Source organism: Paracoccus sanguinis (genome assembly GCF_012689545.1).
Classification (GTDB): domain Bacteria; phylum Pseudomonadota; class Alphaproteobacteria; order Rhodobacterales; family Rhodobacteraceae; genus Paracoccus; species Paracoccus panacisoli.
Genome location: NZ_CP051542.1, coordinates 788,865 through 900,077, shown reverse-complemented (window position 1 = coordinate 900,077; position 111,213 = coordinate 788,865). Strand labels below are relative to the sequence as shown.

The window sequence follows — 111,213 nt, the reverse complement described above, 5'->3', positions numbered from 1 at the left end:
CCGCCCGCGGCCGGCCAGGCGCCGATCAGCGCGCGCGCCAGCGTGGACTTGCCCGCCCCGGACGGGCCGATCACCCCGAGCGCCTGCCCGGGGCCGAGCGAGAAGCTGACCCCACGCAGCGTGGGCACCGACTGGCCGGGCGGCACTACGGTGAGGTTCGACACCTCGAGCCGGGCGGCCGGGCGGGGCAGGGGCGTGCGCGGCGGCTGCGGCGGGCGGCGGCTCAGCAGGTTGCCCATCCGCGCCCATCCGTCCTGGGCGCGCTGGATCACCTGCCAGCCGCCGACGATCTGCTCGATCGGCGCCAGCGCCCGGCCCATCAGGATCGAGCTGGCGATCATCGCGCCGGGCGTCACCTCCTGCCGCAGCACCAGCCACGCCCCGGCGGCGAGCAGCGCCGATTGCAGGAACAGCCGGAAGGTGCGCGAGAACACCGCGAAGAACGAGCCGCGGTCGGCGCCGGTCATCGTCGCCTGCGCCATCCGCTCGCGCGCCCCGCGCCAGCGCAGGAACGTCGCCTGCCGCATCCCGAGCGCGCCGATCAGCTCACCCTCGTCGCGGTAGAGGTCGGCGGCGCGGTCGGCGGTCTGGCCTGACAGCACCGCCTGCTGCAGCGGCCGGCGCGTCAGCGACTGGTTGAGCCAGGTGGTGATGACGAGAATCAGCCCGCCGATGGTGGCCACCACCCCTAGCACCGGATGAAAGAGATAGAGCCCGGCCAGGAATACCGGCGCCCACGGCAGGTCGAACAGCGCCATCAGGACCGGCGAGCCGATGAGCTGGCGCACCGCCTCGAGGTCGCGCAGGCCGCCTTGCGCGGCATGGGTCTGCCCGGTCGCCGCGCCTTCGGCGAGGGCGGCCTGGAACACCCGCTGCTCCATCCGGTCCTGGAAGCGCATCGCCACGCGGGCCATCACGCGGGTGCGGGCAAAGTCGATCAGCCCCATCATGGCAAAGAGAAACGCCACCAGTGCGAACAGCGCCGCGAGCGTCGGGACCGAGCGACTGCCCAGCACCCGGTCATAGACCTGCATCATGAAGAGCGGCCCGGTCAGGTTCAGCAGGTTCACCGCGACCGAGAACACCGCGACGGCCGCGACCAGCCCCAGGCTGCCCCCACGGGCGGCCCTGAGTTCGGCGAATCCGTCATGCCGTCCGGGTGGCGCTGCCATCGTCCCCTTTCCCGTCGCAGGCTCGTGTCATCGTCCAGTTGCCTGGCCGGTTGCCGCGGTCCGCTTCCGTCACTATCCCATCCGCAATGGCGTAAACAGGCCCGACGTCGGCTTCATCGCACGGACGGGTTAAGGAGAGGTTCATGGCCGCGATTTCCATTCGCCCGCGCAGGGCGCTTGCCGCTGCGGCACTCGCGCTTCTCGCAGGCTGCGCCACGGCGCCCGAGGGGCAGATCGCCGACCCCTACGAGCCGATGAACCGGCAGGTCCACGCCTTCAACAAGTCGCTGGATGCCACCGTGCTGCGCCCGATCAGCCGCGCGGTGCGGCGCGGCGACGGCGAGGCGGTCACGGCGTCCGCCGCCCCGAACCCCCACCCGTGGGAGCCGGGCCCGGGCCCGGTCGAGATGGTCGGCAACTTCGGGTCGAACCTCTCGCTGCCGGGCAAGGTGGTCAACAGCCTGCTGCAGGGCCGACCCCAGCCGGCGGCGCAAAACGCGGCGCGGTTCCTCGTCAACTCGACGCTCGGGCTGGCCGGGGTCTTCGATCCCGCGGGGCGCGAGTTCGCGCTGCAAGAGATCGACACCGACTTCGGCGAGACGCTGCACGTCTGGGGGGTGCCGGCGGGCGCCTATCTCGAGCTGCCGGTGCTCGGCCCCTCGACCGAGCGCGACTTCGCCGGGAAGATCGTCGATTTCGTGCTGATCGACCCGCTCGACAGCGTGCTGACCTCCGAGCAGAAGGCGGCGGGCACGGTGGCGCGCATCGTCTCAAAAGCCGGTGAGCGGGCGCGTTTCGGCTCGACCGTGGACTCGGTTCTGCACGACAGTGCCGACAGCTACGCGCAGGCCCGGCTGCTCTACAGCCAGCACCGCCGTTTCGAGCTCAAGCAGGAAGAGGACGTCATTGACCCATATGCCGATTGAGACCCGCCGCGGGTTCCTGGGCCTGATGGCCACCGGGGCGCTGGCCGTGGGCCTGCCCGCCATGCCGGCCTGGGCCGCGTTGTCTGCCGCCAGCGCCACCGCCGCCATTCAGCGCGCTGTGGACGAGGTCTTCGCCATCATCAACGCCGGCACCCCGCCGGCCGAGATGTACCGCCGCTTCGAGGGGGTGTTCACGCGCCACGCCGACGTGGACGCCATCGCCCGCTCGGCGCTGGGACCGGCGGCGCGCGGGCTCGACCCGGCCACCTTCGGGCGTTTCAAGCAGGCGATGACCGGCTATATCGCGCGCAAGTACGGCAAGCGGTTCCGCGAGTTCATCGGCTCGAAGATCGAGGTCGGCGGCGCCAAGCCGGTCAAGTCGTTCTGGTCGGTCAGCTCGACCGCCTACCTGAACGGGCGCAGCCCTATGCAGGTCGACTGGCACATCTCGGACAAGACCGGGCAGCCGCGGTTCTTCAACCTCATCATCGAGGGGGTGAACATGCTCGCGTCCGAGCGCGAGGAGATCGGCGCGATGCTGGCCCGCCGCAAGGGCGACCTGAACGGGCTGATCGCGGATCTGCAGCAGGCGGGCTGACCTTAGTCCCGTCGCCACGAGAAAGGGCCCGCCGGATCGGCGGGCCCTTTTCATTTGGCGCGGCGGTCAGTTGAGGCCGGGGTCAGGCGAGGCCGGGGTCAGTTGAGGCCGGGGATGGCGTTCAGCGCCTCGGCCAGCGCATCGCCGCCGGTGGCGGGCGCGGTCGCGCCGCGGTCGGCCGGGGCAGGGGCCGGGGCCGCGCCGCCCTGGGCTGCGGCCAGCGCGGCCTCGATCGCGGCGCTCTGGGCGGGGGTGCGGGTCTCGGCGGTGCCGACCGTCGCCCCGGCGGTGCGCGGGGCGCGAGCGGGGGCGGGGTCCGGCGCGGCCGCGCTGCGCGCGGGCGGGGCGCCGGCGTCGGCGCGCGGGCGGATCGGGCCGCTCGTGACCGGGGCCGGGGCGGGCACCTCGCGGGCGGGCGGTGGGCCCGAGGGCGCGGGCGCCTCGGGCGCAGGCGCGGGTGCCCCGCCGGCGGCGCCGAGCGCCTCGGCCAGCGCGTCGCCCAGCGGATCGCCCGAGCCGGTCGCGGGCGCAGCGGCGCCCTCTGCCGCGACAGGCGCCTCAGGCGCGGGCGCCGCGCCTGCGGTGCCGAGCGCCTCGGCCAGCGCATCGCCCAAGGGATCGCCCGAGCCGACCGTCGCGCCCGGGGTGCCCGGCGTGCCGCCCATGTCGCCCTGCACCGGCTGGGCCGCGGCCAGCGCCTCGGCCAGCGCGGCGGCCAGCGGGTCGTCGCTGTCGGCCGACACCACGTCGCTGGCCGCGATGGCGTTCCCGGCCGCGTCGGGGGCGATCACGCCCAGCGGCAGCGCCGGCAGGCCCTGGTGGATCTCGGTCATCACCGCCTGCCAGATCTGCGCCGGCAGGCCGCCGCCGGTCACGTCCTTGAGCGGGGTGTTGTCGTCATACCCCATCCAGACGCCGGTCACATACTGCTCGGTGAAGCCGATGAACCACGCGTCGCGGTAGGAGGAGGTCGTGCCGGTCTTGCCCGCCGCCTCGCGCCCCTCGAGCCGGGCGCGGGTGCCGGTCCCGGCCTCGATCACCTGCTTCATCATCCAGATCAGCTCGGACGCGGCCTTGGGCGAGATCACCCGCGTGCCCATCCCGCCGACCTGCCCGATCAGCGGCTTGTCGTCGCCCTTGATCCGCAGCTCGACCAGCCCGTAGGGCCGGACCGCCGTGCCGCCGTTGCGGATGCCCGCATAGGCGCCGGTCATCTCGAGCAGCGTCGTCTCGGACACGCCGAGGCCCAGCGAGGGGCCCGAGGCGAGGTCATGGGCGAAGCCGAAATCCTGGGCGATGCGGCGCACGTTGTCGCGGCCCACCGCCTCCTGCAGGCGGATGGTGGCGGTGTTGATCGACTTCGACAGCGCCGTGGTCAGCGTGATCTCGCCCAGGTAGTTGCGGGTATAGTTCTTCGGCGACCACGGTTTCGCGCCCTTGATGCGGAAGGTGATCGGCGCGTCCATGATCCGGTCGTTGGGGGTGAACCCCTGGTCCAGCGCCGCCGCGAAGACGAAGGGCTTGAAGGACGAGCCGGTCTGCCGCTTGGCCTGGGTGGCGCGGTTGAAGCTGCCGGCCAGCCCCGCGGGGTCGCGCCCGCCGATCATCGCGCGCACCGCGCCATCGGCCGACATGACCACCACCGCGGCCTGCGCCTTCGAGCCCTTGGCGACCTTTTCGTTGAAGATCCGGGCGAGCGCCCGTTCGGCCTGCCGCTGCATGGTCTGGTCGAAGGTCGTCTTGATGGTGACGTCCTCGGTCGTCTCGGTGGTCAGGAAGCCGGGGCCGGATTCCATCACCCAGTCGGCGAAATACCCGCCCGCCCGCGCCGCCGCGGCCTTCGACAGCACCGCCGGATGGGCCCGCGCGTCGGCGAACTGCGCGTCGTCCAGATACCCCTGCTCGTGCATCAGCCCGAGGATCAGGTTGGCGCGGTCCTGCGCCCGCTGCAGGTTCGAGGTGGGCGAGAAATAGCTCGGCGCCTTGAGCAGCCCGGCCAGCATCGCCGCCTCAGGCGCGGTCACCTCGGACGCGGACTTGCCGAAATAGCGCTGCGCCGCCGCCTCGAACCCGCGCGCCCCGGCCCCGAGGTAGCTGCGGTTCATGTAGATGTTGAGGATGTCGTCCTTGGAATACTTCGTCTCGAGCGCCAGCGAGTAGGGGATCTCCTTCACCTTGCGCCAGAGCGAGGACTTGCGGCAGTCGGCCTCATAGTCGGCCTCGGACTTCCACTTGATCGGGTCGAACTCCTCGCCCAGGCACAGCAGCTTGCTGACCTGCTGGGTGATGGTCGAACCGCCGTTGCCCTCAAGCGGGCCGCGCCCCTCGGCCATGTTGATCTTGATGGCGCTGGCGATGCCGCGCGGGCTGATGCCGAGGTGGCCGTAGAAGCGCTTGTCCTCGGTCGCCACCACCGCGTCGCGCAGGATCGGGGCGATCTTGTCGGCGCCGACGGTGTTGTAGGTCTCGCCCCGCCAGGCGAACACCCGGCCGTCGCGGTCGAGCATGGTGACCGAGCCGCGCGCGCGCCCGTCGAAGAGCGCCTGCGCCTCGGGCAGGGTCGAGTAGAAATAGGCGGTGGCGAGGCCGAGGATCAGCACCAGCGTCGCGGCGGTGCGCCAGAACGAGCCCCAGACGATCCGCCAGAACAGCGAAAACGCGCCGGTCACGCCGCGGGTGACGACGTTGCCGCGCCGCCGCGGCGGCTTCGGCTGGCTGGCCGCGCGGCGCCGCGCCTCTTGCGGGGGCAGGCTGCCGCCACCGCCACCGCCACCACCGCCGGCCGCGGGGCCGGGGTCGGCATAGCGCTTGTCGGCGGCCACGCGGCGGCCGGTAGGGGCGCGGCCCGAGGGGGGGCGCCGGGGCCCGTCGTTCTGTGGCATGGCCTGTATCCCGTGGCCGTTGAGCGGCCTTTTCTCTGCTGCGTCATACAGCACGGGGCCCGGGTTGAGAACACATCGCTCGGCCTTTGAACCACTCGTGACCTGCCGCCGGATCGGGCAGGACGGCGATTTCCTGCCTGCGCGTTAGGCAGATCGTGGCGCGACGCGGGGGCAGGCGGGGCTGCGGCTGGACGCCATCGCCCGCGCGCGGCGTCAGTCGGTGCAAGGCGATGCCGCAACGCGGCGAGCCGCTGCGACAGCGACGACAGAGATGAGGACGAGACCGATGACCCAGCCCTTGCCCGACGAGATCCTGCCCGACGCGAGGCCGGGGGGCCGCGCCCGCCCGGGTGCCGGCTGGCCCCGGCGCACCGCCTCGACCCTGATGCCCGCCGCCGCCCTGCTGGCGCTCGCCGCGGCAAGCCCGGCGCTGGCGCAGGTCGCGGCCGATGCCGTCCCCGCGGCGGCCCCGGTGGTCGAAGCCGCGGCCCCGGTCGCCGACAAGGGCGACACCGCCTGGGTGATGATCTCGGCGATCCTCGTGATGATGATGACGCTGCCGGGCCTCGCGCTCTTCTACGGCGGGCTGGTGCGGTCGCGGAACGTGCTCTCGGTGCTGATGCAGGTGCTGACGGTGTTCGCGGTCATCGCCATTCTGTGGGTGGTGTTCGGCTATTCCCTGGCCTTCACCGGGGCGGGCACAGCCGCCGACGCGACCGCGACCACGCCGTTCATCGGCGGGCTGTCCAAGGCGTTCCTCGGCGGGATCACCACCAGCTCGCTGGCCGAGACCTTCTCGGCCGGGGTGTTCATCCCCGAGTTCGCCTTTGCGGTGTTCCAGATGGCCTTCGCCTGCATCGCCGGCGCGCTGATCGTCGGCGCCACCGCCGAGCGGATGAAGTTCGTGGCAATCCTCGCCTTCGTGGTGATCTGGTTCGTGTTCTCGTACCTGCCGATGGCCCACATGGTCTGGTGGTGGGGCGGCCCCTCGGCCTTCGACGCGCCCTCGGGCTTCCTCTTCGGGCACGGCGCGCTCGACTTTGCCGGCGGCACCGTCATCCACATCAACGCGGGTGTCGCGGGCCTCGTCGCGGCGATGGTCGCCGGTCCCCGCATCGGCTACCGCAAGGAGCTGATGGCGCCCCACAACCTCACGCTCACCATGGTCGGCGGCTGCCTGCTGTGGATCGGCTGGTTCGGCTTCAACGCCGGCTCGAACCTCGAGGCGAACGGGCTGACGGCGCTGGCGATCATCAACACCGCCGTGGCCACCGCCGCCGCGGCGCTGGCCTGGGCGGCGGGCGAGTGGGCCATGCGCGGCCACCCGTCGCTGCTGGGCGGCGTCTCGGGCGCGGTCGCGGGCCTCGTGGGCGTCACCCCGGCGGCCGGGTTCGTCGGGCCGATGGGCGCCATCGCCATCGGGCTGGCCGCCGGTCTGATCTGCATGTGGGTCGTCGTCTCGCTCAAGTCGCGGATCGGGATCGACGACAGCCTCGACGTGTTCGGCATCCACGGGGTCGGCGGAATCGTCGGCGCGATCCTCACCGGCGTCTTCGCTGCCCCCTCGCTGGGGGGCACCGGGGTCTATGACTACGCCGCGGGCGCCGTGGCCGAGTTTTCGATGGGGTCGCAGGTCTATGCCCAGGCGCTCGGCGTGGTGATCTGCGTGCTGTGGTCGGGGATCGTCTCGTTCGTGGCCATCCACCTGGTGCGCGTCACCGTCGGCCTGCGCGTCAGCGCCACCGACGAGCGGCAGGGGCTCGACCTCACCACGCATGGCGAGAACGCCTACAACTGACCGCCGGCGGGGGCCTCGCGCCCCCGCACTCCTGCGGGGGCCTTTCGGCCCGGAAGAAACGGAATGGGGGGCGTCCTGCGCCCCCCTTTTTTCTTCCCTGCCGGAAATATCCCGGGGGTGAGGCCCGCACGGGCCGAGGGGGCAGCGCCCCCTGGGCGGCGTCAGGCGACCCGCGCCACCACGAAATCCGCAAGCTCGGAGAGGAGGCCGCGCAACTCGCCCTCGGGCAGCGCCTCGAGCGCCGTGCGGGCCCGCGCCGCCCAGCCGAGCGCGTCGGCGCGCGACGCCTCGATGGCGCCATGGCGGGCGAGAAGCGCCAGCGCCTGCTCCAGATCGCCGTCCTGCTGGTCGCCGCGGGCGATGGTGCGGTCCCAGAAGGCGCGCTCGTCCGCATCGGCGCGGGCGACGGCCTTGATCACCGGCAGGGTCAGCTTGCGCTCGCGGAAATCGTCGCCGGTGTTCTTGCCGATCGTCTCGGTCGCGCCGGAATAGTCGAGGATGTCGTCGACGATCTGGAACGCGATCCCCAGCGCATCGCCGTAATCATAGAGCGCGGCGACCTGAGCCGGCGTTCCGCCCGCGATCACCCCGCCCACCTCGGTCGCGGCCGAGAAGAGCGCCGCGGTCTTGCCGCGCACAACCTGCAGATAGATGTCCTCGGTCGTCGCCAGATCCTGCGCCGCGGTGAGTTGCAGCACCTCGCCCTCGGCGATGGTGGCGGCGGCGTTGGAAAGGATTTCCATCACCCGCATCGAGCCGGTCTCGGTCATCAGCTGGAAGCTGCGGGCGAAAAGGTAATCGCCCACCAGCACCGAGGATTTGTTGTCCCACAGCAGGTTCGCCGTCGGCCGCCCGCGGCGCTGGCGGCTCTCGTCCACCACGTCGTCGTGCAGCAGCGTCGCGGTGTGGATGAACTCGACCGTGGCAGCCAGCAGGTGGTGGTGGCTGCCCTCGAAGCCCAGCATCCGCGCCGCGGCGAGCGTCAGCAGCGGGCGTACCCGCTTGCCGCCGGCCTCGACCAGATGGGCGGTGACCTCGGGGATGCGGGGGGCGTGGCGGCTCTCCATCCGGGTGCGGATCAGCGCGTTGACCGCCGCCATGTCCGGCGCCAGCACCGCGGCCAGCCGGTCCAGCGGCTTGGAGACGTTCTCGTTCACACCCATGGCGGCATCCTTTCCGTGCGCTGCCCTTGCCACGGCATGGACAGTTTCGCAACCGCGGCCTAGCGTCCGGGGCGATGAAGGAACTGCTGCGCTCGACCGATCCCCTGACCATCGCCCGGGCGCTGGACCTGCTCGAGGGCGAGGGAATCCCCGCCTTCGAGCTTGATCGCCACATGAGCGTGCTCGAGGGGTCGATCGGCATCCTGCCGCGCCGGGTGATGGTGGCCGACCGCGACCATTTCATGGCGAGCGCCATTCTGCGCGACCACGGGATCGGATGAGCGACCCTGCCGGAACCCGCGACGACGCCTTTCTGGGCGGGCGGCTGGTGCTGCGCCAGCCGGCGCGAGGCTACCGGGCCGGCATGGACGCCGTTCTGCTGGCCGCGGCCTGCCCCGCGCGGCCGGGGGCGCGGGTGCTGGAACTCGGCTGTGGGGCGGGGGTGGCGCTCTTCTGCCTCGGCGCGCGGGTGGGCGGCCTCGCCCTCACCGGGCTCGAGCGGCAGGCTGAGATGGCGGCGCTGGCCCGCCACAATGCCGCGGCGACCGGGACGGGCGCGCGGATCCTCTGCGGCGACGTGGCGGCGATGCCCGAGGCGCTCAGGCAGGAGCGATTCGACCACGTCATCATGAACCCGCCGTTCTTCGCCGCAGGCCCCGCGGCGCCCGACCCGGCCCGCGCCGCGTCCCGCCACGAGGACACGCCGCTCGACGTCTGGATCGACGCGGGGCTGCGGCGGCTGGGGCAGGGCGGCACGCTGACGGTGATCCACCGGGCCGAGGCCCTGGACCGCATCCTCGGCGCGCTGGGCGGCCGGGCGGGGGGCGTCGCCATCCTGCCCATCGCGGCCCGGGCGGGGGGCCCGGCGGGCCGGGTGATCGTGCAGGCCGCCAAGGGCCGCCGCTCACCCCTGCGGCTGCTCGCGCCGCTGGTGCTGCACGCCGGGGCCGCGCACGCCGGCGACCGCGAGGACCTGACGCCTGCCGCGCAGGCAGTCCTGCGCCACGCCGCCGCATTGGACATAAAACTGTCGTGATTCGGGTGACAGCCCGTCCGCGATGTGCTGGACTGAACCCAGTCGCCACCAGAACAGGAGATCTTTCATGTCGGTTCAGTCGCACGTCGTCGAATTGCGAAAGAAGCATCAGCACCTGTCGGACGAGGTCGAGCGCGCCCAGCGTCTGCCCGGATCGGACGATCTGGCGATCGCCGCGATGAAGAAGGAAAAGCTGCGACTGAAGGAAGAGATCGAGCGGCTGACCCACTGACCGGGACAGCCGGGGGACGACCCCCATGATGATGTCGCACGGCGGCCCGCAGAGCACTCTGCGGGCCGTCCGCATTCAGGGCGCCGCCCGCCGCCGCCCGCCCGCGGCCGCGAGGGCCGCGCCTGCGGTGATGAGCGCGGCGGCGATCCCCAGCGTCGCCGACGCCTGCGCCCGCCCGGCCAGCACCAGCCACAGGGTCGAGGCGAGCGGCGCGGCATAGGAGAGCGTGCCGAGCAGCTGGATGTTGCCGCGCTTGACGCCCGCGTCCCAGGCGAAGAAGGCGAGGCCCACCGGCCCCAGCCCCAGCCCCAGCACCGCGAGCCAGCCGGCGGGGGTGGCGGGGGCCGCGGGCGTCTCGAGCGCCAGATGCGCGAGCCCGGCCAGCGCTGCGGTGGCGAGGCAGTTGACCGCCACCGCCGCGGTCGGCACCGCCGCCAGCCGCCGCGAGGCGAGCGAATAGGCCGCCCAGGTCAGCGCGCAGAGGAACGCGAGCCCGTAGCCGGTCAGCACCCCGGCGCCCGCGGTCCCGTGCCCGCTCGGCGCCAGCAGCAGCGCCGCCCCGGCAAAGGCCAGCGCGGCCCCGGCGACATGGGCGGGGCGCAGCCGCTCACCCGGCAGCAACCCCGAGCCGAGGACGATGAACAAAGGCCAGAGATAGGAAATCAGCCCGGCCTCGGCCGGCGGGGCGAGGCGCAGGGCCGAGAAATAGAGCGCGTGAAAGCCGAAGAGCCCGGCGGTGCCGACGACATAGGCCCGCAGCGGAACGCCCGCGAGCACCCCGAACCCCGGCCCGGCCGCGATCCAGCCCAGCCCCGCCAGCCCGGCGATGGCAAAGCTCGCCGCGCAGAGCAGGAACGGCGGCATCGGCGCCGTGGCGACGGTGAGCAGCGCCAGCCCCGACCAGAGCGCGACGGCGAGGGCGCCGATGAGCGTGGCGCGGGTCGAGGGAAGCATGGGCGGGGCTTTCGGCAGCGGTGACGTGCGGGGCTGCCTGTCTCGCCGCGCGGGGTGCCGTCAAGGGGCCGCGCACAGTCGGCTACGGGAGGGCGGTCCGGCACCGGATCAGGAACGGCGCTGCCGTGCCCGCCGTAGCCCCGATGGACAGGCCCGCACCGGCGGACCTGTCCGGGTTCAGCGATCAGCCGAAGAACTGCGCCCCGTTGGCACTGATCGTCGAGCCCGAGATGAAGCCCGCGTCGTCCGAGGCGAGGAACACGACGCAGCGCGCGATCTCTTCCGGCTCGCCCAGGCGGCCGACGGGGATCTGCGGGATGATGCGCTCGTTCAGCACCTTCTCGTCGATGGCGCGCACCATCTCGGTGCCGATGTAGCCCGGGGCGACGACGTTCACCGTGATCCCGGCCCGCGCCCCTTCCTGCGCCAGCGCGCGGGTGAAGCCGATGTCGCCGGCCTTGGCGGCGGAATAGTTGGCCTGGCCCGCCTGGCCCTTCTGGCCGTTCACCGACGAGATGTTGATGACCCGCCCGAACTTGCGGTCGCGCATCCCGTTCCAGACCCCGTGGGTCATGTTGAAGACGCCGGTGAGGTTGGTGTCGATGACCTCTTTCCACTGCTGCGGGGTCATCTTGTGGAACATCCCGTCGCGGGTGATGCCGGCGTTGTTCACCAGCACGTCGACCGGGCCCAGCTCGGCCTCGACCTGCTTGATGCCCTCGGCGCAGGCGTCGTAGTCGGCGACCGACCACTTGTAGGTCTTGATCCCGGTTTCCTCGGTGAAGGCCTTGGCCGCCTCGTCGTTGCCGGCATAGTTCGCCGCGACCTCATAGCCCGCCTCTTTCAGCGCCTTGGAAATGGCCGCGCCGATCCCGCGCGACCCGCCGGTCACAAGTGCCACTTTCGCCATCGTTATCTCCTCACCCAGATTGTGAAATGCTATTACGTTCAAGACCTACGTTGAGAAAGATTGTTACGCAAGGCCTCCTCGGCGGGGTGGGGCGGCGACGTCACGTGCGGCCGCGCGCGGGGGCTTTTCCGGGCCCGACGCGGCGCGCCGGGTTGCCTGGGGGCTGCGCAAAAAATAGGACGGACGCCGCGCGATCTGCCAGACAGGACCGACCGATGACCGTTGCCCGCTGCCTGCCGCTGCCGATGGCCGCGCTGCTGATGGCCCTGCCCGCCCGGGCGCAGGAGGGCGCGCTGGCCAGCCTGCCGCATGACCTGTCGCCCTTGGGGATGTTCCGGCAGGCCGACCCGGTGGTGCAGGGGGTCATGCTGGGCCTCGCGCTCGCCTCGGTCGTCACCTGGACGGTGCTGGTGGTGAAGCTGGCCGAGCTGGCCCGCGCCAGCGCCGCGCTGCGCCGCGGGGCCGCGCGGATCGAGGCGGCCGAGAGCCTGCGCGCGGCCCTCGCCGGGGCCGAGGCACCCGCGCCCGACGCCCGGATGCTGCGGGCCGCGGCGCGCGAGCTGAACCGCTCGGCCGAGGGGACCGGCTTCGGGGCGGGCGAGGGGGTGCGGGCCCGCATCGCCTCGCATCTGGCGCAGGTGCAGGCGCGGGCGGCGCGCGAGATGGCGCGCGGCACCGGGGTTCTGGCGACGATCGGAGCGACGGCGCCCTTCGTCGGGCTGTTCGGGACCGTCTGGGGGATCATGAACAGCTTCATCGGCATCTCGCGGGCGCAGACCACCAACCTCGCCGTGGTGGCGCCGGGGATCGCCGAGGCGCTGCTGGCCACCGCGCTGGGCCTCGTTGCCGCGATCCCGGCGGTGGTGATCTACAACGGCTTTGCCCGCGCCATCGGCGGCTACCGCCTGCGGCTGGCCGAGACGGCGGCGGCGGTCGAGCGGCTGGTGAGCCGCGACCTCGACCGCGCCGCCGCGGGCCTTTGGGTCTGAGCCGATGGCGGGCGGGTTCTTCCGGGACGACGACGACCTGCCCGAGGCGCACGAGATCAACGTGACGCCCTTCATCGACGTGATGCTGGTGCTGCTCATCATCTTCATGGTGGCGGCGCCCTTGGCGACGGTGGACGTGGCGGTCGACCTGCCCGCGTCGAACGCGCCGCCCGCGGCCCGGCCCGAGGCGCCGCTGTGGCTGACGGTCGGCCCCGACCTGTCGCTGCGGCTGGGCGAGGCCGCCGTGGCGCCCGAGGCGCTGGGCGCGGCGCTGGACACGGCCACCGGCGGCGACCGCGACGCGCGCGTCTTCCTGCGCGCCGACCGGGTGGTGGCGTACGGCGCGCTGATGGAGGTGATGAACCGCCTGCGCGACGCGGGCTATCTGCGCATCGCGCTCGTGGGGCTGGACAGCGGGGCGGCGGCGCCGTGAGCGGCGCGGTGGCGCGCGACGGCGCGGGCCTGCGCGCGGGGGGCTGGGCGGCGGCGGCGGCGCTGGTCGCGGCGGGGCACCTCGCCGCCGGCGCCTGGGCGCTGCGCCACGCGCCGCCGCCGCTGCCGGCACTGCCCGAGGCGATCGAGATCGAGCTGGCGCCGCCCGAGGCCGACCCGCCGGGCCTCGCCGCGCCGGGTGGGGCGATGGACGGGGGTGCGGTGTCAGGGCAGGCGGCTGCTGCGGTGCCCGAGGCCCCTTCGACTGCCGAAGCGGCGCCGGCTCCGGAGAGTTTGCCCGCCCCCGAGCCCGAGGAGGCTTCCCCGGTTGAGCCTGCGCTCACTCCCGAAGCGCCCCTCGCACTGCCCGACGCGCCCGCGCCACCCGACGCGCCCGCGCCGCCCGACGCCGCGCCTGCGCCCGAATCCCCACCGCCCGCGCCGGTCCCGCCCGAGTCGTCCGCACCCATTCCAACGCCAAGCCTCGCCCCGCCACTTCCGCCCCCCGATCCGGCGTGGCTGCCGCGTCCCGTCCCCGCGCCGCCCCCGCGACCAGCCCATATCGCGGCCAGGGCGGCAGAGGCGGCCGCCGAACGGCCCCGCATCGAGCGCGCCGCGCCATCCCCGCCCGCCGAGACCCCCGCGGCGCGCCAACCGCGCGAGCCCCGCCGCCCCGCCACCCCGTCCCGCGCCGCCCCCGCCGTCACCGCGCCGCGGACGCCGCAGGCAGCCCCAAGCGCAACGGGGCAACGGACCGGGTACGCGGGGCAGGGGCAGCAGGGGCAGGGGACGGGCCGCGCGTCGGCAGGCGCCATGCAGTCCTGGCAGCGCACGGCGGGCGACAAGGTGCGGCGTCACATGGCCCGGACGCCCGCCACGGGTGCGCGGGGCACGGTCAGCGCCGAGGTGGTGGTGACGGTGGACCCCTCCGGCGCGACGCGCGCGCGGCTGAGCCGCGGCTCGGGCGATCCGCGCGTCGATGCGGCGCTGGGGCGGCAGGCGGCGCGGATGCCCCGCCTCGGCGCGCCCCCGGACGGCCGCCCGTTTCAGGCGACCCTACCGGTCACCATCCGCATGCGCTGAGGGCCGCAGCTCAACGCTGCGGCCATCCGATTCCTTCTAGACCACATACCCGGCCGAGGGTTCTGCCAGCGCCTCAGCGCCGCCCGCTCACATCCCTTCGTAAAGCGGGAAGCGGCGGCAGAGCGCCTCGACCTCGGCGCGGACCTTGGACTCGGTCTCGGCGTTGCCGTCCTCGCCGTGGGCGGCCAGCCCGTCGACGACCTCGACGATCCAGCGGGCGATCTGGCGGAACTCGTCCTCCTTGAACCCGCGGGTCGTCCCCGCCGGGGCGCCGAGGCGGATGCCCGAGGTGACGAAGGGCTTTTCCGGGTCGAACGGCACGCCGTTCTTGTTGCAGGTGATGTGGGCGCGGCCCAGCGCCGCCTCGGTCGCCTTGCCGGTCACGCCCTTGGGCCGCAGGTCGGCGAGGCACAGGTGGTTGTCGGTGCCGCCCGACACGATGTCGATGCCGCCCTTCATCAGCTCGTCGGCCATCGCCTGCGCGTTCTTCACGACCTGCGCGGCGTAGTCCTTGAAGGACGGGTCCAGCGCCTCCTTGAAGGCCACGGCCTTGGCGGCGATGACGTGCATCAGCGGGCCGCCCTGCAGGCCGGGGAACACGGCCGAGTTGATCTTCTTGGCGATCTCGGCGTCGTTCGTCAGGATCATGCCCCCGCGCGGACCGCGCAGCGACTTGTGGGTGGTGGTCGTCACCACATGGGCGTGGGGCAGGGGCGAGGGATGCGCGCCGCCCGCGACCAGACCGGCGATATGGGCCATGTCCACCATCAGATAGGCCCCGACCTCGTCGGCGATCTTGCGGAACTCGGCCCAGTCCCAGACGCGGCTGTAGGCGGTGCCGCCGGCCACGATCAGCTTCGGCTTCGACTCGACGGCCTTGCGGCGGATCTCCTCCATGTCGAGCCGCTGGTCCTGCTGGCGCACGCCATAGCTGACCACGTTGAACCACTTGCCGCTCATGTTCACCGGCGAGCCATGCGTCAGGTGCCCGCCCGAGTTGAGGTCGAGGCCCATGAACGTGTCGCCCGGCTGCAGCAGCGCCAGGAACACCGCCTGGTTCATCTGGCTGCCCGAGTTCGGCTGGACGTTGGCGAATTCGCAGCCGAACAGCTGCTTGGCGCGCTCGATCGCCAGCGTCTCTGCGATGTCGACGTACTGGCAGCCGCCGTAGTAGCGCTTGCCCGGGTAGCCCTCGGCATATTTGTTCGTCAGCACCGACCCCTGCGCCTCGAGCACGGCCCTCGAGACGATGTTCTCAGAGGCGATCAGCTCGATCTCGTCGCGCTGGCGGCCGAGTTCCTGGCGGATCGCCTCGGCGATCTCGGGGTCACGGTCGGCGAGGACTTCGGTGAAAAAGGCGCTGTCGGTCATCGGGGCTCTCCGCGGGCGAGGTGTGCGGATGGGTGTTAGCCGCTTTGCGCGGGGCTTGCCAGAACGCAGGCGACATCGCGGTGGCAGATTCGCGTCGCGGCCCGGGCGGCCGCCGGCCCGGCGGGCCCGGACGCGGCGACACCGGCGGCGGCCGGGCCTTGCCATCGGGGGGCGGGGGTGCAAGCTCTGGGCCCATGACCGCGATCCATTTCACCGCCAGCGATACCGACATCGCGCTGTCCGCCCTGGGCCGGCTGATGGACCGCTACGGGCAGGCCCCGGTGGCGCGGGCCGATGTCGTGGTGGCGCTGGGCGGCGACGGGCAGATGCTGTCGGTGCTGCGCCAGAACCTCGGGCGGCCGGTCTACGGGATGAACCGCGGCACCGTCGGCTTCCTGATGAACGACTATGCCGAGGACAACCTGCCTGCCCGCATCGCCGGGGCGGAGGTGACCGTCATCAACCCGCTGTCGATGGTCGCGGGCGCGCCCGACGGGGCCGAGCACCGGGCGCTCGCCATCAACGAGGTGAGCCTGCTGCGCGCCGGCCCGCAGGCGGCCAAGCTGCAGATCAGCGTCGACGGAAGGGTGCGGATGGAGGAGCTGGTTGCCGACGGCGCCCTGCTCTCGACCCCCGCGGGGTCGACCGCCTACAACTATTCGGCCGGCGGGCCGATCCTGCCGCTCGGCTCGGACGTGCTGGCGCTGACCGCCATCGCCCCCTTCCGCCCGCGCCGGTGGCGGGGTGCGATCCTGCCCAAGTCGGGGGTGGTCCGCTTCGACGTGCTCGACCCGCGCAAGCGCCCGGTGATGGCCGACGCCGACTCGCGCCAGGTCGAGCGGGTGCTGTGGGTCGAGATCCGGTCCGAGCCGCGCATCGCCCACCGCATCCTGTTCGACAAGGGCCACGGGATGGAGGAACGGCTGATGCGCGAGCAGTTCGTCTGACCCGTGGAGGGCGTGTGGGGACTCGTCCTCGGCGTCCTGTCGATGCTGTCCGATCTGGTCCGGGGGCGGCTGCCGCGCGACCCCTATGGCGTGGCGGTGCTGGTGATCCTCGGGCTGGCGGGGGGCTTGGCGCTGGTGATGACCGTTGGTCCGCTGGTGGACGGCTGGCTGACCCGGTGGATCGCCCGAGCAGTCTCGTGAATGTCCCAAGGGGCTCTGGTTGGCGCGCCGGTCCGAGCCGCGCATCGCCCACTGCACCCTCTTCGACACGGGTCACGGGATGGAGGAACGGCTGATGCGCGCGCCGTGCGTCTGAGCGGACCGGCGCGCCGGCATTGCGCCGCCCGGCGATTGTGATGGAACTGTCACACGGGCTCGCCATGATCGCGGCGCGTTTCATGTCCCAAGGATGCCGGCCGTGACCCGACTTGCCCGCCTGTCCCTGATCCTGCCAATCTGCGCGGCCCTTGCGCTGCCGCTGTCCCCCGCCGTTGCGCAAGAGCGCACCCTGACCGTCGAGGGCGGTCAGGCCAGCGCCCCGGTCGGGGTGCTGGTCCAGGTCCGCTCGGTCCGGGTCAGCCCGGATGCCACCGTGCTGCACCTGCTGGCGAGCTTCGACAGCCAGGCGACGAGCTTCATCAACCTCAACGACAGCCAGAACGCCTATCTCGAATATGGCGACGGCCAGCGCCTGCACCTGTGGCAGGTGCCCGACAACCCGTGGCTGCGGGTGGTGAACGGCGAGACGCTCGAGGGCGATCTGGTGTTTCCGGGCACCCTCCCGGCGGACGTGAACAAGGTGGTGCTGGTGCTCAACCCCGGCAATGCGGCCGATGACACCGACGCGCCCGGGATGCGCCTGACGCTGGTGCTGGCGTCCTGATGCGCGGCGGGGGCCTGGCCGCCGCGTTGCTTCTGGGTCTTGCGGCGGGCGCTGCGGCGGCCCAGAGCTATGCCGTGACCCACAACCCCGCCCCGGTGGGCGAGGCGCCCTCGGCCCTCGCGCCCCGGACGCTGCCGGTGTCGCGGCTGGACCCGCGTCCGGCGGCCGGCACGGCCGGGCCGCTCGACCTCGCCTCGACGCTGGGGGTCCAGGACACCGAGGCCGGCGCGCTGGCCGAAAGCGAGGCGGTGCTGAGCGAGCTTGGCGCCACGGTCGAGGACGGGCAGGTGCGCGTGACGCTGCCCGGCGACGTGCTCTTCGACTTCGACCGGGCCGAGATCCGGGCCGACGCGGTGCCGGTGCTCGAGCGGCTGGCCGGGGCGCTGGCCGGGCTGCCGGGGCAGCTGGTCGAGATTATCGGCCACACCGATGCCATGGGCGACGACGCCTATAACCAGGGCCTGTCCGAGCGGCGCGCCGGGGCGGTACGCTCGTGGCTCGCTGCGCGCGAGATCGCCGAAAGCCGGCTCAGCGCCGCGGGGCGCGGCGAGGCCGAGCCGGTCGCCCCCAACGCCCGCGCCGATGGCAGCGACGATCCCGACGGCCGGCAGAAGAACCGCCGGGTCGAGTTCGTGATCGGCGGGGCCTGACCGGCGCCTCTGCCGCCGGACCGCCCGGCCCCACCCGCCCCGCCCGGCCCCACCCGCCCCGCCCGGCCCCACCCGCCCCGCCCGGCCCCGCCCGGCCCGCGCGGGGCGTTGCCGGCCGGGCGCCGCCGCGCTAAAGCCGCCCCATGCTGGACAACCGCCCCCAACTGCCGCCCGAAATCGCCCGCCGCCGGACCTTTGCGATCATCTCGCATCCCGACGCCGGCAAGACGACGCTGACCGAAAAGTTCCTGCTGTTTGGCGGCGCCATCCAGATGGCGGGACAGGTCCGCGCCAAGGGCGAGGCGCGGCGCACCCGCTCGGACTACATGAAGATGGAGCAGGAGCGCGGGATCTCGGTCTCGGCCTCGGCGATGAGCTTCGACTTCGGGGCGTACCGCTTCAACCTCGTGGACACGCCCGGCCACTCGGACTTCTCCGAGGACACCTATCGCACCCTGACCGCGGTCGATGCCGCGATCATGGTGATCGACGGCGCCAAGGGGGTCGAGAGCCAGACCCGCAAGCTCTTCGAGGTCTGCCGGCTGCGCGACCTGCCGATCCTGACCTTCTGCAACAAGATGGACCGCGAGAGCCGCGACACCTTCGAGATCATCGACGAGATCCAGGAAAACCTCGCCATCGACGTGGCGCCGGCCAGCTGGCCTATCGGCATGGGGCGCGATTTCCTCGGGTGCTACGACCTGCTGCACGACCGGCTCGAGCTGATGGACCGCGCCGACCGCAACCGGGTGGCCGAGACGGTGCAGATCGCGGGGCTCGACGACCCGAAGCTCGCCGAGCACATCCCGGCGGGCCAGCTCGCGCAGTTGCGCGAGGAAATCGAGATGGCGCGCGAGCTTCTGCCCGCCTTCGACCGCAAGGCGTTCCTTGAAGGGCACATGACCCCGATCTGGTTCGGCAGCGCGATCAACAGCTTCGGCGTGCGCGAGCTGATGACCGGGATCGGTGAGTTCGGCCCCGAACCGCAGCCCCAGACCGCCGCCGAGCGCCAGATCGCCCCGGAGGAGACGCCGGTCACCGGCTTCGTCTTCAAGGTGCAGGCCAACATGGACCCCAAGCACCGCGACCGGGTGGCCTTCGTCCGCCTCGCCTCGGGGCATTTCGAGCGCGGGATGAAGCTGCTGCACGTCCGCTCGAAGAAGCCGATGGCGGTGTCGAACCCGGTGCTGTTCCTCGCCGCCGACCGCGAGCTGGCCGAGGAGGCCTGGGCCGGCGACATCATCGGCATCCCGAACCACGGCCAGCTGCGCATCGGCGATGCGCTGACCGAGGGCGAGGGGCTGCGCTTCACCGGCATCCCGTCCTTTGCCCCCGAGCTGTTGCAGACCGTGCGCGCGGGCGACCCGATGAAGGCCAAGCACCTGGAAAAGGCGCTGATGCAGTTCGCCGAAGAGGGCGCGGCCAAGGTCTTCAAGCCGATGATCGGCTCGGGCTTCATCGTCGGCGTCGTGGGCGCCCTGCAGTTCGAGGTGCTGGCGAGCCGGATCGAGCAGGAATACGGCCTGCCGGTGCGCTTCGAGCCGTCGCAGTTCACCTCGGCCCGCTGGGTGTCGGGTGAGCGCGAGGCGGTGGACCGCTTCGCCGCGACCAACAAGCAGCACATGGCGACCGACCACGACGGCGACACGGTTTACCTGACGCGCCTGCAATGGGACATCGACCGCGTGGTGCGCGACCACCCCGAGCTGAAGCTGACGGCGACCAAGGAGATGATGGTCTAGCCCTCATCCCTCGCGACCGGAGCGCCCGATGCCCATCCATGAACTCGCCGCACTCGGGGCCGCGATCTGCTGGGCGGTGACGGGGCTGCTGTCGGCGGGACCGGTGCGGGCGCTGGGGCCCTTCGGCTTCAACCTGATCCGGCAGGGGATCGTCACCGGCGTCCTGCTGGCGCTGGTGCTGGCGACGGGCCGCTGGCGCGGGATCGACGCGGCGCTGCTGCCGCCGATGCTGTGGTCGGGGCTGATCGGCATCTTCGGCGGCGACACGCTGCTGTTCTTCGCCCTGCGCCGGCTCGGGCCGCGCCGCACCGGGGCGCTGTTTGCGATGAACGCGCCGATCGCGGCGGTGCTGGGCTGGATGGTGCTGGGCGAGACGCTCTCGGCGCAGGGCGTGGCGGGCGTCGCGCTCTGCTCGGTCGGGGTGGCGATCTGCGTGCTGGGCCGCGGCGGGGCGAGCGACTTCGAGGCGGTGCGCGGCCGGGTCGGCACGGGCGTGGCGCTGGGGCTGCTCGCGGCCTTCGGTCAGGCGGCGGGGTCGATGATCGCGCGGCCGGCGATGGCGGCGGGGATGGACCCGTTTGCCGGCTCGCTGATCCGGGTCGCGGCGGCGGTCGCCTGTCTCGCGGCGCTGATGGCGCTGCGCCTGCCGGTGGCGCGGATCGAGGCGCGGCCGGGGCCGCGGATGACGGCGCAGATCGCGGCCTCGGGCGTGATCGCCATGGTGATCGGGATGACGCTGCTGCTGTTCGCGCTGCAGGGCGGCAAGGTCGGCATCGTCTCGACGCTGTCGGCGCTGTCGCCGGTGATGATCCTGCCGATCCTGTGGGCCGTCACCGGCGAGCGGCCGAGCGCGGCAAGCTGGGCCGGCGCGCTGATCGCCGTCGCCGGGATGGGCCTGATCTTCATGCGCTGAGCGTGGGCCGTCAGTCCGCGCCCCCGAACCCCCCGCGCCCGCCGGTCAGGCGCTGGTATTCCGAGATCGCATAACGGTCGGTCATGCCCGCCACGTAGTCGAGCACGACGCGCGCCCGCCCGGTCCGGTCGGGCGCCTCGAGCGCCCAGTCCTGCCACTCGGCCGGCATCAGCCGGGGATCGTCCAGCAGCATCGGGAACAGCGCGTTCAGCATCTCGGTGGCGCGCTGGCGCTCGCGCACGACCGAGTCGGCGCGGTACATCCGGGTGAAGAGGAAGCCCTTGATCGCCTTGAGGTTCTGGTAGAGCGGCTTGGAAAAGCGGATCACCGGGCCGTCCATCGCGCGGATCGCCTCGACATCCGCCGGGGCGGCGGCGGACAGCCGGCCGCGGGCGACGGCGATCACGTCCTCGACCATCACCCCGAACACCCGGCGCAGCGCCTCGTGCCGGCGCCGCATCGGGTCGAGGCCCGGATGCAGCCGGTCCACCTCGGCCAGCGCCGGGCCGACCAGCGGCAGCTCGGACAGGTCGGCCTCGGTGAAGAGCCCGGCGCGCAGCCCGTCGTGCAGGTCGTGGTGGTTATAGGCGATGTCGTCGGCCACCGCCGCCACCTGCGCCTCGGCGCTGGCATGGGTGTCGAGCCGCAGGTTCCAGTCGGCATTGACCTCGGCCAGCGCCCAGGGCCAGGGGGCGGGCACCGGGCCGTTGTGCTTGGCGATGCCCTCGAGCGTTTCCCACGTCAGGTTGAGGCCGTCGAATCCGGCGTAGTGACGCTCCAGCCGGGTCACGATCCTCAGCGCCTGGGCGTTGTGGTCGAAGCCGCCGTAGGGCGCCATCAGGGCGGCGAGCGCATCCTCTCCGGTATGGCCGAAGGGCGGGTGGCCGAGGTCGTGGGCCAGCGCCACCGCCTCTGCGAGGTCGGTGTCGAGCCCCAGCGCCGCGGCGATGGTGCGGGCGACCTGCGCCACCTCGATCGTGTGGGTCAGGCGGGTACGGTAATAGTCGCCACGATACCCGTCGCCGTCCTGTTCGACGAACACCTGCGTCTTGTGCTTGAGCCGGCGGAAGGCCGACGAGTGGATGATCCGGTCGCGGTCGCGCTGCCAGGGCGAGCGGAAGGTGGAGAGCTCCTCCGGGTGGCGGCGGCCGCGGCTGGCCTGCGGGCGGCAGGCGAAGGGGGCGAGGCCGCCGGGACGGGCCACGGCCATCTCGGCCGCGGGGTCGGGGGCAGTCGGGTGCCGGCGGGGCGGCGAAGCGGGGACCATGCGGCGGCGGGCCTTTCGGGGCGGGTTCCTTGCGGGACGTGCCTTGCGAACCTATAGTTCGAGATCAGGACACGAAACGGGAACGCCCCATGAACCTGCCCCCCAAGGTCACGCCCCGCGCCTTTGCGCGGCTGGCCGAGATCAACGCCGGCAGTTCGGGTGACGGTGCGGCGCCCGCCCTGCGGGTGGCGGTGGCCGGTGGCGGCTGCTCGGGCTTTCAGTACGACATCCGCATGGACGCGCCGGCCCCGGACGACCTGGTGCTGGAAGAGGCGGGGCAGCGCGTGGTCGTGGACCCGGTGTCGCTGCCGTTCCTCGCCGGGGCCACGATCGACTGGTCCGACGAGCTGATCGGGGCGCGCTTCACCATCGACAACCCCAACGCCAGCGCCTCGTGCGGCTGCGGCACGTCCTTCTCGATCTGACACGCCATGATCTTCGAGATCCTGCTGATCGTCCTGTTGACCGTGGCCAACGGCGTGCTGTCGATGTCCGAGCTGGCGGTGGTCAGCTCGCGTCCCGCGCGGCTGGCGAGCATGGCCGAAAAGGGCGACCGCGGCGCGCAGGTGGCGCTGGGTCTGCTGGAACAGCCGGGCAAGTTCCTGTCCTCGGTGCAGATCGGCATCACCCTCGTGGGCGTGCTGACCGGCGCTGTCTCGGGCGCGACGCTGGGGGCGCGGGCGGCGGGCGCGCTGGTGCGGGCCGGGATGCCCTTTGGCGTGGCCCAGACGCTGGGCGTGTTCCTTGTCGTCACCGCCATCACCGCGCTCTCGGTGATCGTGGGCGAGTTGGTCCCCAAGCAGATCGCCATGTCCAACCCCGAGCGGATCGCGGCCCGCGTCGCGCCCTCGATGCGGATGCTGGCGCGGATCGGCACGCCGCTGGTGTGGTTTCTCGACACCACCGCGCGGCTGGTGCTGCACCTGATCGGGGTGCGCGACCAGTCCGACCGCGCCATCACCGACGAAGAGGTCCGCATGACGCTGACCGAGGCCACCCAGGCGGGCGTGCTGCTCGAGGGTGAGCGGGGGATGATCGCGGGCGTCATGCGGGTCGCCGACCGCACCGCGGCGGCGATGATGACCCCGCGCCGCGATGTCGAGACGGTGGACGTCACCGACCCGCCCGAGGTGGTGATCGAGAAGGCGCGAGCCGCCCGGTTCTCGCGCCTGCCGGTCACCGAAGGCTCGGCCGACGAGATCCTGGGCGTGGTGGCGCTGCGCGACCTGATCGGGGTCGAGGCGCCCGACCTGCGGGCGCTGATGCGCGAGGCGCCCACCGTGCTCGACGCCGCCGACGCGCTGTCGGTGATCGAGGTGATGCGCGTGACGCCCTCGCGCATGGTCCTCGTCTACGACGAATACGGGCATTTCCAGGGCATCATCACCGCGATGGACCTGCTCGAGGCGATCACCGGCGATTTCGTCGACGCCGAGGGCGAAGAGCCGGACGTGGTCCGTCGCGCCGACGGCTCGTGGCTGGTCGCCGGCAGCGAAAGCGCCGACGAGTTCGCCGGCGAGACCGGGTTCCCGGTGCCGGACGGGGATTTCCACACCGTCGCCGGGATGGTGCTGTCGATCATCAACCGCATCCCGCGCACCGGCGACGTGTTCACCCACGAGGGCTGGACCGTCGAGGTCGCGGACATGGACGCGATGCGGATTGACCGGTTGATCGTCACGGCGCCTGCTGCCGAAAATTGAGCCGCCGGACCGGGGCGCTGCCCCGGACCCCGGGATATATGGGTCCAGCCCGAGGGATCAGAGCCGTGAAGATCGCCAGCTTCAACATCAACGGTGTCAAGGCGCGGATCGCCCAGCTGACCGCCTGGCTGCCCGAGGCGCAGCCCGACGTGGTGGTGTTGCAGGAGATCAAGACCGTGGACGAGGGCTTTCCCGCCGAGATGATCGAGGATCTCGGCTGGCAGGTCTGGACCCACGGGCAGAAAAGCTGGAACGGGGTCGCGCTGCTTTCGCGCCTGCCGGTCGAGGATGTGCGGCGCGGCCTGCCCGGCGACGACGGCGACGAGCAGGCCCGCTGGATCGAGGCCGAGGTGATGGGCGCTCACCACGCGGTCACGGTGGCCGGGCTTTACCTGCCGAACGGCAACCCGGCGCCGGGGCCGAAATACGACTACAAGCTCGCCTGGATGGAGCGGCTGCGCGCCCGCGCGGCCGCCCTGCTCGACACCGAGGCGCCGGTGGTGATGCTGGGCGACTACAACGTCATCCCCGAGCCGCGCGACGCCGCCCACCCCGAGCGCTGGGTCGAGGACGCGCTGTTTCTGCCCGAGACGCGCGCGGCCTTTCGCCGCATCGTCAACCAGGGCTGGACCGACGCGCTGCGCATCCGCGACCCGCACGGGACGCGCGGGCCCTTCACCTTCTGGGACTATCAGCGGCAGGCGTGGGAGCGTGACAACGGCATCCGCATCGACCATCTGCTGCTGAGCCCGCAGGCCGCTGACCTGATGCGGGATGCGGGCGTGGACCGCGACCAGCGCGCGACCGAGAAGCCGTCGGACCACGTGCCGGTCTGGGTCGAGATCGACGCCTGACTGGGCGCGCGGGGCCGGGGCGGCCTTCGCTCTTGCAGCATCCGCGAAACCGCGCTTAGGGTCGCGGGCCATGAACCCCGCCGATTTCAGCCAGTTCGTCGAGATCACCCCCTCTGCGCCGGTGTCGGCGACGGTGCACGGCTGGCGCGCCAAGTGCCTGCAACGGCTGATCCGCATGGACCTGCCGGTGCCGCGCAGCCGGGCCATCCCGGCCAGCGTCGTGCGCGCCATCGCCGCGGGCCGCTCGCTCCCCGAGGCCGAGCTGGGGCGGCTCATTGCCGAGGGCGGCGGGCTGATGGGGGTGCGGCCTTCGGCGATGGACCCCGAATGGGGCGGGCCGAGCACCATCCTCAACATCGGGCTGAACGACGCCTGCCACCGCCAGCTCACCGAGAGGCTGGGGGCCGAGGCGGCGGACGCGCTCTACCGCGGGTTCGTGCAGTCGTATGCGATCCATGTCGCGCGGCTGGACCCGGACATGTTCTCGGACCCGGCGGCGTCGCTGGCCGAGGTGCTCGACGCCTATCAGGACGAGACCGACGAGCCCTTCCCGCAGGACCCCGCGCGCCAGCTCGGCGAGGTCCTGCGCTCGATGGCGCGGGCCTGGGACGGGCCGACCGCGCGGCTTCTGCGGCAGGCCAAGGGCGCGCCCGCCGACGCTCCGCTGGGCCTCGTGGTGCAGGACATGGCGCTGGCGCTGGGGCCGGGGGTGACCGGCTCGGGCTCGATCCAGTTCATCGACAGCGTGACGGGCACGCCCCGCATCACCGGCCGCTTCCGCGGCCAGACCCAGGGCCGCGCGGTCGGCCGCGACGCCGGGTCGATCTACCTGACCCGCGACGCCCGCGGCCCTTCGCTCGAGGAGGCCGCGCCCGAGGTCTTTGCCGATCTGGTCCGCTTCGGCGTTGCCGCCCGCGAGCGGCTGCGCGAAGAGATGCAGATCGAGTTCGTCGTCGCCGACGGGGTGCTGTCGATCATCGACGCGATCCGGGTCCAGCGCTCGTCGCGCGCCGCCGTCCGCATCGCGGTGGCGCTGGCCCGCGACGGGATCATCCCGCCCGACCAGGCGCTGATGCGGGTCCAGCCGCGGGCGCTGGCCGAGCTGCTGCATCATCAGGTCGATCCGCGCGCGCCGCGCGACCTCATCACCCGCGGCATGGCGGCCTCTCCCGGCGCCGCCACCGGCCGCATCGTCTTTTCCGCCGCCGCCGCCCAGGCCGCCGCCGCGCGGGGCGAGGCCGCCGTGCTGGTCCGCCGCGAGACCCTGCCCGAGGACATCCGCGGGATGCACGCCTCGGTCGCCGTGCTGACCGAGCGCGGCGGGATGTCGAGCCATGCCGCGGTGATCGCCCGCGGGCTCGGCCTGCCCTGCATCGTCAGCGCCGCCGGCATCCACATCGACGTGCGCGCCCGGGTCATGCGCGCGGGCACCCGCAGCTTCCGCGAGGGCGAAGAGATCACCATCGACGGCACCTCTGGCGAGGTGCTGGCCGGCGCCGCCGAGATGCTGGAACCGGCGCTCGACGACAGCTTCACCCAGCTTCTCGACTGGGCGGATGCCGCGCGCGAGATGGGGGTGCGCGCCAACGCCGACACCCCCGAGGACGCCCGAACCGCCCGGATGTTCGGGGCGCAGGGCATCGGCCTCTGCCGCACCGAGCACATGTTCTTCGAGGAGAACCGCCTGCCGGCGATGCGCGAGATGATCTTCGCCGACCGCCCCGAGGACCGGCGCGTGGCGCTGGACCGGCTGCTGCCGATGCAGCGGGCGGACTTCACCAACCTGTTCCGCATCATGGACGGCTATCCCGTCACCATCCGCCTGTTCGACCCGCCGCTGCACGAGTTCCTGCCCCACGACCGCGAGGGGATGCGCGAGCTGGCGGAATCGCTCGACCTGCCGCTGTCGGACGTGGTGCGCCGGGTCGAGGCGCTGAGCGAGTACAACCCCATGCTGGGGATGCGCGGGGTGCGGCTCGGGATCACCGTGCCCGAGATCTACGAGATGCAGGCCCGCGCCATCTTCGAGGCCGCGATCGAGGCCGGGCGGCAAGGTGAGGGCGTGGTGCCCGAGATCATGATCCCGCTGGTCAGCGCCATGCGCGAGGTCGAGCTGATCCGCCACCGCATCGAAAGCGTCGCCGCCGCCGTCCGGGCCGAAAAGCGCGCCGAGTTCGCCTATCGCCTGGGGGTGATGGTCGAGACGCCGCGCGCCGCCCTGCGCGCGGGCGAGATCGCCGCCCATTGCAGCTTCCTCTCCTTCGGGACCAACGACCTCACGCAGATGACCTATGGGCTGTCGCGCGACGACGCGGCGCGGTTCATGAACTCGTATGTCGGGCAGGGGGTGTTCAGCGAGGACCCCTTCCACATCCTCGACCAGGACGGGGTAGGCGAGCTGGTGATGATCGGCGCAGCGCGGGCGCGGGCGCAGAAGCCCGGTATCACCGTCTCGATGTGCGGCGAGCATGGCGGGAACGCTGAATCCATCGCCTTCTGCCTGCGCGCCGGGCTCGACTACGTGAGCTGTTCGCCCTTCCGCGTGCCGGTCGCGCGGCTCGCTGCGGCGCAAGAGACGATCCTGCGCCGGCTGGCCGATTCGGGCCGCGCCGAGGCGGGATTGGACCCCGCAGCTCCGCCCGCGGGGGTATGATCCCCGGCGGAAAATCGCAAAACCCCGCCGAAGCCGCCGACTCTGGTCGGCGAGTTCCCGCCTGAATCAGTCGATTCCGGGCCTGTTCTGCCTGAGGTTGTGGGGGCGGCTGGTAAAGCGTCGGCCGCTGGTCGCATCACCGCTGCCAGAGAGGGTGTGTCGCTGCTGCCACAGCGCCCCCGCCAACGGAACCAGGACTCTGACCTATATGACCATGCTGCTCAAAAGGCTGGCGCACGTGGGTGTGTGTGTCGCGCTGGCCCTGCCGATCGTGCCGTCTGCCGTCAACGCCGAAACTCACCGCGGGGTGTCCCAGCAGGGCACCGTCGCCGGTGGCCCCGAACGCCTCATCCAGGCCCGCACCGGCGGCGCCTCGGCCAGCGGCGCCTCGCTCAAGTGCCTGACCGAGGCGCTGTATTTCGAGGCCCGGGGCGAATCGCTCAATGGCCAGCGCGCGGTGGCCGAGGTGATCCTCAACCGCGTCGATCACCCCGCGTTCCCCAAGTCGGTCTGCGGCGTGGTGAACCAGTCGGGTCAGTTCAGCTACAAGGGCCGCAGCCTGCGGATGCGCGATGGCGCCGCGGCAAGCCGCGCCCTCCGGGTCGCGCAAGAGGCGCTGAGCGGCAAGCCGCGCAGCCTGACCGGCGGGGCGACCTATTTCCACACGACCTATCTGCGCCCGTCGTGGTCGAAGCGCTTCACCCGCACGACCCGGATCGGCAGCCACATCTTCTACCGCCGCGGCGGCGGGGCGCGCATCGCCTCGAACTGACCGCGATCGACCGACCATCCCTGACGGCCCTGCCTTGCGGCGGGGCCGCGTTCGTTCCAGATGGGCGCCATGGACCAACCCGACCGCATCCACCTGCGCGATTTCGTCGTCTCGGCCGAGATCGGCGCCTTCCAGTCCGAGCGTGGCCGGTCGCAGCGGCTGCGCTTTGCCATCGAGGCCGAGCTGGCCGAGCCGGTGATCGGCGCCGACGACCAGGTGGACCGCATCCTCAGCTACGACGTGCTGACCGACGCGATCCGCGACGGGCTGGCGGATCGCCGCTACGACCTGCTCGAGACGCTGGGAGAGCGGATCGCGGCGCAGATCCTGACCCACCCGCGGGCGGCGTCGGTGGCGGTGACCATCGAAAAGCTCGACCGCGGCCCCGGCGCGCTGGGGGTGACGCTGGTGCGCCGGCAGGGGCGGGTGGCGGCGGCGGCCGAGGTGGCGCGGCCCGTGGTGCTGTTCGCGGGCGCCGCCCCGACCCTGCCCGAGGGACCGGTGGTGCTGGTCCCCGACGCGCCCGGCCTGCCGGTGCCCAAGGGCGGCGACGCGCGGCGGATCGCGCTTCTGGCGCTCGATCAGGCGGCTTGGGCGCTGGCCGGGCGGCTGGGGCTCGGGGTCGCGGACAGCCGGACCGAGATCGACTGGGCGGCGGCCAACGGCCTCGCCGTGGTCTGGGCGCCGGCGCGGATGATCGCCGACGTGCCGAACGTGCCGGCCGCGCCGCACGAACTGGCCTGGTGGCTGGCCGACCGGCTGGATGCGCGGGGGCTCATATGGGCCTTGCCCGAGGGCACCGCGCTGCCCGCCGCACCGGCGGGTTTCCGCGTCCCCTCGACCCGCGCCCCGGCCTGATCCTTGCCGCCCGCCGGGAACGCGGGCATCCTGCCTCACCACAAGATGTTGTCGCCCCATGCCTGAGCGCGTCTATTTCCGCCCCCTTCCCGAGCCGGTCCCCGTGGCGGGTCGCTGGCGGCTGGCGGGTGGCTGGGTGGGTTTCTCGCGCCTCGAGCGGCTGGCCCGAGGCGCCGCGCCCGAGATCGTGGACGACGCCCCGCCCGAGGTGATCGCCGCGCTGACCCGGCCGCGTCCGCCGGTGCTCGGTCTCGCGATGGACCGCCCGCGGCTGATGGGGATCGTCAACGTGACGCCCGACAGCTTCTCGGACGGCGGGCGCTGGACCGGGGACGACGGCGTGGGCCGCGCCCGGGCGCTTGCGGCGGCGGGGGCCGAGATCCTCGACATCGGCGGCGAGTCGACCCGCCCCGGCGCCGCCGAGGTGCCCGCGGCCGAGGAAACCGCCCGCGTCCTGCCCGCGATTGCCGCGCTGGCGGGCGTGGCGGCGCTGTCCGTCGATACCCGCAAGGCGGCCGTGGCCCGCGCCGCCGTGGCGGCGGGGGCGGGGATGGTCAACGACGTCTCGGGCCTCGACTTCGACCCCGGCATGGCCGCGGCGGTGGCCGAGACCGGTGCGGCGCTGTGCCTGATGCACGCGCAGGGCCTGCCCGAGACGATGCAGGACGACCCGCGCTACGGCGACGTGCTGCTGGACGTCTATGACGCGCTCGCCGCGCGCATCGCCCGGGCCGAGGCGGCGGGCGTACCCCGGGCGCGGATCGTGGTCGATCCGGGCATCGGCTTCGGCAAGACCACCGCCCACAACCTTGCGCTCCTGCGCCGCATCGGGCTGTTTCACGGCCTCGGCGTGCCGGTACTGCTCGGCGTGTCGCGCAAGCGCTTCATCGGCCAGATCGGCGGCGGGGCCGAGGCACCCGCCCGCGACCCCGGCACGCTGGCGCTGACGCTGGCGGCCGTCGCGCAGGGCATCCAGATCCACCGCATTCACGATGTCGCCCCGGTGCGGCAGGGCCTGTCGCTCTGGCAGGCGCTCGAAGAAGGACCCGAGACATGAGCAGATCGCTGTTTGGCACCGACGGGGTGCGCGGCCGCGCCAACACCCACCCGATGACCGCCGAGATGGCGCTGCGCCTCGGCGCCGCCGCCGGGCGGTATTTCCGCCGCGACGGCAAGAACGGGCACCGGGTGGTGATCGGCAAGGACACGCGGCTGTCGGGCTATATGCTCGAGAACGCGCTGACCGCGGGACTGACCTCGACGGGGATGAACGTGCTGCTGCTCGGCCCGGTGCCGACCCCGGCGGTCGGGTTCCTGACCCGCTCGATGCGGGCCGACCTCGGGATCATGATCTCGGCCAGCCACAACCCTGCCGCCGACAACGGCATCAAGTTCTTCGGTCCCGACGGCTTCAAGCTCTCGGACGACGCCGAGGCAGAGATCGAGGCGATCATCGCGGGCGAGATCACGCTCGCCCAGCCGCAGAACATCGGCCGGGCGCGGCGGATCGAGGACGGGCGCGGGCGCTATGTCGAATACGCCAAGACCACCTTTCCCGCGGGGCAGCGGCTCGACGGGCTCAAGGTCGTGATCGACTGCGCCAACGGCGCCGCCTATCGCGCCGCCCCGGACGTGCTGTGGGAACTGGGGGCCGAGGTGATCCCGCTCGGGGTCGATCCGAACGGGCTGAACATCAACGAGGGCGTGGGCTCGACCCACCCCGAGGCCTGCGCTGCCGCGGTCCGCGCGCATGGCGCGCATCTGGGCATCAGCCTCGACGGGGATGCGGACCGGGTGATGATCGTCGACGAGACCGGGGCGGTGGCGGACGGCGATCAGGTCATGGCGCTGCTGGCCGGCCGCTGGGCCGACGCGGGGCGGCTGCGCGGCGGGGCGCTGGTCGCCACGGTGATGTCGAACCTCGGGCTCGAGCGCTACCTGACCGGGCGCGGACTGCGGCTCGAGCGGACGGCGGTCGGTGACCGCTACGTGGTCGAGCGGATGCGCGGCGCGGGCTTCAACCTCGGCGGCGAGCAGTCGGGGCATATCGTGATGACCGACTATGCGACGACCGGCGACGGGCTGATCGCGGGGCTGCAGTTCCTCGCCGCGCTGGCCGACAGCGGCGCGCCGGCGAGCGCGCTGGTCCGCCAGTTCGAGCCGGTGCCGCAGATGCTGAAGAACGTCCGCTATCGGGCCGGCGCCGACCCGCTGGGGGCCGAGGCGGTCAAGGCCGAGATCGCGGCCGCCGAGGCGCGGCTGGCCTCGTCGGGGCGGGTGCTGATCCGCAAGTCGGGGACCGAGCCGCTGATCCGGGTGATGGCCGAGGCCGAGGACGAGGCGATGCTGCGCGAGGTGGTGGACGGCATCGTCGCCGCGGTGGAACGCGCCGCGGCATAGGGCGCCCGGCGCCGGACCGGGGGCTGTCTGCCCCCGGACCCCCGAGGATATTTGCGCAAGGAAGATGCGGCGCGTGGCGCCCTTAGGGCGCGGCTGCGACGGGGTCGTGGTCGTAGACCCAGGCGAAGCGCTCGAACACCTGCCGCGGGGCGAGGCGGTTCGCGGCGCGCAGCGCGGCGTGGCCGATCAGGCGGCGCGGACCGGCGAGGTGATAGTTGCGCGCGTTGGCCGTCGCCGCATCGACGATGCGGGTGCAGCGCGGGCGGCGGAGCGCCTGATAGCGGGCGAGCGCGCGGGGCTGGTCCGAGTCAGCCGCGAGGCAGGCGGCGAGCGTCCACGCATCCTCGATCGCCATGCAGGCGCCCTGCGCGAGGAACGGCAGCGTGGGGTGCGCCGCGTCGCCCAGGATCGCGCGGCGGTCGTCGTGCCAGCGCGCGGCGACCTGATGCCGGTGCAGCCCCCAGACGCTGCACGCCGTCACTTGTCCGAGCCAGCCCGGCACCGGCCCCCCGAACCCGGCGAAGGCGCGGCGGAGGTTTGCGGGGTCATCCGCCTGCGCCCAGCCCTCGGCGGTCCACGCCTGCCGCTCTTCGACGGCGACGATGTTCCGAAGCCCGTGGGCGAGGGGGTAGGAGACGAGGTGCCGTCCGGGGCCCATGAAGACCTGCGCCCCCGGTGCGGGGTCGGGCTCGAGCGGGATCAGCGCCCGCCAGGCCGCCTGGCCGGTGAAGAACGGCGTCTCGGGGCCGTTCAGCGCCGTGCGCACCCGGCTGTGCAGCCCGTCGGCACCGATCAGCAGCGGCACGTCGGGCAGCGTCTCGACGGGTTCGCCCAGCCGGATCGTCACGCCCGCGGCGTGGGCGGCGGCGGCGAGCAACTCGATCGCACGGGCGCGGTGGATGGTGCGGAACGCAGCCCCGGGGCGCAGGCGCGCCATGTCCATCCGCAGCACCTCGCCCCCCCGCGCGTCGCGCAGCGTCACCGTCGGGTTGGGGGCCGAGACCTCGCGCAAGGCTTCGCCGAGGCCGAGCGCGTCGAGCACCCGGACCGCGTTGGGGCTGAGCTGGATGCCGGCGCCAACCTCGGTCAGGGCCGGGGCGCGCTCGATCACGGTGACCTCGGCCCCGCGTTGGGCGAGCGCGAGCGCGGCGGTGAGCCCGCCGAGGCCGGCGCCGATCACGGTGACGGGGCGCTGGGAAAGGGCAGAGGCGGACTGGGTCATGGCCGCAGCCTTAAGCCGGGGGCCGGGCCGGGGACAGGCGCGCGATTGCCGCAGGCACCGCGGGCCTCAGTCCTCGCGGTGGACCCGCTCCTTCCGCTCGTGGCGTTCCTGCGCCTCGAGCGTCATGGTGGCGATGGGGCGCGCGTCCAGCCGCTTGAGGCTGATCGGCTCGCCCGTCATCTCGCAATAGCCGTAGTCGCCGGTCTCGATCCGGCGCAGCGCGGCGTCGATCTTGCTGACCAGCTTGCGCTGCCGGTCGCGGGTCCGCAGCTCGATGGCGCGGTCGGTTTCCTCGGACGCGCGGTCGGCGATGTCGGGGACGTTGCGGCCGCTGTCCTGCAGCACCTCGAGCGTCTCGGCCGACTGGTCCAGCAGTTCCTGTTTCCAGGCGAGCAGCTTGCGGCGGAAATACTCGAGCTGCCGGTCGTTCATGAAGGGCTCGTCCTCGGCGGGACGGTATTCATCGGGCAGGAACGTCTGGCGCTTCATGCTTCCTCCGGCAAGGCCGGGGCAGGACGATCCCGGACCTCTCGGCGCCCCCATAAGGTATGAGGGGCGGGAAGGGAAGTGGCGCTGCCCGACCGGGCCGCACAATTGGGCGAGCGGCGAGGGGGGGCGGGCGAGGGGCCTCGGCTTGTCCGTTCCCGGCGGCGGGGCTAGGGTGCGGGCCGATCCCGCGCGAGAGGCCAGGCCATGCAGTTCCGTTCCACCGACCGCTACATCGCGCCCGCCGACCTTGCGCTGGCGGTCAACGCCGCGGTGACGCTGGAGCGCCCGCTGCTGGTCAAGGGCGAGCCGGGGACCGGCAAGACCGAGCTGGCGCGGCAGGTGGCCGCCAGCCTCGACCTGCCGATCATCGAATGGAACGTGAAATCCACCACCAAGGCCCAGCAGGGGCTGTACGAATACGACGCCGTGAGCCGGCTGCGCGACAGCCAGCTGGGCGATGCGCGCGTGCACGACGTCGGCAACTACATCCGCCGCGGCAAGCTGTGGCAGGCGTTCGCGGCCGACGCCAAGGTGGTGCTGCTGATCGACGAGATCGACAAGGCCGACATCGAGTTCCCGAACGACCTGCTGCAGGAACTCGACCGGATGGAGTTCCACGTCTACGAGACCGGCGAGACCATCACCGCGCGCCACCGCCCGGTCGTCATCATCACCTCGAACAACGAGAAGGAGCTGCCGGACGCCTTCTTGCGCCGCTGCTTCTTCCACTACATCCGCTTCCCCGACGCCGAGACGCTCAAGGCCATCGTCGGCGTCCATTACCCGGGCCTCAAGCCGCGGCTGCTGGACGAGGCGCTGACCCAGTTCCTCGAGCTGCGCGAGGTGCCGGGGCTGAAGAAGAAGCCCTCGACCAGCGAACTGCTGGACTGGCTCAAGCTGATCCTCGCCGAGGACCTGGCGCCTGAGGATCTCAAGCGCGACCCGGCGACGATGCTGCCCAAGCTGCACGGGGCGCTGCTCAAGAACGAGCAGGACGTGGCGCTGTTCGAGCGGCTGGCCTTCATGGCCCGGCGGCAGGCGCGCTGAGATGGGCGCGCGCGCCATCGTGGTCGAGGCCGCGGGCCCGCCCGAGGCGATGGCATGGCGAGACGTGGACCTGCCCCGGCCGGGGCCGGGTGAGCTGGTCGTCCGGCACGCGGCGGTGGGGGTCAATTTCCTCGACGTGCTGATGCGGGCGGGGCGCGGCGGCGCGGCCTATCCCGCGCGGCTGGGGGTCGAGGGCGCGGGCGTGGTCGAGGCTGCGGGCGAGGGGGCGGGCTTCGCCCCCGGCGACCGGGTGGTCTATGCCGGCGGCCCGCCCGGCGCCTATGCTGACCGGCGTATCCTGCCCGCCGCGCGGGCCGTGGCGCTGCCCCCCGACATCGCGGCAACCGATGTGGCGGCGCTGTTCTTCAAGGGCCTGACGGCCTGGTATCTCGCCACGCGCATCGCCCCGCTTGGCCCCGGGGATGTCGCGCTGGTGCACGCGGCGGCGGGCGGCGTCGGCTCATTGCTGGCCCGCTGGCTGGTCCATCGCGGCGTGCGGGTCGTGGCCACGGTGGGGTCAGAGGGCAAGCGCGCCGCGGCCCTGGTGACGGGGGCCGAGGCGGTGCTGGTCCTCGGCCGCGACGATGTCGCCGCTGCGGTGAAGGCCGCGAGCGACGGGGCGGGCGCCCGCGCGGCGTTCGATTCGGTCGGCCGCGACAGCTGGGAGGCGTCGATCGACAGCCTCGGGCCGATGGGCTGGCTGGTCAGCTATGGCTGGGCCTCGGGCGAGCCGCAGGTGGACCTGACCCGGCTGCGGAACGCGGGCTCGCTGATCGTCACCCGGCCCACCATCGCCCATTACACCGCCGCCCGCGCGGACCTCGAAGCCGGCGCGGCCGAGGTGTTCGCCCTCATCCGCGCCGGCGTCCTGCGCTTCGAGCAGGTCGAGACGCTGCCGCTGAACGAGGTCGTGGCCGCCCACCGGCGGATCGAATCGCGCAGCATGGCCGGGCCGGTGGTGCTGGTGGCAGACGCGCCGTGAGCGTGACCGTCCGCCCCCTCGGCCCCGCCGACCGTGACGGCTGGCAGGCGCTCTATGCCGGCTATCAGGCCTTCTACGGCTTCCACGACCGGCCGCAGGGGTTCTACGATTCGGCCTTTGCGCGGCTGATGGCGGGCGACCCCCGCGAGTTCCACGGGCTGGTGGCCGAGGCCGAGGGCGCGCTGGTCGGGCTGACGCATTTCGTCTTCCACCCGAACCTGTGGCGCCCCGAGGGGGTGTGCTACCTGCAGGACCTGTTCACCGCCAAGGCCGCCCGCGGCCGCGGCGTCGCGCGGGCCCTGATCGAGGCGGTCTATGCCCGCGCCGACGCGGCCGGGGTGCCGACCGTCTACTGGCTCACCGCCGAGGACAATTACCCCGGCCGGATGCTCTATGACCGGGTGGCGGTCCGGTCGCCCTTCATCCGCTACAACCGCCCGACCTGACCTGACGCGCGGGGCCTTGTCACCCGGCCGTCACACGGCCGTGGCATGGCGCGCGTCCAGCCTGAGAAAGACCTGAACCGATGACCTATCCGCTCGACGGCATCACCGTCCTCGACCTGACCCATGTGCTCGCCGGACCCTACTGCGCCAACCAGCTCGCCGATCTCGGCGCCCGGATCATCAAGGTCGAGCGGCCGGGTCTGGGCGACGACACCCGCCACTTTCCGCCCTTCGTCGACGGCGAGAGCGCCTATTTCGCCACCCTGAACCGCGGCAAGCAGTCGATCGCGCTCGACCTGCGGGCGGCGCCCGACCGGGCGATCTTCGACCGGCTGCTGGCCCACGCCGACGTGCTGATCGAGAACAACCGCCCCGGGGTGATGGAGCGTCTCGGCTATGGGTGGGAGGTGCTGCACGCCCGCCATCCGCGGCTGATCTATGGGGCGGTGTCGGGGTTCGGGCACAGCGGGCCGGACAGCCTCAAGCCCGCCTATGACATGGTGGTGCAGGCGCGCGGCGGGGTCATGTCGATCACCGGCGAACGCGACCGCGACCCGGTGCGCGTGGGCGCCTCGATCGGGGACATCGTGGCCGGGATGTTCCTGACCCAGGGCGTGCTCGCGGCGCTTCTGGCGCGGGCGCAGACGGGCGTCGGGCAGAAGGTGGATGTGGCGATGCTGGACAGCCAGCTGGCCATCCTCGAGCACGCGGTGGCGCTGACCGCGGTGACCGGCCGCGCGCCGGGGCCGAACGGGGCGCGGCACCCGACGATCACCCCCTTCGAGACCTACCGGGCCGAAGACGGGCTGTTCGTGCTGGCCGCCGGGAACGACGCGCTGTTCGCCCGCGCCTGCATGGCGCTGGGGCTTGGGCCGCTGGACCAGGACCCGCGCTTTGCCAGCAACGCCGCGCGCTGCGAGAACGTCAAGACGCTCAAGCGGCTGATCGAGGCGGTGACGCTGGAACGCCCGCGCGCGCACTGGATCGCGGCGCTCGAGGCGGCGGGCGTGCCGACCGGGGCGATCCAGAACGTGGCCGAGGTGATGGCCGACCCGCAGATCCGCGCCCGCAACATGGTGGTGACGATCGAGAAGGGGCCGGGCGGGCGGCCGCTGCCCTGCTCGGGCAACCCGATCAAGATGTCGGACCTGCCCGACCCGTCGGTGCTGCCCGCCGCGCCGAAGCTCGACGGCGACCGTCAGGCGGTCCTCGACTGGCTGGAGGAGGCGGAGGCCGCAGTCGCCGCGCCCGTGCCGCGGCGGAGCCGGGGGTAGGGTGCGCGTCGCGGCGCTTGTGCCGAGGAGAGGCTGGGGCGCTCGTCGCTGCGCCGGTGCATCAGCAGGGCGGGGAGTGGGCGCTCGTCGCGGCGCCCGTGCGCAGGCGGTTTAGGCGCTCGTGGCCGCGCCTGTGCCGCGTCGGTAACGGGGGAGGGCGCCCGCGCGTCCCGCCCCTGATCGTCAGGCGGTCAGCGCAGGCCGGTGGCGCCGAGCAGGCCCTTGCGCTTGGCCTCGTAGTAGTAGCCGCGCGAATACCACTTCACCGCCGCGTCGGGGTTGCCGTCGGCGACCATGTAGGCGCCGCGCAGATACTTGACGCCGTACTTGAGGTTGGTCTCGGCATCCAGCAGCCCGCTGGGTGAGCCCTTGTAGCCCATCCCCCGCGCCGTGGCGGGCAGGATCTGCATCAGCCCGTAATAGGGGCCGTTGCGGGCGCCGGGGCGATGGCGGCTTTCGCGGATCACCACCCGGTGGACCAGCGATTCCGGCACGTCGTACATCGCCGAATATTTCTGGATCAGCCGCCGCAGCTCGGGCGTCTCGTTGGGGTGCAGCGCGGCCTGCGACACGCGCGGCTCGACCAGGTAGCGCCGGTCGTGGTCCATCTGGCGGTCGGTCATGCCGCAGGCGGCGAGCGACGCGACCAGCGCCAGCGCGCCCGCGGAACGGATCATGCGGATCATCCTGCCCTCGAAACTTGTTGTCGTTTCCTGGGGGCAGGCTTAGCGCGGCGCGCGCCGCACCGCGCGCAAAAAGAAAGACCGCGCCGCAGGGCGGCGCGGTTTCGGCAAGAACCCGCCGAAACGGCCGGGTGCGGGGCACCCGGGCCGTCCCGTTGCTCAGACGTGGATCGCCCCGTCGCCGCAGGCGAGCGCCGCCTCGCGCACCGCTTCCGAGACGGTGGGGTGGGCGTGGCAGGTCAGCGCCACGTCCTCGGCCGAGGCCCCGAACTCCATCGCCACGCAGATCTCGTGGATCATCTCGCCCGCGCCGGGGCCGATGATGTGGCAGCCAAGGACGCGGTCGGTCTCGGCGTCGGCGATGAGCTTCACGAACCCGTCGGGCTGCAGCATCGCCTTGGCCCGCGCGTTGCCCATCAGGGGGAACTTGCCGACCTTGACCTTGCGCCCGCTTTCCTTCGCGGCGGCCTCGGTCAGGCCGACGGTGGCGACCTCGGGGGTGGTGTAGATGACGCCCGGGATGACGCTGTAGTTGATGTGCCCGTGCTTGCCCGCGATGACCTCGGCCACCGCCATCCCCTCGTCCTCTGCCTTGTGGGCCAGCATGGGGCCGGGGACCGCGTCGCCGATGGCGTAGATGCCGGGCACGCTGGTCTGCCAGTGGTCGTCGACGGCGATCTGGCCGCGCTCGGTCAGGGTGACGCCGGCCGCCTCGAGCCCCAGCCCGTCGTGGTAGGGGCGCCGGCCGGTGGCGACGAGCACCACCTCGGCCTCGAGCGTCTGCGCATCGCCGCCCTTCTTGGCGGCGTAGGTGACGACTGCGCCGCCCTCGCGCGGCTCGACGCCCGAGACGGCGGCCCCGAGGATGAAGGTGAAGCCCTGCTTGGTCAGGATCTTCTGGAACTGCTTCTGCACCTCGGCGTCCATGCCCGGGGTGATGGTGTCGAGGTATTCGACGACCGTCACCTCGGTCCCGAGCCGGCGATAGACCGAGCCGAGCTCGAGCCCGATCACGCCGGCGCCGATCACCACCATCGACTTGGGGATGCGCTTGAGCGCCAGGGCGCCGGTCGAATCGACCACCACGCCCGCGTCGTTGTCGACCTCGACCCCCTTGAGCGCGGTCGGGACCGAGCCCGAGGCGACCACGATGGCCTTGGTCTCGTGCACCGTGTCGCCGACCTTGACCCGGCCCTCGCCCTCGATCGAGGCCCAGCCCTTGAGCCAGTCGATCTTGTTCTTCTTGAACAGGAACTCGATGCCCTTGGTGTTGGTCGCCACCGTCTCGGCCTTGTAGGCCTGCATCCGGTCCCAGTCGATGTCGGCGTGGGCGTTCATCAGCCCCAGCGTGGCGAAGTTCTCGTGCATCTCGTGGGCCATGTGGCTCGCGTGCAGCAGCGCCTTGGAGGGGATGCAGCCCACGTTGAGGCAGGTGCCGCCGAGCGTCTCGCGCCCTTCGACGCAGGCCACCTTGAGGCCGAGCTGGGCGGCGCGGATGGCGCAGACATAGCCGCCGGGGCCGGCGCCGATCACGATCAGGTCATACATGGTCAGGTTGGTCCTTGTCTGGATCGCCGGACCGGGGGCTGCGCGCCCCCGGACCCCGCGGGATATTTGAACAGGAAAGAACTAGAACAGCGCGGCGAGGATCATGGTGAAGGTGGCGGCGAACCCGACCCCGAAGATGAGCGACCGGCCTGGCGACCAGCCGTAGGCATAGGCGGGGACGTAGAGCAGGCGGGCGGCGAGGTAGACCCAGGCGCAGAGCGCGGTGAGGGTCGAGTTCGACTGCGTGAACTGCACCAGCACCACGGCGATGGTGAAGAACACCAGCCCCTCGAAATGATTGTCCACCGCCCGCCTGAGCCGCCCGGTGAGGGCCGAGAAGGCCGGCTCGGTATCGCGCGGGCCGGCGTTCCACTTGGACAGCCCGTCGCGCCCCATCGACCAGGCCGCAAGGGCGATCTGCCCCGCCTGCAGGATCGCGGCGAGGCCGAGGACGGTCAGCTCGGGCGAGGGGGCGAGGCTCATGCCGTCTGGACGACGTGGAATTCGGCGTTGGTCACGCCGGCGCGGCTGTTGAACACCTGCGCCGCCCCGTCGAGATAGGCGAGCGCGCGCTTGCCGTCGGCGATCTGGTAGAGCACCCAGGCGCGGTTCTCGCCCTCGCGCCAGATCTGCAGCACCGAGAGCGAGGCATTGCCGCGATCCTCGGCGTCTCGGTCGAACTCGGCCCGGAACTGGGCGTAGTCGGCGATGTCGTAGCGAGCGATGAGCTGGTTGGTCATGGGGGTGTCCTCGCGGTTGGGTCAGGCGGCGTGCGGGGCAGGGTGGGTCAGGTCTCCGCGCCCGGCCAACAGGCCTGCGACGGAGATGTCTTCGTCCAGCGCGTCCCAGTGCAGGCCGGTGCCGGCGGAGCCGATCCGTCCCTGCGCGCGTTGCGCCGGCGTCGCGCCCAGCAGGCGGGGAAACCAGGCGAGCGGGACGCCCAGCGACCGGCCGTCGTCCAGCTCGACCCACATGGTGTGATCGTCGAACGAAAGCGCCGTCGCCTTAACCGAAGAACTCATGCCACGCCCTCTCAATCTCGTCGCGCCGGGCCGAGACGGTCGTCACGATCCCGGCGAGCGCACGGCGATCATACCCTGCGCTGAAGGCGACGGCCACAGCGGGCCGCAGCCAGAGCTTCGCCACGCCATCCGCGCTTTCGGCGTGGACGTGGGGCGGTTCGCGCGGATCCCCTTCGTTGGAATAGAAGAAGAACCGCACGCCCCGGTCCCGGAAGACCGTCGGCACGCCGACCGTCTTACAGGTCCATCAGCAGCCGACGCGGGTCCTCGAGCGCCTCCTTCACGCGGACGAGGAACGTCACCGCCCCCTTGCCGTCCACGATCCGGTGGTCGTAGCTCAGCGCCAGGTACATCATCGGGCGGATGACGATCTCACCCCCGACCACGACCGGGCGGTCCTGGATCTTGTGCATCCCGAGGATGCCCGACTGCGGCGGGTTCAGGATCGGCGAGGACATCAGCGAGCCGTAGACGCCCCCGTTCGAGATGGTGAACGTGCCGCCCTGCATGTCGGCCATGGTCAGCTTGCCGTCGCGGGCGCGGGCGCCGAGCTCACCGATCTCCTTCTCGATCTGGGCGAAGGACTTCTGGTCGGCGTCGCGGACCACCGGCACCACGAGGCCCGAGGGCGTGCCCACGGCCACGCCCATGTGGACGAAGTTCTTGTAGACCACGTCGCCGCCGTCGATCTCGGCGTTGACCTCGGGCACTTCCTTCAGCGCGTGCGAGCAGGCCTTCACGAAGAACGACATGAAGCCGAGCTTCACCTTGTGCTTCTTCTCGAAGGCGTCCTTGTACTCGTTCCTGAGCGACATGATGCCGCTCATGTCCACCTCGTTGTAGGTGGTCAGCATCGCCGCGGTGTTCTGCGCGTCCTTGAGGCGGCGGGCGATGGTGGCGCGCAGGCGGGTCATCTTGACCCGCTCTTCGCGCCGTGCGTCCTCGGCCGAGGACGGCGCGCGCGGGGCCTGCGCCGGGGCGGGGGCGGACGAGGCCGGTCGCGGCGCGGCCCCCTGGCCCGAGGCGGCCTTGGCGACGTCTTCCTTCATCGCGCGGCCGTCACGGCCCGAGCCCTGCACCTGGTCGCGGCTGACACCCTGTTCGGCCATGGCCTTCTTGGCCGACGGCGCATCCTCGACGTCGGTGCGGCCCGCGCCCTCGCGCGGCTGCAGCTGCTCGGGGCCGGCGCCGGGCGAGCCGACCTCGCCCGCGGTGGTGCCGTCCTCGCCGCCCGAGGCCGAGCCGACCGGGGCCTTGGTGGCCGCCGGCGCGGCGCCGGCACCCGACGCGGCGCCGGCGCCGGCCGCACCCTCGGTGATGATGGCCAGCTTCGCCTTGGCGTCGACGGTCGCGCCTTCCTCGGCGAGGATCTCGGCCAGCACGCCCGAGGCGGGGGCGGGCACCTCGACCGACACCTTGTCGGTCTCGAGCTCGCACAGCATCTCGTCCTGCTGGACCTGGTCGCCCACCTTCTTGAACCAGGTGGCGACGGTCGCCTCGGTCACGCTCTCGCCCAGGGTGGGCACCATCACGTCCACGTTCTTTCCGGCCATCTGCGGCTTGTCCTCGTTCTGGGCCGGCTGACCGGCGGCATCATTCGTGTCGCGGGCGGCGTCATCGGCAGCGCCCGCCCCCGCCTCGTCGATCTGCGCGAGCAGCGCGTTCGGCCCGACCGTCTCGCCCTCGGCGGCGACGATCTCGGCCAGCACGCCGGCGGCAGGGGCCGGCACCTCGACCGTCACCTTGTCGGTTTCCAGCTCGCACAGCATCTCGTCGGCGGCGACCCGGTCGCCCGGCTTCTTGAACCAGGTGGCGACGGTCGCCTCGCTGACGCTTTCCCCCAGTGCGGGGACGCGGACCTCGGTGGTCATCTCAACCCTCCAACGTGACGGCTTCGGCCACGAGCGATTCCTGCTCGGCCTTGTGGCGGCTGGCAAGCCCGGTGGCGACCGAGGCCTGGGCGGCGCGCCCGACATAGCGCGGGCGCGGGTGCTTGGCGCCAAGGCGGTTCAGCACCCATTCGAGGTTCGGCTCGACGAAGCTCCACCCGCCCTGGTTCTTCGGCTCTTCCTGGCACCAGACGAACTCGGCCTCGGGGAAGCGCCCCAGCTCCTTCATCAGCGACTGCTGCGGGAAGGGATAGAACTGCTCGAGGCGCAGCAGATAGACGTCCGCCGCCCCGGCGGCGTTCCGCGCCGCGAGCAGGTCGTAGTAGACCTTGCCCGAGCAGATCACCACGCGGCGGATCTGGCTGTCCTCGGCCAGCTTGAAGTCCGAGCGGCCGCGCTGCGCGTCGTCGCAGAGCACCCGGTGGAAGGTCGAGCCGGTCTGGAACTCGTCCGCGGTCGAGACCGCCTGCGGGTGACGCAGCAGCGATTTCGGCGTCATCAGCATCAGCGGCTTGCGGAACGGCCGGTGGATCTGGCGGCGCAGGATGTGGAAATAGTTGGCCGGCGTGGTCAGGTTGGCCACAATCCAGTTGTCCTCGGCGCACATCTGCAGCCAGCGCTCGAGCCGCGCGGACGAGTGTTCCGGCCCCTGGCCCTCGAACCCGTGCGGCATCAGCACCGTCAGGCCCGACATCCGCAGCCACTTCTTCTCGCCCGACGAGATGAACTGGTCGAACATGATCTGCGCGCCGTTGGCGAAGTCGCCGAACTGCGCCTCCCACAGGGTCAGCGCATTCGGCTCGGCCATCGAATAGCCGTACTCGAAGCCGAGCACCGCGTATTCCGACAGCATCGAGTCGATCACCTCGTAGCGGGCCTGGCCGCCACGGATGTTGTTGAGCGGATAATAGCGCTCCTCGGTCGTCTGGTTGACGAAGGCCGAGTGCCGCTGGCTGAAGGTGCCGCGGGTCGAATCCTGCCCCGACAGCCGCACCGGGTGCCCCTCGAGCACGAGGCTGCCGAAGGCCAGCGCCTCGCCGGTCGCCCAGTCGAAGCCCTCGCCGGTCTCGAACATCGCGCGCTTGGCCTCGAGCAGGCGGCCCACGGTCTTGTGCAGGTCGAAGCCCTCGGGGGCGCGGGTCAGCGCGGCGCCGATCTCGGCCATCGTCTCGGCCGAGATGCCGGTCTTGCCGGGGGTGTATTCCTCACCCTCGGTCGAGAGGCCCGACCACTTGCCGTCCAGCCAGTCGGCCTTGTTCGGCTTGAAGTTCTTGCCGATCTCGAACTCTTCGTTGAGGTGCGCCTGGAAGGCGGCCTTCATGTCCTCGATCTCGCCCTCGGGGATCAGCCCGTCCTTGACCAGCCGCTCGGTGTAGAGCTGCAGGGTCGTCTTGTGACCCTTGATCTGCTTGTACATCGCCGGGTTGGTGAACATGGGCTCGTCGCCCTCGTTGTGACCGAAGCGGCGGTAGCAGAAGATGTCGATCACGACGTCCTTGTGGAACTTCTGCCGGAACTCGGTCGCCACCTTGGCGGCGTGGACCACGGCCTCGGGGTCGTCGCCGTTCACATGGAAGATCGGCGCCTCGACCATCAGCGCGATGTCGGTGGGATAGGGCGAGGTGCGGCTGAAATGCGGCGCCGTGGTGAAGCCGATCTGGTTGTTGACGATGATGTGGATCGTCCCGCCGGTGCGGTGGCCGCGGATGCCCGAGAGCTGCAGGCACTCGGCCACCACGCCCTGGCCGGCGAAGGCCGCATCGCCGTGCAGCAGGATCGGGATCACCGAGGTCCGGTTGGCGGTGTCGTTCATCTGGTCCTGCTTGGCGCGGACCTTGCCCAGCACGACGGGGTTCACCGCCTCGAGGTGGCTGGGGTTCGCGGTCAGCGACAGGTGGACGCTGTTCTGGTCGAACTCGCGGTCGGACGAGGCGCCGAGGTGGTATTTCACGTCACCCGAGCCGTCCACGTCCTCGGGCTTGTAGCTGCCGCCCTGGAACTCGTGGAAGATCGCCCGGTAGGGCTTCGACATGACGTTGGCCAGCACCGACAGGCGGCCGCGGTGCGGCATCCCGATCACGACCTCCTTCGCCCCCAGCGCGCCGCCGCGCTTGATGATCTGCTCCATCGCCGGGATCAGCGCCTCGCCGCCGTCGAGGCCGAAGCGCTTGGTGCCCATGTACTTGACGTGCAGGAACTTCTCGAAGCCCTCGGCCTCGACCAGCTTGTTCAGGATCGCGCGGCGCCCCTCGCGGGTGAAGGCGATTTCCTTGCCGTAGCCCTCGATCCGCTCTTTCAGCCAGGCGGATTGCTCGGGGTCCGAGATGTGCATGAACTGCAGCGCGAAGGTGCCGCAGTAGGTGCGGGTCATCAGCTCGACGATCTGGCGCATCGACGCGACCTGCAGGCCGAGCACGTTGTCGATGAAGATCGGCCGGTCCATGTCGGAGGCGGTGAAGCCGTAGGTCGCGGGGTCGAGCTCGCCCAGCGGCGGCATCTCGCGCAGCCCCAGCGGGTCGAGGTCGGCGTGCAGGTGGCCGCGGATGCGGAAGGCGCGGATCAGCATGATCGCGCGGACGCTGTCCAGCACCGCGCGGCGCAGCTGGTCATCCGACAGCGCCACGCCCTTGTCCTCGGCCTTGCCGGTGATCTTGGCGATGGCGGCCTTGGCCGTCGCCTCTGACGCCATCGGCCACTCGCCGGTGAGCGCCGCGGTATTCTCGTCGGCGGGCATCGGCGGCCAGTCGGGGCGGCGCCAGCTCGCGCCCTTGGCCTCGCGGGTCACGGTCGTCTCGGCGTCGCCGAGGCCGCGGAAGAACTCGTCCCACGCCTGGTCCACGGCCGCGGGATCGTTCGCCCACTGGCCGTAGAGCTGTTCCACATAGGTCGCGTTCGCGCCCTGCAGGAAGGACGAGTCGCGGAAGGCGGCGTTGGGGCTTTGGTCGTTCATCAGGATGACCTCACGAGAGGGGAAAGGGCTGGCTCAGGCCGCGCAACGGACAACGAGAGATGGACGCCCGGCATGGCGTCACGGGCGACAGGCGGTTCATGCGCGGACCTCGAGCGGATTGGGTCCGAAACGGTTGGGGCCGGGCTGCGTCGGCGCCGCCAGCAATGCCATCACCACCAGGGCCGGCACCAAAGTGAGCAGAAGAAGCAGCGGGAGGGACGGCATCACCCCCGTGCGGGCGCCGAGAACACCGGCGGCCAGCAGCAGGACGGGAGAGGCGAGCACGAGAGCAAGCCACATCCCGCGGCGATCGGTGTCATGCAGCCGCCGAACGGCAGCCGACAGCAACGGCAGCCCCATAAGCAGAAGCGTTGCGGCGGACAGCGGCCCGCGGATCGAGGCGAAGAACGTCGTGCGTGGAATCTCGACCGAGATCACGGCAAGGCGGGGCAGCCCGAGGGCGCGCTCGATCATCCCGCAAACGGTCAACGCCACCACGACTATCAGGGCAAACTTCCAGAACTCTGCACGGGGCGCGCGGCCGGAAAAAATCAGGAATTTTTGCAGGCAGCGGCGCACCGCGTCGGCTACGCCGATCCGCGGGGGAACTCGATAGGGCTGTGGCCCTGTCTCGCTCATTTGCGCCCTCGTCCCTCTGCTGCGCTCCGCCCCTACGTAGGAAGGGGCGGTGCATTCTCCAACAGGCGTTACTTGCCCATCGCCTTCATCACCGCCTCGCCCAGGTGGGCGGGGCTGTCGGCGACCACGATCCCCGCCTCTTTCATGGCGTTGATCTTCGATTCCGCGTCACCCTTGCCGCCCGAGACGATGGCGCCGGCGTGGCCCATGCGGCGGCCGGGGGGGGCGGTGCGCCCGGCGATGAAGCCGGCGGTGGGCTTCCAGCGGCCGCGCTTCTTCTCGTCGGCGAGGAACTGCGCCGCCTCTTCCTCGGCCGCGCCGCCGATCTCGCCGATCATGATGATCGCGTCGGTCTCGTCGTCGGCCAGGAACATCTCGAGCACGTCGATGTGCTCCATCCCCTTGATCGGGTCGCCGCCGATGCCGACCGCCGAGGACTGGCCGAGGCCCACGTCCGAGGTCTGCTTGACCGCCTCATAGGTCAGCGTGCCCGAGCGCGAGACGACGCCCACGCGGCCGCGCTGGAAGATCGAGCCGGGCATGATGCCGATCTTGCATTCGTCGGGGGTCATGATGCCGGGGCAGTTCGGCCCGATCAGCCGCGACTGCGACCCTTCGAGGGCGCGCTTCACCTTCATCATGTCGAGCACCGGGATGCCCTCGGTGATGCAGACGATCAGCGGGATCTCGGCGTCGATGGCCTCGAGGATCGAGTCGGCCGCGAAGGGCGGCGGGACGTAGATCACGGAGGCGTTGGCACCGGTCTTTTCGACGGCCTCGTGGACCGAGTCGAACACCGGCAGGTTCAGGTGCGTGGTGCCGCCCTTGCCCGGCGTGACGCCGCCGACCATCTGCGTGCCGTACGCGATCGCCTGCTCGGTGTGGAAGGTCCCCTGCGAGCCGGTGATGCCCTGGGTGATGACCTTGGTGGTCTTGTCGACGAGAATGGCCATGTGAGGCTCCTAGCGTTTGGGCGCGCCGGCGACGACTGCAGCGCCGCGGACAATGCCCAGATCGATGTGATTGATGGTGCCGATGATGATCGGCGTGCCCTTGTAGACCCCCCGCCAGCGGCTGCGGTCCTTGGCCTGCTCGACCTGCACAGCCTTGCTGTTGTCGATCCAGGGCTGGACGAGCTGACGCGCCTCGGCGGGGGTCATCTGGCTCACGAGAATGGCGCAGGCGTCCTTGTCGCTGCCCACGGTGGTGAAGAGAACCACCACCCGCGGGCTGAACTTGGTGTAGATGCGCGCCGTCCCGTCGGCCTCCTCCATGCGGAAGCCGCGGGACTTGAGCGCATCGGCCGTGGCGCGGGTGTTCGGCATGGTCTGCGCGCAGACGCCGGCCGCCTCGCTGGCGGCTGCCAGCATCTCGGCCTTGCTGGGCGGGGCCGCCACCGCAGCCGAAGCCGCAGCGACGGCGAGCGCCAGCCCGGCAAGAGCGGCCCGCACCAGCATCAGCCCTTCACCGCCTTGACGATCTTCTGCGCGGCATCCGACAGATCATCGGCGGCGATCACGTCGAGGCCGCTCTCGTTGATGATCTTCTTGCCCAGATCGACGTTGGTGCCTTCCAGGCGCACGACCAGCGGCACCTTGAGGCCCACTTCCTTCACCGCGGCGATGATGCCCTCGGCGATGATGTCGCAGCGCATGATGCCGCCGAAGATGTTGACGAGGATGCCTTTGACGTTCGGGTCCGAGGTGATGATCTTGAACGCCTCGGTTACCTTTTCCTTGGTCGCCCCGCCGCCGACGTCCAGGAAGTTCGCGGGCTCGGCGCCATACAGCTTGATGATGTCCATCGTGGCCATCGCCAGGCCCGCGCCGTTCACCATGCAGCCGATCTCGCCGTCGAGCGCGATGTAGTTCAGGTCGAACTTCGACGCCGCCAGCTCCTTGGGGTCTTCCTCGGTCTCGTCGCGCAGCGCCATGATGTCGGCGTGGCGATAGAGCGCGTTGTTGTCGAAGCCCATCTTGGCGTCCAACGCCTTGATGTTGCCCTCGGTGGTGACGATCAGCGGGTTGATCTCGAGCATCTCCATGTCCTTGGCGACGAAGAGACGATAGAGGTCCTTGACCAGCTTGACGCACTGCTTGACCTGCTGGCCCTCGAGGCCGAGGGCAAAGGCCACGCGGCGGCCGTGGAAGTCCGACAGGCCCGAGGCCGGATCGACGCTGAACGAGACGATCTTCTCGGGGGTGGAGGCCGCGACCTCCTCGATGTCCATGCCGCCCTCGGTCGAGGCGACGAAGCTGATCCGCGAGGTGCCGCGATCGACCAGCAGCGCGAGGTAAAGCTCGCGCGCGATGTCGCTGCCGTCCTCGATGTAGATGCGGTTCACCTGCTTGCCGGCCGGGCCGGTCTGGTGGGTGACGAGGGTGCGGCCCAGCATCTGGCGGGCGAGCTCCTCGGCCTCCTCGACCGACTTGGCCAGCCGCACGCCGCCCTTGTCGCCGGCCTCGGCTTCCTTGAACTTGCCCTTGCCGCGGCCGCCGGCGTGGATCTGGGACTTGACGACCCACAGCGGGCCGTCCAGTTCGCTCGCCGCACGCTTGGCCTCGTCGGCCTTCAGCACCACGCGGCCGTCCGACACGGGCACGCCGTAGTCCTTGAGCAGCGCCTTGGCCTGGTATTCGTGGATGTTCATCACGGACCTCGCAGGGGAAAATGTCACCGCCCGCTCTGGCAGATCGGGCGGCGGAATCAAGGGGGGAGGGGGGCGTTAGCGGCATCATCCCGCCAAACGCGATTGATGTGATCACACGTCCGAAACGTGTGATCACATCGGCGACTCGGGGGCCGGGGTCAGGTGAAGATGAAGTCGCTCGCGTCCACCATGCTGCGGTCGATCCCGGCCAGGGTGATGGTCGTGCCCCCGCCCCAGCTGATCACCGCGCCCTCGGCGCTGTTGTAGACCGAGAGGTCGCGGAAGCCGGTGGTCGGGCCGCCGATCTCGATCCGGTCGAGGCCGTTCTGGAAGTCGGTGACGCGGTCGTTGCCGTCCCAGTTGGCGAAGACGAAGCGGTCGCTGCCGCTGCCTCCGGTCAGCACGTCGCTGCCGCCCCGCCCGACCAGCGTGTCGTTGCCCACCGCGCCGTTCAGCACGTTCGCCGCGGCATTGCCGCGGATGATGTCGCTGCCGCTGCCGCCGGTGATGTTCTCGACCCCGCCCAGCGTGTCGGTGCCCTGGCCCGTGGCGGTGGTTCGCACGATGTCCACGTCGACCGCCGCGCTGCCCTCGAACAGGATCACGTCCGCGTCCGCGCCGCCGTGGAAGAAGTCGTTGCCGGCCCCGCCGATCAGCGTGTCGTTGCCGCCCCCGCCGTAAAGCTGGTCATTGCCCGCCCCGCCGTTGAGCACGTTGCCAACCGTGCTTCCGAAGAAGCGGTCGTTGCCCGAGCCGCCGAGCAGGTTCTCGATCCCCGAAAGCACGTCGGCGCCCTGCCAAGTGTTCTGCGGCCCGGTGATGCCCAGATAGACCCGCGCCGGCAGGCTGCCGGTGTAATCGGCCGTGTCGATCCCCGCGCCGCCGATCAGGCTGTCGTTGCCCTGACCCCCGACGAGCGTGTCGTTCCCCGCCCCGCCGTCGAGCGTGTCGTTGCCGGCCAGCCCGATCACCCGGTTGTCGTTCGACCCGGCGGTCAGCCGGTCGTGGCCCGCGGTCCCGGTCAGCACCGGCGCATCCGACACGACCGACAGCGTATAGCCGCCCCAACCCGAGGTGGACGAGTTGGAATGCGAGTCGAGATAGACGGGGGCCGAACTGGTCGCCTTCCACTCGATCGTGACCGAGCCGGTCCCATAGGTGTAGTCGTACTTGATCGCGTTGCCGCTTGCGTCGCGCAGGACCAGCTCCTTGCTGCCGAGCGCATTGGCCGAACCGTCGCCGCTCAGGGTGAAGGTGTAGGTGGTCCCGGCGACGGCGTTGAACCGCGTCCAGTCGGCGTCGCCCCGCGCGTCGATCTGGCCCGCGATCGAGGTCCCGTCGCGCAGGCTGCTCGTGGTCGAGGTGTCGGCCAGCACCCGGTCGGTCAGCCGCGCGTCGATGCGGAAGCTGCCCTCGGCGCCGCTGTCCGAGCTGCCGTCCGCGACGACGAGGTAATAGGCGCCGGTATAGCTCGCCGTGGCCGCGACCCAGATCGGCCCGCCGCTGTAGGTGTAGTTCGAGGCCACGACGTTGCCATACTGGTCGAGCAGCTGGAAATTGGCGTCGTCGAGGCTGGTCGCGCTGCCGTCGCCCGAGAGGGTGAAGTCCACCCGCTGTCCGGCGGTCAGCATGACCTTGTAGCGGTCGGCGTCGCCCGAGGTCTCGAGCGCCCCGGAGGTCATGCCGTTGACCACCACCCCGGTGGTCGAGTTGTCGTTCGGCAGCAGGTCGTTCATCCGCGCGCGGATGACATAGTTGCCCTCGGGCTGGCCGTCCGACCTGCCGTCGCTGACGGCGATGTAATAGGTCCCCGAGGTCGCGGCCGTGAGCGACAGGACGACCGGGCCGCCGCTGTAGGTATAGCCCGAGTCGAGCGTCGCCCCGAGCGAGTCGAGGATGTAGAAGTTGGCGTCGTCAAGGCTGGTCGCGCTGCCGTCACCCGAGAAGGTGAAGTCATAGGTGCGGCCGGCGACGAGCGTGACCCGCCACCAGTCGCTGTCGCCCGAAGTCTCGAGCGCCGAGGTGAACGCGCCGGTGCCGGTGATGACTGAGGTGGTCGAGGTGTTACCGGGAATATCTGGCATGGGACCTTTCTTTCCGCTGAGGGCCCGGACTGCCGCCGCGGGCCGAGGACTGCGAAAAGAGGTGCGACCAAACGCCTCTTCGGTCAATTGTTAAGTTTGTCTGCGAAACGTCGCAAAAGAGAAGGGCAGCCCCGCGGCCGCCCCCCTCTCGCGTCTCGGTCCGGCCTCAGGCCAGCGAGCTGTCGATGCCCTTGCAGGCCTCGACGAGGCCCTTCACGGCGTCGATCGACTTCTGCATCATCGCCTGCTCGTCGTCGTTCATCTCGATCTCGATGACCTTCTCGATGCCGCCGGCGCCGATCACGGTCGGCACGCCGACATACATCCCGTCCAGCCCATAGGCGCCCTTGACGTAGGCGGCGCAGGGCAGGACGCGCTTCTGGTCGCGCAGATAGGCCTCGGCCATCTCGATCGCCGAGGTCGCCGGCGCGTAGAAGGCCGAGCCGGTCTTCAGCAGCGCCACGATCTCGGCGCCGCCGTCGCGGGTGCGCTGGACGATCTGGTCGAGCTTGTCCTGCGTGGTCCACCCCATCTTGACCAGGTCCGGCAGCGGGATGCCGGCGACGGTGGAATAGCGGGTCAGCGGCACCATGGTGTCGCCATGCCCGCCCAGCACGAAGGCGGTCACGTCGCGCATCGAGACGCCGAACTCCTCGGCCAGGAAGTGGCGGAAGCGGGCGGAGTCGAGCACGCCGGCCATCCCCACGACCTTCTCGGCCGGCAGGCCCGAGAACTCGCGCAGCGCCCAGACCATCGCGTCCAGCGGGTTGGTGATGCAGATGACGAAGGCGTTCGGCGCGTGCGCCTTGATGCCCTCGCCCACCGACTTCATGACCTTGAGGTTGATCCCCAGCAGGTCGTCGCGGCTCATGCCGGGCTTGCGCGGCACGCCGGCGGTCACGATGCAGACGTCGGCGCCGGCGATGTCGGCGTAGTCGTTGGTGCCCTTGAACGACCCGTCGAAGCCCTCGGACGGACCCGATTCCGCGATGTCGAGCGCCTTGCCCTGCGGGGTGCCTTCGGCGATGTCGAACAGCACGACGTCGCCAAGCTCCTTGATGGCGGCGAGGTGGGCCAGCGTGCCGCCGATCTGGCCGGCGCCGATGAGGGCGATCTTGGGACGAGCCATGGAGTCCTCCGTAGGGTTGATGGTTGGCGCCGGGACTAGACCCTTGCCCAGGGCCGCGCAAGGGACCAGACCGGGCGGCGGGGGCGCTGTTTGCGCTAAAAGATGCGGGGGGCGGGGCAGGGTGAGGACGCGGGGCAACCGAGGGACGCGCAGCCCGCAGAGGGGCGCGGGGTGGAGCTGACGGCGCTGGGATGGGGGCTGCTGGCGCTGGCCTCGGCGCTAGTCGGGCTGGCCAAGGGCGGGCTGGCGATGGTCGCCATGCTGGCGGTGCCGATCCTGTCGCTGGTCATGTCGCCGGTGCATGCGGCGGGCATCCTGCTGCCGATCTATGTCATCTCGGACGTCTTCGGGCTGATCGCCTATCGCCGCCACTACGACCGGCGGGTCGTGGTGCGGCTGCTGCCCGGGGCGATCCTCGGCGTGGGGCTGGGCTGGGCCACGGCCTCGATGGTGGACGACGCTGTGATCGGCGGCCTCGTCGGGGTCATCGGGGCGTCCTTCGCGCTGCTCACGCTGCTCAGGCCGCCGCCCGAGGACGGGGTGCCGGGGAAGGCCGACTGGGGCCGCGGCACCGGCTGGGGTCTGGTGACGGGCTACACGAGCTTCGTCAGCCACTCGGGCGCGCCGCCCTACCAGATCTACGTCCAGCCGCTGCGGCTGGGCAAGGAGACCTATGCCGGGACGAACACCGTGTTCTTCGCCGTCGTGAATGCGGTGAAGCTGGTGCCCTATGCCGCGCTCGGGCAACTCGGCGCCGCCAACCTCGGCAAGGCCGCGGTGATGATCCCGATCGCGGCGGCCAGCGTCTTCGCCGGCGTCTGGCTGGTGCGGCGGGTGCCGCAGGCGTTCTTCTATCGCTTCATCACCTGGGCGCTGCTGGCAGTGTCACTCAAGCTCATCGCGGACGTGTTCCGCGGATGAAAAAGACCGGGGCGGCTGGGCGCCGCCCCGGTCTCGTCCGTCCTGCCGCGCAGGCGGACGATCAGGCGTCGTCGTCCTCGTCCTCGTCCTCGTCCGAGTCGTCCTCGTCGCGCGCATCGGCGGTGTCGCCGGCCGCGGCGGGGTTGGCGGTGTCCTCGGCGATCTCGCTCAGCGTGTCGTCGGCCGCTTCCTCCTGCTCGAGGATCTCTTCGAGCAGGCTCGCCACCTCGTCATGGCCCAGCAACTCGGCGTAGGCGCGCAGGCTGCCGTAGCGGGCGATCTCGTAGTGCTCGACCGCCTGGCAGGAGAAGATGATCGCCGCATCGCCCGACGGCGTGCCGCCGAAATCCGACAGCAGCGAATCACCTTCCTTGAGGATGCCCTCGATGGCGTCGCATTTCTCGCCCTTGGCGGCCTGGCCCATCGCCTCGAAGGCGGATTCGAGCTTGGTGATCTGCTCGCCGGTCTCGGCGAGGTGGTTCTCGAGCGCGTCGCGCAGCGCCTCGTCCGAGGCCGCCTCGATCATCTTCGGCAGCGCCTTCTGGATCTTGCCTTCGGCGTAATACATGTCCTTGAGGCCGTGGATCAGCAGGTCCTCGAGACCCTTCTGTTCGGTTGCCATCGTTTCTCTCCGTCCGTGGGGTGGGCGCCGGGCAGCGGGCGCACCGGGGAACACGGACCCCGACCGGGCGGTTGCGCCGACAAGCAAATGACGCCGCCGTTTTTCGCCCCGACGCGCCCGCCGGGCCCGCCGGTGGCGCGGAAAGCGGCAGGGCGATGCCGCGGCGCGGCGTCACGGCGGCGGGGGCGGGGCGGTTCGGGGTTGCCGAAAGCTGCGGAAACGGGCACTCAGGCGCAACATTGCTGCGTCTGCATCCATGAAAGGTCGTCCCATGTCGCGCCCCTATCGCTCGGTCCTCTATATCCCCGGCTCGAACGCGCGGGCGCTGGAGAAGGCGCGCGGGCTGGCCGCCGACGCGATCATCTTCGACCTCGAGGATGCCGTCGCCCCGGCCGAGAAGCCCGCCGCCCGCGCCACGCTCAAGGCGGCGCTGGCCGAGGATTACGGCCCCCGCGCGCGGATCGTGCGGATCAACGGGCTCGACACGGAGTGGGGGCGCGAGGATGCCGCGGCCTTCGCCACCGGCGCCGATGCGGTGCTGGTGCCCAAGGTCTCGACCCCCGCCGACCTCGACGCGGTGGCGGCGCTGACCGGCGACACGCCGCTGTGGGCGATGATGGAAACCGCGCTCGGGATGCTCAACGCCGCCGCCATCGCCGCGCATCCCCGGCTCGAGGGGATGGTGATGGGCACCAACGACCTCGCCAAGGAACTCGGCAGCCGCAACCGGCCCGACCGGCTGGCGATGCAGACCGGGCTCGGGCTCTGCCTGCTGGCGGCCCGGGCGCATGGCCGGGTGATCGTGGACGGCGTGTTCAACGCCTTCAAGGACGAGGACGGGCTCAGGGCCGAATGCGAACAGGGCCGCGACATGGGCTTTGACGGCAAGACCCTGATCCACCCCGCCCAGCTCGAGATCGCCAACGCCGCCTTTGCCCCCGCCGAGGAAGAGGTGGCGCTCGCCCGCCGCCAGATCGAGGCGTTCAAGGCCGCGCTCGCCGAGGGCAAGGCCGTGGCCGTGGTGGACGGGCGGATCGTCGAGAACCTGCACGTCGAGACGGCGAAGAAGACCCTCGCCCGGGCCGAGGCGATTGCGGCGATGGCCGGCTGAGGGCAGGGTGCCCCCGACCTGCGCGCGAAACCACACGAGAAAGAGGTGAACGATGGTCCTGCTGGTTCTGGGCGTCCTGCTGTGGTCCTTTGCCCATCTCGCCAAGCGCGTGTTCCCGGGCTTCCACCGCGCCATGGGCGGGTCGGAAAAGCCGATGGTGGCGGGGATGCTGGTCCTGTCCATCGTGCTGATGGTGATCGGCTACCGCGCCGCCGACCAGGTGATCTGGTGGGCCGCGACGCCGATGCTCAAGGGCATCAATAACCTGCTGGTGCTGGTGGCATTCTACCTGTTCGCGGCCTCGGGGGCCAAGTCGAGGCTTGGGGTGCGGATGCGGCACCCGCAGCTCATCGGCTTTTCGCTCTGGGCGGTCGCGCATCTGCTGACCAACGGCGACCTGCCGTCGATGGTGCTGTTCGGCGGGCTGCTGGTCTGGGCGCTGGTCGAGATCGTCATCATCAACCGCACCGCGCCGCACTGGACACCGCCCGCCCACCCCATCCCGATCCGCAAGGAGTGGACGACCGCCGCCGCAACGCTGGTCGTCTACCTGGTCGTCGGCCTCATCCACGGCTGGATCGGCCCCAACCCGTTCGGAGCCTGAGATGCCCGTGATCTACCGCCTGCTGACCGAGGACGACACCGCCGCCTTCTGCCACAAGGTCAGCCTCGCGCTCAGCCGCGGCTGGGTGCTGCACGGCTCACCCAGCATCGCGTTCGACAGCGCGCGCGGCGTGATGCGCTGTGCGCAGGCCGTGACCAAGGAGGTCGCGGCCGACTATACCCCCGACATGAAACTGGGCGAGCAATGACGACCAAGACCAATCCCGGCCGCTTCTTCGAGGACTACCGCGTGGGCGAGGTGATCCGCCACGCGGTCCCCCGCACCATCGCCGAGGGCGAGCGGGCGCTTTACCACGCGCTCTATCCGGCGCGGGGGGCGCTCTACTCCTCGGACATGTTCGCGGCCGACTGTGGGCTCGAGGGCAGCCCGCTCGACGATCTGATCGTGTTCCACACGGTCTTCGGCAAGACCGTGCCCGACATCAGCCTGAACGCGGTGGCGAACCTCGGCTATGCCGAGGGGCGCTGGCTGAAGCCGGTCTATGCCGGCGACACGCTCAGGGCGGAATCCGAGGTGATCGGTCTTCGGCCGAACTCGAACGGCACCTCGGGCGTCGTCTGGGTGCGGACCACGGGCTATGACCAGACCGACCAGCCGGTGCTGAGCTATGTGCGCTGGGTCATGGTCCGCAAGCGCGACAATGCCGCCCCGGCGTGCGAGACCGTGGTGCCCGACCTCGCCGCCGTGGTGGACCCCGGCGCGCTGGTGATCCCCGAGGGGCTGAGCTTCGAGGGCTACGACTTCACCCTCGCCGGTGAGCCGCACCGCTGGGGCGACTATGCCGTGGGCGAGGTCATCGACCACGTCGACGCGGTCACGGTTGAAGAGGCAGAGCACATGCTCGCCACCCGTCTCTGGCAGAACACCGCCAAGGTGCATTTCGACGCCACCTTCCGCGAGGACGGACGCCGGCTGATCTATGGCGGGCACGTCATCAGCTTGGCGCGGGCGCTCAGCTTCAACGGGCTGGCCAACGCGCAGATGATCGTGGCGCTGAACGGCGGCGCGCACGCGAACCCGTGCTTTGCCGGCGACACGGTGCGGGCCTGGTCCGAGGTGCTCGACCGCGCCGAGACCTCGGTGCCCGGCGTCGGCGCGCTGCGGCTGAGGCTGGTCGCGCACAAGGGCGCGCCGGGTGACAACACGCTGAAGGGGGCGGACGGGAAATACGCGCCGCACGTGCTGCTCGATCTCGATTACTGGGCGCTGATACCCCAGTGACGACGGGCGAGGCCCCCGGCCTGCACATGCCCGAGGCCGAGGCCGCGGCGGTGCGGGCCGCCTATCGGTCGGCCGACCGGATCATCGAGTACGGGACCGGCGGCTCGACGCTCTTTGCCGCGACCGAGACGCGCGCCACGATGCTCGGGATCGAGAGCGACGGGGCGTGGGTTGCGCGGCTCGAGGGCTGGCTTGACGCGGCCGGCGGCCGGCGCGAAGGCATCACGCTGCGCCACATCGACATCGGCCCGGTGCGAAGCTGGGGGATGCCGAAGGACTCGTCGGGCTTTCGGCACTATCCCGGCTACCCGCTGTCACCGTGGGTCGACCCCGCGCCGGGCCTCGATCCGGCAAGCGAACCGCCGGACCTCGTCTTCATCGACGGCCGCTTCCGGCTCGCCTGTTTCGCCGCGACGGTGCTGAACGCGACCGCCCCGCTCACGGTCCTGTGGGACGACTATGTCGACCGCACCGGTTATCACCGCGCCGAGGCACTCGCCGGCCCGCCCCAGATGATCGGCCGGATGGCAAGGTTTGCGTGGGTGCCGCGCAGCCTGACCCGGTACGAGATCAACATGGTCATCCCGTGGTTCGTGCTGCCGGGATGAGGACGCCGGGCTGGAGAGGCATCGCCGCCGGGTTGCTGCTGCTGGGTCTCGCTTTGCTCGCCGCCACCTACGCCGGGCCGCTGCACCCGCTGGGCGACTCGCTCGCGGTCGGGCGGCCGCTGCTGGCGGGGGTGCTGCTCGTCGTGGGGCTCGCGTTGCGGGGGCGGGCGGGCTGGCTTGCCGCCGGGGCAGGGGCGCTGGCGCTTGCGCCGATGCTGTGGGCGGCGCGGCCGCTGCCGGTGCCCGACGCCCCGCCGGCGCTGGTCGTCTATCAGAAGAACCTGCGCTTCACCCTCGCCGACCCGGCCCCGATCGCCGCCGACATCCGCGCGAGCGGCGCCGACGTCGCGCTGCTGCAGGAGGTAAGCGACCGCAACCTGCGCGTGGCGGCGGCGCTTGCCGACGCCTATCCGCACCAGGCCGTCTGCGCCCCCCATCCCGTGGGCGCGGTGGCGGTACTCTCGCGCTGGCCCTTCGAGGGGGGCGAGGTCTGCGACGTGGCCCCCGGCATGGTGGCGGCGCGCATCCTGTCGCCGGCCGGGCCGGTCACGGTGGTCTCGCTGCACCTGCACTGGCCGTGGCCCTTCGGCCTGCGCGGGCATCTCGAGCGGATCCTGCCGCGGCTCGCGGACTTGCCCCGGCCGGTGATCGTGGGCGGAGACTTCAACGCGGTGCCCGGCTCGCAGACCGTGCGCCGGGTGGCCGAGGCGACCGGCACCCGCCGCGCCGGGCCGTTGCGGCCGTCGTTCTATCTCAAGGGGTTGCTGCCGATCACCATCGACCACGTGCTCGTCCCCGAGGGCGCCGTTGCCGCCACCGCGATGCGGCCGCTGCTCGGCTCGGACCACCGCGGGCAGCGGGCGGTTGTGCAGTTGCAGCAAGGCTTGTGATCACACGCCCCGCCCGCGTGATCACAGCGGGCGCTAACATCGCGGCCCGCACGCGGAGTCTGGAAGAATTGCGTGACTCGTGCCAGAGGGGGGGCCAGAACGCCTCAACCTCACGCCAGCCGCGCGCCAGCCTGACCGGGCGCGCCGCCTTTCGTCACAGGAGCGCACATGGGTGACATTCCGCGCGGCAACCGCCCGCTTTCCCCGCATCTGAGCGTCTATCGCCTGCCGATGGCGGCGATTACCTCGATCATGACCCGCATCACCGGGCAGGTCATGCTGGCGGGGCTGCTGCTCATCGTCTGGTGGCTGGTCGCGGCCGCCGCCGGGCCGCGCGCCTTCGCCCAGGCCGACTGGGTGGTGCGGTCGTGGCTGGGGTACCTGGTGCTGCTCGGCTCGCTCTGGGCGCTGTGGTACCACTTCCTCGCCGGCATCCGGCACTTCTTCTATGACGCGGGGCTGCTGCTCAACCGGCAGGACGCCCATCAGGTCAGCTGGTTCATCATCGTCGGCTCCGTGGTGCTCACGGTCCTGACGCTCATCCTGTTCGTGTTCTGAGGGGACAGCCACCATGCGTTTCGTGACCCCCCGCAAGGCAGCCCGCGGCCTCGGCGCCGCCGGCCCCGGCTCGGCCACCGCCCATCACTGGTCGATGACCGTCAGCTCGGTCGCCCTGATGCTGCTGACGCCGGCCTTCATCTTCGTCATCGCCACCGCCATCGGCCTGCCGCACGGCGGAGTGGTGGCGTATTTCTCGCGCCCCTATCCGGCCATCGTGACGGCGCTGTTCCTGATCGTGGGGATGCTGCACTACGTCAACGGCACCCGGATCATGATCGACGACTACCTCGATCACACCGAGCGCAAGGTCGCGCTGATCGTCGCCCAGCTTCTGGGCTGGGCCGTCATCGCCGCCGCCGTCTATGCGCTGGCGCGGATGGCGTTCTCTCCCATGGTGGCGCCGGTCACCACCATCGTCGTTCACTGAAGGTCGCGCTGATGTCCGCATATCAAACCCGGATTCACGATTATGACGTGGTGGTGGTGGGCGCCGGCGGGGCGGGCTTGCGCGCCACGCTCGGCATGGCCGAGCAGGGCTTCCGCACCGCCTGCGTGACCAAGGTGTTCCCGACCCGCAGCCACACCGTGGCGGCGCAGGGCGGCATCGCCGCCTCGCTCTCGAACATGGGACCCGACAACTGGCAGTGGCACCTCTACGACACCGTCAAGGGCTCGGACTGGCTGGGCGACACCGACGCGATGGAATACCTCGCGCGTGAGGCGCCCAAGGCCGTCTATGAGCTGGAACACTACGGCGTGCCGTTCAGCCGCACCGAAGAGGGCAAGATCTACCAGCGCCCGTTCGGCGGCCACACGACCGAGTTCGGCGAGGGCCCGCCCGTGCAGCGCACCTGCGCCGCGGCCGACCGCACCGGCCACGCGATCCTGCACACGCTCTACGGCCAGAGCCTCAAGGAAAAGGCCGAGTTCTTCATCGAGTACTTCGCCCTCGACCTGATCATCACCGACGGCCGCTGCACCGGCGTCGTGTGCTGGAAGCTCGACGACGGCACCATCCACGTCTTCAACGCCAAGATGGTGGTGCTGGCGACCGGCGGCTATGGCCGCGCCTATTTCAGCGCCACCTCGGCCCACACCTGCACCGGCGACGGCGGCGGGATGGTCGCGCGCGCCGGCCTGCCGCTGCAGGACATGGAGTTCGTGCAGTTCCACCCGACCGGCATCTACGGCTCGGGCTGCCTGATCACCGAGGGCGCGCGCGGCGAGGGCGGCTATCTGACCAACTCGGAAGGCGAGCGGTTCATGGAGCGCTATGCGCCCACCTACAAGGACCTCGCCAGCCGCGACGTGGTCAGCCGCTGCATCACCATCGAGATCCGCGAAGGCCGCGGCGTGGGGGCCGGCAAGGACCACATGCATTTGAACCTGCAGCACTTGCCGCCCGAGGCGCTGCACGAGCGTCTGCCGGGGATCAGCGAAAGCGCCAAGATCTTCGCCGGCGTCGACGTGACCAAGGAGCCGATCCCGATCCTGCCCACGGTCCACTACAACATGGGCGGCATCCCGACGAACTTCTGGGGCGAGGTGCTGGCCCCCGAGCAGGGCGATCCCGACCGGGTGTTCCCGGGCCTGATGGCGGTGGGCGAGGCCGGCTGCGCCTCGGTCCACGGCGCCAACCGGCTGGGGTCGAACTCGCTCATCGACCTTGTGGTGTTCGGCCGCGCCGCGGCGATCCGCGCGGGGCAGGTGATCGATCGCGCCAGCTCGATCCCCGGCACCAACCAGGCCGAGGTGGACCGCGCGCTCGGCCGCTTCGACGCGCTGCGCCATGCCTCGGGCGGCACGCCGACCGCGGTGCTGCGCGACCGGATGCAGCGCACGATGCAGGCCGACGCGGCGGTGTTCCGCACCGACAAGACGCTGGCCGAAGGCGTCGAGAAGATGCGCGAGATCGCCGGCCAGATGGACGACCTCAAGGTCACCGACCGCAGCCTGATCTGGAACAGCGACCTGATGGAGACGCTGGAGCTGACCAACCTCATGCCCAACGCGCTAGCCACCATCGTCGCGGCCGAGGCGCGCAAGGAGAGCCGCGGCGCCCACGCGCACGAGGACTACCCCGAGCGGGATGACGCCAACTGGCGCAAGCATTCGCTTGCGTGGATCGATGGAAATGAGGTCAAACTCGCCTATCGCCCCGTCCATCTCGAGCCGCTGACGGCGCTCGAGGATGGCGGGATCGACCCCAAGAAGATTGCTCCGAAAGCGAGGGTATATTGATGCGTCTCTCCCTTCTCCCCGCGCTGGGGATGGCCGTGGCCCTGTCGGGCTGCGTGATGGCCGTGCCGGCGCCGACGGCCCCGCCGCCGGTGACGGTGACGCCCGCGCCGACTGCGCCGGTCGTGGTGACCCCGCGCCCGAACCAGCCCGTGGTCGTGACCCCGCCGGTGCGGACCGTGGACGCAGGCTCGGCCCGGCAGGTCGTCTCGGCCGAGCTGGCCCGCCGCTATCCCGGCCGCAACGTCGGGCCGATGGCCGATTGCGTGATCGCCAACGCGACGATGGCCGAGCAGTCCGAGCTGCTGGCCGGCGCCGGCACCCCGCGCGCCAACGACGCGATGGCCGCGATCGTCAAGAAGCCCGCAACCGCGCAGTGCATCGCCCGCGCCGGGGCGCTGGCCTGACCATGGGCGGCGCGCAGCGCATCGGAGCGGCGGCCCTGGGCCTGACGCTGGTGCTGGCCGGGTGCGGCCCGGTGCCGGTGCAGCAGGCCGAGCGCAACTGCCTCGACTCCGCGCGCGCCGCCAAGGGCCCGCGGGGCGAGATCAGCGTCGGCGTGGCGACCGACGGCCACCGCGTGCGGCCGCACACCGGGATCTCGCTCTCGGTGTCGTCGGATTATGTGATGGGGCGCGATCCGGCGGATGCGTTCAACCGCTGCGTGATGCGCCAGTCCGGCCAGATGCCGACCCGCCCGCTCTACGACCAGCCGGGGTGGAGGGGCTAGGCCCGATGATCCGCGCCCATCTTGCGACATTCCCGCCCCGCCGCCGCATCCTGCGGCGCGTGGTCGAGGCAATTCTGCCGCAGGTGGACCATCTGTTTGTGGTGCTCAACGAATATGACGCGGTGCCGCGCTACCTCGCGAAGGAACCACGGGTCACCGCCGTGATCCCCGACCGCGACGTGAAGGACGCGGGCAAATTCTGGTTTGCCCCCGACCCGGACGACCTGGTGTTCCTGATCGACGACGACATCGGCTATCCGCAGGATTACGTGGCCTCCACGCTGGCGCGGGTCGAGGGGCTGGACCTCGGCCGCCATGTCTTCGGCTACTTCGCACTGTTTCTTATCCACGACATCGCGTCGGGACGCCGCTATTGGGATGTGCGGCGCTTTACCGAGCAGCATGAGGTGGTAACGGGTGCCACTTGCCTCGGCACGGGCACGTTGTTCGCGCGCGGTGACTGCATCGCCCCGCTTGAGGCCGTCGAGGACAGCGCCGGCTTTGTGGATTACGGCTATGGCCACTGGCTGAACAGCAATGGCATCCTTCCGTGGGCGCTGCCGCGTGCGGAAAACTGGCTTACGAATGATCTTCCCAAGAACCTTTGGAACACCTCGCTGTTCAAGACGGTCAACCGCAAGAACCCCCCTGAAGTGCGCCGCAAGCTGGCGGCCTTTGCCGGCCAATGGCCCCATGCCAACCAGCCCTTCGACAGCTATCGCGCCGTGACGCCCTGAGGTGCGGAAGACGATGATGCTGCGCGCCCTTCTCCAAATCTGCGTCTTACAGGCTGCTGCGACCGTGCCCGCCGGGGAGGAGCCGCGATGGTGACGGCACCCCTTTCCCCCGGACCGGTCGGCGTCTCGGCGCCCACCGCAGACGCCTCGCATGGGCCCGCCTCCGTCCCTCAGGCGGCAGGCGCGCCGGCAACCGGCGCGTCGCCGACGGTGCTTTTCACCGCCGTGCGCAACGAGGCGCCGTTCCTCATCGAGTGGATCGCCTACCACAAGGTCATCGGGTTCACGCGGATCATTGTCTTCGCCAACGCCTCGGATGACGGCACCGAGGCGCTGCTCGAGGCGCTCGCCGCGGCCGGCGAGGTCGAATTTCACTTTCACACCCCCCCGAACGGGGTCTCGGCGCAGGGCAACGCGGCGCGGATTGCCAACGCGCGCGGGTTGATCCCTGACGGCGTCTGGACGATCTGGCTGGACGCGGACGAGTTCCTGAACGTGCGCGTGGGTTCAGGCATGGTCGGCGACCTGATCGACAGGATTGGTGACGCTGTCGCGCTTTTGATTAACTGGAGGGTGTTCGGCTCCGTGTGCGATCCGGACGCGCCTCTTCGCTTTATCTCGCATTCTGCCGCGCCGGCATCGCGTCGGTCGTCTCCTATTAACCATAACGTCAAGACCTTGTTTCGCTGGGGCACGCCATTTGCGGGGTTTGCAGAGCGTGGCTTGCATAGGCCGAGGGTTGCGCGCGGAAACATCTTTGACCCTGGCAAGGCGCTTTCCGGAAGCGGCAAGCCTATCCGTGATAGTGAGGTGAACCGTCGCTGGTTGTCAGGAGACGACTACTGGAAAACCTGCCTAGTGCCTGCAGATGAAGCTGGTTTCAAACTCGCCCAGATCAACCATTACTGCGTCCGTTCGCCCGAGCACTTCCTGCTCAAGCGTCGCCGGGGCGACGGGGCCGACCGTTTCTCGCCGGCCGGTCAGCTTCGCTGGCGGCAGACCAATCAGTTCTATCGCCGCTACAACCGCAACGACGTCGAGGAAACCTCGATCCTGCGCCACGAGGCAGCGACCACCGCCGAGATGGCCCGGCTGCGCGCGCTGCCCGGTGTTGCCGAGGCCGAGGCCGAAGCCCTCCATCGCACCGCCGCGATGATCGCCGCCATCCCGCCCGAAGAATTCGCCGCACTCACCGGCGAACCCCTCCCCGAGGCCGCCGTGCCTCGTTCCGCCACCTGAAAGGAAGCCCCATGGTCCAGCTGACCCTGCCCAAGAACAGCCGCATCAAGGTCGGCAAGACGTGGCCCAAGCCCGAGGGCGCGACCCGGCTGCGCCGCTTCAACATCTACCGCTACGACCCTGACTCGGGCGAGAACCCGCGGCTCGACACCTACTGGATCGACCTCGACAAATGCGGGCCGATGGTTCTCGACGCGCTGATCAAGATCAAGAACGAGATCGACCCGACCCTGACCTTCCGCCGCTCGTGCCGCGAGGGGATCTGCGGGTCCTGCGCGATGAACATCGACGGCGGCAACCACCTCGCCTGCATCTACGGCATGGACGAGATCGCGGGCGACGTGAACATCTACCCGCTGCCGCACATGGCGGTGGTCAAGGACCTGATCCCGGACCTGACGCATTTCTACGCCCAGCACGCCGCGGTGCACCCCTATCTGATGACCGACACGCCCGCCCCCAACAAGGAGTGGCGGCAGTCGATCGAGGACCGCAAGAAGCTCGACGGGCTCTACGAGTGCATCCTCTGCGCCTCGTGCTCGACCGCCTGCCCGAGCTACTGGTGGAACGCCGACCGCTTTATGGGTCCGGCGGCGCTGCTGACCGCCTATCGCTGGATCATCGACTCGCGCGACGAGGCGACGGGGCAGCGGCTCGACGAGCTCGAGGACCCGTTCAAGGTCTATCGCTGCCACACGATCATGAACTGCACCAACACCTGCCCGAAGGGGCTGAACCCGGCCAAGGCCATCGCCGAGATCAAGCACCTGATGGTCGATCGCATGGTCTGACCGGACCCGCTGCGCACCGCCTCGCGGCCGCCCCCGGAGACCCGGCGGGCGGCCGTTCCCTGTCCGCCCTGCCGAAAGGGACAGGGGTGACGCTGCGTCTGCACTCTCGTTTTTGCCGCAGCGCGGCATTATCTTGGCCGTGGGGAGACTGGTATTCTTGCAACGGACCACGCCCATGACCCGCCCGACCTTCGACCAAGACTTCGCCGACCGCCCCGACTCGATGATGGACCTGCTGGCCGACCACGCCATCAAGGCCGCGCCGGTGGCCCAGCCCGCGCCCGTGCGCCATCTGCCGAACCGCCGCGCGCTGGCGGCGCTGGACCAGATGTACGCCTATCACGACCAGGAGCCGCTGACCGACGTGGTGGACTTCGGCTACGACGACGCCGCGGCCTGATCTCCCGATCAGCCGACAGGACCGGGCGGGGCAGGGCAACCTGTCCCGCCCTTTGCCATTCCGGCGCTCAGTCGTCGGACAGCCCCGCGGCCAGTTCCGCGGCGAGGAAGCGCTCGAAGTCGTCGAGATCCACCGGGTCGAGCTGGCCGAAGCAACGCATCCAGACCGAGGCCGCGCGCATCCCCTCGGGGTCGAGCTTGCACCAGGTGATCCGGCCCCGCCGCTCCTGCGCGATCAGCCCGGCCGCGGCCAACGTGGCGAGATGTTTGGAAATCGCCGCGAGGCTGATGCCGAAAGGGGCGGCCACGTCCGTCACCGCCATGTCATCCTCGAGCAGCATCGACAGGATTGCCCGCCGGGTCGGATCGGCGAGGGCGGCGAAGATCGCGTCGAGGTCGTAGCGGGGGGCCATCGGGTCCAGATTCAACGTTTCGGTTGAATGATGGACCGCCCACCGCGCCGCTGCAACCGCGACCAGATGGGGGGGGCGTCGCAAGTATTTTCAAAGACTTGCGGCGTTGCAGCATGCGGTTGACTCACGCCCGGCGGTTCCCTATCAGCACCTCAACTTTCGGGGAGCGTTCCGATGGCGGATCAGCCGGGCCACCACGGCCCCTCGCGCCGCGATGCGGATCGCCTTCGGGCACTGGAGGAGCGGCTCGAGCATCTCGGCCGCGACCGCCGGCCCGAGACTCCGGGCGCCGACAAGTTCCACCAGGCCAACCAGGCATGGCGCATGGTGGTCGAGCTTGTGGCGGGGCTGGTGATCGGCTTCGGCGTCGGTTACGGGCTCGACTGGCTGCTCGGCACCACGCCGATCATGCTGGTGATCTTCATTTTCCTCGGCTTTGCAGCCGGGGTCAGGACGATGCTGCGGACTGCCGCCGAAATGGGGGCACCGCCGCCGGCCACAGGCACGAGGGCACCGGACGAGGGTCCGGACGAGGACGAAAGGGACTGAGCGTGGCGACAGAAGCGCATGGCGAAACCACCGGGCTGGTCTTTCACCCGATGGACCAGTTCATCGTCCGGCCGCTGTTCGGTGACGGGCCGGTGCACTGGTACACCCCCACCAACGTGACGCTGTGGCTGATGCTGGCGGTGCTGGTGATCTGGGTGCTGTTCGTCGCGGGTACCTCGGGGCGGGCGCTGATCCCGACCCGCGTGCAGTCGATGGCCGAGCTGACCTACGGCATGGTCCACAAGATGGTCGAGGACGTGACCGGCAAGGACGGGCTGAAGTACTTCCCCTATGTCTTCACGCTGTTCTGCTTCATCCTCTTCGCCAACCTGCTGGGCCTGCTGCCCAAGTCCTTCTCGACCACCTCGCACATCGCGGTGACGGCGGTGCTGGCGCTGTTCGTGTTCCTCGGCGTGACGATCCTCGGCTTCGTCAAGAACGGCGCGCATTTCCTCGAGCTGTTCTGGGTCAAGTCGGCGCCGCTGGCGCTGCGCCCGGTGCTGGCGATCATCGAGCTGATCTCGTACTTCGTCCGCCCTGTCAGCCACTCCATCCGACTTGCGGGCAACATCATGGCCGGCCACGCCGTCATCAAGGTGTTTGCCGCCTTCGCCGCGGTCCTCGCGATCGCCCCGATCTCGATCCTCGCCATCGTGGGGATGTACGGGCTCGAGGTGCTGGTCTGCGTGATCCAGGCCTATGTCTTCACCATCCTGACCTGCGTGTACCTCAAGGACGCGCTGCACCCGGCGCACTGACGCCGGCGGGACAACCCTTCCACCCTTTCCAAAGCCTCAAGGAGCATACCATGGAAAACGTCGCCACCTACGCCGAACTGGGCAAATACCTGGGCGCGGGCCTCGCCTGCATCGGCATGGCGGGCGCCGCGATGGGCGTGGGCAACGTCGCCGGCAACTACCTGTCGGGCGCGCTGCGCAACCCCTCGGCCGCTGCCTCGCAGACCGCCACGCTGTTCATCGGCATGGCCTTTGCGGAAGCGCTGGGCATCTTCTCGTTCCTGGTCGCCCTGCTGCTGCTGTTCGCAGCCTGATCCCGGCACGACTCCTTGCTTTTGGGTGGGGGCATTGACCCCCACCCGATTGCCAACCGCTCGGCCAGGGACAGGACATGATCAGCCTTTTGCAGCAGACCGCCCCCGCCGCGGTCGGACAGACCACCACGACGATCACCGTCCCGCTCGGTGACGCGACGCCTTCCGCCACCGCGCCTGCGGTGACGACCACCCCTGCGCCGGCCGTCACCGTGACGCCTGCGCCGGACGCCATTCCCCCTGCGGCGGCGGCCTCGCCCGCGGCGCAGACCCACGCGACCGACGCCATCGTGGTGCCGAACGCGACCGGCGGCGAGCACGCGCCGGCCGTGGCCCAGCCGGGCGCCGGTCACCTGCCGGTCGCCCCGGCCGAGGTCGTGACCACCCCCGGTGGCCACACCGCGGTCGTGACCCACGCCGTCCCCGGCACCGACGCGGCCCACGCGGTCGGCGCGGGCGGGCATGACGCGGCCGCCTCGGCCGGGATGCCGCAGCTCGACTTCGCGACCTTCGGCAACCAGATCTTCTGGCTGCTCGTCGCGCTGGTTCTGATCTACCTGATCCTGTCGCGCGTCGCGATCCCGCGGATCGGGCGCATCATCGGCGACCGTCAGGGGCTGATGAACGCCGATCTCGCCGCGGCCGAGGACTTCAAGCGCAAGGCCCGCGACGCCGAGGCCGCCTATGACAAGGCGCTGGCCGACGCCCGTGCCGAGGCCGGCAAGATCGTCGCCGCCAACAAGGCCGAGATCGACGCCGAGCTCAAGGCCGCCATCGCCAAGGCCGACGCCGAGATTTCGGCCCGCACCGTCGAATCCGAGCGTCGCATCGGCGAGATCCGCCAGTCCGCCGCCAACGACGCCCGCAGCGTCGCCCAGGACGTGGCGGCCGAGCTGGTCCGTGCCTTCGGCGCCACCCCGGACACCGCCGCGGTCAACGCCGCCGTGGACGCCCGCATCAACGGAGCCGTGCAATGATCGCCCGTATCGCTATGGCCGCCGCTGCCGCCGCCGGGCTGAGCGCCGGTCCGGCGCTCGCCGCCTCGGGGCCGTTCTTCTCGCTGCGCAACACCGACTTCATCGTGCTGCTGGCGTTCCTCGTCTTCGTCGGCATCCTGCTCTACTTCCGGGTGCCGTCGGCGGTCGCCAAGCTGCTCGACAAGCGGGCCGAGACGATCAAGGCCGACATCGCCGAGGCGCGTCGCCTGCGCGACGAGGCCCAGGACATCTACGCCGGCTACGAGCGTCGCCAGCGTGAGGTGAAGGGCCAGGCCGCGGACATCGTGGCCAACGCAAAGCGCGAGGCGATGGCGCAGGCCGAAAAGGCCAAGCTGGACCTGCAGCGCTCGATCGAGCGTCGGCTCGCCGCCGCGCAGGACCAGATCGCCTCGGCCGAGAACGACGCCGTGCGCGCCGTCCGCGACCGTGCCGTGCAGGTGGCCGTGGCTGCGGCGACCGACATCCTCGGCCGGCAGATGGGGGCGCAGGATCGCGCCGCCGGGATCGACCGGGCCATCGACGACGTGGCGCGTCACCTGAACTGACCGCTCAAACCCATCCGATCGCCGTCAAGAGCGAGGGACAGAGAAAACCCCCGGTGTCGCCACCGGGGGTTTTCCTTTGTCCTGTCGCGGTCCGGATCAGTTCGGGCGGATGACGATCTCGACCCGGCGGTTCTGCGCCCGGCCCGCGGTGGTGTCGTTCGACGCGACCGGCTGGGTCTGGCCCATGCCGACGGTGGCGATCCGGCCCGCGGCGACGCCACCGGCGGTCAGGATGCCCGCGACCGACTGGGCGCGGCGCTGCGACAGCTGCATGTTGTAGGCCGCGCGGCCGGTCGAGTCGGTGTGGCCGATGACCCGCACGGTCGAGTTCGGGTACTGCTGCAGGTTCCGCGCCAGCGCGTAGAGGTCGTTCTGCGCCGGGCCCGAGACGGCGGCGCTGTCGGTGGCGAACAGCACGCCCTCGGGCAGGGTAACGTTCAGCGTCTGCCCGGTGTTGACGACCTGCACGCCCGGCGTGGTCATGGTGCCCTGCAGCGCGCGGGCTTGCGCGTCGAGCGCCGAGCCGACGAGGCCGCCGGCCGCGCCGCCGACGATGGCGCCCTTGATGATGTCGCTGCTGCGGTTGTTCTTGTCGTCGTCCCGCACCGCGCCGTAGAGCGCGCCGGCGGCGGCGCCGGCGAGCACGCCCTGCTGGGCGCGGTTCATCTGGGTCGGCTGCCCGTAGGGGTCGGTGGCGCAGCCCGCCAGCGCGGTCAGCGCGGCAGTGGCGGCGATCAGGGTCACGCGAACAGTCATGTCCTATCCTTTCGTGTTTGGCCGTGGCAGAGCCCGGGCGCAGGACGCACCCCGGCACCGGTCAGCCGAGAAACGGGGGGTGTATCGCGCCGGTTCCATCATGGCGCAAGGCCGCGGGCCGGAAGTCCCTGACCTGTCGTCCAAAATCCACCACGCCCGCGCGAGGGGGCGTGATCGTGGGTGTGACTTGCACGGCTGCGCGCGCGGCACGGCGCTTGCGTCCTGAGCGCGACCGCGGCATCACCGCAGGCATGGCTCTCGATCCCGCCCGATCCCGCCGTGGTGCGGCCCGGCACGCGCCCACCGGCCGGCTGCCGGCGCCGCTGCCCTATGCCCGGCAGGTCGAGGTCTTCGCCCGCTTTGCGGCCGCGAACCCGGACCCGGTGACCGAACTCGACTATACCGACGCCTTCACCCTGCTGATCGCCGTGGCGCTGTCGGCGCAGGCGACGGATGCGGGGGTGAACAAGGCCACGCCGGGGCTGTTCGCCGCTGCGCCCACGCCGCAGGCGATGGTGGCGCTGGGGGTCGAGGGGGTCGAAGCGCAGATCCGCACCATCGGCCTCTACCGGCAGAAGGCGCGCAATGCCGTCGCCCTCTCGCAGCTTTTGATCGAGCGGCACGGGGGCGAGGTGCCCTCGTCCCGCGCGGCGCTCATGGCGCTGCCGGGGGTGGGGCGCAAGACGGCCAACGTGGTGCTGAACTGCATCTGGGGCCTGCCCGCGCAGGCGGTGGACACGCATATCTTCCGCGTCTCGAACCGCACCCACATCGCGCCGGGCCGCGACGAGGCCGAGGTCGAGCGCGCGATCGAGGACAACGTGCCCGCCCCCTACCAGCAGAACGCCCACCACTGGTTGATCCTGCACGGGCGCCACATCTGCCAGGCCCGGCGGCCGCGCTGCACGATCTGCCCGATTGCCGACCTCTGCCCCTACGAGCCCAAGACCACCGACCCCGCGTGAGCCCCCGCTTGAGCCCTTGCCGGGCCCCGCGATCCCCGGTTTAAGCGCGGCCAGCAACGCGAAAGGACAGCGCATGGCCTATCAGGTGATCGGTATCGGCAACGCCATCATGGACGTGATCGCCTCCACCACGGACGCCGAACTGGCCGAGCTCGGGGTGCAGAAGGGGATCATGCAGCTCATCGACCGCGACCGCGCCGAGGCGCTGATGGCGGCGCGCGAGGGCGCGGCGGCACGCTCGCGGCTGATCCCCGGCGGCTCGGTCGCCAACACGCTGGCCGGGCTGGGGCGGATGGGGCTGGCCACGGCCTTCATCGGCCGGGTCGCTGACGACGCGCTGGGGCAGGCCTATGCGCATGAGATGGCGGCCGACGGCACCGACTTCGTGAACCCGCCGAGGGATGCCGCTGGTGCGGACGAGGGGGGGCTGCCGACCTCGCGCTCGATCATCTGCGTGACGCCGGATGGTGAACGGTCGATGAACACCTATCTCGGCATCTCGGCCGAGCTGGGGCCGGCGGATGTCGATCCGGCGCTGTTTGCCGGCGGGACGTGGCTCTTTCTCGAGGGCTATCTCTTCGACAAGGACCAGGGCAAGGCGGCGTTCCTCAAGGCCGCCGAGGCCTGCCACGCGGCGGGCGGCAAGGCCGGGATCGCGCTCTCGGACCCGTTCTGCGTCGATCGCCACCGCGACGACTTCCGCCGCCTCGTGGCGGGGCCGATGGATTACGTGATCGGCAATGTCCACGAGTGGCAGGCGCTCTATCAGACCGACGATCTGGAGCGCGCGCTGGCCGAGGCCGCGGCGGTTTGTGAGACGGTGGTCTGCACCCGCTCTGGTGAGGATGCGATCCTGATCCGCGGGGGTGAGCGGGTGATGGCGCCGGTCCACCGGGTCACGCCGGTCGATGCGACCGGGGCAGGGGATCAGTTCGCCGCCGGGCTGATCTACGGGCTGGTGACCGGCCGCCCGCTGGCCGAGGCGGGGCGGATGGGCTGCATCGCCGCCGCCGAGGTCATTACCCATGTCGGCGCCCGCCCCGAGGCCGATGTGCGCGCGCTCTTCGCTGCCGAGGGGCTGGGCTGAGGCCACGCCACCGGGGGCTTCGCGCCCCCGGACCCCCGCGGGATATTTGGGTCCAGCCCGAGGGGAAGTTGCTCTGCGCGACCGCTTCGGGCGCCGCCACACGCCGCAAACTCATCGAGCCGAAATGACGACACCGCCGCGAGGGATCCCGCGGCGGTGTTCTCTCTTGTAAAAATATCCCCGCCGGAGGCAGGCCGGGGTATCGCCCGGCCTTCCGCGGCTCAGGCCGCGGCCTTGGCCTTGGGTCCGAAGCGGCCGTAGAAGGTCTCGCCCTTTTCGGCCATCTCGCGCAGCAGCGGCGGGGTGGCGAAGCGCTCGCCATGCGCCTCGGTCAGCTGGTCGGCAATCGCGGCCGCCCGCTTGGCGCCCAGCATGTCCAGCCAGCCGAACGGCCCGCCCGACCACGGCGCGAAGCCCCAGCCGAGGATGGCGCCGACGTCGCCCTCGCGGATGTCCTCGAGCACGCCCGCCTCGAGCGCGCGGACCGCCTCGAGCGCCTGCGCGAACATCAGGCGGTGCTGGACCTCGGTCAGCTCGGGCTGGTCGTCCGACTGCGGCCACTGCTGGCCCAGCTCGTCCCACAGGCCCTGGCGCTTGCCGGCGTCGTCATAGGCGTAGAAGCCCGCGTTGGCCTTCTTGCCCATGCGGCCCTTGTCGGCCATGGCGAAGATCACCTCGTCCACGGCGTCGTCGGGATAGGCGTCACCCATCGCCGCGCGGGTCGCCTTGGCGATCTTGACGCCCAGGTCGATCGAGGTCTCGTCGACCAGCTGCAGCGGGCCGAGCGGCATCCCCATCATCTTGGCGGCATTCTCGATCAGCGTCGGGTTCACCCCCTCGCCGACCATGCGGATGCCCTCGTTGATGTAGGGGATGATGCAGCGGTTGGCGTAGAAGAACCGGGCGTCGTTGACGACGATCGGGGTCTTGCGGATCTGGCGCACGAAGTCGAGCGCCTTGGCCACCGCGCGCGGCCCGGTCTGGGCGCCCTTGATGATCTCGACCAGCATCATCTTGTCCACCGGCGAGAAGAAGTGGATGCCGATGAACTGCTCGGGGCGGGTGCTGGCCTTGGCCAGCTCGCCGATCGGCAGGGTCGAGGTGTTGGTGGCGAAGATCGCCGTCTGCGGGATCACCGCCTCGGCCTTCCTGGTGACGTCGGCCTTGACGCCCACGTCCTCGAACACCGCTTCCACGATCAGGTCGCAGCCCTCGAGCGCGGCATAGTCGGTCGTTGCGGTGATCCGGCCCAGCACTTCGGCCTTCTTCTCTTCGGTCGACTTCTTGCGGCTGATCGCCTTGTCGAGGAGGCCCGTCGAGTAGGCCTTGCCCTTGTCGGCGGCCTCCTGCTTGGCGTCGATCAGGACGACCTCGATCCCGGCCATGGCCGAGACATAGGCGATGCCCGCGCCCATCATGCCGGCGCCGAGGATGCCGACCTTTTTCACCTTCTCGTCCGGCACGTCGGGACGGTTCGCGCCCTTCTCGAGCGCTTCCTTGTTGATGAAGAGTGAGCGGATCATGTTACCCGACGAGGGGTTCATCAGCACGTTGGTGAACCAGCGCGCCTCGATCTTGAGTGCCGTGTCGAACGGCACCTGCGCGCCCTCGTAGACCGCCGAGAGCAACGCCTTGGCGGCCGGATAGACGCCCAGCGTCTTGCCGTGCACCATCGCCGAGGCACCGACGAAGGTCATGAAGCCCGCCGGGTGATAGGGGGTGCCACCGGGCATCTTGTAGCCCTTGGCGTCCCACGGCTTGACGATGTCGGCATCGGTGGCCTTGAGCACCCACGCCTTCGCCGCGGCGACCGGGTCGGCCACCACCTCGTCGATGATCCCGGCCGCCTTGGCCTTGGCCGGGTCGTTCAGCTTGCCTTCCAGCAGCAGCGGCGCGGCCTGCATGGCGCCGAGCTTGCGCACGAGGCGCGTGGTGCCGCCGGCGCCGGGGAAGATGCCGACCATGATCTCGGGCAGGCCGATCTTGGCCTTGGGGTTGTCGGCCGCGAAGATGCGGTGGGTCGAGAGCGGCAGCTCGAGCCCGATCCCCAGCGCGGTGCCGGGCAGGGCGGCGGCGATCGGCTTGCCACCCTTGAGCGTCTTGGGGTCCATGCCCGCCCGCTCGATCTTGCGCAGCACGGCGTGGAGTTGCATCACGAGGTCGAACACCGCCTGCGCGCCGCCCGCGTCCTTCATGGCGCCGATGACGTTCAGGTCCATCCCGGCCGCGAAGTCGGCCTTGCCGCTGGTGATGACGACGCCCTTGACGGCGTCGTCGGCCAGCGCCTGGTCGACCAGCCCGTTCAGCTCGCGGATGCCCGCCTCGCTGAGCACGTTCATCGACTTGCCCGGCACGTCCCAGGTGATGATGGCGACGCCGTCGGCGTCGGTCTTCATGGTGAAATCGGTCATGGTGTCACACCCGCTCGATGATGGTGGCCGCGCCCATGCCGGACGCGATGCAAAGGGTGGCGAGGCCGGTCGAGAGATCGCGGCGCTCGAGCTCATCGAGCAGCGTGCCGATGATGATCGCGCCGGTGGCGCCCAGCGGGTGACCCAGCGCCATCGCGCCGCCGTTCACGTTCACCTTGTCGGGCGAGACCTGGAAGGCCTGCATGAAGCGCAGGACGACCGCGGCGAAGGCCTCGTTGACCTCGAAGAGGTCGATGTCGCCGATCGACATGCCCGAGTCCTTGAGGATCTTCTCGGTCACCGGCACCGGGCCGGTCAGCATGATCGTCGGGTCGGTGCCGATCTTGGCGGTGGCGCGGATGCGGGCGCGGGGCTTGAGGCCCATCGCATCGCCCCATTCCTTGGAACCGATCAGCACGGCGGCGGCACCGTCCACGATCCCCGACGAGTTGCCCGCGTGGTGGATGTGGTTGATGTGGTCGAGATGCGGGTATTTCAGCATCGCCACCTTGTCGAAGCCCGGCATCACCTCGCCCATGTCCTTGAAGCTGGGCTTGAGCTTGGCGAGGTCCTCGACCGTGGTGCCGGGGCGCATGTATTCGTCGCGGTCGAGGATGGTCAGGCCGTTCTGGTCCTTGACCGGCACGATCGACCTGGCAAACCGGCCCTGGGCCCAGGCTTCGGCGGCGCGGCGCTGGGATTCGACGGCCAGCGCGTCCGCCTCCTCGCGGGTGAAGCCGTATTCGGTGGCGATGATGTCGGCCGAGATGCCCTGCGGGACGAAATAGGTCTTCATCGCCAGGCTCGGGTCAACGGCGATCGCGGCCCCGTCCGAGCCCATGGCGACGCGGCCCATCATCTCGACGCCGCCGGCGATGTAGGCCTGGCCCGCGCCCGCCTTGACCTGGTTGGCGGCGAGGTTCACCGCCTCCATGCCGCTTGCGCAGAAGCGGTTGATCGACAGGCCGGGGATCGACTCGTCGAGGTCCGACAGCAGCACGGCCGAGCGGGCGAGGCAGCCGCCCTGTTCCATCACCTGGGTGACGTTGCCCCAGATCACGTCCTCGACGGCATGGCCCTCGAGGCCGTTGCGTTCCTTGACGGCGTCGAGAAGGCGCGCCGAGAGCGCCAGCGAGGTGACTTCGTGCAGGCTGCCGTCGGGGCGGCCCTTGCCGCGCGGGGTGCGGGCGGCGTCAAAGATATAGGCTTCGGTCATGAGTCCTCCTGGGGTCCTCCTGGAATGCGCGCGGGTGGCCGGCGCGTCGGATCGGTGGGGTCGGCCGGACCGGGGGCTTCGCGCCCCCGGACCCCCGCGGGATATTTCTGCAAGAGAGAATGGGGCGAGTTAACCCGATCTCAACCTCTCGCTGCGAGCCTGACGTGGCGGTACAGGCTGGGAAGCCGATGACCGCCAAGGGAGAAAGCCCCCGGTCCCGCCACTGATTCCGATGGCCGCGCGGGGCCGGGGGCCAACCGGCCGCAGGCGCAACGGGGTCGCCGTGCGTTGCCGCACGGCGGGGGTCTTGCCTGCCCGAATATCCCCGCCGGAGGCATCCGGCAGGCGGGGCAGGCGCGGCGCGCCGGGCAGGGCGCGCCGCTGGCGCATCAGAACTGGTCCGCCGTCAGCGCCATGACCGGGTCGGCGCCGGTCTCGATCCGCGCGAGGTGGGTCGCGGTCATCGGCAACTGCCGCTTCATGTAGTAGCGGCCGGTGGCAAGCTTGGTGTTCAGGAAGTCGGCGTCGCCGGTCCCCTCGGTCAGCGCCTTCTGCGCCGCGACCGCCATCCGCGCCCACATGTAGCCCAGCACCGTGTGGCCGAAGAGGTGCATGAAGTCGTACGAGCCCGCCAGCGCGTGGTTGGGGTTCTTCATCCCGTTCTGCATGAAGAACATCGCCGCCGCCTGCAGGTCCTTCGACGCCGCCTTGAGCGGGTCGAGGAAGTCGGCCTTCAGCGCCGCGTCACCCTCGTTCGCCTTGATGAAGCCCTTCAGCTCCTCGAAGAACGCCATGACGTGCTTGCCGCCGTCCTGCGCCAGCTTGCGGCCGACGAGGTCGAGCGCCTGCACGCCGTTCGCACCTTCGTAGATCATGGTGATCCGGGCATCGCGGACGAACTGCGACATCCCGTGCTCTTCGATGTAGCCGTGGCCGCCGTAGACCTGCTGGGCCTGCACGGCGCTGTCGAAGCCCTTGTCGGTCAGGAAGCCCTTGATGACCGGGGTCAGCAGCGACACGAGCCCCTCGGCCGCCGCATCGCCGTTGTGGCCGCGGTCGATCAGGTTCGCGCCCCAGAAGGTCAGCGCCCGGGCGCCTTCGAGGAAGGACTTCTGGTCCATCAGCGCGCGGCGGATGTCGGGGTGCACGATCAGCGGATCGGCCGGGCCCGAGGGGTTCTCGGCGCCGGTCACGGCGCGGCCCTGCAGCCGGTCCTTGGCGTAGGCGACGGCGTTCTGATAGGCGGCCTCGGCCACCGCGTAGCCCTGCAGGCCGACGCCGACGCGGGCTTCGTTCATCATCGTGAACATCGCCCGCATGCCCTTGTGCAGATCGCCTAGCAGCCAGCCCTTGGCCGCATCATAGTTCATGACGCAGGTGGCGTTGCTGTGGATGCCCATCTTGTGCTCGAGCGCGCCGACCGAGACGCCGTTGCGCTCGCCCAGCGAGCCGTCCTCGTTCACCAGGAACTTCGGCACGATGAAGAGCGAGATGCCCTTGGTGCCCTCGCCGCCGCCCGGCGCCTTGGCGAGCACGAGGTGGATGACGTTCTCGCTCAGGTCATGGTCGCCGGCCGAGATGAAGATCTTCTGCCCGGTGATCAGGTAGCTGCCGTCGTCCTGCGGCTCGGCCTTGGTGCGCAGCAGCCCGAGGTCGGTGCCGCAATGCGGCTCGGTCAGGTTCATGGTGCCGGTCCACTCGCACGACACCATCTTGGGCAGGTAGGTCTGCTTCTGGTCCTCGGTGCCGTGGGCGTGGATCGCCGAATAGGCGCCGTGGGTCAGGCCCTGGTACATGTTGAAGGCCATGTTGGCCGAGACGAAGATCTCGCCCGCCGCCACGCCCATGACATAGGGCATCCCCTGACCGCCATACGCCGGGTCGCAGTCGAGCCCGGTCCAGCCGCCTTCCTTCACCGCCTCGAAGGCCGCCTTGTAGCCCTCGGGGGTGCGCACGACGCCGTTCTCGAGCTTGCAGCCCTGCTGGTCGCCCGGGAGGTTCAGCGGCGCGAGCATGTCGGTGGCAAGCTGCCCCGCCGCCTCGAGGATGGCGCTGGTGAAGGCGCGGTCCAGCTCGGCATAGCCGGGCAGATCGGCGCCGGAGACCTGCAGCACGTCATGCAGCAGGAAGTCCATGTCGCGGGTGGGGGCGTTGTAAATGGTCATGGCTCGTCCTTGACGGGTTGATCGGATGAGTGCGCGCCGGATCGGGCGAGCATCTCGTCGGTGGCGCGGACCCGCGCCTCGAGGTCTTCGATGATGTCCAGAAGCTCTCGGTGCTGCAGCCGGACCTCGGCCAGGCGCCGGCGGGCGATGTCGACCGTCGCGCGCAGCTGGGCGTCGTTGTCCCCCGCGGGCTCGTAGAGATCGAGCAGCCGCCCCATCTCGTCGAGTGAAAAGCCGAAGCGGCGGCCGCGCAGGATCAGCGTCAGCCGCCCGCGCTCGCGGCGCGAATACAGCCGAAGCTGGCCTTGGCGCAGGGGCGTGATAAGCTTCCGGGATTCGTAGAACCGCAGGGTCCGCGGGGTGACGCCGAACGTCTCGCACATCTGGCCGATGGTCAGAAGATCGTCGTCCCGCATCGCTGGCCCCATCCTCCCCATGCCGGTCCCGTTGCGCTCGGACTGACGTATAGGCGCGGACCCCGTCGGCCTAGAGCGGACGCTGCGTCAACCCCCGGCCCCTGCGGCGCCCCGGCGGGAGCCCCCGCGGCGGGCCGGGCCGGTGTCCGCGGCGGGTCGTCGCGGCCGTCAAAAGACAAGCCGGATCAGGGCGTTGTCAGCCCTTGTCCGGGTCGGCCTCGGGCGCGTCGCGCCCGGGTTCGTCGTCCAGCCCGGCGATGAGACGCTGCGTCTCGTCCCGGAGCGTCCTGAGGTCGGCCATCGCCGCCTCGATCTCGTCGCGCTGGGTCGCCATCGCGTCGAGCTGCCGCGTCGCCAGGTCGACCCACACCTCGTACTGCGCCCGGGTGCCCTTCTGCTGGTAGATCAGCAGCCACTGGCGGATGTCCTCGAGCGAGAAGCCGAAGCGGCGGCCGCGCATGATCAGCTTCATGCGCCCGATCTCGCGCGGGCCGTACCAGCGCGCCCGGCCCTCGCGGCGGGGGCTGAGCAGCTCGATGTATTCGTAATAGCGCAACGTCCGCGGGGTGACGTCGAACATGGCGCACATATCCTTGAAACTGATGTAGGATTCGTCGTGCATCCGTGCGTCCCCGTGACCGATGAGCGAGCCTAGCGTGGCCGGCCCGCGACCTCAACCTTTCCGCTGATGCGGCGCCGGGCGCAAGCCCATGCCGCGCTGCCGCCCCGGCTTGCGGGCGGCGCCGGGACGGGGCACTGATCGCAGGACCCACGCCCCAGGACGAGAGGACACCCGCGGACATGGAGCTTTTGCCCGACAGCGGCGGTGCCGCCGACCCGCGCGAGATGATGCAGCGCTTCCTTGACGTGGTTCCCCACGCCGAGGCGCTGGGGATGCGGGTGATCGACGCCGGCCCCGGGATGGTCGAACTCGAGATGCCCTGGCGGGCCGAGTTCGTCGGCGACCCGGCGACGGGCGTGCTGCACGGGGGCGTCGTCTCGGCGCTGATGGACACCTGCTGCGGGGGCGCGGTGCTGGTCCACCCGAACCGCCCGGCCACGACCGCGACCATCGACCTCAGGATCGACTACCTGCGCTCGGCCGCGCCGGGGCAGGCGGTGCGGACCCGCGCCGAGTGCTTCCACATGGCGCGCGCGGTCGCGTTCGTCCGCGCCGTCGCCCATGACGGCACCGACGGGCCCCCCGTCGCCACCGCGACCGGCAGCTTCACCGTCGAGTGGCAGCGATGACCGGGGACCGCAACGAGCCGCTGGCGCAGCTCAAGGCGCGCCGGGACATGGCGCTGGGCGCGCTGGTCAACGGGATGCCCTATGCCGCGTGGCTGGGCATCCGCTTCGACCGCCGCGGGGATGAGCTGACCGCGACGCTGCCCTTTGCCGAGCGGCTGATCGGCAACCCGATGCTGCCGGCGCTGCACGGCGGGGCCACGGCCGCGTTCCTCGAGACGACCGCCATCGTCGAGCTGACCTGGGCCGCGATGTGGGGCGATCTCGAGGCCGGGCGCGTCGCCCCCGACCCCGAGCGCCCCGAGACCCTGCCGCGGCTGCCCAAGACCATCGACTTCAGCGTCGACTACCTGCGCTCGGGGCTGGCGCGCGATGCCTATGCCCGCGCCCGCGTGGTGCGGCAGGGGCGGCGCTATGCGAGCGTCCATGTCGAGGCGTGGCAGGACAACCGGGCGCGCCTCTTCGCGCAGGCGACCGGCCACTTCCTGATGCCGCGCGGCTGAGCGTGGCCGCGCCCGGCCCGGACGGCGCGGCGACGGCGGCGGGCGGGGGCGAGCGGCCCCTGACCCATCGCCGGGTGCTGGCCATCGCCGGGCCGATCGTGCTGTCGAACGCCACCATCCCGCTGCTCGGCGCGGTCGATACCGGGGTGGTGGGGCAGATGGGCGCCGCCGCCCCGATCGGCGCGGTGGGGGTGGGGGCGGTGATCCTCGCCTCGATCTACTGGGTGTTCGGCTTCCTGCGGATGGGCACCTCGGGGCTGGTGGCGCAGAGCCACGGGGCGGGCGACGCGGGCGAAAGCGGCGCGCATCTGGTCCGGGCGCTGGGCATCGGGCTGGTCGCCGGGCTGGTGCTGATCGCCGCGCAGGCGCCGCTGGTGGCCGGCGCCTTCCGCCTCGCGCCCGCCTCGGCCGAGGTCGAGACGCTGGCGCGGCAGTACCTCGCCATCCGCGTCTGGGGCGCGCCCTTCACCATCGGGATGTATGCGCTGACCGGCTGGATGATCGCGGTCGAGCGCACCCGCGCGATTCTCGGCGTGCAGATGCTGATCAACGTGATCAACATCACCCTCGACCTCGTGTTCGTCCTCGGCCTCGGCTGGGGGGTGCAGGGGGTCGCGGTGGCGACGCTGATCGCGGAAAGCTGCGGCTTTGCGCTGGCGGCGTGGCTTGCCCGCGACGCGATCCGGGCGGGGCTGGCGCATGGCGGCCTGTGGGCCGGGGACGTGCTGCGGCGGATGGTGGCGGTCAACGGCGACATCATGGTCCGCTCGGTGCTCCTGCAGGCGAGCTTCACCACCTTCGTCTTCCTCGGCGCGGGGCAGGGCGACGTGACGCTCGCCGCCAATCAGGTGCTGATGCAGTTTCTCGAGATCACCGCTTATGCCCTTGACGGGTTTGCCTTCGCCGCCGAATCGCTGGTCGGGCAGGCGGTGGGCGCGCGGCGGCCCGACCGGGTGCGGCGGGCGGCGGTGCTGACCTCGCAGTGGGGCGTCGGCGGGGCGCTGGCGATGGGGCTGGTCTTCGCCGCGGGCGGCGGGGCGATCATCGACCTGCTGACCACCTCGCCCGAGGTCCGGGCGGCGGCGCGCGACAGCCTGCCGTGGCTGATCCTCGCCCCGGCCATCGGCATCGCGAGCTGGATGTTCGACGGCATCTTCATCGGCGCCACCCGCACCCGCGAGATGCGGATCGCCATGATCCAGTCGGTGGCGGTCTATGTCGTGGCGCTGCTGGTGCTGCCGCCGCTGATGGGCAACCACGGGCTGTGGGCGGCGCTGATGATCCTGAACGCCACCCGCGGGCTGGCGATGGCGCGGCTGTACCCGCGGGTCGAGCGCGCCGCGGCGTCGGCCTGACCCGCGGCACGAAAAAGGGGGCCGCAAGGGCCCCCTCGGGATCCTCCGCGCGGGTGCTGAGGCTCAGGCCTCGTCCACGACCTGACGCCGGGCCTCGGCGCGCAGTTCGGCCATCTTGGCGCGCACGGTCGCCTCGTCGGCCTTGCCGGCCAGGTCGCCCGCCACCTTGCGGAACACGTCGTCCTCGCCCGGCTGCTCGAAATCCGAGGTGACGACGGTCAGCGCATAGGTGCGCGCCTCGTCGCCGGTCTTGCCCAGAAGCCCCGCCGCCCATTCGCCGAGCAGGCGGTTGCGGCGCGCCTCGGCCTTGAAGCGCAGATCGGCGTCATGGGCGAACTTGGCCTCGTAGGAACGCTCGCGGTCGTCGAAAGTGGTCATCATGGCCTCCGGGTTTGGGGTCGCGCCCCATATGCGCGCGCGGGCGCGGTCCCGCAACCCCGTATTGCCCGCCGCGCATCCCCGGCCCGTATTGCCCCCCTGCGGGGTTCGGCGCTATGGGGGACGCGACACTCTGCCCTAGCCCAGGACGAAAGGCGCGATCATGGCCCCGCGGCGCAAGAAGGTTTACGAAGGCAAGGCCAAGATCCTGTATGAGGGCACCGAGCCCGGCACCCTCATCCAGTACTTCAAGGACGACGCCACCGCCTTCAACGCCCAGAAGAAGGCGGTGATCGAGGGCAAGGGCGTGCTGAACAACCGCCTGTCCGAGTATTTCATGCAGGGGCTGGGCAACATCGGCGTGCCGACCCACTTCATCCGCCGCATCAACATGCGCGAGCAGCTGATCCGGCAGGTCGAGATCATCCCGCTCGAGGTGATCGTGCGCAACTTTGCCGCAGGTTCGCTGGCGAAGCGGCTGGGGATGGAAGAGGGGACCCAGTTGCCCCGCCCGATCGTCGAATACAGCTTCAAGAACGACGAACTCGGCGACCCGATGGTGAGCGAGGAATACGTCATCGCCTTCGGCTGGGCGAGCCAGCAGGATCTGGACGACATCATCAGCCTCGCGCTCAGGGTCAACGACTTCCTGTCCGGGGTGTTCTACGGGGTCGGCATCAAGCTGATCGACTTCAAGATCGAGATCGGGCGGATCTGGGACGGCGATTTCATGCGCCTCGTGGTGGCCGACGAGATCAGCCCGGACAGCTGCCGGCTGTGGGACATGAAGACCGGGCAGAAGCTCGACAAGGACGTGTTCCGGCGCGATCTCGGCAACCTGACCGACGCCTATACCGAGGTCGCCCGGCGCCTCGGCGTCATGCCGGCGGCCGCGCCCGTCAAGCCGACGCTCATCAACTGAGGGGAAACCGATGAAAGCCCGCGTCACCGTCATGCTGAAGAACGGCGTTCTGGACCCGCAGGGCGAGGCGATCCGCCACGCGCTGGGCAGCCTCGGGTTCTCGGGCGTCACCGGGGTCCGGCAGGGCAAGGTGATCGAGCTGGACCTCGAGGCGACCGACCCCGCCGCGGCCGAGGCCGAGGTGGGGCGCATGTGCGAGACGCTGCTCGCCAACACGGTGGTCGAGCGCTGGTCGGTCGAGTTGATCTGACCCGCGCGGACGCCGCCGCCGGACCGGGGCGCTGCCCCGGACCCCGGGGTATTGAAACCAGAAAGACGCGCCCGGCGGGGCGCCGATGATCGACCGCCTCGCCATGTTCATGGTGCTGGCGCGCACCGAGCATTTCGGCCGCGCCGCCGAGGAACTGGGGATCACCCAGCCGTCGCTGTCCTCGGCGCTCAAGGCGCTCGAGGATCAGCTCGGGGTGCAGCTCGTGCGGCGCGGGTCGCGCTATCGCGGCCTGACGCCCGAGGGTGAGCGGGTGCTCGATTGGGCGCGGCGGATCGTCGGCGACGCGCGCACCATGCAGGCGGAGTTGCGGGCCCGCCGCGCCGGCGTGACCGGGCGGCTGCGGCTGGGGGTGATCCCGACCGCCATGCCGCGCATCGCCGGGCTGACCGCGCCGTTCCTCGCCCGCCACCCGGGGGCCGAGGTCGCGATCCTGTCGCGCTCGGCCGACGAGATCAGGGACCAGATCGCCGCGCTCGAACTCGACGCCGGGGTCAGCTACCTCGACGCCCCGGCGCTCGGGCGGGTCCAGACCGTGCCGCTGTTCGTCGAGACGCTGTGCCTCGTGGACCGCTCGGCCCGCACCGACCCGGCGAGTTGGGAGGAGGCGGCGACCCGGCCGCTGTGCCTGCTGACGCCCGACATGCAGAACCGCCGGATCGTCGCGGGCGAGCTGGCGCAGGTGGGCGTGCCCGCCGCGCCGCGGGTCGAATCGAACTCGATGCTGGCGATCCTGTCCCATGTCACAACGGGCGCCTGGGCCGCGATCCTGCCGCAGGCGCTGGCCGAAGGGCTGCCGCTGCCGCGCGGGGTGACGGCGCGGCCGCTGACCGGCGGGGCGGGGCACGCGGTCGGGCTGGTCGTGGCCGACCGCGCGCCGCAGCCGCCCTTGGTCGAGGCGCTGCTGCAGGTTGCGCGGGCGGCCTCAGCCGATAGCTTTCGCCTATCGTAAGACGATGGTTTCAGATTGATTGCTCTATCGCTCGGGCGTTACCCTGCGTCACCGATTGCGGAGCCATGATGCCAGCCAACCCCGATCCCGCACCGACCGACCCGGTCCTCGTGCTGCCGAACCAGCCCCGCGCCCGCCCGCTCGATGCCGAGAGCGCCGCGCGGATCGAGGCGATCATCGCCCGCCACGCCGGGCGCGAGGGGCCGCTGCTGCCGATCCTGCACGACGTGCAGGCCGAGTTCGGCTTCATCCCCGAGGCGGCCCAGCCGCTGATCGGCCAGGCGCTGGCGATGAGCCGGGCCGAGATTCACGGCGTCGTCAGCTTCTACCACGATTTCCGCGCCGCCCCCGCCGGCCGCCACGTGCTGCGCCTGTGCCGGGCCGAGGCCTGCCAGTCGGTGGGCGCCGACGCGCTGGCCGATCAGCTGCGCGTGGCGCTGGGGCTCGACTGGCACCAGACCTCGGGCGACGGGGCTCTGACGCTCGAGCCGGTGTTCTGCCTTGGCCTCTGCGCCTGCGGGCCGGCGGCGCAGTTCGACGACCGGCTGGTCGGGCGGGCCACGGCGGCAGGGCTGCTGGCGCTGGCCGGGGGGCGGGCGTGATGCGGGTCTGGGTGCCCGGCGACGCCGCCGCCCGCGCGCTCGGCGCCGATGCGGTGGCCGAGGCGATCCGTGCCGAGGCCGCGCGCCGCGGCGAGACGCTGACGCTGATCCGCAACGGCTCGCGCGGGATGGTCTGGCTTGAGCCGCTGGTCGAGGTCGAGCGCGAGGGCGTGCGGATGGGCTTCGGCCCGATGACGCCCGAGGCCGTGCCGGGGCTGTTCGAGGGCGAGGGGGCGGATCATCCGCTGGCGCTCGGCCCGGTCGAGGCGCTGCCGTGGATGGCGGCGCAGACTCGGCTGACCTTTGCCCGGGTGGGGGTGATCGACCCGCTGTCGCTGGCCGAATACGAGGCGCAGGGCGGTCTCGCGGGCCTGCACGCCGCGCTGGCCGCGCCGGACCGGATCGTGACCGAGATCACCGACTCGGGCCTGCGCGGCCGCGGCGGCGCGGGCTTCCCGACCGGCATCAAATGGGCCACCGTCGCCCGCGCCGCGGGGCCGCAGAAATACATCGTCTGCAACGCCGACGAGGGCGACAGCGGCACCTTCGCCGACCGGATGCTGATCGAGGGCGACCCCTTCGTGCTGATCGAGGGCATGGCCATCGCCGCCGTGGCCGTCGGCGCGAGCCGGGGCTTCATCTACCTGCGCAGCGAATACCCCGACGCGATCCGGGTGATGGAGGCGGCGGTCCGCCTTGCCCGCGACGCGGGGGTGCTGGGGCCGGACGTGCTCGGCTCGGGGCTGGCCTTCGACATCGAGGTCCGCGTCGGCGCCGGCGCCTATGTCTGCGGCGAGGAGACGAGCCTTCTCAACAGCCTCGAGGGCAAGCGCGGGATCGTCCGCGCCAAGCCGCCGATCCCGGCGCTCGAGGGGTTCATGGGCCGCCCCACGGTGGTCAACAACGTGCTCTCGCTCGCCACCGTGCCGTGGATCATGGCCCACGGCGCCGCCGCCTATGCCGCCCACGGCATCGGCCGCTCGCGCGGCACCATGCCACTGCAGATCGCCGGCAACGTCCGCCACGGCGGGCTCTATGAGGTCGCCTTCGGCCTGACGCTCGGCGAGATCGTCGAGGGCATCGGCGGCGGCACCGCCTCGGGGCGGCCGGTCAAGGCGGTGCAGGTGGGTGGCCCGCTGGGCGCCTATTTCCCGCCCGCGCTCTTCGACACCCCCTTCGGGTATGAGGAGTTCGCGGGGCAGGAGGGGCTGGTCGGCCACGCCGGCATCGTGGTCTTCGACGACACCGCCGACATGCTCGCGCAGGCGCGCTTTGCGATGGAGTTCTGCGCCATCGAATCCTGCGGCAAATGCACGCCCTGCCGGATCGGCTCGGTCCGCGGGGTCGAGACGCTCGACCGGATCGCAGCCGGCGACGCGGGCATGATCCCGGTGCTGACCGACCTCTGCCACACGATGAAATGGGGCAGCCTCTGCGCGCTGGGGGGCTTTGCGCCCTATCCGGTGATGTCGGCGCTGACCCACTGGCCCGAGGATTTCACCGCTCGCGCCGCACAGGAGGCTGCGGAATGAAGGACTTCGTCATCCCCCCCGCCGACTGGACCCGCGACATGGGCACGCCCGCCTCGCGCTCGGACATCGAGGTGACGCTGACCATCGACGGCATCGCCGTGACCGTCCCGGCCGGCACCAGCGTCATGCGCGCCGCCGCAGAGGCCGGGATCGCGGTCCCGAAGCTCTGCGCCACCGATCACGTCACGGCCTTCGGCTCGTGCCGGCTGTGTGTCGTGGCCATCGAGGGGATGCGCGGTACGCCGGCCTCGTGCACCACGCCGGTGGCCGAGGGGATGGTGGTCCGCACCCAGACCGACGAAGTGGCGCGGATCCGCCGCGGGGTGATGGAGCTCTACATCTCGGACCACCCGCTCGACTGCCTGACCTGCGCGGCGAACGGGGATTGCGAGTTGCAGGACATGGCCGGCGCCGTGGGGCTGCGCGAGGTGCGTTATGCGCCAGGGCTGAACCACGTCCACGCGCGCACGGTCGACGCGCCGAACACCGAGTGGCGGCCCAAGGACCAGTCCAACCCCTATTTCACCTTCGATCCGTCGAAATGCATCGTCTGCTCGCGCTGCGTGCGGGCCTGCGACGAGGTGCAGGGCACCTTCGCGCTGACCATCGAGGGGCGGGGCTTCGACAGCCGCGTGTCGGCGGGGATGGCGTCGGACGACTTCCTCGGCTCGGACTGCGTGAGCTGCGGCGCCTGCGTGCAGGTCTGCCCGACCGCGACGCTGCAGGAGAACACCCAGATCGCCATCGGCACGCCCGACCGCATCGTCAAGACGACCTGCGCCTATTGCGGCGTGGGCTGCTCGTTCGACGCCCATCTGCGCGGCGAGACAGTGGTGAAGATGGTGCCCTCGAAGGACGGCAAGGCCAACCGCGGGCACAGCTGCGTCAAGGGCCGCTTCGCCTGGGGCTACGCCACCCACGCCGAGCGCATCCTGAACCCGATGATCCGCGAGGATTTCCGCGACCCCTGGCGGGTCGTCTCGTGGGAGGAGGCGCTGGCCTTCGCCGCCCGCCGCCTGCGCGAGACGCAAGCGGCGCACGGGCGCGAATCGGTCGGCGTCATCACCTCGTCGCGCTGCACCAACGAGGAAACCTATCTCGTCCAGAAACTCGCCCGCGCGGTGATGGGCAACAACAACACCGATACCTGCGCGCGGGTCTGCCACTCGCCCACCGGCTACGGGCTCAAGACCACCTTCGGCACCTCGGCCGGCACGCACGACTTCGACTCGGTCGAGGCGACGGACCTCGCGCTGATCATCGGCGCCAACCCGACCGAGGGGCATCCGGTTTTCGCCTCGCGCCTGCGCCGGCGGTTGCGGCAGGGGGCGGGGGTGGTGGTGCTCGACCCGCGGCGGATCGACCTGCTCAACTCGCCGCACATGAGTACGGCGCTGCACCTGCCGCTGCTGCCCGGCACCAACGTCGCGGTGCTGACCGCGATGGCCCATGTCATCGTGGCCGAGGGGCTCGAGGACGCGGCCTTCATCCGCGAACGCTGCGACTGGGAGGAATACCTCGCCTACCGCGACTTCCTGCTCGACCCCCGCCACGCGCCCGAGGCGGTCGAGGCGGCGACCCACGTTCCCGCCGATCTGGTCCGGCAGGCGGCGCGGGCCTATGCGGGGGCGCCGAACGCCTCGATCTACTACGGGCTGGGGGTAACCGAGCACAGCCAGGGCTCGACCACGGTCATGGCGATTGCCAACCTCGCCATGCTGACCGGCAACATCGGCCGTCCGGGGACCGGGGTGAACCCGCTGCGCGGCCAGAACAACGTGCAAGGCTCGTGCGACATGGGGTCGTTCCCGCACGAGTTTCCGGGCTACCGCCACGTCACCGACACCGAGACCCGCGAGCTTTACGAGCGCGTCTGGGGCGTGCCGCTGTCGGACGAGCCGGGGCTGCGCATTCCCAACATGTTCGACGCGGCGACCCAGGGGACGTTCCGCGGGCTTTATTGCCAGGGCGAGGACGTGCTGCAGTCGGACCCCGACACCACCCATGTGCAGGCGGCGCTGGCGAGCCTCGACATCCTGATCGTGCAGGACCTGTTCCTGAACGAGACCGCGAACTACGCCCATGTCTTCCTGCCGGGCTCGACCTTCCTCGAGAAGGACGGGACGTTCACCAACGCCGAGCGGCGGATCAACATGGTTCGCCGGGCGATGCCGCCCCGGAACGGGCTCGCGGATTGGGAGATCACGCAGGCGCTGGCGAACGCGATGGGCGCGGCCTGGGACTATCGTCACCCGTCCGAGATCATGGACGAGATCGCGCTGACCACGCCCAGCTTCGCCGGCGTCAGCTTCGACCTGCTGGACCGGGTGGGCTCGGTCCAGTGGCCCTGCAACGACAAGGCCCCGCTCGGCACCCCGGTGATGCACGTCCACGGCTTCGTGCGCGGCAAGGGGCGTTTCATCCACACCGAATACGTGGCGAGCGACGAGCGCACTGGCCCGCGCTTCCCGCTGCTGCTGACCACCGGGCGGGTGCTGACCCAGTACAACGTCGGCGCCCAGACGCGGCGGACCGAGAACCTGATCTGGCACGCCGAGGATCTGCTGGAGATCCACCCCGCCGACGCCGAGACCCGCGGCATCCGCGACGGCGACACCGTGCGGGTGGCGAGCCGCGCGGGCGACACGACGCTGCGCGCGAAGATCACCGAGCGGGTGGCGCCGGGCGTGGTCTACACCACCTTCCACCACCCGACGACGCAGGTGAACGTGGTGACGACCGATGCCTCGGACTGGGCCACCAACTGCCCCGAGTTCAAGGTGACGGCGGTGCAGGTCAGCCCCTCGAACGGCCCCTCCGAGTGGCAGGAGGCGTATCGAAGCCACGCCGAGATGGCCCGCCGCATCCTGCCGGCCGCCGAATGAGCGGGACCGGCACCGTCAGGGCCCCGGCGCCCGGCCGCCCGCTTCGGCGCTGGCGCGAGGGCGCGTGGGTGACGGGCGAGGACCGCCCCGCCGTGCCACCCGAGGAGGCCGCGGTGGCGATCGTCATCGACGGCGCCTCGCAGGCGGTGCTGATGGCGACGCCGCATGACCTCGGCGACCTCGCCCTGGGCTTCGCGCTGACCGAGGGGCTGATCGACAGCCCCGCCGACGTGACCCACGCCGAGACGCTCGAGGTGGCGGCCCCGGTCCCCGGCATGGCCGCGCATGAGGCGCGGCTGTGGCTGCGCCCCGGCCTCGGCGTGCGGCTGGCCGAGCGGCGGCGCAGCATGGTCGGCCCCGTGGGCTGCGGCCTCTGCGGGGTGGACAGCATCGCCGCGGCGCTGCCCGAGGTGCGCCCGGTGCGCTCCGACACGCGGCTTGCGCCTGCGACGGTGGCGGCGGCCATGGCGGCGCTGAGCGACGGGCAGCGGCTCTGGCGGCGGACGCCGGGCATCCATGCCGCCGCACTCTGGACCCCGGGCGCGGTCATGGTGCGCGAGGACGTGGGGCGGCACAACGCGCTCGACAAGCTCGGCGGGGCCGTGGCGCGGGCGGGGATCGCGCCGGACGGGGGGGCGGTGGCGATGACCTCGCGCCTGTCGGTGGACCTCGTGCAGAAGACCGTGCGGCTCGGCGCGCCGGTGCTGATCGGCGCGGGCGTCCCCACCCGCCTCGCCATCGCCTGGGCCGAGGCCGCGGGCCTGACGCTGATCGGCCGCGCCCGCGGCGACGGCTTCGACATCTTCACCCACCCCCAGCGCATCGAGGGCTGAACCATGTCCGAGGTCTCGGAACACACCCCGGACGAAAAGCTGCTGCGGATGGCGGCGCAGATCGCCGATTTCTTCCGCAGCCAGCCCGACCAGCCGCCCGAGGTCGGCGTCGCGGGGCACATCAACGACTTCTGGGGCTACCGGATGCGGCGCGGGTTCCTGGCGTTGCTCGCGGCGGGCGCCACCGACGACCCGGTGCTGCGCGCGGCCGGCGCGCTGATCCGCCTGCCGGGCGAGGCGACCGAGGGGGTTGTGCCGAACGACCCGCTCACCCACATGAACGAGGCCGAGGCGGAAAGCTGACCCTGTCCCCGCCGGCCCCGATTTCACGCCGATGCCGTCCCCGACGCGCCCGGCCCTATCTTCGCGCGCCCTGACGCGCCCCCTCACGCGCGCCCCGGCGGCGTGCTAGCCTGAGCCCCATGAACCAGCTTCCCACCCGTCAGCAGATCCTCGACTGGATCGCCGAGAACCCCGACGCCACCGCCAAGCGCGACATCGCCAAGGCGTTCGGCGTCAAGGGCGCGGCCCGCATCGACCTCAAGCGCCTGCTCAAGGAGCTCGAGGCCGAGGGCGTGGTCGAGCGCCGCCGCCGCAGCTACCGCGACCACGAGAAGCTGCCGCCGGTCAGCGTGCTGGAAATCCTGCCGCCCGACGCCAACGGCGACCTGTTCGCCCGTCCGATGGAGTGGCAGGGCACCGGCCCGATGCCCCGCATCCTCTTCGCCCCCCGCAAGGCCGACCCGGCGGTCGGGCCGGGTGAGCGCATCCTCGCCCGGCTGGCCGAGGTCGAGGGCGAGGACCACGACTATCAGGCGCGCCTCATGCGCCGCATCGGCACCGTCCAGCACCGCGTCGTCGGCATCTTCCGCAAGGCGACCGAGGGCGGGCGGATCCTGCCCATCGACAAGGGCCAGGACCGCCAGTGGCAGGTCCGCGCCGACGCCACGCTCGACGCCCAGGACGGCGAGCTGGTCGAGGCCGAGCAGATCGGCTCGAAGAACCGCCTCGGGCTGGCACAGGCGCGCATCATCGAGCGGCTGGGCGACCTTTCGGCACCGCGCGCGGTCAGCCTGATCGCCATCCACCAGCACGGCATCCCCGACGATTTCCCCGACGCCGTGATGGCCGAGGCCGACGCCGAGACCCCCGCGCCCCCCAAGGGCCGCGAGGATCTGCGCCGGGTGCCGCTCGTCACCATCGACCCCTCGGACGCGCGGGACCACGACGACGCGGTGGCGGCGCTGCCCGACGACGATCCGAAGAACCCGGACGGCATGGTGATCTGGGTCGCCATCGCCGACGTCGCCTATCACGTCCGCCCCGGCACCGCGCTCGACCGCGAGGCGCGGCATCGCGGCAACTCGACCTATTTTCCCGACCGGGTGGTGCCGATGCTGCCCGATGTGCTGTCGGGCGACCTCTGTTCGCTGCACGAGGGCGTGGACCGTCCGGTGATCGCGGTGCGGATGCGTCTGGATGCCGAGGGCAACAAGATCGGCCACGACTTCCACCGCGGGATGATGCACAGCCTCGCCTCGCTCAGCTACGAGCAGGCGCAGGCCGCCGCCGACGGCGCGCCCGATGGGGCGACCGCCCCGCTGATGGACGACGTGATCCGGCCGCTCTTCGCCGCCTACGGCTTGCTCAAGAAGGCCCGCGCCCGGCGGCAACCGCTGGAGCTTGACCTGCCCGAGCGGCGGATCGAGCTGACCGCCGACGGGCGGGTCAAGTCGGTCGCCTTCCGCGACCGCTTCGACGCCCACAAGCTGATCGAGGAGTTCATGGTGCTGGCCAACGTCGCCGCCGCCGAGGAACTCACCCGCCTGCGCCGCCCGCTGCTGTTCCGCGTCCACGAGGAGCCGAGCCCCGAGAAGCTGAACGCGCTGCGCGACGTGGCCGAGGCCTCGGGCTTTGCGCTCGCCAAGGGGCAGGTGCTGCAGACGAGCCAGCTCAACCGCCTGCTCGCGCAGGCCGAGGGCACGGATTTCGACGAGCTGATCAACGTCTCGACCCTGCGGTCGATGACGCAGGCCTATTACCACCCCGAGAACTTCGGCCATTTCGGGCTGGCGCTGAAGAGCTACGCGCATTTCACCTCGCCGATCCGGCGCTATTCGGACCTGATCGTGCACCGGGCGCTGATCGCGGGGCATGGCTGGGGCGGCGGCAAGGACGGCAAGCCGGATGGCCTCTCGGCCCATGATGTCGAGGTGCTGGCCGAGACCGCCCAGCAGATCAGCGACACCGAACGCCGCAGCATGGCGGCCGAGCGCGACACGACCGACCGCTACCTCGCCGCCTATCTGGCCGACCGCGTGGGGTCCGAGTTCACCGGCCGCGTTTCGGGCGTCCAGCGCTTCGGCGCCTTCGTCAAGCTGGACGAGACCGGCGCCGACGGGCTGCTGCCGATCCGCGAGATCGGGCGCGAGTATTTCCACTTCGACCGCGACGCGCAGACGCTGGTGGGCGCCGACACCGGGCTGTCGATCGGCATCGGCCAGCGGGTGACCGTGCGGCTGGCCGAGGCGATTCCGACCACCGGCGGGCTGACGCTGGAACTGGTCGAGGTCGAGGGCCGCGGCATCCCCGCCGGCCCCAAGGGTCCGCGCGGCAAGGCGCCGCGGCGGCGGGACGGCAAGTCGGCCAAGGCCGGCGAGGCCCGCGCCCGCAAGCTGCGCCGGATCCGCAAGTAGGCCAGGGCCGGCGCAGGAACCCTTTGGCGATCAACGGGTTGTTGGGGCGAAGCAACCGAAAGGATCGCCCCATGGGTTTCTGGGATTTCGTCAAGGACGCCGGCAAGTCGGTGTTCGGAACCGCCGAGGCCGCCGAGCCCAAGGCTCAGCCCGCTCCCGCGCCGCAGGCCAACCCCGCGCCGCAGGCCCAGCCCGCTCCGCAGGCGCAGCCTCAGCCACAGCCCCAGGCCCAGCCGCAGCAGGCCCCGCAGGCCGCGCCCGCCCATGACGCCGACACCCAGCGCAAGCTCGACGCGCTCAACGCCGAGGTGCGCGCGATGGGCCTCGACGCGGGCGACGTGCGGCTGCACCTCAACGGCGACACGGTGACGATCGTCAGCCACGGGGCCGACCGCGAGACGCTGGAAAAGCTGATCCTCGCCGTGGGCAACATCAAGGGCATTGCCCGGGTCGAGGCCGACCTGCCGCCCGCCCCCGAGGGCAAGCCCGCCGCCGAGCCGTTGTTCCACGAGGTCAAGAAGGGCGAGACGCTGTCCGAGATCGCCCAGCAGCACCTCGGCAAGGCCAGCCGCTACCGCGAGATCTTCGAGGCGAACCGCCCGATGCTGTCGGACCCCGACAAGATCTATCCCGGCCAGAAGCTGCGGATTCCGCAGGACTGAGCGAGCCGGCCTCTGTCTGGCCCGAATACCCCTACGGGGCCCGCCACACCCGGCGGGCCCCGTTTCGCGTCAGAGATAGAGCAGCCCCAGCCCGATGATAGTGCCGGTCACGACGAGCTGGATCAGGCAGAACCCCATGATGTCGCGCGGCTTCAGCCCCGCGATGCCCAGCATCGGCAGCGCCCAGAACGGTTGCAGCAAGTTCGTCCACGCATCGCCCCAGGCGACCGCCATCACCACCCGCGGCATGTCGGCCTGCAGCGCCTGCGCTGCGGCCTCGACCACCGGCGCCTGCACCGCCCATTGCCCTCCGCCCGAGGGGACGAAGATGTTGACGATCCCGGCGCTGATGAAGCTCCAGAACGGCAGGGTCTGGGCGGTCGAGAAGGACACGAACCACTCGGACAGCGCCGCCGCGAGCCCGGTCTGGGTCATGATCGCCATGATCCCGGCGTAGAACGGGAACTGGATGACGATGCCGGCGCCGCCGCGCACGCCATCGTCGAGTGCCGCGAGCAGGCTGCGCGGGCTGCGGTGCAGCGCGATGCCGGTGAAGAGGAAGAGAAAGTTCACCACGTTGAGGTTCAGCACCGCGCCCTTGGTGATGAAATGCTGCGCGAGCCAGATCAGCCCCGGCACCGCCACCGCCCACAACAGGATCGGCGAGCGTTCCAGCGCCTCGGCCGGGGTGCGGGCGGGCTCGGCGTGCGGGTCCTCTTCGGTCAGCTTGGCGGGATCGACCAGCACCGTCTCGTCCGGGCGCGGCATCATCAGATAGTTGACCAGCGGGATCGCCACGAACAGAGCCGCGCAGATCATCAGGTTGTAGCCCGCGAAGGTGGTCAGCGAGGTGGGGATCAGCCCGATCACCTCTTCGGTGAAATGCCCGGGCGTCGAGACGGTGAGCGGGATCGAGCCTGACAGCCCCCCGTGCCAGATCACGAAGCCGCTGTAGGCCGAGGCGATGAGCAGCCGGTAATCCACCCGCACCCGCCGGGCGAGCGCCTTGGCGAAGAGCGCGCCGACGACCAAGCCGAAGCCCCAGTTGATCCACGACGCAACCAGCGACACGAGCGAAACCAGCACGATCGCGCCCGCCGGGCTGGCGGCCAGCCCGGCCAGCCGGTCGAGCAGGCTGCGCACCACTGGCGTCGTGGCCATGATGTAGCCCGAGACGAGCACCAGCAGCATCTGCATGGCGAACTCGAGCAGGCGCCAGAAGCCGTCGCCCCACGCGACGATCACCTGCATCGGCGTGACCGGCTGGGTCAGCACCGCCGCCAGACCGGCCACGAGCGTCAGCACGATCACGAAGATGAACGCATCGGGCAGATAGCGTTCCATCATCCGGGTCGCCGGGCGCGCCAGGAATCTCAGCATCGGTCAGTCCTCCCCTTCTTGCCGTTGTCGGGGCCCAGACTGCCGGGCGGGGCGGGGGAGGGCAACCGCGGGACCCCCCGGAATGCGAAGGGCCGCCCCCGCAAGGGGCGGCCCGGTCAGCGTCGCGCGGGGTGCTGCCGTCAGATGGCGGCGGCGCGCACCTTGTCGTCCACCTTGGCCTCGTACTGGCGGAAGTTCTCGCGGAACATCCCCTTCAGCTTCTCGGCCTGCGCGTCATAGGCCGCGCCGTCGGCCCAAGTCTGCCGCGGGTCCAGCAGCGCGTCGTCCACGCCCGGCACCGACACCGGCACCTCGAAGCCGAAGTTCGGGTCGCGGCGGAACTCGACCTCGTTCAGCGACCCGTCGAGCGCTGCGGTGAGGAGCGCGCGGGTCGCCTTGATCGGCATCCGGCGGCCGGTGCCGAACGGCCCGCCGGTCCAGCCGGTGTTGACCAGCCAGCAGGTCGCGCCGGATTTCTCGATCCGCTCGGCCAGCAGCTTGCCGTACTCTTCGGGACGGCGCGGCATGAAGGGCGCGCCGAAGCAGGTCGAGAAGGTCGGCTGCGGTTCTTTCACGCCCACCTCGGTGCCCGGGGTCTTCGAGGTGAAGCCCGACAGGAAGTGATACATCGCCTGTTCCGGCGTCAGCCGGGCGATCGGCGGCATCACCCCATAGGCGTCCGAGGTCAGCATGATGACGTTCTTCGGCTGCCCGGCCATCCCCGTCTCCGAGGCGTTCGAGATCGCCTCGAGCGGATAGGCGCAGCGCATGTTCTCGGTGATCGAGCTGTCGGCGAAGTCAAGCTCGAGCGTGTCGGGATCGAACACCATGTTCTCGATCACCGTGCCGAAGCGGCTGGTGGTCGCGTAGATCTCGGGCTCGGCCTCGGGCGAGAGGTTGATGGTCTTGGCGTAGCAGCCGCCCTCGAAGTTGAAGGTGCCCTTGTCCGACCAGCCGTGCTCGTCGTCGCCGATCAGCACCCGCGAGGGGTCGGCCGACAGCGTCGTCTTGCCGGTCCCCGAGAGGCCGAAGAAGATCGCCACCTCTTCGGGGTTGCCCGGCGCGTGGTTGGCCGAGCAGTGCATCGGCATCACCCCGCGCTCGGGCAGGATGTAGTTCAGCAGCGTGAACACGCCCTTCTTGTTCTCACCCGAGTACTCGGTGTCGCCGACGAGGATCAGCTTCTTGTCGAAGTTGATGGCGATCACGGTCGAGGAGCGGGTGCCGTGCCGCTCGACCTCGGCCTTGAAGCTCGGGCAGTTGATGATGGTCCAGTCGGGCTCGAAGCCCGCGAGCTCGTCCCCCTCGGGGCGGCGCAGCAGGTGGCGGATGAAGAGGTTGTGCCAGGCCAGTTCCGACACCACCCGCACGTCCAGCCGCTGCTCGGGGTCGGCGCCGGCGTAGAGGTCCTGGACGAAGTATTCCTTGCCCTTCATGTGCTCGAGCATATCGGCATAGAGCACGTCGAAATGTTCGGGCGACATCGGGCGGTTGTTGTCCCACCAGATGGTGTCCTCGGTCAGCGCGGTGCGGACGACGTGCTTGTCCTTGGGCGAGCGGCCGGTCTTGGCGCCGGTGGTCACGAGGAACGCGCCGCCGAGGCCCAGGTGCCCCTCGCCACGGCGGATCGCCGCCTCGATCAGCGCCGGCTCGAGCAGGTTGTAGTGCACCTCACCCACCCCCGAGATGCCCTGGTCCTCGAGCTTGCATTGCGGATTGACGCGGGGCTGGGTCATGCTGGAACTCCTTGAGGTCGGGCCGGGTCGCCTGCGGGTGCTATAACCATGACAGTCGGATGAAGAAAGACGGGCAGGGGTGGCGGTTAGCGCAACCAGAAACGTTTAGCGTTATCAGGCTCTGCGGCGCGCAAGATCATGAGGCGCGGCGGTCGGACGAGGGCTCCCGGCGGTGACGACGCTGCACGCGAGCGCGGTGGCGATCGGGGGCAGGGGGCTCTTGATCCTGGGCCCCTCCGGGTCGGGCAAGTCGGCGTTGGCGCTCCAGCTGATGGCGATGGGGGCAGGGCTGATCGCCGACGACCGGGTTTGCGTCACCCGGCGCGGCGAGGCGGTGATCGCCGACTGCCCGCCTGCGCTCAGCGGGCGGATCGAGGCGCGCGGCGTTGGCATCCTCAACGCCGTGCCGGCAGGCCCGACGCCGCTCGCGCTGGTCGTGGACCTGGGCCGGGACGAGCCCGAGCGCCTGCCGCCGTGGCGCCAGACCGAGGTGGCAGGGGTGACGCTTCCCCTTGCCTTGCGGGGTCGCGGCCCACATCTTGGTGCTGCGCTGCGGCAGATGCTGCTCTGCGGTCGCAGCGACTGAGCGAAGGGTTCGAATTGGACGGCAAGACGACAGGCGGCACGCCCTCGGGCGAGGCGACCGGCACCCCGGAACCCGGCACCCCGGAGCCGGGCGCCCAGCGGCTGGTGCTGGTGACGGGGCCCTCGGGTGCGGGGCGCTCGACGGCGATCAACGTGCTCGAGGATCTGGGGTTCGAGGCGATCGACAACCTGCCGCTGTCGCTGATCCCGCGGCTGCTCGACGGCCCGCCGCGGCCCGCGCCGCTGGCGCTGGGGCTCGACGTCCGCAACCGCGACTTTTCCGCCTCGAACGTGATCGAGCTGATCGATTCGCTGACCCGCAACCCCCGCTTCGCGCCCGAGGTGCTGTATCTCGACAGCGCCACCGACACGCTGGTGCGCCGCTACGCCGAGACGCGGCGGCGCCACCCGCTGGCCGCCGACGGCTCGCCCACCGACGCGATCACCGCCGAGCGCGACCTGCTGACGCCGATCCGGGTGCGGGCGGACGTGCTGCTCGACACCTCGGACTTCACTCCGCACGACCTGCGCGGCGAGCTTGCGCGGCTCTTCGACCTGTCCGACAGCGGGCGGATGTCCGTCTCGGTCCAGAGCTTCAGCTACAAGCGCGGGGTGCCGCGCGGGCTCGACATGATGTTCGACTGCCGCTTCCTCGCCAACCCGCACTGGGTGGAGGGGCTGCGCGCGCAGGACGGGCGGGCGCCCGCTGTGCAGGCCCATGTCACCGCCGACCCGCGCTACCCCGAATTCTTCGAGCGGGTGCGCGACCTGATCCTGTTCCTGCTGCCGGCGCAGGTGGCCGAGGGCAAGGCGCATCTGGCGATCGGCTTCGGCTGCACCGGCGGGCAACACCGTTCCGTCACATTGGCCGAACGGATGGCCGACTCGCTTGCAGAGCAGGGGTGGCAGGTGTCAAAACGGCATCGGGAACTGGAACGGCGCGAGGCGCAGCCGCGTTCCGCCGAACCCGCTCCGGCGCGCGCGCCGGCCGAGGGATCGGCATGAGACGCAGGCGTGAGGTGCAGATCGGCCGATGGTGGATGTGATTTGATCGGTATCGTGATCGTGGCGCATGGCGGGCTGGCGCGGGAATACCTGGCTGCCGTTGAACACGTTGTGGGCCCGCAGGGCGGCATCCGCGCCGTCACCATCGAGGAAGACCACGACAGGGTCGCCAAGCAGATGGAAATCGCCCGCGCCGCCGACGAGGTGGACAGCGGCGACGGTGTCGTGATCGTCACCGACCTGTTCGGCGGCTCGCCCTCGAACCTGTCGATGCCGGCCTGCGTCGCGGGCAAGCGGCGCATCCTCTACGGCGCCAACCTGCCGATGCTGGTCAAGCTCGCCAAGCTGCGCCACCTCGACGTGGGCACTGCGGCCGAGGCCGCGGCCGAAGCCGGGCGCAAGTACATCGACTGCTACAGCCCGCAGGACCCGGCCGCCGAGGCCCCGCCGCCGTGCCGGGCCGTGTCGTGACCGAGCTCACGCGCGAGCTGCGCATCATCAACGAAAAGGGCCTGCACGCCCGCGCCTCGGCCAAGTTCGTCGAGACGGTGGAACGCTTCGACGCCCGCGCGATGGTGGAAAAGGACGGCGAGCTGGTGGCGGGCAACTCGATCATGGGCCTGCTGATGCTGGTCGCCCCGCGCGGCAGCGCCATCACCGTGACCACCTCTGGCCCTGAGGCCGCGCCCCTGATGGAGGCGCTGGCGGCGCTGGTCGGCAACTACTTCGGCGAAGGCCGCTAAGGCCGCGCCGCGTGGCCCGCGACAGCTATCACCACGGCAACCTGCGGCAGGCGCTGGTCGAGGCGACCGTGCGCCTGATCGAGGATCGCGGCCCGATGGGCTTCACCCTGGCCGAGGCCGCCCGCCAGGCCGGGGTCAGCGCCGCCGCCCCCTATCGCCACTTCACCGGCCGCGAGCAACTGATCGAAGAGGTCGCGCGGCAGGGGTTCCTCGAGTTCGCCGACCGCCTCGCCGCCGCCTTCGGGGACGGCCGCCCCTCGCCGCTCTCGGCCTTCCTGCGGATGGGCGACGCCTATCTGCGCTTCGCGGCCGAAAAGCCCGGCTATTACATGGCGATGTTCGAGGCCGGCCTGTCGATCGCAGGCAATGCCGAGCTGGCAGCCGCCGCCGACCGCGCCGAGGATGCGCTGACCCACGCCGCCGCGGCGATGTTCCAGCGCCTGCCGCCGGATCGGCGCCCGCCGCCGTCGATGGTAGCCAACCACATCTGGGCGCTCTCGCACGGGGTGGTCGAGCTTTTCGGCCGCGGCCGCCCCGGCGCCCGCTCCCCCGTCTCGGCGGCCGAGATGCTCGAGTCGGGCGTGCTGATCTACCTGCGCGGCCTCGGCGTCATCCCCGACTGAGCGCCCCCCAAAATAATTTCACCCCCGGGCATTGATGCGCGCCCCGGCCCTCCCATCTGTGTTAATGTGATTAACATTCACATCCCTCGCATGGAGCGCCCGATGTCCTACCCTTACGCCCCTTCGCCTGCCGCGTTGCCCGCGCCGCAGCCGAGCTTTTCGCTGACCCGCCCGCTGATCCGCATCCGCGACTGGCTGGACGACCACGGCAAGCCGGCCTGGATCGCGGCGGTGATCGCGGGCTTCGTCCTCGCCTGGCCCGTCGGCCTCGCCCTTCTCGGTTACATGATCTGGAGCAATCGCATGTTCGCCTGCCGCCACCGCACCGACGCGCGCAGCTTCCGCGCCGATCCGGCTCGCCCGACCGGCAACGCCGCCTTCGACGCCTACCGCGCCGAGACGCTCAAGCGGCTCGAGGATGAGCACGCGGCGTTCCTCGACTTCCTTGCCAAGCTGCGCGAGGCCAAGGACAAGGCCGAGTTCGACCAGTTCATGAAGGACCGCTCCGCCGCCTGATTGGCCGGCGCCTGATGCGGAAACGGGGGGCGGGTGACCGCCCCCTTTTCAGTACGCGGTGGCGGCGTAGATGCGGGTCAGGTCGCCCTGCCATTCGCCGTGATAGGCCGCGAGCAGATCGTCCGCCCCCGTCATCCCCCGCTCGACCCGGTCGCGCAGCACCGCGAGATGCGCCACCTCGTCCGGCGCGCCGTCGACCGAGGGCCGGGCGCGCGCGGCAAGCCCCGCCTCGGCCAGCGCCAGCACCTCGCGGGCAAGGTCGTTCAGCCGCAGCCCGTCATGCTCACCCGCCAGCCCGTCGCGGGCAGCGGCGCGGCGCAGCCCCTCGCGGGTCTCGTGGGTCCAGCCGCGGGTCAGCTCGGTCGCCCCGTCCAGCGCCGCCTGGTCGTAGCACAGGCCCACCCACAGCGCCGGCAGCGCGCAGAGATGGCTCAGCGGCCCGCAGTCGGCGCCCCGCATCTCGATGTATTTCTTGACCCGCGCCTCGGGGAACACGGTGGTCATGTGGTCGGCCCAGTCCGACAGCGTCGGCAATTCGCCCGGCAGCGCCGGCAGCCGGCCTTCCATGAAGTCGCGGAACGACATCCCCAGCGCATCGATATAGCGCCCGTCGCGGTAGACGAAATACATCGGCACATCAAGGACATACTCGACCCAGGCCTCGTAGCCGAAGCCGTCCTCGAAGACGAAGGGCAGCATCCCCGTCCGCGCCGCGTCCAAGTTCTGCCAGATGTGGCTGCGCCACGACTTCATCCCGTTCGGGCGCCCGTCGAGGAAGGGCGAGTTCGCAAACAGCGCCGTGGCGACGGGTTGCAGCGCCAGCGCCACCCGCAGCTTCTGGACCATGTCGGCCTCGGACGCGAAGTCGAGGTTCACCTGCACGGTCGAGGTCCGGTACATCATCTGCGTGCCGAGCGTCCCCACCTTCTGCATATAGGGGGTCATCAGCGCATAGCGGCCCTTGGGCATCATCGGCATCTGGTCCTGCCGCCAGATCGGCGCGGCGCCGATGCCCATGAAGCCCGCGTTCATCGGCCCGGCGATCTCGGCCACCTCGGCCAGATGCTGCACGGTCTCGGCGCAGGTCTCGTGGATCGTCTCGACCGGCGCGCCCGACAGCTCGAACTGCCCGCCGGGCTCAAGGCTCACGTTGGCGCCGTCGCGCGACAGCCCGATCAGCTTGCCGCCCTCGCGCACCTCGGCCCAGCCGAAGCGGTCGCGCATCCCCTCGAGCATGGCGCGGATCGAGCGCTCGCCGTCATAGGGCAGCGGCTCGAGCGTGTCCCAGAGAAAGCCGAACTTCTCGTGCTCGGTGCCGATCCGCCAGGCCTCGCGCGGCTTCTCGCCCGAGGCGATATAGGCGGCAAGCTGGTCGCGCCGCTCGATCGGGCCGCCGCCCTGCTGGGGAATGGACATCGGGGGCCTCGCACTCGTTGCCGGCGAGAGGTGGCGTGCCGCCTGCCCATAGTCAAGCCGTGACCTCACGCGTCTGCGACCTGTCGCCGGCCCCCAGGGCGCGCCGCGCCCCGCCTCGGGCTGGACCCAAATATCCCCGCCGGAGGCACCGGCCGGCAGGCCGGTCCGCTGCGCGTCGGCCTCGCTGCCGGTTGCGACCCGCGCAAAGGATATGCGAGGAGCAGCCCTGACCCCGACACGAGGCTGACATGACCGACGAGACCCTGCCCACCGTCCGGCTGCGGCCCAAGGCCAACGCGCGGGCCATCCGCCACGGCTTCCCCTGGGTCTATGCCGACGAGCTGGTGACCGACCGCCGCACCAAGGCGCTGGCGCCGGGCAGCCTCGTCCGGCTCGAGGATGCCGAGCGGGCGCCGCTGGGGGTGGCGACGGTCAACCCGAACTCGAAGATCATCGCCCGGATGCTCGACGCCGACCCCGCGGCGGTGATCGACCGCGGCTGGCTGGCCGCGCGGCTCGCCCGGGCGCTGGCGCTGCGCGAGACGCTGTTCGACGCGCCCTTCTACCGCCTCGTTCACGCCGAGGCCGACGGCCTGCCCGGCGTGGTTATCGACCGCTTCGGCGACGCCGCGGTGATCCAGCCCAACGCCGCCTGGGCCGACCGGCTCTTGCCCGACCTCGCCGCCGCGCTGGCCGAGGTCACCGGCGTCACCCGCATCGTGATGAACGGCTCGGGCCGCGCCCGCGGGCTCGAGGGGCTGGACGAGCGCACCGAGGTCATCGCCGGCGCCATCGACGCGCCCGTCGAGGTGCCGATGAACGGCGCGGTCTACCTCGCCGACCTGACCGGCGGGCAGAAGACCGGGCTCTTCTACGACCAGCGCCCCAACCACGCCTTCGCCCAGCGGCTCGCCCGAGGCGGGCGGGTGCTCGACGTGTTCTCGCACGTCGGCGGCTTCGGCCTCGCCGCGCTCGCAGGCGGGGCGGCACACGCCACCTGCGTCGACGGTTCGGCCGCCGCGCTGGCGCTCGCGCAGGGCGGCGCCCGCGCGATGGGGGCCGAGGGGCGGCTCACCACCCGCCAGGGCGACGCCTTCGCGGTGATGGAGGCGCTGGCCGCCGAGGGCGCCCGCTTCGACGTGGTGATCTGCGACCCGCCCGCCTTCGCGCCCTCGAAACAGGCACTCGAGGCGGGCTTGCGGGCCTATGAGCGCACCGCGCGCCTCGCCGCGCCGCTGGTCGCGCCGGGGGGCACTCTCGGCCTCTGCTCGTGCAGCCATGCCGCGACGCTCGACCTGTTCCGCAACGCCTCGGCCCGCGGGATCGGGCGGGGCGGGCGGCGGGTGCAGCTCCTCCACACGGGCTTCGCCGGCCCCGACCACCCGATGCTGCCGCAACTGGCCGAAAGCGGCTATCTCAAGGCGCTGTTCTTCCGGCTCGACGGCTGAGGCGATGAAGGCCGTCCTCGACGCCTGCGTGCTCTACCCGACCGTCCTGCGCGAGATCCTGATCGGCGTGGCCGACGCCGGCCTCTACACGCCCGTCTGGTCGCCCCGCATCCTCGCCGAGTGGCGCCACGCCGCCGCCCGCCTCGGGGCCGACGCCGAGGCGGTGGCCGGGGCCGAGATCGCGCTTCTCACCCGCGCCCATGCGCAGGCGAGCGTTCCAGATGACGGAATGGCGGCGGAAGGGTTCGACTGGCCCGACCCCGCCGACCGCCACGTGGCCGAGGCGGCGCTGGCGGCCTACGCGCCGCTCATCGTCACCGCCAACCTGCGCGACTTTCCGCGCCGGACGCTGGCGCCGCTGGGGCTCGCGGCCGAGCATCCCGACGCCTTCCTGCTTACCCTCTGGCGCCGCGACCCCGACCCCGTCGCGGCGGCCGTCCACGCGGCCCACGCCAAGGCGCAGGCGCTCGGCGGGCCGATGCCGCTGCGCGAGCTGATGGCGCGGGCCCGGCTGCCGCGGCTCGCCAAGGCGCTCGCCCGCGCCGACTGAGCACGCGGGCCCGCAAACACCCGCAACCCTCGCGCCAACCGACTCTGCGTCGCCGCCCCCCGGGGGTTGCCCTGCGCCCGCCCCTCCCGTAGCCACGGGGGCAGGACAAGAGGAACCCCATGGTCTCGCGGCTCATCCAGGTCGACGACTTCGACCTCGTCATCTTCGGGGCGACCGGCGACCTCGCGCGCCGCAAGATCCTGCCCGGGCTGTTCCGCCGCCATGCCGCCGGCCAGTTCCCCGAAGCCGCACGCATCATCGGCGCGGCCCGGTCCGAGATGGACGACGCGGGCTTCCGCGCCGAGGTCCGCGCCGCCATCGCCGAGTTCGACCCGACCCGCGCCGACGCCCCCGAGCTGCCCTCGTTCCTCGAGCGGCTGTCCTACGTCGCCATCGACGCCAAGGGCGACACCGGGTGGCAGGCGCTCGGCGTGCGGATGCGGCCGGGGGTGGTGCAGGCCTTCTATTTCTCGGTCGCGCCGGCGCTCTTCGGCGAGCTGGCCGAGCGGCTGGCCCGCTTCGGCATCGCCGGCCCGGACGCGCGGATCGTGGTGGAAAAGCCCTTCGGCCGCGACCTCGCCTCGGCCCGCGCGCTCAACGCCACGCTGGCGCGGCATTTCGACGAACGGCAGATCTACCGGATCGACCACTATCTCGGCAAGGAAACCGTCCAGAACCTGATGGCGGTGCGCTTCGCCAACATGCTGTTCGAGCCGTTGTGGAACGCGCATTACATCGACCACGTCCAGATCACCGTGGCCGAGACGGTGGGGGTGGCCGGCCGCGGCGCCTATTACGACCAGTCCGGCGCCATGCGCGACATGGTCCAGAACCACCTCATGCAGCTCGTCTGCCTGATCGCGATGGAGCCGCCCTACCACTTCGACCCCGACGCGGTGCGCGACGAGAAACTCAAGGTGATCCGCGCGCTCGAGCCGGTCCCCCCCACCGACATCGTGCGCGGCCAGTATGCCGCAAGCGGTGAGACGCCCGGCTACCGGATCGACGCCGAGAACGAGGCGAGCCGCACCGAAAGCTTCGTCGCTCTCAAGCTCAGGATCGCCAACTGGCGCTGGCAGGGGGTGCCGTTCTACCTGCGCACAGGCAAGCGGCTGCGGGCCCGCACCTCGGAAATCTCGGTGGTGTTCCGCGAACCCCCGCACTCGATCTTCGACGAGGCCGGCGATCCGCGCACCAACGAGCTCGTCATCCGGCTGCAACCGAACGAGGGCATGAACCTCAAGGTCAACATCAAGGAGCCGGGACCGGGCGGGATGCGCCTCGTGCAGGTGCCGCTGGACATGAGCTTCGCCGAGGCGCTGGGAGCCGAGGGCAAGGACATGCCCGACGCCTACGAGCGGCTGATCACCGACGTGATCCGCGGCAACCAGACGCTGTTCATGCGCGGCGACGAGGTCGAGGCGGCCTGGGCCTGGGCCGATCCCGTCATCGCCGCGTGGGAGGACGCGACGGCGCGTCCCGAACCCTATGACCCCGGCACCAGCGGCCCCGACGAGGCGTTGGGGCTGATGCACCGCGACGGGCGCCGCTGGCGCGAGATCAAGGCCTGAGGACGAGACCGGACCATGAAGCTGATCGAACATCCCGACCGCGAGGCGCTGACGCTGGCCGTGGCGCAGGACATCACCGACGCGCTGGGCATGGCGCTGAACACCTGCGAGCAGGCGGTGCTGTGCCTGCCCGGCGGCTCGACCCCGGTGCCGGTGTTCAAGGCGCTGTCGGCGGCGCGGCTCGACTGGGGCCGGGTGCTGGTGGTGCCGGGCGACGAGCGCTGGGTGCCGGGCGATCATCCGCGCTCGAACGCGCGGCTGATCCGCCGCAACCTGATCGACGAGGGCGCCGTGGCGGCCCGGCTGGTCGATCTCTACGACGAGACGCTCGACCCCGAGGCGGGGGCCGCGGCGGCGGCCGAGCGGATCGCGCCGCTGCTGCCGCTGTCGGTGCTGTTGCTGGGGATGGGCGAGGACGGGCACACGGCGAGCCTGTTCCCCGGCGCCGAGGGACTGGCCGCGGCGCTTGACCTCGCAGCGCCGGCGGTGCTGCCGGTCCGCGCCGACGCGGCGGGCGAGCCGCGCGTCACGCTGACGCTGCCGGCGCTCGCCTCGGCGCCCGAGGCGTTCCTGATGATCACCGGGCCGGACAAGCGCGCCGCGCTCGAGCGGGTGGCGACCCTCACCCCCGAGGAGGCGCCGATCCGCGCCTTCTGGAAGGATCTCGTCGTCCACTGGGCCGAGTAGCCCCATCCATCCGCCCGCGGGGAAATTTGCCATGACCGACCTCTGGACGCGGCTTGCCGCGCATCGCGCTGCAACCGAGGACCGCACCATCGCGGCGCTGTTCGAGGCCGACCCCGACCGGGCGGCGCGCTTCTCGACAGCGGCGGACGGGCTGCTCTTCGACTGGTCCAAGACCACGCTGGATGACGAGGCGGTGCGGCTGCTGCTGGCGCTGGCCGAGCCGGTGGCGGCGCGGCGCGCGGCGATGTTCGCGGGCGAGGCGATCAACGAGACCGAGGGACGGGCGGTCCTGCACACCGCCCTGCGCGGGGGCGAGGGCGAGGTCCGCGTGGACGGCCACGACGTGATGCCCGAGGTCCGCGCGACGCTGGCGCGGATGCGCGACTTTGCCGAGGCCGTGCGGACCGGCCAGCTCAAGGGGCAGGGCGGGGCCTACACCGACGTGGTCAACATCGGCATCGGCGGGTCGGACCTCGGCCCGGTGATGGCCGCCCACGCGCTCGCGCCGTGGATGGACGGGCCGCGGCTGCATTTCGTCTCGAACGTGGACGGGGCGGATGCGACCGACACGCTCAGGGGGCTGGACCCGGCCCGGACGCTGGTGATCGTCGCCTCGAAGACCTTTACCACCATCGAGACGATGACCAACGCCGAGACGGTGCGGGCGTGGATGGCGGGGGCGGTGGCCGACCCGGCGGCGCAGTTCGCGGCCGTCTCGACCGCGCCCGACCGCACGGCGGAGTTCGGCATCCCGGCCGAGCGGGTGTTCGGCTTCGCCGACTGGGTCGGCGGGCGCTATTCGGTCTGGGGGCCGGTGGGGCTGGTGCTGATGCTGGGGATCGGGCCGGCGGCGTTCGACGATTTCCTCGCCGGCGGGCGGGCGATGGACGACCATTTCCGCACCGCGCCGCTGGGGCGGAACCTGCCGGTGATGCTGGCGCTGACCGGCCTCTGGCACCATCAGGTCTGCGGCTATCCGACCCGCGCCGTGCTGCCCTATGCCCAGCGGCTGCTGCGCCTGCCCGCCTATCTGCAGCAGCTCGAGATGGAATCGAACGGCAAGCGGGTGACGATGGACGGCGCCGACCTTCCCCGCGCCTCAGGGCCGGTGGTCTGGGGCGAGCCGGGGACGAACGGCCAGCACGCCTTCTACCAGCTCATCCATCAGGGCACCCAGATCGTGCCCTGCGAGTTCATCGTCGCGGCGCGCGGCGAGGAGCCGGCGCTCGACCATCACCAGCGGCTGTTGATCGCCAACTGCCTCGCCCAGAGCCGGGCGCTGATGCGCGGCCGGACGCTGGCCGAGGCGCGCGCGCGGATGGCGGCCAAGGGGCTGTCGGGGTCCGAGCTGGAACGGCAGGCGCGGCACCGGGTGTTCCCCGGCAACCGCCCGTCGACCACGCTGCTCATTCCGCGGCTGACGCCCTTCACGCTGGGGCAGATCGTGGCGCTTTACGAGCACCGGGTGTTCGTCGAGGGGGTGATCCTCGGGATCAACAGCTTCGACCAGTGGGGGGTGGAGCTGGGCAAGGAGCTGGCGCTGGAACTCGCGCCGCTGCTCGAGGGCGCCGAGGTTGCGGGGCACGACGGCTCGACCGCGGCGCTGGTCGCGGCGCTCAGGACGCTGCGCGAGGGCTGAACCGGGGCTGCACGCCTTATGCAGCGTTCGTGCATCGTTCGTGCGATGTTCATGCACGGTTCATGCGAACGCGCGCGGCACCCGTCCCTGTGAGGGCGGCGCGGCCGGACGGGTCGGTGGGCCAGAAAGACGCGGCCGCCGCGGTCAGGCCTTGGCGACGAGCGCCAGCACCTCGGCCATGAAGGCGTCGGCGATGGCAGGCGTCTCCATCAGCAGCTCGTGGTGGCCGTCGGGGTATTCGGCCAGCCGCGCCGCGGGCCAGCGGGCGGCGCGGGTGCGGATGGCTTGGGGCGAAACCACCTCCTCGCGCCCGCCGAGGCCGATCACGGCGGGGATCTCGGGCGAGGGCAGTGTGGCCAGCCGGCGACACTCGGCCAGGCCCGCGCGCACCCAGTCATAGGTGGCGCCGCCGAGGGTGAGTTCGGGCCACGCCCCCGCCTCGGCCACCAGACGCGCCCATTCGGCGGGATTGCCGGTCAGCGCGTTGCCGCGGAAGGGGGCGTCGAGGACGAAGGTGCCCTCGCCCCCCGTGCCGACCGCGGCGCGGCGGCCGCGGCCGAGCCGCCGGGCGGTCCCGGCGATGCCCATGACCACCGGCCCCGGCAGCGGCGCGTGATGGATGCCCCACATCGGCGACGAGAAGGCGGCGGTGGCGACCGGCAGCCCCTCGGCCAGCGCGGCGAGGCCGATGGCGCCGCCCATCGAGTGGGCGAGCAGGTGCCACGGGCGCGGCAGCGCCAGCGCCTCGGCGCCGGCGACGAGGGCCGCGACATCGAGCTGGTAGGATGAGAAATGGTCGATGTGGCCGGGCCGCGGGTCGGCGATCAGCCGGTCCGAGAGGCCCTGCCCGCGCCAGTCGATGGCGAGGACCGCAAGCCCCGCGGCGGTCAGGCGGCGGGCGGCGGGGGCGTATTTCTCGAGATACTCGGTGCGGCCCTGAAAGAGCAGCACGGTGGCGCGCGGCGTCCCCTCGGGGCGCCAGAGGCCGAGGCGCAGGCGGATGCCGTCGCGGGCGGTGATGAAGAAGGCCGAAGCGGGGGGGAGGGGGGCGTGGGCGTGCTGGTGGAAGGGGGCCGGGGTGGCGCCGGGGGGCAGGTCGTGACCGGGGGTGGCCTCGGTCTGGGCGGAGGACGCGGGGGCGGTCGGGCGAGGGTCGGTCTGGTGGCTCACGCGGGGTCCCCTGCGTTGGGTTGGGTGTGAAGGTGGGCTAGAGGGGGAGAGGTGGGTCCGGGGGCTGGCCGGAAGGTCGGATAGGGGAGCCAGAACCGGGTAAATCGGGAGGACGTAGCCGTCTGCTGAGCACGCGAGTCGAGCGGGCTTACGGTGGGTCGAAGCTTAGCCTGCGGTTGGGGTGCGGGACGAGGGCCGGGTTGGGAAACCGTATCACGCGGTCTGCTCGAGATGACCACGACGGGAGCCGGAATGAGCGGTGAGGCGCCGCAAGACAACGCAGAGAACTTGAGAGCGGGAAGTTACATGCAGGCAGACGGCCCGTCGCGCTCAGGACAACTCACCAGGTCCGCGCTATTGTGCCTTCGGAAGCCACGGCTTGCTCGGCGGGCAGATTCATCAAGCGGCCGGTTTCACCAAACGTTGGTGTAAGGCCGAACCATCGCAACCGCCCAACGCGCCCGCCGCTCCGCGACCCAACGTAGAACCGCACCCACACACAAAAACCAAAGGCCGGGGCGCAAGGGCCCCGGCCCGGTGCGGGTCAGGAGAGCGCGGCGCCCAGCTTCATCGCGGTCGGCAGCGAGCCGTCGACCTTCAGCTTGCCGCTCATGTAGGCCATCGTCGGGTTGGTCGACCCGTTCAGGATGCCCTCGAACGTGTCGCGGCTGGCGGTCAGGGTGACGTCGGCGTCATCATCCCCGGCGCGCACGCCGGATTCGTCGATCATGATCGCGCCCTCGCCCTCGACCACGAACTTGGCCGAGCCGTCGAACGAGGAAATCTTGCCCTGCAGGGCCTTCACGGCGCCCTCGATCACTGCACTCATCTCTTCACTCCCTCAAATCTGGCGCCGCGGCGCGGATGTGCTTACATGGTCCATATGCGCGCCCTTCCCCTTCAGTTCCAGTCTGCCGCCACGGCACTCCTCGGGCTGATGCTGGGCATTTTCATGACCGTCGCGCCGCTGGCGGCGGACGAGGCCCCCGCCGCCCCGATCACCGTCGCCCCGACCCCCGACATGGACGCGCTCTTTGCCGAGCTGGCCCAGCCCGAGGGTGACGGCTGGCTGCGCGCGCAGGCCGACATCGAGCGGGCGTGGTCGCAGTCGGGCTCGTCGGCGCTGGATTTCCTGCTGATGCGGGGCGAGGCGGCGCTGGACGCGGGCGAGCCCGTGACCGCCATCGGCCACCTGACCGCGCTGGTCGAGAACGCCCCCGACTTTGCCGCCGGCTGGGCGGCGCGCGGGGCAGCGATGTATTTCGCCGGGCAGGCGGGGCCGGCAATCGACGACCTCGCGCACGCGCTTCGCGCCGAGCCGCGGCACTGGCCGGCGCTGACGCTGCTCGGCACGATCTATGAGGAGATGGGCGACCGCGACCGCGCCCGGGCGGCCTTTGCCGCAAGCCTCGCCATCAATCCGCATCAGGAGGATGCCATGGACGGGCTTGCGCGTGTCTCGGCCGGGCCTGCGGGGCAGGACGCCTGACCCATGGCAGGACGCATCACGGCCGTGCTGGGGCCGACCAACACCGGCAAGACCCATTATGCGATCGAGCGGATGCTGGCGCACCGCACCGGCGTCATCGGCCTGCCGCTGCGGCTGCTGGCGCGCGAGGTCTATGACCGCATCGTCAAGGCGCGCGGCCCCTCGGTCGTGGCGCTGATCACCGGCGAGGAGCGCATCGTCCCCGAGCGCGCCGCCTATTGGGTCGCCACCACCGAGGCGATGCCCGAGGTGCTGGCCGATTTCGTCGCCATCGACGAGATCCAGCTCTGCGCCGACCCCGAGCGGGGGCATGTCTTCACCGACCGGCTGCTGAACGCGCGCGGCCTGCACGAGACGCTGTTCCTCGGGTCCTCGACGATGCGCCCGGCCATCGCCGCGCTGGTCCCCGAGGCGCAGTTCATGCGCCGCGAGCGGTTCTCGACGCTCAGCTGGGCCGGGTCGAAGAAGCTGAGCCGGATGCCCGCGCGCTCGGCCATCGTCGGGTTCTCGGTCGATGACGTCTATGCCACGGCCGAGCTTCTGCGCCGGCTCAAGGGCGGGGCGGCGGTGGTGATGGGGGCGCTGTCGCCGCGCACCCGCAACGCGCAGGTGGCGATGTATCAGGCGGGCGAGGTCGATTACCTCGTCGCCACGGATGCCATCGGGATGGGGCTCAACCTCGACATCCGCCACGTCGCCTTCGAGGCCACGCACAAGTTCGACGGGCGGCGGATGCGGCCGCTTTTTCCGCACGAGCTGGGCCAGATCGCCGGCCGCGCCGGGCGGCACACCGAGCCGGGCACTTTCGGCGTCACGGGCGAGGCGCAGCCGCTGGACGAGGGGCTGATCGACGCCATCGAGAACCACCGCTTCCAGCCGATCAGCCGGCTGGTGTGGCGCAACTCGGCGCTCGAGTTCGGGACGGTGGACCGGCTGGTGCAGTCGCTCGAACAGCCCTCGGGCAGCGAATGGCTGGGCCGCGGGCGCGAGGCGGACGACCTGCACGCGCTCAAGGCGCTGCGCGACCTGCCCGAGATTCGCGACCGGGTGACGCATCCCAAGGACGTGCGGCTGCTCTGGGACGTCTGCCGCATCCCCGATTTCCGCGGCATCTCGCCGGCCGAGCACCTGACGTTGCTCTCGCGCATCTACGGTTTCCTGCAGGAGGGTGGCATCCCCGGCGACTGGCTCGCGCGCGCGGTGGGGCGGATCGACCGGACGGGCGGGGACATCGACGCGCTGTCCAAGCGGCTCGCCTATATCCGCACCTGGACCTATGTCGCCCAGCGGACCGGCTGGGTGCGGGACGAAGCCCATTGGCGGGGCGAGACCCGCGCGGTAGAAGACCGCCTGTCGGACGCGCTTCACGCCGCGCTGACGCAGCGATTCGTGGACCGGCGCACCTCGGTGCTGATGCGCCGGCTCAACCAGAAGGAGAGCCTGGTGGCCGAGGTGAACGACAAGGGCGAGGTGACGGTCGAGGGCGAATTCGCCGGCCGGCTGGACGGGTTCCGCTTCCGCGCCGATCCGGCGGCGGCGGGCGACGAGGCCCGGATGCTGACCCGCGCCGCCTATGAGGCGCTGCGCCCCGAGTTCCACCTGCGCGCCGACCGCTTCTACAACGCGCCCGACACCGAGCTCGACTTCACCGAGCAGGGCGGGCTGATGTGGGGCGGCACGGCGGTCGGCAAGCTGACGCGCGGGGCCGACCCGCTCAAGCCCGGCATCGACGTCTTCGTGGACGAGGACGCGGGCGAGGAGGTGGCCGAGAAGGTCCGCCGCCGGCTGCAGCACTTCATCGACCGCAAGATCGCCGCCGGGTTCGAGCCGCTGCTCGCCCTGCAGGCCGACGAGGCGCTGACCGGGCTGGCCCGCGGCGTCGGGTTCCGGCTGCTCGAGAGCTTCGGCATCCTGCCGCGCGAGCAGGTGGCGGGCGACATCAAGGCGCTGGACCAGGAGGCGCGCAGTCTTCTCAGGAAGCACGGCGTGCGGTTCGGGCAGTATACGATCTTCGTGCCCGCGGTGCTCAAGCCCGCGCCGACGCGGCTGCGGCTGGTGCTGGCCTCGCTCGCGCAGGGGCTGGACGAGTTCCCCGAGAGCCCGCCCCCCGGGCTGGTGACGATTCCGAACCTGCCTGACGTGCCGCGCGGGTATTACACGCTGTCGGGCTATCACCCGGCGGGCGAGCGGGCGATCCGCATCGACATGCTCGAGCGGCTGGCGGACCTGCTGCGCGGGCAGGACAGCCGCGGCGGGTTCGAGGCGAGCGCGGATATGCTCTCGATCACCGGCATGACGCTGGAACAGTTCGCCGACCTGATGGGCGGGCTGGGCTACCGCGCCGAGAAGGCCGAGCGACCCAAGGCGCGGGCGGCGGCGGTGGCGCCGGTGGCGGCCGCGCCCGAGCCGGGGGCCGAGGCGGCTGCCGCGAGCCAGAACCCGATGACGGAAGAGGAAAGCGTCCTCGTCGCCGAGACCCGCGCCCGATGGGAGGCCGAGCAGGCCGAGAAGGCGCGGCTGGCGGCCGAGGCCGAGGCGCGGGCGGCGGCCGAGGCGGAAGCCGCGGCGCAGGCCGAGGCGGCGCTGGCTGCGTCGGCGGGTGGCGAGGACGGGCCGGTGGCGACCGAAGGGCTGCCGGCGGACGCGGGCGATGCGGCGGCCGAGGCCGTGGCCTCCGAGTCCGGTGATGCTCAGCCGACCGGCGGGGCCGAGGGCGAGGCATCCGAGGAAGCATCCGACGCCGAGCCGGTCGAGACCGAGACCTATTACAGCTTCACCTGGGCGCCGCGCCCGCGCGGACCGCGCCGGGGCGAGGGCGACAGCCGCGGCCCGCGGCGGCCGCGGGGCGAGGGCGCTGCGGCGGCCGGCCCGGCCGAGGGCGGCGAGGCCCGCGGCGACCGCGGCCGGCGCTTCGGCGGCCCGCGCGACGGGCAGCGCAGCGGCGGCGAGCCGGGTGCGGACGGCAAGCCCGCGCGCTTCGGCAAGGGCGGCGAGCGCGGCGGCAAGCCGCAGCGCCGCGATGGGGCGCGCACCGACGGGACCGAGGGGCAGGGCGGAAGCCGCGACGGTCAGCGTGACGGGCAGGGCAAGGGGTCGCGCAACGAGCGGCACGAGGGCAAGCGCTCGGATGGCAAGCGCCACGACGGGCCGCGCCACGACCAGCGCCCGCCGCGGGCCGAAAAGCCGATGGACCCCGACAGCCCGTTCGCCGTGCTGGCGGCGCTGAAGAACCGGACGTGACGGCAGGCCGCGGCGCGTTCCTTCTCGACATGGCCTTGTCCCGGGCGGGGGGCCGCTGATGTCGCGCCGGGC

113 protein-coding genes and 1 pseudogene (2 of these 114 running past the window's edge) are annotated in these 111,213 nt (G+C 71.2%); 77 read left to right on the top strand and 37 right to left on the bottom strand.

What is annotated here, in order from left to right; translation table 11 throughout:
* On the bottom strand, window positions 1–1,172 hold the 5' portion of the coding sequence (locus HGN31_RS04355) for a type I secretion system permease/ATPase (RefSeq protein ID WP_168782434.1). 571 nt of this gene lie to the left of the window's left edge; 1,172 of the gene's 1,743 nt are visible here — the first part of the coding sequence; the start codon lies at window positions 1,170–1,172; its stop codon lies beyond the left edge, outside the window.
* A 143-nt stretch (window positions 1,173–1,315) separates the two neighbouring features.
* On the opposite strand from HGN31_RS04355, the gene HGN31_RS04350 reads away from it, so the two are divergent.
* A complete protein-coding gene (locus HGN31_RS04350; protein WP_168782433.1) occupies window positions 1,316–2,098 on the top strand; it encodes an MlaA family lipoprotein in 783 nt (260 codons plus the stop codon).
* Window positions 2,088–2,696 (top strand): MlaC/ttg2D family ABC transporter substrate-binding protein, encoded by a 609-nt coding sequence (locus HGN31_RS04345; protein ID WP_036711199.1) that lies wholly within the window; start codon window positions 2,088–2,090, stop codon window positions 2,694–2,696. Before HGN31_RS04350 ends, HGN31_RS04345 begins: the two co-directional genes overlap by 11 nt.
* A 667-nt stretch (window positions 2,697–3,363) precedes the next feature.
* On the opposite strand, the pseudogene HGN31_RS04340 reads toward HGN31_RS04345, so the two are convergent.
* Window positions 3,364–5,578 (bottom strand): annotated as a pseudogene (locus HGN31_RS04340) (transglycosylase domain-containing protein); the annotation flags it as partial.
* Window positions 5,579–5,963: 385 nt separating this feature from the next.
* Between HGN31_RS04340 and HGN31_RS04335 the strand changes: the two are divergent.
* A complete protein-coding gene (locus tag HGN31_RS04335) occupies window positions 5,964–7,376 on the top strand; it encodes an ammonium transporter (RefSeq protein ID WP_168783803.1) in 1,413 nt (470 codons plus the stop codon).
* Between the two features lie 161 nt (window positions 7,377–7,537).
* Here HGN31_RS04335 and HGN31_RS04330 read toward each other — a convergent pair whose 3' ends face one another.
* Window positions 7,538–8,539, bottom strand: a complete 1,002-nt coding sequence (locus HGN31_RS04330; RefSeq protein ID WP_168782432.1) for a polyprenyl synthetase family protein — start codon at window positions 8,537–8,539, stop codon at window positions 7,538–7,540.
* Between the two features lie 74 nt (window positions 8,540–8,613).
* On the opposite strand from HGN31_RS04330, the gene HGN31_RS04325 reads away from it, so the two are divergent.
* The 3 genes from HGN31_RS04325 (at window position 8,614) to HGN31_RS04315 (ending at window position 9,807) form a co-directional block, all read left to right on the top strand.
* Entirely contained in the window at window positions 8,614–8,820 is a 207-nt protein-coding gene (locus HGN31_RS04325; protein WP_036711195.1) for a putative signal transducing protein, read from the top strand.
* Window positions 8,817–9,575, top strand: a complete 759-nt coding sequence (locus tag HGN31_RS04320; RefSeq protein WP_168782431.1) for a tRNA1(Val) (adenine(37)-N6)-methyltransferase — start codon at window positions 8,817–8,819, stop codon at window positions 9,573–9,575. Before HGN31_RS04325 ends, HGN31_RS04320 begins: the two co-directional genes overlap by 4 nt.
* A gap of 67 nt (window positions 9,576–9,642) precedes the next feature.
* Window positions 9,643–9,807 (top strand): YdcH family protein, encoded by a 165-nt coding sequence (locus HGN31_RS04315; protein WP_081962744.1) that lies wholly within the window; start codon window positions 9,643–9,645, stop codon window positions 9,805–9,807.
* A 75-nt stretch (window positions 9,808–9,882) separates the two neighbouring features.
* Here the strand turns inward: HGN31_RS04315 and yddG are convergent, their stop codons facing one another.
* Together yddG and phbB are read right to left on the bottom strand one after the other, a co-directional pair.
* Window positions 9,883–10,761, bottom strand: a complete 879-nt coding sequence (yddG, locus tag HGN31_RS04310; protein ID WP_168782430.1) for an aromatic amino acid exporter YddG — start codon at window positions 10,759–10,761, stop codon at window positions 9,883–9,885.
* A 184-nt stretch (window positions 10,762–10,945) separates the two neighbouring features.
* Window positions 10,946–11,671 (bottom strand): acetoacetyl-CoA reductase, encoded by a 726-nt coding sequence (gene phbB, locus HGN31_RS04305; protein WP_036705665.1) that lies wholly within the window; start codon window positions 11,669–11,671, stop codon window positions 10,946–10,948.
* A gap of 215 nt (window positions 11,672–11,886) precedes the next feature.
* On the opposite strand from phbB, the gene exbB reads away from it, so the two are divergent.
* The 3 genes from exbB to HGN31_RS04290 are packed head-to-tail and all read left to right on the top strand — an operon-like array spanning window position 11,887 to window position 14,175.
* Complete coding sequence (gene exbB / locus HGN31_RS04300; RefSeq protein ID WP_244961132.1) at window positions 11,887–12,660, top strand: tonB-system energizer ExbB; 774 nt, start codon at window positions 11,887–11,889, stop codon at window positions 12,658–12,660.
* Window positions 12,661–12,664: 4 nt separating this feature from the next.
* Window positions 12,665–13,093 carry a TonB system transport protein ExbD gene (exbD, locus tag HGN31_RS04295; protein WP_168782428.1) on the top strand — a complete coding sequence of 143 codons (429 nt, stop codon included), beginning with the start codon at window positions 12,665–12,667 and terminating at the stop codon, window positions 13,091–13,093.
* Window positions 13,090–14,175, top strand: coding sequence for a TonB C-terminal domain-containing protein (locus HGN31_RS04290; protein ID WP_168782427.1), 1,086 nt, complete (start codon window positions 13,090–13,092; stop codon window positions 14,173–14,175). Before exbD ends, HGN31_RS04290 begins: the two co-directional genes overlap by 4 nt.
* An 87-nt stretch (window positions 14,176–14,262) precedes the next feature.
* Here HGN31_RS04290 and glyA read toward each other — a convergent pair whose 3' ends face one another.
* Entirely contained in the window at window positions 14,263–15,546 is a 1,284-nt protein-coding gene (gene glyA / locus HGN31_RS04285) for a serine hydroxymethyltransferase (protein WP_043132696.1), read from the bottom strand.
* Between the two features lie 194 nt (window positions 15,547–15,740).
* Between glyA and HGN31_RS04280 the strand changes: the two genes are divergently transcribed.
* From HGN31_RS04280 to HGN31_RS04255, 6 genes are all read left to right on the top strand, one after another.
* On the top strand, window positions 15,741–16,493 hold the full coding sequence (locus tag HGN31_RS04280) for an NAD kinase (protein ID WP_036710484.1): 753 nt from the start codon (window positions 15,741–15,743) through the stop codon (window positions 16,491–16,493).
* Window positions 16,494–16,505: 12 nt separating this feature from the next.
* Window positions 16,506–16,694: a hypothetical protein gene (locus HGN31_RS04275; protein WP_168782426.1), complete on the top strand. Its 189-nt coding sequence runs from the start codon at window positions 16,506–16,508 to the stop codon at window positions 16,692–16,694.
* Between the two features lie 217 nt (window positions 16,695–16,911).
* The gene (locus HGN31_RS04270; RefSeq protein ID WP_168782425.1) at window positions 16,912–17,376 is read left to right on the top strand and encodes a hypothetical protein; all 465 of its coding nucleotides are present in this window, start codon (window positions 16,912–16,914) and stop codon (window positions 17,374–17,376) included.
* A complete protein-coding gene (locus HGN31_RS04265) occupies window positions 17,376–18,026 on the top strand; it encodes an OmpA family protein (RefSeq protein WP_168782424.1) in 651 nt (216 codons plus the stop codon). Before HGN31_RS04270 ends, HGN31_RS04265 begins: the two co-directional genes overlap by 1 nt.
* Window positions 18,027–18,169: 143 nt before the next feature.
* Window positions 18,170–19,768 (top strand): peptide chain release factor 3, encoded by a 1,599-nt coding sequence (locus tag HGN31_RS04260; RefSeq protein WP_036710487.1) that lies wholly within the window; start codon window positions 18,170–18,172, stop codon window positions 19,766–19,768.
* A gap of 28 nt (window positions 19,769–19,796) precedes the next feature.
* Window positions 19,797–20,681, top strand: a complete 885-nt coding sequence (locus tag HGN31_RS04255) for a DMT family transporter (RefSeq protein WP_168782423.1) — start codon at window positions 19,797–19,799, stop codon at window positions 20,679–20,681.
* A gap of 10 nt (window positions 20,682–20,691) precedes the next feature.
* Here the strand turns inward: HGN31_RS04255 and HGN31_RS04250 are convergent, their stop codons facing one another.
* Window positions 20,692–21,891, bottom strand: coding sequence for a deoxyguanosinetriphosphate triphosphohydrolase (locus tag HGN31_RS04250; RefSeq protein WP_168783802.1), 1,200 nt, complete (start codon window positions 21,889–21,891; stop codon window positions 20,692–20,694).
* 146 nt (window positions 21,892–22,037) lie between these two features.
* Between HGN31_RS04250 and HGN31_RS04245 the strand changes: the two genes are divergently transcribed.
* From HGN31_RS04245 to glmM, 8 genes are all read left to right on the top strand, one after another.
* Window positions 22,038–22,373, top strand: a complete 336-nt coding sequence (locus HGN31_RS04245) for a HesB/IscA family protein (protein WP_036701785.1) — start codon at window positions 22,038–22,040, stop codon at window positions 22,371–22,373.
* A gap of 6 nt (window positions 22,374–22,379) precedes the next feature.
* On the top strand, window positions 22,380–23,651 hold the full coding sequence (locus tag HGN31_RS04240; protein WP_036701787.1) for a hemolysin family protein: 1,272 nt from the start codon (window positions 22,380–22,382) through the stop codon (window positions 23,649–23,651).
* A 65-nt stretch (window positions 23,652–23,716) separates the two neighbouring features.
* Entirely contained in the window at window positions 23,717–24,505 is a 789-nt protein-coding gene (gene xth, locus HGN31_RS04235) for an exodeoxyribonuclease III (protein ID WP_168782422.1), read from the top strand.
* Between the two features lie 70 nt (window positions 24,506–24,575).
* A complete protein-coding gene (locus HGN31_RS04230) occupies window positions 24,576–27,158 on the top strand; it encodes a putative PEP-binding protein (RefSeq protein ID WP_052512984.1) in 2,583 nt (860 codons plus the stop codon).
* Between the two features lie 208 nt (window positions 27,159–27,366).
* Entirely contained in the window at window positions 27,367–27,930 is a 564-nt protein-coding gene (locus HGN31_RS04225) for a cell wall hydrolase (RefSeq protein WP_168782421.1), read from the top strand.
* A gap of 69 nt (window positions 27,931–27,999) precedes the next feature.
* Entirely contained in the window at window positions 28,000–28,788 is a 789-nt protein-coding gene (locus tag HGN31_RS04220) for a dihydroneopterin aldolase (RefSeq protein WP_168782420.1), read from the top strand.
* A 58-nt stretch (window positions 28,789–28,846) separates the two neighbouring features.
* Entirely contained in the window at window positions 28,847–29,845 is a 999-nt protein-coding gene (gene folP / locus HGN31_RS04215; RefSeq protein ID WP_168782419.1) for a dihydropteroate synthase, read from the top strand.
* Window positions 29,842–31,188, top strand: a complete 1,347-nt coding sequence (glmM, locus tag HGN31_RS04210) for a phosphoglucosamine mutase (RefSeq protein WP_036710498.1) — start codon at window positions 29,842–29,844, stop codon at window positions 31,186–31,188. The genes folP and glmM overlap by 4 nt, the downstream gene beginning before the upstream one ends.
* An 82-nt stretch (window positions 31,189–31,270) precedes the next feature.
* Here glmM and HGN31_RS04205 read toward each other — a convergent pair whose 3' ends face one another.
* Both HGN31_RS04205 and dksA read right to left on the bottom strand, forming a co-directional pair.
* Window positions 31,271–32,410, bottom strand: coding sequence for an FAD-dependent oxidoreductase (locus tag HGN31_RS04205; protein ID WP_168782418.1), 1,140 nt, complete (start codon window positions 32,408–32,410; stop codon window positions 31,271–31,273).
* 66 nt (window positions 32,411–32,476) lie between these two features.
* Entirely contained in the window at window positions 32,477–32,899 is a 423-nt protein-coding gene (gene dksA, locus HGN31_RS04200) for an RNA polymerase-binding protein DksA (RefSeq protein WP_036701802.1), read from the bottom strand.
* A gap of 204 nt (window positions 32,900–33,103) precedes the next feature.
* Here dksA and HGN31_RS04195 point away from each other — a divergent pair, with 204 nt between their 5' ends.
* The 4 genes from HGN31_RS04195 to HGN31_RS04180 all read left to right on the top strand — a co-directional run bounded on the left by HGN31_RS04195 (window position 33,104) and on the right by HGN31_RS04180 (window position 36,648).
* Complete coding sequence (locus tag HGN31_RS04195; RefSeq protein ID WP_168782417.1) at window positions 33,104–33,946, top strand: AAA family ATPase; 843 nt, start codon at window positions 33,104–33,106, stop codon at window positions 33,944–33,946.
* Between the two features lies 1 nt (window position 33,947).
* Window positions 33,948–34,928: a quinone oxidoreductase family protein gene (locus HGN31_RS04190; RefSeq protein ID WP_168782416.1), complete on the top strand. Its 981-nt coding sequence runs from the start codon at window positions 33,948–33,950 to the stop codon at window positions 34,926–34,928.
* Window positions 34,925–35,374, top strand: coding sequence for a GNAT family N-acetyltransferase (locus HGN31_RS04185; protein WP_168782415.1), 450 nt, complete (start codon window positions 34,925–34,927; stop codon window positions 35,372–35,374). Before HGN31_RS04190 ends, HGN31_RS04185 begins: the two co-directional genes overlap by 4 nt.
* Window positions 35,375–35,454: 80 nt before the next feature.
* Window positions 35,455–36,648, top strand: coding sequence for a CaiB/BaiF CoA transferase family protein (locus HGN31_RS04180; protein ID WP_168782414.1), 1,194 nt, complete (start codon window positions 35,455–35,457; stop codon window positions 36,646–36,648).
* Window positions 36,649–36,839: 191 nt separating this feature from the next.
* Here HGN31_RS04180 and HGN31_RS04175 read toward each other — a convergent pair whose 3' ends face one another.
* From HGN31_RS04175 to mdh, 14 genes are all read right to left on the bottom strand, one after another.
* Window positions 36,840–37,325 carry a lytic transglycosylase domain-containing protein gene (locus tag HGN31_RS04175; protein ID WP_036709952.1) on the bottom strand — a complete coding sequence of 162 codons (486 nt, stop codon included), beginning with the start codon at window positions 37,323–37,325 and terminating at the stop codon, window positions 36,840–36,842.
* A 165-nt stretch (window positions 37,326–37,490) separates the two neighbouring features.
* The gene (gene lpdA / locus HGN31_RS04170; RefSeq protein WP_168783801.1) at window positions 37,491–38,885 is read right to left on the bottom strand and encodes a dihydrolipoyl dehydrogenase; all 1,395 of its coding nucleotides are present in this window, start codon (window positions 38,883–38,885) and stop codon (window positions 37,491–37,493) included.
* A gap of 75 nt (window positions 38,886–38,960) precedes the next feature.
* Window positions 38,961–39,362: an MAPEG family protein gene (locus HGN31_RS04165; RefSeq protein WP_036701813.1), complete on the bottom strand. Its 402-nt coding sequence runs from the start codon at window positions 39,360–39,362 to the stop codon at window positions 38,961–38,963.
* Window positions 39,359–39,619: a hypothetical protein gene (locus tag HGN31_RS04160; RefSeq protein ID WP_036701815.1), complete on the bottom strand. Its 261-nt coding sequence runs from the start codon at window positions 39,617–39,619 to the stop codon at window positions 39,359–39,361. The genes HGN31_RS04165 and HGN31_RS04160 overlap by 4 nt, the downstream gene beginning before the upstream one ends.
* Window positions 39,620–39,640: 21 nt before the next feature.
* Window positions 39,641–39,901 (bottom strand): DUF2442 domain-containing protein, encoded by a 261-nt coding sequence (locus HGN31_RS04155; protein ID WP_168782413.1) that lies wholly within the window; start codon window positions 39,899–39,901, stop codon window positions 39,641–39,643.
* Entirely contained in the window at window positions 39,885–40,127 is a 243-nt protein-coding gene (locus tag HGN31_RS04150; RefSeq protein WP_168782412.1) for a DUF4160 domain-containing protein, read from the bottom strand. The genes HGN31_RS04155 and HGN31_RS04150 overlap by 17 nt, the downstream gene beginning before the upstream one ends.
* 10 nt (window positions 40,128–40,137) lie before the next feature.
* On the bottom strand, window positions 40,138–41,772 hold the full coding sequence (gene odhB, locus HGN31_RS04145) for a 2-oxoglutarate dehydrogenase complex dihydrolipoyllysine-residue succinyltransferase (protein WP_168782411.1): 1,635 nt from the start codon (window positions 41,770–41,772) through the stop codon (window positions 40,138–40,140).
* Window position 41,773: 1 nt separating this feature from the next.
* On the bottom strand, window positions 41,774–44,740 hold the full coding sequence (locus HGN31_RS04140; protein WP_168782410.1) for a 2-oxoglutarate dehydrogenase E1 component: 2,967 nt from the start codon (window positions 44,738–44,740) through the stop codon (window positions 41,774–41,776).
* A 96-nt stretch (window positions 44,741–44,836) separates the two neighbouring features.
* Complete coding sequence (locus tag HGN31_RS04135) at window positions 44,837–45,379, bottom strand: DUF805 domain-containing protein (RefSeq protein ID WP_168782409.1); 543 nt, start codon at window positions 45,377–45,379, stop codon at window positions 44,837–44,839.
* Between the two features lie 68 nt (window positions 45,380–45,447).
* A complete protein-coding gene (gene sucD, locus HGN31_RS04130; protein WP_036701825.1) occupies window positions 45,448–46,332 on the bottom strand; it encodes a succinate--CoA ligase subunit alpha in 885 nt (294 codons plus the stop codon).
* A gap of 9 nt (window positions 46,333–46,341) precedes the next feature.
* Window positions 46,342–46,836, bottom strand: coding sequence for a hypothetical protein (locus HGN31_RS04125; RefSeq protein ID WP_168782408.1), 495 nt, complete (start codon window positions 46,834–46,836; stop codon window positions 46,342–46,344).
* Window positions 46,836–48,029 carry an ADP-forming succinate--CoA ligase subunit beta gene (gene sucC, locus HGN31_RS04120; RefSeq protein WP_036701830.1) on the bottom strand — a complete coding sequence of 398 codons (1,194 nt, stop codon included), beginning with the start codon at window positions 48,027–48,029 and terminating at the stop codon, window positions 46,836–46,838. Before sucC ends, HGN31_RS04125 begins: the two co-directional genes overlap by 1 nt.
* A gap of 158 nt (window positions 48,030–48,187) precedes the next feature.
* Window positions 48,188–50,113, bottom strand: a complete 1,926-nt coding sequence (locus HGN31_RS04115; protein ID WP_168782407.1) for a calcium-binding protein — start codon at window positions 50,111–50,113, stop codon at window positions 48,188–48,190.
* A 166-nt stretch (window positions 50,114–50,279) separates the two neighbouring features.
* Window positions 50,280–51,242 (bottom strand): malate dehydrogenase, encoded by a 963-nt coding sequence (mdh, locus tag HGN31_RS04110; RefSeq protein ID WP_036709917.1) that lies wholly within the window; start codon window positions 51,240–51,242, stop codon window positions 50,280–50,282.
* 171 nt (window positions 51,243–51,413) lie between these two features.
* On the opposite strand from mdh, the gene HGN31_RS04105 reads away from it, so the two are divergent.
* A complete protein-coding gene (locus HGN31_RS04105; RefSeq protein WP_168782406.1) occupies window positions 51,414–52,163 on the top strand; it encodes a sulfite exporter TauE/SafE family protein in 750 nt (249 codons plus the stop codon).
* Window positions 52,164–52,224: 61 nt separating this feature from the next.
* Here the strand turns inward: HGN31_RS04105 and HGN31_RS04100 are convergent, their stop codons facing one another.
* Complete coding sequence (locus HGN31_RS04100) at window positions 52,225–52,785, bottom strand: YciE/YciF ferroxidase family protein (protein ID WP_168782405.1); 561 nt, start codon at window positions 52,783–52,785, stop codon at window positions 52,225–52,227.
* 271 nt (window positions 52,786–53,056) lie between these two features.
* Here HGN31_RS04100 and HGN31_RS04095 point away from each other — a divergent pair, with 271 nt between their 5' ends.
* The 15 genes from HGN31_RS04095 to HGN31_RS04025 all read left to right on the top strand — a co-directional run bounded on the left by HGN31_RS04095 (window position 53,057) and on the right by HGN31_RS04025 (window position 63,936).
* Entirely contained in the window at window positions 53,057–53,896 is an 840-nt protein-coding gene (locus HGN31_RS04095) for an HpcH/HpaI aldolase/citrate lyase family protein (RefSeq protein WP_036736555.1), read from the top strand.
* Between the two features lie 52 nt (window positions 53,897–53,948).
* Window positions 53,949–54,500, top strand: a complete 552-nt coding sequence (locus HGN31_RS04090; protein ID WP_036736558.1) for an NnrU family protein — start codon at window positions 53,949–53,951, stop codon at window positions 54,498–54,500.
* 1 nt (window position 54,501) lies between these two features.
* Complete coding sequence (locus HGN31_RS04085; RefSeq protein WP_036709912.1) at window positions 54,502–54,708, top strand: DUF1737 domain-containing protein; 207 nt, start codon at window positions 54,502–54,504, stop codon at window positions 54,706–54,708.
* Entirely contained in the window at window positions 54,705–55,742 is a 1,038-nt protein-coding gene (locus tag HGN31_RS04080; protein ID WP_036736560.1) for a MaoC family dehydratase, read from the top strand. Before HGN31_RS04085 ends, HGN31_RS04080 begins: the two co-directional genes overlap by 4 nt.
* A complete protein-coding gene (locus tag HGN31_RS04075; RefSeq protein ID WP_036736563.1) occupies window positions 55,739–56,350 on the top strand; it encodes a hypothetical protein in 612 nt (203 codons plus the stop codon). Before HGN31_RS04080 ends, HGN31_RS04075 begins: the two co-directional genes overlap by 4 nt.
* Entirely contained in the window at window positions 56,347–57,240 is an 894-nt protein-coding gene (locus HGN31_RS04070) for an endonuclease/exonuclease/phosphatase family protein (protein ID WP_168782404.1), read from the top strand. The genes HGN31_RS04075 and HGN31_RS04070 overlap by 4 nt, the downstream gene beginning before the upstream one ends.
* 168 nt (window positions 57,241–57,408) lie before the next feature.
* Window positions 57,409–57,798 (top strand): succinate dehydrogenase, cytochrome b556 subunit, encoded by a 390-nt coding sequence (sdhC, locus tag HGN31_RS04065; RefSeq protein WP_036707824.1) that lies wholly within the window; start codon window positions 57,409–57,411, stop codon window positions 57,796–57,798.
* A 13-nt stretch (window positions 57,799–57,811) separates the two neighbouring features.
* Window positions 57,812–58,228: a succinate dehydrogenase, hydrophobic membrane anchor protein gene (locus tag HGN31_RS04060; RefSeq protein ID WP_052174844.1), complete on the top strand. Its 417-nt coding sequence runs from the start codon at window positions 57,812–57,814 to the stop codon at window positions 58,226–58,228.
* Window positions 58,229–58,239: 11 nt separating this feature from the next.
* A complete protein-coding gene (gene sdhA, locus HGN31_RS04055) occupies window positions 58,240–60,042 on the top strand; it encodes a succinate dehydrogenase flavoprotein subunit (protein ID WP_168782403.1) in 1,803 nt (600 codons plus the stop codon).
* Window positions 60,042–60,446, top strand: a complete 405-nt coding sequence (locus tag HGN31_RS04050; RefSeq protein ID WP_036702140.1) for a hypothetical protein — start codon at window positions 60,042–60,044, stop codon at window positions 60,444–60,446. The genes sdhA and HGN31_RS04050 overlap by 1 nt, the downstream gene beginning before the upstream one ends.
* Window positions 60,447–60,448: 2 nt before the next feature.
* Window positions 60,449–60,769: a hypothetical protein gene (locus HGN31_RS04045; RefSeq protein ID WP_036733410.1), complete on the top strand. Its 321-nt coding sequence runs from the start codon at window positions 60,449–60,451 to the stop codon at window positions 60,767–60,769.
* 5 nt (window positions 60,770–60,774) lie between these two features.
* On the top strand, window positions 60,775–61,506 hold the full coding sequence (locus tag HGN31_RS04040; RefSeq protein WP_036733407.1) for a hypothetical protein: 732 nt from the start codon (window positions 60,775–60,777) through the stop codon (window positions 61,504–61,506).
* A gap of 87 nt (window positions 61,507–61,593) precedes the next feature.
* Window positions 61,594–62,745: a glycosyltransferase family 2 protein gene (locus HGN31_RS04035; RefSeq protein ID WP_052176372.1), complete on the top strand. Its 1,152-nt coding sequence runs from the start codon at window positions 61,594–61,596 to the stop codon at window positions 62,743–62,745.
* Window positions 62,746–62,756: 11 nt separating this feature from the next.
* Window positions 62,757–63,536 (top strand): succinate dehydrogenase iron-sulfur subunit, encoded by a 780-nt coding sequence (locus HGN31_RS04030; RefSeq protein WP_036702131.1) that lies wholly within the window; start codon window positions 62,757–62,759, stop codon window positions 63,534–63,536.
* Between the two features lie 175 nt (window positions 63,537–63,711).
* Window positions 63,712–63,936, top strand: a complete 225-nt coding sequence (locus HGN31_RS04025) for a hypothetical protein (RefSeq protein ID WP_036707822.1) — start codon at window positions 63,712–63,714, stop codon at window positions 63,934–63,936.
* 67 nt (window positions 63,937–64,003) lie between these two features.
* Here HGN31_RS04025 and HGN31_RS04020 read toward each other — a convergent pair whose 3' ends face one another.
* A complete protein-coding gene (locus HGN31_RS04020; RefSeq protein ID WP_036702125.1) occupies window positions 64,004–64,348 on the bottom strand; it encodes an ArsR/SmtB family transcription factor in 345 nt (114 codons plus the stop codon).
* A 174-nt stretch (window positions 64,349–64,522) separates the two neighbouring features.
* Here HGN31_RS04020 and HGN31_RS04015 point away from each other — a divergent pair, with 174 nt between their 5' ends.
* The 5 genes from HGN31_RS04015 (at window position 64,523) to HGN31_RS03995 (ending at window position 67,491) form a co-directional block, all read left to right on the top strand.
* Window positions 64,523–64,897, top strand: a complete 375-nt coding sequence (locus HGN31_RS04015; protein WP_052171774.1) for an AtpZ/AtpI family protein — start codon at window positions 64,523–64,525, stop codon at window positions 64,895–64,897.
* A gap of 2 nt (window positions 64,898–64,899) precedes the next feature.
* Entirely contained in the window at window positions 64,900–65,655 is a 756-nt protein-coding gene (locus HGN31_RS04010; RefSeq protein ID WP_036733398.1) for a F0F1 ATP synthase subunit A, read from the top strand.
* A 50-nt stretch (window positions 65,656–65,705) separates the two neighbouring features.
* On the top strand, window positions 65,706–65,948 hold the full coding sequence (locus HGN31_RS04005) for a F0F1 ATP synthase subunit C (protein WP_036702121.1): 243 nt from the start codon (window positions 65,706–65,708) through the stop codon (window positions 65,946–65,948).
* Window positions 65,949–66,433: 485 nt separating this feature from the next.
* Entirely contained in the window at window positions 66,434–66,925 is a 492-nt protein-coding gene (locus tag HGN31_RS16420) for a F0F1 ATP synthase subunit B' (protein ID WP_036733422.1), read from the top strand.
* Complete coding sequence (locus HGN31_RS03995) at window positions 66,922–67,491, top strand: F0F1 ATP synthase subunit B (RefSeq protein WP_036733395.1); 570 nt, start codon at window positions 66,922–66,924, stop codon at window positions 67,489–67,491. The genes HGN31_RS16420 and HGN31_RS03995 overlap by 4 nt, the downstream gene beginning before the upstream one ends.
* Before the next feature lie 96 nt (window positions 67,492–67,587).
* On the opposite strand, the gene HGN31_RS03990 is transcribed toward HGN31_RS03995, so the two are convergent.
* Window positions 67,588–68,247 (bottom strand): YiaD family glycine zipper/OmpA-like lipoprotein, encoded by a 660-nt coding sequence (locus HGN31_RS03990; RefSeq protein WP_036733393.1) that lies wholly within the window; start codon window positions 68,245–68,247, stop codon window positions 67,588–67,590.
* Between the two features lie 311 nt (window positions 68,248–68,558).
* Between HGN31_RS03990 and nth the strand changes: the two genes are divergently transcribed.
* A complete protein-coding gene (gene nth, locus HGN31_RS03985; RefSeq protein ID WP_425325331.1) occupies window positions 68,559–69,212 on the top strand; it encodes an endonuclease III in 654 nt (217 codons plus the stop codon).
* A 73-nt stretch (window positions 69,213–69,285) separates the two neighbouring features.
* Window positions 69,286–70,299: an adenosine kinase gene (locus HGN31_RS03980; protein ID WP_168782401.1), complete on the top strand. Its 1,014-nt coding sequence runs from the start codon at window positions 69,286–69,288 to the stop codon at window positions 70,297–70,299.
* A 221-nt stretch (window positions 70,300–70,520) separates the two neighbouring features.
* Here HGN31_RS03980 and HGN31_RS03975 read toward each other — a convergent pair whose 3' ends face one another.
* From HGN31_RS03975 to HGN31_RS03955, 5 genes are all read right to left on the bottom strand, one after another.
* Window positions 70,521–72,710, bottom strand: a complete 2,190-nt coding sequence (locus HGN31_RS03975) for a 3-hydroxyacyl-CoA dehydrogenase NAD-binding domain-containing protein (protein WP_168782400.1) — start codon at window positions 72,708–72,710, stop codon at window positions 70,521–70,523.
* 4 nt (window positions 72,711–72,714) lie between these two features.
* Complete coding sequence (locus HGN31_RS03970) at window positions 72,715–73,926, bottom strand: acetyl-CoA C-acetyltransferase (protein WP_168782399.1); 1,212 nt, start codon at window positions 73,924–73,926, stop codon at window positions 72,715–72,717.
* A gap of 389 nt (window positions 73,927–74,315) precedes the next feature.
* Window positions 74,316–76,091: an acyl-CoA dehydrogenase C-terminal domain-containing protein gene (locus HGN31_RS03965; RefSeq protein WP_168782398.1), complete on the bottom strand. Its 1,776-nt coding sequence runs from the start codon at window positions 76,089–76,091 to the stop codon at window positions 74,316–74,318.
* Window positions 76,088–76,507: a MerR family transcriptional regulator gene (locus HGN31_RS03960; RefSeq protein WP_168782397.1), complete on the bottom strand. Its 420-nt coding sequence runs from the start codon at window positions 76,505–76,507 to the stop codon at window positions 76,088–76,090. The genes HGN31_RS03965 and HGN31_RS03960 overlap by 4 nt, the downstream gene beginning before the upstream one ends.
* A 196-nt stretch (window positions 76,508–76,703) precedes the next feature.
* The gene (locus tag HGN31_RS03955; RefSeq protein WP_036702104.1) at window positions 76,704–77,129 is read right to left on the bottom strand and encodes a MerR family transcriptional regulator; all 426 of its coding nucleotides are present in this window, start codon (window positions 77,127–77,129) and stop codon (window positions 76,704–76,706) included.
* A 179-nt stretch (window positions 77,130–77,308) separates the two neighbouring features.
* On the opposite strand from HGN31_RS03955, the gene HGN31_RS03950 reads away from it, so the two are divergent.
* Genes HGN31_RS03950 through HGN31_RS03940 form a run of 3 tightly spaced genes read left to right on the top strand, consistent with a single transcriptional unit; the run spans window position 77,309 to window position 79,613 of the window.
* On the top strand, window positions 77,309–77,758 hold the full coding sequence (locus tag HGN31_RS03950) for a PaaI family thioesterase (protein WP_036707811.1): 450 nt from the start codon (window positions 77,309–77,311) through the stop codon (window positions 77,756–77,758).
* Window positions 77,755–78,258, top strand: coding sequence for a PaaI family thioesterase (locus HGN31_RS03945; RefSeq protein WP_036702100.1), 504 nt, complete (start codon window positions 77,755–77,757; stop codon window positions 78,256–78,258). Before HGN31_RS03950 ends, HGN31_RS03945 begins: the two co-directional genes overlap by 4 nt.
* A 2-nt stretch (window positions 78,259–78,260) precedes the next feature.
* Window positions 78,261–79,613: an MATE family efflux transporter gene (locus HGN31_RS03940; RefSeq protein ID WP_211096330.1), complete on the top strand. Its 1,353-nt coding sequence runs from the start codon at window positions 78,261–78,263 to the stop codon at window positions 79,611–79,613.
* Between the two features lie 63 nt (window positions 79,614–79,676).
* Here the strand turns inward: HGN31_RS03940 and HGN31_RS03935 are convergent, their stop codons facing one another.
* Window positions 79,677–79,991 (bottom strand): DUF1476 domain-containing protein, encoded by a 315-nt coding sequence (locus tag HGN31_RS03935; RefSeq protein WP_036701937.1) that lies wholly within the window; start codon window positions 79,989–79,991, stop codon window positions 79,677–79,679.
* A gap of 163 nt (window positions 79,992–80,154) precedes the next feature.
* Between HGN31_RS03935 and purC the strand changes: the two genes are divergently transcribed.
* From purC to lysM, 10 genes are all read left to right on the top strand, one after another.
* Window positions 80,155–80,913, top strand: a complete 759-nt coding sequence (gene purC / locus HGN31_RS03930; RefSeq protein ID WP_036701908.1) for a phosphoribosylaminoimidazolesuccinocarboxamide synthase — start codon at window positions 80,155–80,157, stop codon at window positions 80,911–80,913.
* A gap of 10 nt (window positions 80,914–80,923) precedes the next feature.
* The gene (gene purS / locus HGN31_RS03925) at window positions 80,924–81,163 is read left to right on the top strand and encodes a phosphoribosylformylglycinamidine synthase subunit PurS (RefSeq protein ID WP_168782396.1); all 240 of its coding nucleotides are present in this window, start codon (window positions 80,924–80,926) and stop codon (window positions 81,161–81,163) included.
* Between the two features lie 85 nt (window positions 81,164–81,248).
* Window positions 81,249–82,133, top strand: coding sequence for a LysR family transcriptional regulator (locus tag HGN31_RS03920; protein ID WP_168782395.1), 885 nt, complete (start codon window positions 81,249–81,251; stop codon window positions 82,131–82,133).
* A 68-nt stretch (window positions 82,134–82,201) separates the two neighbouring features.
* Complete coding sequence (locus tag HGN31_RS03915) at window positions 82,202–82,735, top strand: formate dehydrogenase subunit gamma (protein WP_168782394.1); 534 nt, start codon at window positions 82,202–82,204, stop codon at window positions 82,733–82,735.
* Window positions 82,735–84,267: an NADH-ubiquinone oxidoreductase-F iron-sulfur binding region domain-containing protein gene (locus tag HGN31_RS03910; RefSeq protein ID WP_168782393.1), complete on the top strand. Its 1,533-nt coding sequence runs from the start codon at window positions 82,735–82,737 to the stop codon at window positions 84,265–84,267. Before HGN31_RS03915 ends, HGN31_RS03910 begins: the two co-directional genes overlap by 1 nt.
* Window positions 84,264–87,152, top strand: a complete 2,889-nt coding sequence (gene fdhF, locus HGN31_RS03905) for a formate dehydrogenase subunit alpha (RefSeq protein WP_168782392.1) — start codon at window positions 84,264–84,266, stop codon at window positions 87,150–87,152. The genes HGN31_RS03910 and fdhF overlap by 4 nt, the downstream gene beginning before the upstream one ends.
* Window positions 87,149–87,985: a formate dehydrogenase accessory sulfurtransferase FdhD gene (fdhD, locus tag HGN31_RS03900; RefSeq protein ID WP_168782391.1), complete on the top strand. Its 837-nt coding sequence runs from the start codon at window positions 87,149–87,151 to the stop codon at window positions 87,983–87,985. The genes fdhF and fdhD overlap by 4 nt, the downstream gene beginning before the upstream one ends.
* A gap of 3 nt (window positions 87,986–87,988) precedes the next feature.
* Window positions 87,989–88,288, top strand: coding sequence for a formate dehydrogenase subunit delta (locus HGN31_RS03895; protein WP_074826425.1), 300 nt, complete (start codon window positions 87,989–87,991; stop codon window positions 88,286–88,288).
* 119 nt (window positions 88,289–88,407) lie between these two features.
* On the top strand, window positions 88,408–90,681 hold the full coding sequence (gene rnr, locus HGN31_RS03890; protein ID WP_168782390.1) for a ribonuclease R: 2,274 nt from the start codon (window positions 88,408–88,410) through the stop codon (window positions 90,679–90,681).
* A 71-nt stretch (window positions 90,682–90,752) separates the two neighbouring features.
* A complete protein-coding gene (lysM, locus tag HGN31_RS03885) occupies window positions 90,753–91,343 on the top strand; it encodes a peptidoglycan-binding protein LysM (RefSeq protein WP_168782389.1) in 591 nt (196 codons plus the stop codon).
* A gap of 69 nt (window positions 91,344–91,412) precedes the next feature.
* Here the strand turns inward: lysM and HGN31_RS03880 are convergent, their stop codons facing one another.
* Window positions 91,413–92,723 carry a short-chain fatty acid transporter gene (locus tag HGN31_RS03880; RefSeq protein ID WP_168782388.1) on the bottom strand — a complete coding sequence of 437 codons (1,311 nt, stop codon included), beginning with the start codon at window positions 92,721–92,723 and terminating at the stop codon, window positions 91,413–91,415.
* A gap of 140 nt (window positions 92,724–92,863) precedes the next feature.
* Complete coding sequence (locus HGN31_RS03875) at window positions 92,864–94,459, bottom strand: phosphoenolpyruvate carboxykinase (protein WP_168782387.1); 1,596 nt, start codon at window positions 94,457–94,459, stop codon at window positions 92,864–92,866.
* Between the two features lie 172 nt (window positions 94,460–94,631).
* Here HGN31_RS03875 and HGN31_RS03870 point away from each other — a divergent pair, with 172 nt between their 5' ends.
* From HGN31_RS03870 to HGN31_RS03845, 6 genes are all read left to right on the top strand, one after another.
* Window positions 94,632–95,045 carry an HPr kinase/phosphorylase gene (locus HGN31_RS03870; protein ID WP_168782386.1) on the top strand — a complete coding sequence of 138 codons (414 nt, stop codon included), beginning with the start codon at window positions 94,632–94,634 and terminating at the stop codon, window positions 95,043–95,045.
* 101 nt (window positions 95,046–95,146) lie between these two features.
* Complete coding sequence (rapZ, locus tag HGN31_RS03865) at window positions 95,147–96,049, top strand: RNase adapter RapZ (protein ID WP_244961194.1); 903 nt, start codon at window positions 95,147–95,149, stop codon at window positions 96,047–96,049.
* A gap of 42 nt (window positions 96,050–96,091) precedes the next feature.
* Window positions 96,092–96,520: a PTS sugar transporter subunit IIA gene (locus HGN31_RS03860; protein WP_036701924.1), complete on the top strand. Its 429-nt coding sequence runs from the start codon at window positions 96,092–96,094 to the stop codon at window positions 96,518–96,520.
* Window positions 96,517–96,792, top strand: coding sequence for an HPr family phosphocarrier protein (locus tag HGN31_RS03855; RefSeq protein ID WP_081962548.1), 276 nt, complete (start codon window positions 96,517–96,519; stop codon window positions 96,790–96,792). The genes HGN31_RS03860 and HGN31_RS03855 overlap by 4 nt, the downstream gene beginning before the upstream one ends.
* Window positions 96,793–96,803: 11 nt before the next feature.
* Window positions 96,804–97,415: a TetR/AcrR family transcriptional regulator gene (locus HGN31_RS03850; RefSeq protein ID WP_036701926.1), complete on the top strand. Its 612-nt coding sequence runs from the start codon at window positions 96,804–96,806 to the stop codon at window positions 97,413–97,415.
* 102 nt (window positions 97,416–97,517) lie between these two features.
* Complete coding sequence (locus tag HGN31_RS03845; protein WP_168782384.1) at window positions 97,518–97,931, top strand: DUF2852 domain-containing protein; 414 nt, start codon at window positions 97,518–97,520, stop codon at window positions 97,929–97,931.
* Between the two features lie 48 nt (window positions 97,932–97,979).
* Here HGN31_RS03845 and HGN31_RS03840 read toward each other — a convergent pair whose 3' ends face one another.
* The gene (locus HGN31_RS03840; protein ID WP_168782383.1) at window positions 97,980–99,347 is read right to left on the bottom strand and encodes a glutamate--cysteine ligase; all 1,368 of its coding nucleotides are present in this window, start codon (window positions 99,345–99,347) and stop codon (window positions 97,980–97,982) included.
* A gap of 248 nt (window positions 99,348–99,595) precedes the next feature.
* On the opposite strand from HGN31_RS03840, the gene HGN31_RS03835 reads away from it, so the two are divergent.
* The 5 genes from HGN31_RS03835 to pgi all read left to right on the top strand — a co-directional run bounded on the left by HGN31_RS03835 (window position 99,596) and on the right by pgi (window position 105,242).
* Window positions 99,596–100,795, top strand: coding sequence for an RSP_2647 family RNA methyltransferase (locus HGN31_RS03835; protein WP_168782382.1), 1,200 nt, complete (start codon window positions 99,596–99,598; stop codon window positions 100,793–100,795).
* Between the two features lie 4 nt (window positions 100,796–100,799).
* Window positions 100,800–101,345 (top strand): RSP_2648 family PIN domain-containing protein, encoded by a 546-nt coding sequence (locus HGN31_RS03830; protein ID WP_168782381.1) that lies wholly within the window; start codon window positions 100,800–100,802, stop codon window positions 101,343–101,345.
* A gap of 119 nt (window positions 101,346–101,464) precedes the next feature.
* Complete coding sequence (gene zwf, locus HGN31_RS03825) at window positions 101,465–102,916, top strand: glucose-6-phosphate dehydrogenase (protein WP_168782380.1); 1,452 nt, start codon at window positions 101,465–101,467, stop codon at window positions 102,914–102,916.
* Window positions 102,917–102,931: 15 nt separating this feature from the next.
* Window positions 102,932–103,603, top strand: coding sequence for a 6-phosphogluconolactonase (gene pgl, locus HGN31_RS03820; RefSeq protein WP_168782379.1), 672 nt, complete (start codon window positions 102,932–102,934; stop codon window positions 103,601–103,603).
* Between the two features lie 31 nt (window positions 103,604–103,634).
* On the top strand, window positions 103,635–105,242 hold the full coding sequence (pgi, locus tag HGN31_RS03815; protein WP_168782378.1) for a glucose-6-phosphate isomerase: 1,608 nt from the start codon (window positions 103,635–103,637) through the stop codon (window positions 105,240–105,242).
* Window positions 105,243–105,386: 144 nt separating this feature from the next.
* Here pgi and HGN31_RS03810 read toward each other — a convergent pair whose 3' ends face one another.
* Window positions 105,387–106,412 carry an alpha/beta hydrolase gene (locus HGN31_RS03810; RefSeq protein ID WP_244961130.1) on the bottom strand — a complete coding sequence of 342 codons (1,026 nt, stop codon included), beginning with the start codon at window positions 106,410–106,412 and terminating at the stop codon, window positions 105,387–105,389.
* Between the two features lie 544 nt (window positions 106,413–106,956).
* Window positions 106,957–107,241 (bottom strand): SCP2 sterol-binding domain-containing protein, encoded by a 285-nt coding sequence (locus HGN31_RS03805; RefSeq protein WP_036705153.1) that lies wholly within the window; start codon window positions 107,239–107,241, stop codon window positions 106,957–106,959.
* Between the two features lie 54 nt (window positions 107,242–107,295).
* Between HGN31_RS03805 and HGN31_RS03800 the strand changes: the two genes are divergently transcribed.
* The 3 genes in view from HGN31_RS03800 to HGN31_RS03790 are tightly spaced (at most 58 nt apart) and all read left to right on the top strand, a layout consistent with a single transcriptional unit that may run on beyond the window.
* Window positions 107,296–107,901 (top strand): tetratricopeptide repeat protein, encoded by a 606-nt coding sequence (locus HGN31_RS03800; protein ID WP_244961129.1) that lies wholly within the window; start codon window positions 107,296–107,298, stop codon window positions 107,899–107,901.
* Window positions 107,902–107,904: 3 nt separating this feature from the next.
* The gene (locus HGN31_RS03795) at window positions 107,905–111,141 is read left to right on the top strand and encodes a helicase-related protein (RefSeq protein WP_244961127.1); all 3,237 of its coding nucleotides are present in this window, start codon (window positions 107,905–107,907) and stop codon (window positions 111,139–111,141) included.
* 58 nt (window positions 111,142–111,199) lie between these two features.
* Window positions 111,200–111,213, top strand: the start of a protein-coding gene (locus HGN31_RS03790; RefSeq protein ID WP_168782377.1) for an RNA-binding S4 domain-containing protein. The gene runs 358 nt beyond the window's last position; only the first 14 of its 372 coding nucleotides appear in the window; its start codon is at window positions 111,200–111,202; its stop codon lies off the right edge, out of view.

Coding starts and splice junctions, on each gene's coding strand:
- HGN31_RS04350 (WP_168782433.1), top strand. CDS start 1,316: ATGGCCGCGATTTCCATTCGCCCGCGCAGGGCGCTTGCCGCTGCGGCA.
- HGN31_RS04345 (WP_036711199.1), top strand. CDS start 2,088: ATGCCGATTGAGACCCGCCGCGGGTTCCTGGGCCTGATGGCCACCGGG.
- HGN31_RS04335 (WP_168783803.1), top strand. CDS start 5,964: ATGCCCGCCGCCGCCCTGCTGGCGCTCGCCGCGGCAAGCCCGGCGCTG.
- HGN31_RS04330 (WP_168782432.1), bottom strand. CDS start 8,539: ATGGGTGTGAACGAGAACGTCTCCAAGCCGCTGGACCGGCTGGCCGCG.
- HGN31_RS04325 (WP_036711195.1), top strand. CDS start 8,614: ATGAAGGAACTGCTGCGCTCGACCGATCCCCTGACCATCGCCCGGGCG.
- HGN31_RS04320 (WP_168782431.1), top strand. CDS start 8,817: ATGAGCGACCCTGCCGGAACCCGCGACGACGCCTTTCTGGGCGGGCGG.
- HGN31_RS04315 (WP_081962744.1), top strand. CDS start 9,643: ATGTCGGTTCAGTCGCACGTCGTCGAATTGCGAAAGAAGCATCAGCAC.
- yddG (WP_168782430.1), bottom strand. CDS start 10,761: ATGCTTCCCTCGACCCGCGCCACGCTCATCGGCGCCCTCGCCGTCGCG.
- phbB (WP_036705665.1), bottom strand. CDS start 11,671: ATGGCGAAAGTGGCACTTGTGACCGGCGGGTCGCGCGGGATCGGCGCG.
- exbB (WP_244961132.1), top strand. CDS start 11,887: ATGACCGTTGCCCGCTGCCTGCCGCTGCCGATGGCCGCGCTGCTGATG.
- exbD (WP_168782428.1), top strand. CDS start 12,665: ATGGCGGGCGGGTTCTTCCGGGACGACGACGACCTGCCCGAGGCGCAC.
- glyA (WP_043132696.1), bottom strand. CDS start 15,546: ATGACCGACAGCGCCTTTTTCACCGAAGTCCTCGCCGACCGTGACCCC.
- HGN31_RS04280 (WP_036710484.1), top strand. CDS start 15,741: ATGACCGCGATCCATTTCACCGCCAGCGATACCGACATCGCGCTGTCC.
- HGN31_RS04265 (WP_168782424.1), top strand. CDS start 17,376: ATGCGCGGCGGGGGCCTGGCCGCCGCGTTGCTTCTGGGTCTTGCGGCG.
- HGN31_RS04260 (WP_036710487.1), top strand. CDS start 18,170: ATGCTGGACAACCGCCCCCAACTGCCGCCCGAAATCGCCCGCCGCCGG.
- HGN31_RS04255 (WP_168782423.1), top strand. CDS start 19,797: ATGCCCATCCATGAACTCGCCGCACTCGGGGCCGCGATCTGCTGGGCG.
- HGN31_RS04250 (WP_168783802.1), bottom strand. CDS start 21,891: ATGGCCGTGGCCCGTCCCGGCGGCCTCGCCCCCTTCGCCTGCCGCCCG.
- HGN31_RS04245 (WP_036701785.1), top strand. CDS start 22,038: ATGAACCTGCCCCCCAAGGTCACGCCCCGCGCCTTTGCGCGGCTGGCC.
- HGN31_RS04240 (WP_036701787.1), top strand. CDS start 22,380: ATGATCTTCGAGATCCTGCTGATCGTCCTGTTGACCGTGGCCAACGGC.
- HGN31_RS04230 (WP_052512984.1), top strand. CDS start 24,576: ATGAACCCCGCCGATTTCAGCCAGTTCGTCGAGATCACCCCCTCTGCG.
- HGN31_RS04225 (WP_168782421.1), top strand. CDS start 27,367: ATGACCATGCTGCTCAAAAGGCTGGCGCACGTGGGTGTGTGTGTCGCG.
- HGN31_RS04220 (WP_168782420.1), top strand. CDS start 28,000: ATGGACCAACCCGACCGCATCCACCTGCGCGATTTCGTCGTCTCGGCC.
- folP (WP_168782419.1), top strand. CDS start 28,847: ATGCCTGAGCGCGTCTATTTCCGCCCCCTTCCCGAGCCGGTCCCCGTG.
- glmM (WP_036710498.1), top strand. CDS start 29,842: ATGAGCAGATCGCTGTTTGGCACCGACGGGGTGCGCGGCCGCGCCAAC.
- HGN31_RS04205 (WP_168782418.1), bottom strand. CDS start 32,410: ATGACCCAGTCCGCCTCTGCCCTTTCCCAGCGCCCCGTCACCGTGATC.
- dksA (WP_036701802.1), bottom strand. CDS start 32,899: ATGAAGCGCCAGACGTTCCTGCCCGATGAATACCGTCCCGCCGAGGAC.
- HGN31_RS04195 (WP_168782417.1), top strand. CDS start 33,104: ATGCAGTTCCGTTCCACCGACCGCTACATCGCGCCCGCCGACCTTGCG.
- HGN31_RS04190 (WP_168782416.1), top strand. CDS start 33,948: ATGGGCGCGCGCGCCATCGTGGTCGAGGCCGCGGGCCCGCCCGAGGCG.
- HGN31_RS04180 (WP_168782414.1), top strand. CDS start 35,455: ATGACCTATCCGCTCGACGGCATCACCGTCCTCGACCTGACCCATGTG.
- HGN31_RS04175 (WP_036709952.1), bottom strand. CDS start 37,325: ATGATCCGTTCCGCGGGCGCGCTGGCGCTGGTCGCGTCGCTCGCCGCC.
- HGN31_RS04165 (WP_036701813.1), bottom strand. CDS start 39,362: ATGAGCCTCGCCCCCTCGCCCGAGCTGACCGTCCTCGGCCTCGCCGCG.
- HGN31_RS04160 (WP_036701815.1), bottom strand. CDS start 39,619: ATGACCAACCAGCTCATCGCTCGCTACGACATCGCCGACTACGCCCAG.
- HGN31_RS04155 (WP_168782413.1), bottom strand. CDS start 39,901: ATGAGTTCTTCGGTTAAGGCGACGGCGCTTTCGTTCGACGATCACACC.
- odhB (WP_168782411.1), bottom strand. CDS start 41,772: ATGACCACCGAGGTCCGCGTCCCCGCACTGGGGGAAAGCGTCAGCGAG.
- HGN31_RS04140 (WP_168782410.1), bottom strand. CDS start 44,740: ATGAACGACCAAAGCCCCAACGCCGCCTTCCGCGACTCGTCCTTCCTG.
- HGN31_RS04135 (WP_168782409.1), bottom strand. CDS start 45,379: ATGAGCGAGACAGGGCCACAGCCCTATCGAGTTCCCCCGCGGATCGGC.
- sucD (WP_036701825.1), bottom strand. CDS start 46,332: ATGGCCATTCTCGTCGACAAGACCACCAAGGTCATCACCCAGGGCATC.
- HGN31_RS04125 (WP_168782408.1), bottom strand. CDS start 46,836: ATGCTGGTGCGGGCCGCTCTTGCCGGGCTGGCGCTCGCCGTCGCTGCG.
- sucC (WP_036701830.1), bottom strand. CDS start 48,029: ATGAACATCCACGAATACCAGGCCAAGGCGCTGCTCAAGGACTACGGC.
- HGN31_RS04115 (WP_168782407.1), bottom strand. CDS start 50,113: ATGCCAGATATTCCCGGTAACACCTCGACCACCTCAGTCATCACCGGC.
- mdh (WP_036709917.1), bottom strand. CDS start 51,242: ATGGCTCGTCCCAAGATCGCCCTCATCGGCGCCGGCCAGATCGGCGGC.
- HGN31_RS04100 (WP_168782405.1), bottom strand. CDS start 52,785: ATGGCAACCGAACAGAAGGGTCTCGAGGACCTGCTGATCCACGGCCTC.
- HGN31_RS04095 (WP_036736555.1), top strand. CDS start 53,057: ATGTCGCGCCCCTATCGCTCGGTCCTCTATATCCCCGGCTCGAACGCG.
- HGN31_RS04090 (WP_036736558.1), top strand. CDS start 53,949: ATGGTCCTGCTGGTTCTGGGCGTCCTGCTGTGGTCCTTTGCCCATCTC.
- HGN31_RS04085 (WP_036709912.1), top strand. CDS start 54,502: ATGCCCGTGATCTACCGCCTGCTGACCGAGGACGACACCGCCGCCTTC.
- HGN31_RS04080 (WP_036736560.1), top strand. CDS start 54,705: ATGACGACCAAGACCAATCCCGGCCGCTTCTTCGAGGACTACCGCGTG.
- HGN31_RS04070 (WP_168782404.1), top strand. CDS start 56,347: ATGAGGACGCCGGGCTGGAGAGGCATCGCCGCCGGGTTGCTGCTGCTG.
- sdhC (WP_036707824.1), top strand. CDS start 57,409: ATGGGTGACATTCCGCGCGGCAACCGCCCGCTTTCCCCGCATCTGAGC.
- HGN31_RS04060 (WP_052174844.1), top strand. CDS start 57,812: ATGCGTTTCGTGACCCCCCGCAAGGCAGCCCGCGGCCTCGGCGCCGCC.
- sdhA (WP_168782403.1), top strand. CDS start 58,240: ATGTCCGCATATCAAACCCGGATTCACGATTATGACGTGGTGGTGGTG.
- HGN31_RS04050 (WP_036702140.1), top strand. CDS start 60,042: ATGCGTCTCTCCCTTCTCCCCGCGCTGGGGATGGCCGTGGCCCTGTCG.
- HGN31_RS04045 (WP_036733410.1), top strand. CDS start 60,449: ATGGGCGGCGCGCAGCGCATCGGAGCGGCGGCCCTGGGCCTGACGCTG.
- HGN31_RS04040 (WP_036733407.1), top strand. CDS start 60,775: ATGATCCGCGCCCATCTTGCGACATTCCCGCCCCGCCGCCGCATCCTG.
- HGN31_RS04035 (WP_052176372.1), top strand. CDS start 61,594: ATGGTGACGGCACCCCTTTCCCCCGGACCGGTCGGCGTCTCGGCGCCC.
- HGN31_RS04030 (WP_036702131.1), top strand. CDS start 62,757: ATGGTCCAGCTGACCCTGCCCAAGAACAGCCGCATCAAGGTCGGCAAG.
- HGN31_RS04025 (WP_036707822.1), top strand. CDS start 63,712: ATGACCCGCCCGACCTTCGACCAAGACTTCGCCGACCGCCCCGACTCG.
- HGN31_RS04020 (WP_036702125.1), bottom strand. CDS start 64,348: ATGGCCCCCCGCTACGACCTCGACGCGATCTTCGCCGCCCTCGCCGAT.
- HGN31_RS04015 (WP_052171774.1), top strand. CDS start 64,523: ATGGCGGATCAGCCGGGCCACCACGGCCCCTCGCGCCGCGATGCGGAT.
- HGN31_RS04005 (WP_036702121.1), top strand. CDS start 65,706: ATGGAAAACGTCGCCACCTACGCCGAACTGGGCAAATACCTGGGCGCG.
- HGN31_RS16420 (WP_036733422.1), top strand. CDS start 66,434: ATGCCGCAGCTCGACTTCGCGACCTTCGGCAACCAGATCTTCTGGCTG.
- HGN31_RS03995 (WP_036733395.1), top strand. CDS start 66,922: ATGATCGCCCGTATCGCTATGGCCGCCGCTGCCGCCGCCGGGCTGAGC.
- HGN31_RS03990 (WP_036733393.1), bottom strand. CDS start 68,247: ATGACTGTTCGCGTGACCCTGATCGCCGCCACTGCCGCGCTGACCGCG.
- HGN31_RS03980 (WP_168782401.1), top strand. CDS start 69,286: ATGGCCTATCAGGTGATCGGTATCGGCAACGCCATCATGGACGTGATC.
- HGN31_RS03975 (WP_168782400.1), bottom strand. CDS start 72,710: ATGACCGATTTCACCATGAAGACCGACGCCGACGGCGTCGCCATCATC.
- HGN31_RS03970 (WP_168782399.1), bottom strand. CDS start 73,926: ATGACCGAAGCCTATATCTTTGACGCCGCCCGCACCCCGCGCGGCAAG.
- HGN31_RS03965 (WP_168782398.1), bottom strand. CDS start 76,091: ATGACCATTTACAACGCCCCCACCCGCGACATGGACTTCCTGCTGCAT.
- HGN31_RS03960 (WP_168782397.1), bottom strand. CDS start 76,507: ATGCGGGACGACGATCTTCTGACCATCGGCCAGATGTGCGAGACGTTC.
- HGN31_RS03955 (WP_036702104.1), bottom strand. CDS start 77,129: ATGCACGACGAATCCTACATCAGTTTCAAGGATATGTGCGCCATGTTC.
- HGN31_RS03950 (WP_036707811.1), top strand. CDS start 77,309: ATGGAGCTTTTGCCCGACAGCGGCGGTGCCGCCGACCCGCGCGAGATG.
- HGN31_RS03945 (WP_036702100.1), top strand. CDS start 77,755: ATGACCGGGGACCGCAACGAGCCGCTGGCGCAGCTCAAGGCGCGCCGG.
- HGN31_RS03935 (WP_036701937.1), bottom strand. CDS start 79,991: ATGACCACTTTCGACGACCGCGAGCGTTCCTACGAGGCCAAGTTCGCC.
- purC (WP_036701908.1), top strand. CDS start 80,155: ATGGCCCCGCGGCGCAAGAAGGTTTACGAAGGCAAGGCCAAGATCCTG.
- purS (WP_168782396.1), top strand. CDS start 80,924: ATGAAAGCCCGCGTCACCGTCATGCTGAAGAACGGCGTTCTGGACCCG.
- HGN31_RS03920 (WP_168782395.1), top strand. CDS start 81,249: ATGATCGACCGCCTCGCCATGTTCATGGTGCTGGCGCGCACCGAGCAT.
- HGN31_RS03915 (WP_168782394.1), top strand. CDS start 82,202: ATGCCAGCCAACCCCGATCCCGCACCGACCGACCCGGTCCTCGTGCTG.
- HGN31_RS03910 (WP_168782393.1), top strand. CDS start 82,735: ATGCGGGTCTGGGTGCCCGGCGACGCCGCCGCCCGCGCGCTCGGCGCC.
- fdhF (WP_168782392.1), top strand. CDS start 84,264: ATGAAGGACTTCGTCATCCCCCCCGCCGACTGGACCCGCGACATGGGC.
- fdhD (WP_168782391.1), top strand. CDS start 87,149: ATGAGCGGGACCGGCACCGTCAGGGCCCCGGCGCCCGGCCGCCCGCTT.
- HGN31_RS03895 (WP_074826425.1), top strand. CDS start 87,989: ATGTCCGAGGTCTCGGAACACACCCCGGACGAAAAGCTGCTGCGGATG.
- rnr (WP_168782390.1), top strand. CDS start 88,408: ATGAACCAGCTTCCCACCCGTCAGCAGATCCTCGACTGGATCGCCGAG.
- lysM (WP_168782389.1), top strand. CDS start 90,753: ATGGGTTTCTGGGATTTCGTCAAGGACGCCGGCAAGTCGGTGTTCGGA.
- HGN31_RS03880 (WP_168782388.1), bottom strand. CDS start 92,723: ATGCTGAGATTCCTGGCGCGCCCGGCGACCCGGATGATGGAACGCTAT.
- HGN31_RS03875 (WP_168782387.1), bottom strand. CDS start 94,459: ATGACCCAGCCCCGCGTCAATCCGCAATGCAAGCTCGAGGACCAGGGC.
- HGN31_RS03845 (WP_168782384.1), top strand. CDS start 97,518: ATGTCCTACCCTTACGCCCCTTCGCCTGCCGCGTTGCCCGCGCCGCAG.
- HGN31_RS03840 (WP_168782383.1), bottom strand. CDS start 99,347: ATGTCCATTCCCCAGCAGGGCGGCGGCCCGATCGAGCGGCGCGACCAG.
- HGN31_RS03835 (WP_168782382.1), top strand. CDS start 99,596: ATGACCGACGAGACCCTGCCCACCGTCCGGCTGCGGCCCAAGGCCAAC.
- HGN31_RS03830 (WP_168782381.1), top strand. CDS start 100,800: ATGAAGGCCGTCCTCGACGCCTGCGTGCTCTACCCGACCGTCCTGCGC.
- zwf (WP_168782380.1), top strand. CDS start 101,465: ATGGTCTCGCGGCTCATCCAGGTCGACGACTTCGACCTCGTCATCTTC.
- pgl (WP_168782379.1), top strand. CDS start 102,932: ATGAAGCTGATCGAACATCCCGACCGCGAGGCGCTGACGCTGGCCGTG.
- pgi (WP_168782378.1), top strand. CDS start 103,635: ATGACCGACCTCTGGACGCGGCTTGCCGCGCATCGCGCTGCAACCGAG.
- HGN31_RS03805 (WP_036705153.1), bottom strand. CDS start 107,241: ATGAGTGCAGTGATCGAGGGCGCCGTGAAGGCCCTGCAGGGCAAGATT.
- HGN31_RS03800 (WP_244961129.1), top strand. CDS start 107,296: ATGCGCGCCCTTCCCCTTCAGTTCCAGTCTGCCGCCACGGCACTCCTC.
- HGN31_RS03795 (WP_244961127.1), top strand. CDS start 107,905: ATGGCAGGACGCATCACGGCCGTGCTGGGGCCGACCAACACCGGCAAG.